Genomic DNA, 108,054 nt, shown 5'->3' on the forward strand with positions numbered 1-108,054 from the left:
CAACATTTTGATTCAGGTTTCCTGCTGCAGCTGTACCAAAATATGCACGACTACCAGGTGAAGTAATATAACCGTGGGCATAACCAGACGTGCCAAATCCAAATAGCCCTAACATAACGATTCCTACAAACATCCATCTATTAAACTTTTTCATGAATAAGCCTCCTAATATTTAATATCTAGATTGTAACCGTTTTCTTTCTAATGCGAAAACATTATGATTTTATAATGTTTTTGAGTATTGGATAAATATTTAAACTTAATGCCTTTCAATATAGGAATTTTAAATAAAGGAAATACCTAATTTCCATTTCTCTCATTCTTTAAGCAAAAGTAATATCTATAAAAGATACAATCATTCGCAAAGTAAAAAATCCAGTCCAAAGGTTATACGCTTTTATAAGACGAAAAAACCCGAAGATCCTATCTAGGTCTTCAGGTTTTCCGTCTTGTTTTTCAGAGTCGAACAATTCTACTGTATAAACTCTATTAGGAAAAATAAATATGATTGTTGAAAAATTTTTTCGTGCAAGTTTTATTGCTTATCCCATCATGTATGTATGGAATTTACGTATTCTAGTTTATTTTGTGACTAATTTCCAAGCACCATAAGGACCAGATTCACTTGGGATTTCATTTTGAGTCCAGTATTTTGCTTCATAAACTAATCCTTCATAAGTCACACGATCGCCTTGATAGTAAACTGTTGCAGCATCCCATTCAGGATAAATTGACTCAGAATCATCAAGGGTTGTGAATGTATATGTTGCCGCATCAGAAACATTGCCAGAACGATCTTCAGCTGTTACTTCTACTGTATAAGTCGTATTGCTCTTTAGATCTCTCACTTCACAAGAGTTAGTCGTTGACGTAGCAGAAATCGTTTCTCCTCCTCCTGTTAATTGAAGGTTATATTTTGTTACCCAATCATTATCTGATGAAGCTTCCCAGTTTAGAATTACACGCTTGCTCGTAATCAAACTTGAAGTCAAATTTTCTGGTGTAGTAGGTTTTTCAGTGTCTTCAGGTAACTCTGAATCGTCAGTGAACCATTGTGATGCATTTAAGAATTCAAACTGGTTGTGAACCTGACCTTGTCCGCCATCCACTTGTGCATCACGATTCATCGACCAGTAAGATACCATTCCGATTTTACGTTCTTTTGCATGATTAACGACCTGTTTCATCATACTAGATGTAAAGTATGGATGTTGTTCACTTTCAAATCCAACAGAAGGAGTAGTTCCTAACTTGGCATACGCCTGTTCATCAGTCAATGAGATACCTGCATATTGTTGGTAGTGATTTTTTAATTGAACCATTGTATTGTCGACAGCGTCCATTGAACCTAACGCATAATCAGGGACACTCTCCCCATAACACATGGTCATGATATTCACATTTGTTAAATCAACTCCTGCTTCAAGGTATGCTTGTAAAACCGTTAATCCTGTAGAAATCAACCCTGTATCCATTACTGGAAGTGTCAATGTCACAGCAACTCCTGTAGAATCTTGTAATCGTTTAACAGCTTTGGCATTTGCTAAATTCTCAGCATATCCCATTGCTCCAGCTTCTACGTCAAAATCGATTCGTGTCAAGCCGTAACCTTCTACAATCTCCTTGTATCCATTGTACAACATATCTTCATCTTGAGTTACTTCCCAGAATGCTCCAGAGTTCAAACCACCAAAGGATAGCGCAGCATCGCCACCAGCTTCTCTTAATTCTCGAATGGATTGTTTGATTCCTTCATATTGCCATTGATCGTTATCACTCTCACTTAAGCCACTATTACTTCCCCAAGCCCAGTCGATCCGACCATCTTTAATTCCTCTTGCTTGCATAAATGCTAAGTTAAAGAAACGTTGACCTGTTTGTCTATAAACTTCGGCTAAATTTAACGCCCCATTCGTTGATAAAGATTCCTTATCTGTATACGCAGTCATGTCAACATAAGGTGATACCACTTGTTCTGGCCATTCAATTCCTTGTCCTACACCAAAGTCAGGAGTGGCAAAAATATTTAGTTCTGTTGCGGCGCTTTGCTCTTCATTTAAAAACATAGGTGCAACCAATAAGCTACATAATGCTGCCCCGGCAATTACTGATTTCAGATGTTTATTCTTTTTCATCTTTTTAACTCTCCCCGTCTAGATAATTTATTCTCTCACTATTGTACGTAATCGATTACAAGAGCAATCATAACAGACGGAAAAAACAAATATAACATAAATAATTTTATAATTAACGTTTTTTAATCTAATTAAATCTATTTTATAATCAAAAATAAAAATATTATTGAAAATGTATGGCATTGCAACAATGCTATAATATTAAGGTAAACCCTCATAAAAAAAGCAAATTCAAGTGAGTAACAAGACAAAAAACCGTAAATAAAATGATTATGTACGGTAAATTAACAAAAAAATAAAATAACGATAAATAGATAGGTATTTTATTTTTAGCCAAACTAAATGCACCATATTTATGATTCATCTATGGTACACTCAAATAAAGAAAGGAGTTTATTTAATATGAATCGATTAAAAGATTATCGTTTATGGATCTGTATTATTGGAGTCGTTGCTTTAGGCTTTCTTTCAGGTCTTCTCAGTGGGAATCCAGGAAGCTACTACTATTCATTACAGCTACCAGCTTTTGCTCCACCCAGCTGGATTTTTGGACCCATGTGGACGTTTTTATATATTTTGATGGGTATTGCTCTTTATCTAATACTTGATATGTCAAAGAAAAAAATCCGAATAAAATTATTATGGCTTTTTGTTATCCAGTTTACTTGCAATTTTATATGGTCAATTCTATTCTTTTATTTGCAAAATAGTTTTATTGCTGCCATGGATATCACTATATTAGTTATTGTTTTAGCGGTACTTCTCTATCATTTGTGGTTACACAATCGTCTTGCCATGTGGTTGATGATTCCTTATTACTTATGGGTTTTATTTGCTACCCTATTGAATTACTCCATTTATTTTTTAAATTAAATTTTTATCCTATTAAATGAAAAAAGTGAAGCAGACGTTGAACCGTTTGCTTCACTTTTTTCAATTTTATTCAGTTAATAACCATTTACTGTGCCATAGTCATTTCCTTGGTCATAATTTTCTTGCCCATTATAGGAATCATCATAATTGTTAGTTTGATTGGAATAACCATACTGTGAATTATCATACTGATCATTATTGTATAGAGAATCATCTGGTGTTTGTTGTTCATAGCCACCTTGTAATTGTGAACCATTTTGATATTGATCATAGGTATTTTGCGAATACGAAGATTGTTCATTCGAAGATGAATCGTTCGAAGCCTCTTCCCCATTTTTTGAGTCATCATAAAACATCATATAAGCATTATCATTTTCCAAGTTAGGCAATGTTTTACTTGGTTTGATTTCTAATTGTTTTTTCAATTTATTTTGAATGGACAATAGATCATTTTCTCCTAAAATTTGATAATAGATATCATTGATCGTAGTATCTTTACCTTTCAATTGATCTTGCTTAATCGTTTCAAAAGCAGCTGTGTAGTTGGTCGCTATATCTAACATGTCGTCCCAATCTAAATCAGTAGTGACATTATTTCCAACTGCATTTAGTATTTTTTTATAATTGCTTACACCATCTAAACTTAATACTTTATTGACTATTTTTGTCACCACTTCACGTTGACGTGCTTGCCGACCAATATCCCCTTCTGGATCTTCATGACGCATCCGTGCATAGGCTAAACCTTTTTCTCCATTCACGGTTTGTTTGCCGACTGGAACATGGACACCATCGAGAGTGAAGTCAATTTTATTATCTATATCGATCCCATCCACCGCATTAATCAAGTCTTCCATACCGTCAAGGTTGATCGTCACATAATGATCGATAGGAATATCTAGTAATTGTTCAATCGAATCCATGGCCATTTCGACCCCACCGAAAGCATAGGCATGGTTCAATTTATCAATTGTACCATAGCCAACGATATTGGTATAGATATCTCTATCCAAACTAATAATAGTTGATTTTTTTTGTTTGGGATTTACTGTTACGACCATCATCGTATCCGATCTTCCTTGTTCCGTTCGTCCTAAACCACCGGTATCTAATCCTAGTAATAGCACAGAAAACGGTTCTTGGTCATCTATACTAACTTTATCCGAGCGTTTGGAAGACACTCGATTTGTTTTTTTTGAAATTTGATCTACTGTTTTACTTGCTTCTCCCATAAATTTGATTCCATATGCTGAGAGTCCGCCAATAATTATTACGATAACTCCTAATAAAGTTAATATAACTTTTTGCCACCGCTTCATATTACACCTCTGTCTCACATTTTCTTGAAATATTGTCTCATACAACCAATCATTCAGCAAATTCAGTTCTCAATCGTAATAAAAGTTTAACAAAATGAAGGAATGCTGAGTAATTCATATGCAATTTTTTCAAAATTCTTAATTATCATACCATAGCATTTAGTAACAGAAAAGAAATAATATGAGTATATTGCTATGTTTTTATTCTTAAATCGTTATTTATTCGTAAAATATGCAAAATTTATCCAACTATTTTATTTATCTACTTCTTAAATAAAAAATGTTGAATGTTCAAAAAAATCTCGTATGCCGCTTTGTACATTTTAAATTTAAAACATAGGTATATTTTTATTCAACTCTTCTTGCCTAGTATATTGTAAAGTCTTCTCTCAACTTTACTTTTAAAGTTTTTGCTCATGTTTTGTGACTAGTAAGGGACTTAAAAATATCATCTGCATCTCAAATATTAAAATCCTATTTCTTCATAGTGTTTCCAGAACTATTTTTTCAAAATAATAAAAAAATAGTACAAAAAAGGAGCTGAGAATCCCTCTCAACTCCTTTTTTTGTGTGAAGAAAACCGCATCTTCATACAGCTTGTTTCAACAAGTTTTTACAATTTAGTTACTTCAGCAGCTTGAGGGCCACGTGCACCTTCAACGATTGTAAATTCTACTTCTTGACCTTCTTCTAAGCTCTTGAAGCCATCGCCTTGGATTGCTGAAAAATGTACGAATACATCGTCTCCGCCATCTACTGTAATAAACCCAAATCCTTTTTCATTGTTGAACCATTTTACTGTTCCATGTTCCATAAATGTATAGCCTCCAAAAAAGTTCTTGCAAGTTACCTTGCAAGAAATATTATACCGAATATAGAAAACGCTCGCAAGCATTGCTTATTTATTTTCTAAATTCTTTGAAGAGAACTATACCAATTTTTATTTTGAAGTTAAATGTTTGTTTACTTCTTCCCAGTTTACTACATTCCAAAAGGCTTCAATGTATTCTGGACGTACATTTTTATATTTCAAATAATAAGCATGTTCCCATACGTCTAAACCTAAGATTGGTTTTTTACCTTCCATCCATGGAGAATCTTGGTTTGCTGTAGAAGTAATCGCAAGTTTACCATTTTCAAGCACTAACCATGCCCAACCTGAGCCAAAACGTCCAGCAGCTGCTTTTTTGAACTCTTCTTTGAATGTCGCAAAATCACCAAAAGCATCATCAATGGCTTCTTTGATTGCTCCAGTTGGTTCACCACCAGCATTAGGGGCCATAATTTTCCAGAAGAAAGAATGATTAGCATGCCCGCCACCGTTATTACGAACTGCCGTTTTAATATCTGTAGGAATAGCATCCATATCTGACAGTAATTCTTCAATTGATTTTTCGCCCAATTCAGGATATTTCTCAATTGCTGCATTTAAGTTTGTTACGTAAGTGTTGTGATGTTTGTCATGATGCAGATGCATCGTTTCTTCGTCGATATAAGGTTCTAATGCGTCAAAAGCATAGGGTAAATCTGGTAATGTGTATGTCATAAAAAATTCCTCCTCAGTTGTTGTTAAACGTGTTTACACTACAAAGAGTAACAAAGAGCAAGGAATTCTTCAATTGTTATGCCTAGTCTTTCTTCTTCTCTAGTTTTTCTATGGGTACTTTTTCAATGATTTCTGTTTTATTAAAGATAAGTAATTTGCTGAAAATGTAATTTGCTAACACAACAAGTACTTGGGTGATTAATTTAGCAACATACTCATTTGATTGCAATCCATTTATTAGTAAGAACATCGCACCCATATCTAGTCCATAAGAAACGATTCTATAAAAGATAAATTTACTAAATTCAACAAGCAATTGTCCAAAACTAGGCGATTTTGAATGAAACACCCACAACTTATTGGTAACAAATGCAAACAAAACAGAACAAATCCAAGAAATCGTATTAGAAACAGGCATCGTTAAGTTAAAATATTGAAAAGCCAATGCGAAACTGACAAAATTGACAACAGTTGCTAAACCACCGAAGAAGAGATAAACAAACACTTCCCAATATCCTTTTATTTCTAAATATCCTTTAAATCGATGATAATACTTCATTGGGTTACCTACCTTACTCTAGATTCCTCATCATCATACTCTATTTACGGATAAATTTCATCTTTTAGCAAATGAAATATAAAAAATCTGTTATTTATTTTTTTATTGTAACAAAAGTGAGATTACTCAAAGGATTAATTTAGAACCCTTGTATTTCATCTCATACTCCGCTAGAATTGCTAATGATGACAATTCTAGAGAAGGAGTAACTATGACAACAAAACAATTAATAATCAGCTCATTCACCCATTTTAAAGAGCTTAAAAATGCTCGAAAAGTTTCCTTTGGTAAATCACTGATTTACCTCCTATGCCTGAGTGTCGTGATGGCCTTACCAATCTCTTATCAGATTTTCAAAGTGCTAGAGACAATCAAGCTAGATGGCCAAAAAATCGCGACAAAAATCCCAGATTTCACGATACATGATGGCCGAATCGATTCAAAAACAAACGAAGGCTTCATCTATCAAACTGATTCTATTATTTTCACATTCGATCCTGAAGGAAAACGTACAGCTGAAGATATCTCTTCTGATTTAATTGGCAATTTTTTAAGTGTTGGGATGTTAGAAAACGAACTTGTCCTGACCTTGCCAAATACAGGAATGACTTCTGCATTATTAGGTAGTAATCAGATAGAGATTGATTATAAGAACGATGCATTAAAAAATTTGACTGGAGAAAACTTGCGCTCCACATTAAGTGAAACAACGATTCCTTTCTGGATCAAAGCACTTGTCTTTTTAATCTCGATCTATCCTAGTTTTTTGAATTTGATCCTAACACTACTATTGGCTAATTTTGCTGCATATGTTTATGCAAGATTACGCTTGACCAGAGCTACTTTCCTTGATTGTCTTAAAACGATGATTTATGCTATTTCACTACCAACCGTTCTTGCAACTATTTTAATGGTCTTTTTGCCAACCTTTGATACTACGGCATTCATTTCCTTTGCCGGTCTCTTCATTTTTGCTCAAGCAGTAAAAGGCTGGCCTAAAATGCAATTGCCAAAGTAAGATTCTTGAACAACAGAATACTACGAATGAAGTAGTTACCTCTAAAAATCATATAAATGATGAAAAGAGCGTGGAACAAAAACGTTATTTACTTTTGTTTCACGCTCTAAATACATATAAACGGCGGAAGCAGAAGCAACTCCTTCGTAAATAAGCCGAAATTCACAAAAATTTGAAAAGCAATTTTCGTGAACTCCTTCTTATTTCTCGGAGTTAAACGCTTCTGCCCCAGCCTCTTTTCATGAACTTGATAAACATCGTTCTCTCATCTAGTCTTCAGCAATAAGATAGTTCAAAATATTTCTATCATAATCCCTAAAAAGGTTCAGAAAATAAGCGAAGCATCCAAGAATGGTTATTCATACTTTCGAATACTCTAGCTGATTTCTAGAAAACTAAATACATAATAAAAAATATTTTTTTGATTTTAAATAATGAATCAGTATCCTTCTGATAGATCGATTTCATTCATACTCAACTCTTTTTCTGCTACGTATGTTTTTAAATTATTAAGAAAAATAGCCATTAGTTTTTTCTGGAAATGAGAGGTTTGCCCAGCAATATGAGAAGTCACCAAAACATTTTCCATTCCCCACAATGGACTCTCTTTAGAAAGCGGTTCTTCTTCAAAAACATCCAATGCAGCAAATGCTAATTTTTCTTGTTGCAACGCTTTAATCAAATCTTCTGTTTTTACAGAAGCACCACGACCGACATTAATAAATAGTGCATGGGAGGCAAAAACATTAAATACGTCTTGATTGAATAAGCCATTTGTCTGCTCTGTCAAAGGTAAGATATTAACAACTATATCAGCTGTTGGTAATACATTCTTTAATTGATCTATAGAATATGTTTTCTTGAACCCGTCTACAGGATGTCCAGTTGTATTGATACCGTAACACTCTATACCAAATACTGTTGCTTTTTTTGCAAGCATTTTCCCAATATGACCAGTACCAATAATCAGTAATTTTTTATTTTCCACTGCTTGATAATGAACAGAAGAACCTAACCACGTTTGCTCGATTTGGGCTCTTTGTGCTTGAAATAATCCTCGTGAATAGCCAAGAATAATTCCCATAACATGTTCACTGATTGATTCAACGTGAATACCACTCGCATTAGAGACTAGAATCCCTTTTTTAGAAAACTGTGCTAACGGTAAGTAGTCGACTCCTGCGGAAATCGCTTGTACCCACTTTAAATGGTTGGAGGCGAGTAATTCTTGTTGATACATAGAGTTCCAACCGATACTGATCTCCACTTGGGGAAGATCCTCAGCTTCTAATTTTGTTTTAAAGGTATACTCTGGTGCTAACCGATTGATTTCATCAATAAACTCTTGTCGAAATGATCGATCTGAATAGATAATTTTCTTTGTCATCCTACTTCACCTCTTCTTTATAAGTTTAGCCTAAACCACAAAAAGAATGAAGTATAAGGCCCAATCTCTTTATACCAGCAGAATTATATTTCTCAAAGTATATCTCTAAGCAAACAAAAAAGTAGCGATTGACTGTCATCCAATCACGCTACTTTGTAATACCATTATTCTTTGTCAAAATGATAGGTTGGTTCATCTAATTCAGGATCATAATCAACAACTAGATCATAACCTTTAAAGAACCATTCATCTGCTTCATCGATAAAAAACAATAGACCATCTACCGTTAGTTCTTTCAGCGGTCTATCTGGTTGTTCCACAGACATTCCAATCGAAAAGCCATCATGGACCTCAGTGCTTCCATATACTTTACCAAAAAAACGGATACCATAATTTTCAGGTAGGTCTATTTCAGACTGAAACCATTTTTTTGCTACATCTGTTACTGTTAGTTCCATGTTATGCTCCCCTTTATTGGTTCATTTTGTCATCAAGTATATCCACATCTTCTGTTTCACCAATCACTAGCAAGTTATCATTTTCTCGTACATACTCATCTGCTGATGGTGACACGATTACTGATCGGTCAAAACGACGAATCGCTACTACCGTTAAATCAAAGCGTTGTCTAAAATTCAGCTCATTGAGTGTTTTATTGAAAAATTTTGGATTAGACACACGGATTTCTGCCAAAGAATAGTGATCGGAAAGTTCTAAATAATCTAAAATGTTCTTTGAGACTAAGTTATGGGCGATCCGAATCCCCATGTCTCTTTCTGGATGGACTACTCTATCTGCTCCGATTTTTTCAAGTACTCGTGCATGATATTCATTTTGTGCTTTCGCTAAAATATTGGGTACACCCATTTCTTTGACCATCAATGTCACCAAAATGCTTGCTTGGATATCCTCGCCAATTGCTATGATCACATGATCAAAGTTCCTAATTCCTAAAGAACGTAAAGTCATTTCATCTTGTGCATTCGCTACCACTGCATGAGTTGCGATGTTCATATATTCATTTACTCGATCTTCATTACTATCAATAGCTAAAACCTCTTGTCCAGCTTCCACTAATGTACGGCAAATACTGCCACCAAAACGTCCAAGCCCTACGATTGCAAAATTCTGTTTCACTGTTTCCCTCCTTTTTATCTTCAACTCAAGTATAGCAAAGCCATTCTAAAAATAAAAGCAACCATTCTTTTACGATAAGTAAAAAAGGGTTCCATAGAATTCAAAATAAGTGTTTACTCTGTAAGATATTGTAAATGAATGGTATTTTCAGCTTAAGAAAATAGTTTATATTTCTTCTGTTTTAGTTGACCAGCATTTCTTAATGGCTACTTCTATTCACCCAACCTACTATCTGATCGACTATTCTTTCGATTATTATTACTGTTTTCGTCATAAAAGTTTCTACTTTACTTAAGTAAGCATCTCCATATGATGAAACAAAGACGAGCGTGGGACAAAAGCCTTATTTACTTTTGTTCCACGCTCTAAATACATATAAACGGCGGGAGCAGAAACAACTCCCTCGGAAATAAGCAGAAGTTCACAAAAATTTGAAAAGCAATTTTCGTGACTTCCTTCTTATTTTTTGGAGTTACACGCTTCTTTCCCAGCCTCGTCTAATAATGTTGAAACAACATCATATAATCTCACTAATAATGAACATCTCAAAAATATTTTTTTCATACTATTTAAGATTAGTACTAAAGGTCTTCTGTTAGGTAATCATTTATCAATAGCTGATGAAAAAGCTGTTTAGCTCTGAAGATTTATCCGCAACCAGAGAAAATAGTTCCTGATTTTTTCTGGACACTCAGAGCTAGCTTTTGAATACCATTTACTCAAAGAAGTTGACACCTTCTTCTATACCTGGACAAGTTGATCCTAGACATTTTGTATGGTGGAATAGTAGTTGAATTTGTTGCTAATCTATTCATGATATTCAAGTGATTTCACTTTTTCTATTACATTGTAAACTAATTATAATTTTTCACCTGTCACGCTTTCTACAATGCCTTTAGCAATTTGATCTTTGTTTCTACGAATATTTGCCACATCATTTATATTTGTGATAAAGCCTAATTCAGCGAGACGATAAGGAATTCCTCTTGAATTTAAAACATTCATATTCAACAAGTCACTTCTTAAACTGATACCACCAGTATTTTGAACTGATCCCCATAGACCGACATAGGCGCGAATAACGTTGGCTATAGCATAGTTTTGAGTAGTTAATGAATTACCATTACGATGAGCAATTACATGCCCTCCTGTACTTGTGCCGATCCCTCCAGCATCTAAATGGAACTCAGTAACAGAAGAAAATGAAGTACTAACTGTATATGCACCTTGTAATCTTTGCGAATCTTGATACATATCCGCATTAGTGTTATAAAAAGTAATACGATTTCTCTTTAACTGACTTGCCCATTTTTGTAGAGATGGCATCAATTCTTTCCGAGTAAAATCTCGTTCATTGATTCCATTATAAGCTGCCCCTGGGTCTAATACTCCATGCCCCATGACAAAAAGATGGTTGATCGATGTTTGATAGGGATTACTGATGGCACCTGGAGCTGGTGCTCCTTTTTTCACTAGGACAACTTGAATAGCTTCCATCTGTAAAGCAAGATTTGATGTACCTGCATTTTGACCATTTCTTGCCCAATCCAGCCAACCTAGTTGAGCAGAATGAACACGGTAATAAACATCATAAAACTGATTCAATTGTCCAGTGAGTCGTATTCGAATGGCTTCAGCTCTCAATTTACTGCCAGTAGTACCTGATAGACCGTTATTATTTACATATCCTTGCCAACCAATCGATTGCACATGACTACTATACTCAATTGTTCCTGGTAAAGGTGTATTAGTTATGTTCATTCGCATAGCTTCTAATCTTAACCCTTTACCGATAGTGCCTGCAGTTGCGCCATTCATCTGATAATTTTGCCACCCTACTGATTGACTATGTGTTTGATAATTGACATTAGGGTTTTTCAACGTATCTTTTTCATAATAAGAAGTGCTAGTTGCTGGTCCAGATTGACCTTTGGGAACTAATTTTATTTGAATAGCTTCCATTTGATACCCAAAACCTGAACTTCCTGCATTCGCATTGTTTTTTGTCCATCCTAACCAACCAAAGTAAGCGGAATGAACACGATAATAAACATCATAGTGATAACTCAATTGACCAGTTAGACGAACACGGATTGCTTCCATCCTAAGCTTTTGATCAGTTGTTCCTGAAATTGCATTATTTTGTACGTAATTTTGCCAGCCTATAGACCGAACATGGCTTGAATATTCGATAGCACCAGGCAAAGGGGTATTTGATAAATTAATTTTAACAGCTTCAAGCCTTAACCCTCTGTTTAGAGTACCTGCTGTAGCACCATTTGATTGATATGACTGCCAACCGACTGATTGACTATGCGTTTGATAATTCACGTTTGGTGTTGGTAATTGATCACTTTGATAATAGGCAGTACCTAGAGTAGGACCTACATCACCTTTTTTCACTAATTGAATTTGAATAGCTTCCATTTGATACCCAAAACCTGAACTTCCTGCATTTTCACCATTTTTCGTCCACCCTAACCAGCCAAAATAGGCAGAATGAACACGGTAGTAAATATCATATTGTTGACTAATCTCTCCAGTAAGGCGGATTTTTATAGCCTCTGTACGAAGAGCCTGATCAGTTGTTCCAGAAGTGGCACCATTATTTACATATCCTTGCCACCCTATTGACTGTACATGACTGCTGTATTCTACATTCCCAGTGAATGGACTCTCTGATAATTTGATTTTAATTGCTTCTAATCTTTTATTCTGTCCAATCGTTCCAGCTGTTGCTCCATTTGTTACTTCATTTTGCCATCCAAATGTTCGAACGTGAGTTTGATAAGAAACAGTAGGTGAAACGCTCTTTCTTGCATACAGGCTCGAACTCTCTTTTGAAGTGGATAAATCTGTTTCAGAAGAACTCTGTGTTTTATCACTAGAAGTAGCTTCTTCTTTAACCAGAACGTTAAAAATACCTAAACTTCTTTCTCCATCTTTCAATGTAATCTCTGCTTCACCAGCTCTTAACCCAGTTATTTTTCCATCTCGTGATACTTGTACAATCGAATTGTCAGAGGTTTCCCAAATGGGTTGTGTGATTTCAGCATTTTGAGGAACAGTCGTATATTCGAGTTGTTTTGTTTCGCCTGAATACATTGTTACTGTATTTTCTAGTGGTATGATTGATTCCACTTTGGTTGGTTCAGTATATTGAACATTAACTGTTACTTCCAAAGAATTTTCAGAAGTTGACTCCAAAATTGCTTCAGAAGAAAATGGGATTTGATAACTGTATATTAGTGGAGATTGTTTATCAGCAATGAATTTTTCTCCATCATATTTCCAATCTTCTGTTTTAAGTACTGTTCTATCTTTTTCAGGTTTTAGTTTTTCTTGTGTAATCTGCCATTGGTCTTTTACTTGAATCGCATTTGCATCAATTGTTTGTTCTTTACCATCAAAATAAGTTATTTCCTTATTCTTTGATAGATCGATCGTACTTAGGTGATTATTTGAAACATCTAAGTATTGTAATGTGGCTAAGCTAGCAACTTCTATTTCTTGCAATTCATTCTCTTGAACTTCTAATTTTTGCAAATAATTAAAATATTGAATACCTTCGATTGATTTAATCTGTTTCCCACTAAGATCCAACTCCGTAGTTTCTATCAGTTCATTTGACAAGATTCCATTATGATCGGTATCTATGGTTTCAGATATATAATTACGAAAATTGGTGTCAGGAAAATGTTCTTCGTCAATTGTAACAGTTTTAATAGACTCCTCAGATATTTTGCCTGTTGAATTCGTTTCTTCTGTTGCTGTTTGTACCTTTTCTTGTGTCGTCTCAGAAGTTGATTGTTCAGTATTATCTATCTGATTCACTTGGTTCTGTTCTTCTGTATATGAACTACTAATAGCTACTGCATAAGCATTTGGCGCTATTGTTCCTGATAGTAATAGTATACTTAAGAACGTACCTATCCACTTTTTTATCATGATAGTCTCCTCTATAATCTAAATTTTTAACATAAAACTTTCTATTATATATTAAACTATAAAAAATAGTAAATTAAAAGCCCATGATAAAAAAAAGCCTGTGATGTAATGAGATCCACAGTGCTTTTTTGTATTTTATAAATAGTATCCTTGTTATCTTTTACTCTAGGATAAGACCCTATCGAATACTAGAAAAAGGTACTATTTCACCAAACCATGTTTAAAAGCATAAATAGCAGCTTGGGTTCGGTCTTCTACTTCTAGTTTTGCTAAAATGTTTGATACATGTGTTTTTACGGTTTTGAGTGTGATAAATAATTCATCTGCAATCTCTTGGTTGCTTTTTCCTTCCGAAATAAGCATTAAAATCTCATTCTCACGATTCGTCAATTCTTCATGCAAAATCGGTTCATTACGACGGCTCATTTTCTCCATCATTTTAGTCGTTACCTCTGGCTCTAATACACGCTCTCCTCTTTGCGTAGCACGGATAGCATCAGCGATTTCATGAGCTGTAGAGGTCTTTAATAAATAGCCACTAGCACCTGCTTCAATAGCCGGATATACTTTTTCATCATCAATAAAACTTGTTACAATGATAATCTTGGCTTCTGGCCAATCTTTCAAAATCGCTTTTGTCGATGCAATCCCATCCATTTCATCCATCACTAAATCCATCAGAATCACATCTGGACGCAGAGTCATTGCTTTTTCGTAGCCTTGTCGACCATTCTCAGCTTCTCCTACCACTTCAATGTCATCTTGGATAGACAAATAAGAAGAAACACCTAAACGAACCATTTCATGATCATCAACTAGTAAAACCTTTATCATTTTTATGCCTCCTTCATTAAAGGAACTTTGATTTCTACACTCGTTCCCTGTCCTTTAAAACTTATAATTTTAACTGTACCACCAATACCAGCCACACGTTCCCTAATATTGTTCAATCCGTAACTCCCTGTCTTTGTTTCATTCATATTAAATCCGGTGCCATCATCAATGACTCGTAACAAAAGATTGTTGTCGATTTTATGAAGATAGACTTCAAGCTCATTTGCTTTTGCGTGACGCAAGGTGTTTGAAAGTAGTTCTTGAACGATACGAAATAGCTGATCTTCAATTGAATTAGAGAGCGTAATATCTTCAATATCCCATTTCAATGAAATCTGGATCTTATTTTTTAGCTCTTTCAATAATTGCTCAATTCCTTGTTTCAAGCTTTTCTGTTCTAAATTAACTGGACGTAGATGAAGGAGCAATGCCCGCATTTCGGATTGTGAAGCATTGATGATCTCTGCGACCATTTTCAACTGCTTACGAAACATTTCAGGGGTATCACTTTTTTCTGCTTGCTCAGTTAAGGCTGACATCATCATCATTGCCGCAAATAATTGTTGGGAAACAGAATCGTGGAGTTCTCGTGCTAAACGATGTCTCTCTAATTCTAAAATTTCTTCTTTAGTTTGTCCATCTACATATTGGGGTCTGCTTGTTAAAATTTGAAGTTCACTAGAAACTTCAATCATTTTTTCCTTAATCTTGCTGATTTCTTTTTCGATTTCTTTTATATATAGATCATCAGCAGCGCTTGGCAATGGTTCATTTAGCACCTTTGCTTCATAATTACCGGATGACAAGGCACGCAATTGTTCTTCAATTTTTCCATATTTTATTTTTTGTAAGAGAGAAACAAGTAAAAAGACAACCAGTCCTACTCCAAAAGAAATCGCTAATAAATGGAAAATCAAAGGGACATAAAGCAATCTAGCTCTTAAAAGCTCTCTCCACCAATTGGTTTGATTGCTTGCATAAAAATAGGTGAATAACGATAATAAAATGACAAAGAAAGAGGCGATTGATGCATAGACCGCTAACATAGGTCTAGAGATTTTCTCAATCATGCACGAATCACCTCAATATCTCCAATAATCGTATTGGTAATGATTTTTAAACGACGAGGGTTCTCATCAAAATCATTACTATATATTTTGATTGACTCATTTCTCAATGAAAATGGTTCTTCCTCAAATTGGACGTTTCCAATTAACGTAGCATGTTCTAGACTTACGGCAATTCCTAATGGTACTAAAATACGAGTTCGTCCGATACCTTTTCGAACAATGATGATATTATCATCTTTTGGCAACAAGGTATTTCCCAAATCGATAATTGTATCTCCAGAAAGCATCGCAATGTTGATATCATCCCATTCATACACGTCATTGCCAATTCTTTGATTTCCGAATAATTGCTGTTTTTTTCGTTCATTATTATGAGATTTAAGTTGCTCTGTTTGCACCATAATAATCTGCTTTTTACGCCAGAATGTATTTTTAGTTAAGTCAATCCCTGAAATCTCTACGCCCTTCAAACCAATAAACAAAATAGCGAACACGATCATTGCCCACAAAGCTGGACTATTCACTAAACTAAAGAAAATAATTAATCCGCCTAAAACCAATTGGAAATTCTGAAAGCCTGATCGAGGAGACTTCCTTGAAGATAAATAAATATTCAAAATACCAAATGCCACTAGAAGCAGCAATCCAAAATTATTGACGATTTGCCAGATAGCAAATAATAGTAACAATGCTTCTACTACTATAAAAAAGCGCCAAGAGCTATTCATTGCTATTCTCCTTTCTTTTCACATTCTCTTTTTTATCATACCTACTTTTATTTACAGATGCTATAGGACTTTAGATGTAATGTTTAATCTGTATTCTTGATAGAAACAATCAAAAAGAGGTCTGGGACTAAGTCAAATCCCAGACCTCTTTAGTTTTTTGATTTGCTTCATAGTCAAAAGTTGGTTTGATCCTTCGTTAGGCTTGTTCCACTTTGACGATTTTCACTTGCATATCTCCACCAGGAGTGGAAATAGTTACTTCGTCATTTATATATTTGCCAATTAATGCTTGAGCAATAGGTGAATCATTTGAGATTTTTCCAGAAAATGGATCAGCTTCTGCACTGCCTACGATGGTATATTGTTCTTCTTCTCCATCTGGTAGTTCGATAAAAGTAACTGTTTTTCCGATAGACACTTCATCAGAATCAACACCATCATTGTCAATAATTTGTGCAAAACGAATCATTGTCTCAATTGTAGTAATACGACCTTCTACAAACGCTTGCTCATCTTTTGCTGATTCATATTCTGAATTCTCAGACAAGTCTCCGAAACCACGTGCAATTTTGATTCGCTCGATGATTTCTCCACGTTTTACTGTTTTTAATTCTTCTAGTTCTTTCTCTAATTTTTCTTTACCTTCTTGTGTCATTGGGTAAACTTTCTCTGCCATGTATAACTTCTCCTTTTTCTTTGGAATACCGCAAAAAGTAATCTTTCAAGGACTACAGTCCAAAAAAGATTACCATGCTTTTCTAAAAATGTAAATGCTTTTCTAAAAAAAATCATTCGGTATATTACAGTTGTTCTTCATCTATTTATTTACGTACTTATCCACCAATTCCATGTGTTCTTCATATGTTTTTGCAAAATAAACATCCCCAGTAGCTATATCAGCAACAAAATAATAATAATCATTTTGAGTAGGTTCTAAAACTGCTTGGATGGCATCTTCACTAGGACTATTGAACGGTCCTGGCCCATATCCTAAGTTCGTATATAAGTTATACGGAGAATTGACTGCCGTGTCTTCATAAGTGACCAATTCCTTATGCTCACCTAATGCATATAGTACTGAAATATCTGATTGAAGCGGCATATCTGCTGCGATCCGATTGTAAAATACATTGGCGATATTTTTTCGGTCTGCTTCTGATACTCCTTCTTTTTCAACTAATGAAGCGATAGTCAAGACTTCCTGAACTGTATGGTTTTGCTGCTTGATCTTGGTCAAATAAGGTTGCAGCACTGTATTCGTTTTGTTCACCATTTGTAATACTAAGTCTTTAAGTGACATATCTTTATAATAATCATATGTCGCTGGGAAGAGATAGCCTTCCAAACGATACTTCGTATTCTCTGCTTTGGCTGCACTTTCTAACAGGTCAGGAAATTTTTGCTGCAATTCATTAAAGAAACTTTGATCATTCATCAAATCTAAAAATTCTTGCTTCTCTTTACCAGTAATCTTTTCTACTCGTGAAGCAATTTGATCAATGTCATACCCTTCAGGAATAGTAATCTTTCCATCTGCAACTTCTGTTGGCTCTGAGGTTCCACCTTCTTGAAGTTGTTTACCAATTTCATCTAAGGTCATATTCGGTGCCATCTGATAGAATCCCGCTTGAAAACCGGTCATATTTTTAAATTTTGTATAATAATTGAAGACGATCCCACTTTTAATGATTTTATCTTCTTCTAATATCTCACCGATTTGTTTGTTCGATGACCCACTTGGAATCTCCACTGAAACTAATTGGTCATTCGATGCATCTAAAGGTTTTAATCCACTATCTACGTAACGATAAATGGTCACACCCAGAACACACCCTACGATTAGCAACGTAAGCGCAATCACTAAAATAATCTTACCTACGATTCTATCTTCTTTTTTTCGGATATTCTTTCTTTTAGTCACCACATCTGTAGTGTCTTCTCTATTCAATTTATCTTTTTTATTTTCTTCTGGATGTTGTTTGCTTTCTGACAAAACAACTCCTCCTTACTATCAACTTCGTAACTTTATTCATTATACATGAAATTTCGACTAACGTGAATGATTTTTTGCCGATTGTTCTGTCAAAATTGTAAGTAGTAAATCGCTGAAATTAAGCTTAAAATTAAACCGAACGATTACTTCTGTTATTAATTGAGAAAAAATTAAGCATTCATTCCATCTAAATAACATGAATTTGTTCGTATAGAAAGAAGGTTTTATCCACATGAAAAGAAGAAAACACAAAAAACATGTTCTTACTAGCTTGTCATCTATTCAGAAAGTATTTCTCATGGTTTTACTAATCGTAAGTCTACTATCAAGTTGGTACATTTATGAATCAAAAACAAAAGTCGCAGCTAGTCTCCCTAAGGTAGAGAGCACGGTTGATTTAACCTCAGAGGAGCAACAACTTGTTACAAAAATCGATCAGTTATTGCAAAAAAATGATTATATTGGCTCCATCTATATCCGTAGGAACCATCGAGTCATTCTAGAAAAAGGATACGGCTATGCAAACAAAAATACACAACAACCTAATGGTCCTTCTTTGTACTATCAAATTGGCTCTATCCAAAAGGCAATGACTGCCCTCCTTATTTTAAAATTAATTGAAGTAAAAAAAATATCTTTGGATACCAAGTTATCCATATTTTATCCGCAAATACCAAATAGTGATAATATCACGATCCAAGACTTGATCTACATGCGTTCTGGACTTCGACGAACTGCCTCACCAACAGTCCCAATGACCGATGAAGAAGTGGTCCAATTTTCAATCGATCACCTTGAATCTACAAATAATCAAAGTTATCGCTATGAGCCACTTAATTTCACATTATTAACTGGTATCTTGATAAAGTTGACTCATCAACCTTATGAAAAATTACTCAATGATATGCTGATCACTCCTCTTCAACTAAAACATACCGCCTTTTACGAGTCTGCGAAAAAAACTTCTGAACATGCGGTATCCTATCAGATGACTGCTGATAATGATTATCACCAAGCACTGAATGAATCGGAAACAGATATCCGTAATGAATTGGGTACTGGAAATATCAGTATGTCCGTCTATGATTTAGCCGCTTTCTTTACAAAGGTCTTAAGCGGAGACTTAGTTTCTAGAAATCTCTTATTTACGATATGGAAAAATAATCCTGTGGGGAGGCCTTACAGTGGCGGAGTGTATAGTGGAAGTGATTGTATCTTTGCACAAGGGAACATCAATCGGTTTCATGCAGTAGTAGCGATGAAAAAAGATACTTCAGATGCTATTGTTATGGAAAGCAATATCCAAGCTGATAAAAAAATTAAGTTACCTGCAACAGATTTAAGAGACCAAATCTATGAATTGATGGAAGAGGGAAAAAAATAAAGCATTATTGATTCCGTTCCTTAAGATAATAAGTTTAATATTTCAATAACATCAGAAATATTAGAATTAAGTTTCTTTTAAAAGACAAATAAAGATTGGTTCTATAATATCTAGTGTTGGTGGAAAACAATTTTGTTTTCTACTAACACTATTTTTTTGTAAAAAAAGATAGAAAAAGAGATATCCAAATTGATAGAATTAAGTCGACTAAACCAAACTCATCAAGAAAGGATATCTCCATGGACTATCATACTAGAAAATTACTCGGTTTAACAGATGAAAATATCATTTTCCCTACAAATTGGCTTTCTGAAAAGAAAGAAGGAGGCATTACCTCCTACGTGATTCATGGACGCTTAGATTATACTCCCACTTGTTGTACAAAATGTGGGATTAAAAACGAAGGACAAGTGATTAAATATGGGACCCACCAAACCACCATTCAATTACTACCGATCCATTCACGTAAAACAATCTTAAAACTTAAAAAAACTCGATTCCTATGTAAAGAGTGTGGCGCAACTTTCTCGGCTGAAACTTCTTTAGTCGATAGAAATTGTTCGATTTCTGTCGACTTGAAACGAAAAATCATGGCAGAATTAGCGACCAACTCCAGTAGAAAAGACATTGCCTTTCGTTATTTCGTATCGGATGTCACGATTTTACGAATCATGAAAGCGGCTGTGAAGAACATTAAAGTACGTTTGGACTACTTGCCCTCCGTTCTTTGCTTTGATGAATTTAAAGCAATGAAATCCTGTGTGGGTAAAATGAGTTTTATTTTCATGGATGGTCAAACGAATCAAATTCTTGGTCTTCTTGAAAGTCGTAAACTAGCTTATTTACGTACCTATTTCTCTCGCTATACCCGTCAAGCTAGAGAGAATGTCCAATATATCGTCATGGATATGAACGCTCCTTATTTTGAATTAGCAAAAAGTATTTTTCCCCATGCACAAATTGTCACGGATCGTTTTCATATTATCCAACATATTCACCGGGCGTTGAACCATTTACGGATTCAAATCATGAACACTTATCGTAAGAACGATCGTCTGAAGTATAAACGATTCAAACGTTACTGGAAGTTATTCCTAAAGGATTCTTATCTATTAGATAGCTCACGCTATCGCTATGATTATTCCTTTAAGCGTCCGATGACTGAAAAAGCGATCGTCGATGAATGACTCAGCTATGATTCCACATTGAAGTTGGCTTATGATACTTGTCAACTCCTTCTCTATCACTATAAACAAAAAGAGACGAATGACTTTTTCGAAGTGGTGAATACCTTAGATACCCAGCTTCCTGAGTGGTTTCGCAAGAAACTCACTTTCTTCAATAAATACAGAAAAGGAATCAAGAATGCCTTCCAAACGCCCTATAGTAATGGGGCCTTGGAAGGGACAAACAATAAAATCAAGGTCATCAAACGAGTCGCTTATGGTTACCGTAATTTTCTCCATTTTCGTGACCGTATTTACTTGATTCAGGGCTTGGTTTTCCAAGATCAATCCAAAACAAAAAGGCTCTATAATTTATGGGACTGATGAATCAGAATTGATTCTTCCGTCCCATTTTCATTTTAGATATTAAAAAACATATCGTTCTCTAGTATGATTAAATCACCACAAAATAAACAACTGAGAGGACGATATGCTCTATGAATGATTCTATCAAAAAAATGCTGAGATTAGTAGACAAAAATTTAACCATTACTGAGGTTACTTTCGAGACCCTGCACAAGAAAAAGACCTTAATCGTTGATGCGGTTCTTTCACCTGCTCCGTGCGCCTGTAAAAATTGTGGCTCTTCCGTGTTAGATGCGAATGGCAAGTCGATCGTTGTTAAAAATGGTAAGAAGAAAACGATGGTACGTTTTGACCCATACAATCATATGCCAATGGTCCTACGCTTGAAGAAGCAACGTTATACCTGTAAAAATTGTCGGAGAAACTGGACTGCTCAGAGTTATTTTGTCCGCCCTAGACATTCGATTGCCAATCATGTCAGATTCAAAATCATTTCTTTTCTAACTGAAAAAGTGTCTTTATCTTTTATTGCAAAAATTTGTCAGGTATCTTTAACAACCGTTATTCGTACATTGAAAGAGCTGAAATGCTATCTACCAAAACCTTCCAAAAGCACTTTACCTCGGGTATTGATGGTCGATGAATTTCGTTCTCATACTTGCAAGGAGGATAAGATGAGCTTTATTTGTGCAGATGGTGAGACAGGCAAACTAATTGAGATTTTACCCACACGCAAATTACCTCGTTTAACCAACTATTTTCTAAACTGTACCAATCCCGAAGCGGTCGAATACCTAGTTACAGACATGAATGCCGCCTACTTCCAGCTCACAAAACGCGTTCTACCAAATGCAAAACTTGTGATTGACCGTTTTCATATAGTCAAACATATGAATCAGGCATTCAACGACTTTCGTATCCGAGAAATGAAAGAACTACGTGAGAGGGGGCAACATAGTGAAGCTGAAAAACTGAAAAGGAACTGGCGCTTTCTGTTAAAAAATCGTGAAAATATTAATCATTATGAATACAAAACTTGGCGAAGTTTCCGAGCACCTAGATCCCCCCTTCTCACCGAATCCATGATGATTGATCGATTGCTTGCTTTTTCAACACCTCTCAAAGAGACATATACTGTTTTTCACGAGTTGATGGAAGCTTTTCGTGCCAAAGATCCCAACTTGTTTTTCTCTTTATTAAAAGAACTTCCAGAAACGCTAGACGACAGCTTTCGAACGAAGCTTCAAAACCTTCTATCCTATGAAGAAGGGATCACCAATGCGCTGGTTTATCCTTACTCTAATGGAAAAATTGAAGCGAAGAATACCCATATAAAGACAATGAAACGAGTATCTTACGGATTTAAATCATTTGAGAACATGAAAATTAGAATCTTTTTGATCAATCAATTAATCAAAGTGAAATAACAAAAAAATCTGAGAAAGAATGAGGTTCATTCTGACCCAGATTTGATTTTGCACAACTCATCAGTCCTTATTGACAAAGAGCCACAAAAAAGAATCAATCGAAGCGTATTTCTGCTTCGATTGATTCTCGATGAAATTCTTTCAATTTGAACTCACCAACACTACTTGTCGAAGAGCCTAAAGAATCTGATGATCGCCTATCATCAGATTCTTTATTTTAAAAAATCGGGGATTCATTCCCTATTTTTTTATTTTATTTCTGTTTTTAAGTATTTCTCCATACCTTTTAACACATTGTGCTTCACTTGATAGCCGATGGAGTTTATTTTCGAGATATCTGCTAAAGAATCACGGATATCTCCTGCCCGCTCATCCTGATACTCTAACACTAGTTTGACATCAAGGACTTCATCTATAGTGTGAATCAATTCTAGTAATGTTGTACTTTTGCCTGTTCCGACATTAAATTGTTGTCCTAATGCTTTTTCTTCCTTTGAGACTAGAATTAACGCATCAATAACATCTTCTACATAAACAAAATCTCTTGATTGGCTACCGTCACCAAAAATAGTGAATGAAGTTTCTTGACCTGCAAGCTGCTTTTTATAGCGATCAACTAAAATAGAGATGACTCCACTATAAGGTGAGGTTGGATTTTGATTTGGTCCGTACACATTGAAGAAACGAACAGCACTTCCTGGAACATCATATAAATGACAATAGTCTAGTACATATTGTTCAGCTGCAAATTTATCAATAGCATAAGGCGTTAATGGACGAATCACAGACTCTTCTTTTTTAGGTAAGGTTGGTTCATCTCCATAGACAGCTGCGGATGAACTAAATACGATACGCTTCAACTGTAGTTGGTACTTGCGAATCATTTCTAAAAGCATCAATACGCTCTCAAAGTTCACACGATGAGTTTCTATTGGACGAGCTACTGAATCTGCCACACTCGCTACTGCCGCCAAATGAAAGATATAATCAAATTGATGTTCACTCAACAATTGTTCCATTCTTTTTTCATCTGTGACGTCTCCTTTTATAAAGACGATATTTTTGGAAAGATCCAGATTTCCTTTATCTCCCATTGACAGATCATCGATCACAATGACTTCATTTTCTGTTCCCAAATGGTTTGCTAATGTAGAACCGATAAAGCCGGCACCACCTGTAATTAATATTTTATCCACAAATTTCACTCCAATTATTCATTTCATGAAGATACATAGTTAGTTTAACATGATTATTTGTAGAAGAATATCTTTAGATACTCTTTTCAATTAGTTATATTATGATTCTAGCTGAAATCATATAGAGGTGGAACATATTATGAGTTAGGAAGTACTATATGTGTCTAACTGTACGTATGAAAAATAAGCCATGTATTAGCGTTCTTTCAATAGTACTCTAAATTGTTTAAATCTAGAAATGACATCACGATGTACAAATAATAAATAAATAAGATAAATAAAAGTATATGCTAACATACTTGTGATATTCCCTGGAAATACAATATTGCTTAGAATAAACATCGCAGTTAAGCATGTTTCAATTAACTGTTTCATTCCTATTTTTATATTCATATCTCTGCATAAGAAGAATTCTGCTAAATTACAACGTAATGCTAAACTAATCAAAATCAACATGACTGTTAGATCTAGATTTCCTACAATGAAAATAACAAATAAAGAAATAAGCAATGTGACAATCAATGTGATTACATTAACTAATAAAATCGTTTTTTCTTTCCGCAAAGTTTTAAGATACGTGTTAATCAATAAAGACATTCTTCCTTCATAAATCACAATAGGAAATAAAATCCCCATAAATCTTAAACTTTCAGCATACTCAGGTAACCATAAACTTAAAATAATCTTCGCAGGAATATAAAAAATCAATAAAGCATATGTCAGTGGAACAAATAATCCTCTAAGAATCTGGAACAGCTCGGGAAGTTTTTGTCTATTTGTTCTTCTTAACAATGGAAACATAACTATTCCTACAGCATTTATAAACGTTAGAAACATGTTTGAAAGACTTAAAGTAAACGACAATTTACCAAAAGTTTCAATTGTCCATTTTTGCTGAACAAAAAATCGAATAATCCCAATAATTAGCATACTAGCAATATTACTAATCATCAATTTGCTACCAATGTTTATATTATCTATTATTTCTGGTAATAACATCTTTAGTTTAACTAATTTTACATTCAACATATCTCGAATAAGAGACATACCCCAGATTGTCACCAATAATTTAGAAAGTATATCTAAGACAATTAGCCATAAGAAGTTTCTACCACCAAAAGAAAAGTAGATAGCTATGAATAATACATATAGATAGCGGTCATTTCGAGAAAGTTGAGCATACTCTTTGATACGATTAGTAGATTGAAAAATATACAATACGAAAGTTTTCATAATTGTAATAACTGAAACAACTGCTGTTAAAATCAAGACTAATGATTGAGTCGAATGTGGAAGAAATAACCATGCCCAGATTCCTACAAGAATAGATAGGAAGAATTCAAAAATCAAAAGATACCAAAATTGTGATCCTAAATCTTTTTTATTTAATTGATCGTACTCTTCACCACCTATTTTCAAATAAATCCCATCAATCCATCCAAAATGTAAAAAACCTACATAAGACGCATAAAAAACATAAAGTTGCCAGTAACTATACTCAGTCACTCCTAAAAGCTTCGGGACAAATAAGTTTAATAATACAGATATACCTAGCGTAGCGAAATTAGCTGCTACTGTATAATATAAATTTTTCATTACAGATTTTGCTTTGTCATTCATCATAAATACCTACTTTACCATCCTATATAAGCTTCCTAGATTGTTTTTTATTTTCTAAGAGGCAAAAACATTTACATCATATTCAAGAGATGAAGTTACTGTTCGATCACTAACTGATTCAATAAGATTACTTTTTTGGTTTATATTAGTATTGATATTAAAATACTGTATTATACGGAATATATGAATTATATGCTCCAGAAATAATAAAAATTAATATAAATATCATGAAACTGAATAAGATCATCATGATTATAAACAAATATTTATTCTTAAAAAGTGATTCTAAAAAGATAGGGACAATGAAAATTTCTACAGTTGAAAATATCGTACTGATTCTTCCACCAATTGTGGCTAGTGGACCAAAACAAACTAACAAAATAGTGGATAAACAGTAGACAGACAATAGAAGATTAAAATTTTTATTAAAAATTGAATTTTTACTTTTTACAAAAAGTGTTGCTCCAATTAATATCCCACACTGCATAATGAATACTGGATTGAAAATCCAGTTACCTTGTGCATAATAACCAGATAAGTAACCATAGTAACGATCTGGAATCATAAACTTAAATAAATCGGGGAAAAAGAAGATTATTCCCACAAGCGCACTAATTCCTATAAGTAATATTTCTTTTGGAATATTTATCTCCTTAACAATTTTCACAAAGAAGTAAGCTGGAATAATAAATAAAGCGACCATGTGAAACAGGCTTCCTATTAATGAGAGTAGGATCACATTCTTTAAATTTCTTTTTTTGAATTCAGGTAGAGCCAATAAGAAAATAATTGCTACAATTGAAGACCTTATTTGCCCCATATCCCGAACTAAGAAAAATCTAGAATAGTAATACAATAAAGCAATTGATGGAACAGGAAAATAATTATTGAGTGCATAAGCTAGTAAAAGTAAGCTTATTATAGAAAACAACAATACGAAACTTGAAAAATTCATTCCCAGTTCACGAACAACATAATTAAGAAAAAGATAGCCAGGCTCAGCATCAATGCTCCCATCAAAAACTTTATTCCAATTTACTAATTGATTAAAAAAATTGTTATAGGAAGAAAAATCATATCCCGTAGAAAATCTGAAACCTGCTAGACTCATCAGAAATAGTATTCCACTATAAAAAAATATTTTCTTGCGCGTAAAATACTCTAATATGGATAGTAAAGCTAGCAGTGCGAAGGTTCCTACATAAATGTACAATGCCATTCTCCTTATATATAGATTGTCTTAATACTGTTTGTTAAAGCTTTCGCAATTTCTACTTGTTCTTTATACCATTTTTTTGTCGTATTTTTCTTAAAGCAAACAATTAGAATTTCTTCTGGTTCAAATGATACAGGTTCCACAATATTTTCTAAACTTGAGTAAACTTTCGTTTTTTCACTGATAATAAGATTTTCTTTTTCTATTATATTTTCATTTTCTAGGACTAAAAATTTATTTTGTGATGTACCGTTTAGTAACGCATTTATAATGCTTTGTTTTTCTTGTTTAGAAGATAGATCCAATGACTCGATATCAATTGCTTGAACATCATTACCTAAAGTGAATTTTTGAGTAATCACCTTAGTTTTATACTCTTTCCAGCTTACTATTAATGTTCCTAATCCAACAGTGATTACGATGACTACTAAAACCAATAAAATGATTTTTTTAGTGCTCACCCCTTCTGTGATTTGAAGCGTAGATGCTCGATTATTTTCTATTTCTTTGTTGATATAGTAAAATGTTTTATTCTTAAAAAATGGAAGCTCGCCATTATTCATTTCTTGCTGTAACAATTCTGAAATCTGCTTTTGTTTCTGTTCAGGTACTTCTTCTACAAATTGGACATCTATTGTATTTTGAATATCGTTATACGTCACATTTAGTTTCTCTAAAACATCATCTGAAAATTGCCCATTTTCTTGTAAACTAGTTAAAAACACTTGTTTTACCGCTCCAGAAGCTGTCATTATATTTCCTTGGCTATTCTCCAAAATAAACGAAAATAGCGGCTCATTTGTTTGATTATTCGTTTCAAGTTTATTTTGAGAACGGGATGAATAAAAAAATAACCCGCCTATCAATACCACACTTAATACAAATGAAAGTATATAAATTTTTATATGATCTTTAAAAAAAGAATATATATCTTTTGGTGAGAGACTATTGTTAGTCATTTATCTTCCTCCAATGATTATCTGTATTTTTTATTCACTCTACTTTTTGTGAAATATAGGATATCTGCAAAAAAAGAATGTAAGACAGTATAAGATCGCCAATTTTTCAATACATCCAATGGCTTATCCTCTTGGACGATTTTCAATCGGGTTTCTAATTCTTTAAGTAAGGCTTTTAATGTTTCTTCTTTATGTTCTTTATTTGGAACATCCACTCTCTGAACAAAATTCAAGTTAGAAATGGTTAAAATTTTTAATAATTCTAATTTACCGATTCTTATATTTTTTTTAGTTTCAGCATTTTTCTCTGTCTCTTCGTTCTCAATTTGCATGGCACTACTTCCATGTTTACGCCATAACCCAGTTTTTTCATCAAGTAAATATAATTTATCTGATAAAACACCACTAGACCACATAGCCATATCATGGACCGGATAAAGAGAAGTTTCTAAATACTCATCAAACACAGGAATAAAATCTTTTTGGAAAGCATATACCCAACCTGGACGATTTAAAAAAACATTTTTCTTTGAAAAATAAATGTAATCATTTGGTTCTTTTGTAGGGATTTTTCTCTTTTCACAAGGATAAGAAACACCATTTTCTTCAATCAATTCGTCATAATTTGAAACTAATACTTTGATATTCTCTGGATCAGACATTATTTTTTCTGACATATGTTTTATTTTATGGGGGTACCAAATATCATCTTGGTCACTAAAAAAAATCACATCTCCTTTTGCTTGATGCATCAAGCGTATGAAATTCTCTCGCCAACCAATATTTTCTTCATTTATCAAGAGTTTCCACCCTTCTAAATGGTTTTCTTCAATAAAATCTGTGACGATTTCAATGGTATGATCTGTCGAACCATCATCACATAAAAGAACTTCATCGGGCATTCTCTCCTGTTTTCTGATTGACTCCAATTGGTCGATTATATTTTTCTCTCCATTATAGGTTGGCATAATCACTGATACTGTGAACGCTTCGTTTCTCATTTCTACACATCCTACTTTAAATTCTAATATCTCTTTATTTTGTAATGATCACCTTTTTGTTTTTCAATTGGTGGCAATTTCATATAATCTCCGTATAGACTTCTTAAATAAGTCTCATAACCACTTGGAATGGCAAGCATGGTATCTTCAAATTTGACATCTTTTTTCCCTGAAAATACATCAAGTGGTAAAAACTCTCTCATTCCATAAATCGTAGCAACACAAACTCCTTGAATGTTCGAATTGCTATTTTGTTTATTCATTTTATTAGCTAGTTTATCCATCTTTGTTGCAAAATAGGTTGCACCTTTTTTCTTGGCATACTTTGCTATAATTTTTTTTGCGAAAATGAATTTTTCTTCAGGTTTAAATTTTTTCTTGCTTTCTGCTCCTCTAAAAACATCTAAGAGTTTCATTTTTTTTACTAACATCTTTTGATCCAATCGCTTTTCTGAAATATGATCAATTGGAAAAATATCCAAAAACAGTCCATGTTGCGCAATCCGATAATCATCATCCACATATGTTCGTGTATCATTGATTTTAGCAAACGCATATTCCCAGTTGCTATCATTTTCCAGTGATTTCAACTCTAAAAAACTAGGTAACTCACTACCTAGTTTCAAAAGTTTTGTGTAGTCTTCTCTAGGCATAATGATATCCGCATCGTCATCCCAAGGAATAAAGCCACCATGTCTAACTGCACCTAAAAGGGTACCACCAGCTAGAAAATAAGTTAGATTATGTTCTTGACAAAATTGATCAAAGAATTTTAATAAATCTAATAATCCTTCGTGTATTTCTTGTGTACTTAAATAATCTGACATGATTTTTTACTCCCTCTAATCGATCTCATATACCTTAGACATTTGTTTTAATGTATGGCTAACATCATACTCCATTAATTCATCTGTAATTTCATTCGTAAACGGTTCATCCAATATAGCATTGATCCAATTTATTTTTGGTTCATCCAATCCAACAAATACAACGTTTGGTGTTAGTTTCGTATCTGCAGATATCGTGTTAGAAAGCACCAATTTCTTTTGACTCGCCTGTGCTTCAAGCCCGACCATTGGTAATCCTTCATACAAAGAAGTCATACAAAAAACATCCATTGCTTGGAAGATTTCAGGTATATCTTCCCTTTCCCCTAAAAGCAAAACTTTTTCTGAAAGGTTTAATTCAGCGATTTGTTTTTCTAAGTTTTCTCTTAACGAGCCTGCTCCAATGATTAATAATTTTGCATTGCTTTTTTCCTTAAGTAATCCATTAAATACATCTACAAGATAAGACTGATTTTTTTGTTTTTCAAGACGGCCAATATTTCCAATTACAAAATCATTATATGCGAGACCTAATTCTTCTCTTTTTTCTTTACGTACTTGATCATTTATTTGATACAACGACATATCAATTCCGTTATGAATTATTACATAAGGGTGACCTTGAAACAAACTATCCCCTGCTTCTTTACTTACTGCTAAAAAATCAGTTGCTTCTTTCATAAGCAAGAAATGTAAATATTTTCTTAGAATATTCATGATAAAATTAGTCGATTTCCCATCACTTGTTGCATGACTATGCGCAATCCGTTTTTTGATTCCTTCTTTTCTTGCAAGCAATAAGTTTATTCCCCCACCGAAATATACTTCATTGTGCGCAATATCAAAGTGTTCTTCTTTTAATAGTTTTTTGACTTCAAACCAATATTTTATAATATTTTTTTTAGGATTTGTTACAACGAATATACGACCACCCATTTTTTGAATTTCTTCATGATAATCTGTAACATCTGCAAAATCATCATAAATCAAGAAATCAAATTGCAATTTAGAACGATCGATTTTTCGATACAAATTCATCATAAAAGATTCAGCTCCGCCTTTTCCCATCCTACCTTGAAAATGCAAAACTCTTTTTACTTTACTCACCTAATCACCTATTTTTATAGTATAGTCACTTTCCATAATTAACAGTTATTTAAATAAACCTTTGATTAACACTCTTCTGATAAAATAGTCATTGTATTTTTTAAACCATCTTCAGCACTAAATATAGCTTGCCATCCTAATGCACAAAGTTTTTCACTATTCAAGCTGGAATTATCCATAGGATTAAATTTCTTACTTTCATTTTCAGTAGGCAAATCAAATTCTAAAGCTACCTGACCAATCTTAGATACAATTTCGGCCATCTCTGCGATGCTAATAATAGAATCTGGATTAGAGATATTATATGCTTCACCAGGGTTACCATTCATTAACGCAAATAATATTGCTGTTGCGCAATCCACACTATAAGTATACGACCGAAGTTGACTACCTTTGCTCTTCATAACGATTTTTTCCCCTTTTAGAGCACGGTCTACAAAAGCCGAAGAAACACGTGAATCCCCTTTTTTTGCAGAAGGACCATAGATATGTCCAGGACGTACAATAACGCTTTTCACCTGATATTCTTTCAAATAACTGATACATAATGTCTCAGCAGCTCGTTTCCCCATTGGATAAGATGACCGAGGATTTAGTAAATCAATATAGCCATAATCCATTTCAGTCAGTGGTTTATCTGTATGAAAATCCCCATAAACTTCACTTGATGATATATACAATACTCTTTCTACTTGTTCTTTTTTTGAAAACTCTAACAACGAAGTAATCCCTAAAATATTACTTTGCATTGTTTCTACTGGTTTATCTACATACAAATCAGGACTTGCATTACTTGCCCCATGAATAATATAATCGACTTTCTCTTCAAATTGAAATGCTTCTGTAGCATCATACAGTACAGGTATGACACACTTTTGGGAATCATTCGATGCAAAACGTTCTTTTAATCTTTCGATACTTCTTCCAAGTACATAAATGGTCAAATTTAATTTTAATTTTTTGTTTGCAACGACTAGAAGATCCACCACAGTGGAACAAATCAAACCAGTAGCTCCAGTAATCAAAATCGATTTATTCTCAAATGCTCTTATCAATTCTGACAAACTTTCAAGGCTATCTTCAAGGTTTGACAAATAAGTCTTATTTTCTAATAAATTCATTTTTACCCTACCTTATTTAATCCAATCATCATTAGTTGAATTTAGCAATGCTTTAAAAATTTCTAGATCATCTAGAGTAGTGATCTTTAAATTTTTCTCTGAACCGTGAGAGAAGTAAGATTTTTTACCTAAAACTTGCATTAATTGACAAGAAGCAGCCATATTAACAATCCCCTTTTCCTCAGCTAACTGATACGTATCCATTATTTCTCCCAATTGATACGTATGTGGTGTTTGTGTACGTACAAGTAGATCTCTATTTAAAGAATCCAAAGAACTAGTGTCTTCTTTACTTTCTAAAGTAAAGACCACTTCCGTACAAGGGATAACAGCCACAGCATTACCATTTTTTTTGTATACTTCTATACTTTCACTAATGATTTTTTTACTAACCATTGGTCTATTTCCATCATGGATTAACACAACATCCTCACGACTTCTATTTTTATAAATTTCTTTTAAACCATTATAAATAGAATCTTGACCTGACTCTCCACCTTGTACGATGTATTTAAGCTTAGTAATATTAAATTGTTTAGCATAGGCAGTCAGCATCTCTTCCCAGCCTTTTAGAATAACAACACAAATTTCGTCAATTTCTTGATGTTCTTGAAATGCACGTAACGTATAAACTAAAATAGGAATATTGTTTACGTGGAGGAATTGTTTTGGTATATCTTGTCCTGTTCTAGTTCCAGTTCCTGAAGCAGTTAATAAGGCAATATTCATTAGTTGATCTTCTCCTTTTTTCTCTGATCTTTTTATCTACAAAAGTACTAGTATTTCCTTTTTAATACTGAAATTAGCTTAGGGCTAAAACTTTGAATTTTCCCAGCTAATACAATAAAGGAATAAGAGAGAGTTGTAGGTAAGTTGAAAAATATTTTAGTCAAGCGTTTAAATGTAGAATCAGTGCATGCAATAGAAGCTGCTTCTTTGACTATTTCATCATTAAAAATATTTTTAATTTCTGTTTTCTTTTCACTATTAGATAACTGTTCTGTTTCTATTATTGATAAGATGACCGAAACAGTTCCCTTTAAAAAAAGTGAGGCCATTCCTGAATCACTTTTGTTTTTGGTTACTTCCTTTGCCAATAGATAAAACTCTTTAAATGTTTGAAATTTATTTGGTCGGTACTGGTTTGTAATTCCTTTGCCACCTTCGAATTCATACGTATATTCTATTTTTGGATTCATTATAACATTTTGACAATATTGATAATATTCTAAATTAAAGATCCTATCTTCACAGCTACTATAATTTCTAAAACGAATATTATGCTCTACTAAAACATTTCTACGATAACATTTGTTCCAAACAACATACATCAATTGCTGATTCATCAACTGATACATATCCCCTATAAATGATTCATGAGTTGTGTATTGATGCTCTGGTACCAAATAATCCTTTTCAGAAATCACTTTACCTTCACTTAGTGTACGGAACTTAAATGAACTAACAATTAAGTCTGTATTTGGGGATCGGTCAAATATTTTTTGATAATCATCTAAAATTTCATTGATTGGCTCATCATCTGCATCAAAGAATAAAACATAGTTCCCTTTTGCCTGTTTAATCCCTTCATTGCGAGCAAGACCAGGTCCTTGGTTTTTTGTTGTAATAAGATGGAAATGTGACTCATCTTGTATCGATTCTTTGATTAATTGCTCTGTGTTATCCGTTGATCCATCATTGATCAAAATCACTTCGTACTTTTTAAATTCCAAATTTTTTAAAGCTATGATTGCTCGAGAAATCGTATTTTCGGCGTTATAAATCGGCACAATAATACTAAATATCGGATTGGTCATTTATTTGTTACGCCTCCAAACTAACGATAAATTTTATCTTGTGAAAAATTAATATCTGCTAATGATGTTGCTTGCTCATCTTCTTCCAAGCCTTGAGAAGACATCTTGTCAAAAAGGATCTTAATTGTTTGGAGCAAGATTTTCAAATCCATCATTAAAGAATACTTTTTGATATATAATAAATCAAACCGTAATTTACTATTGTAATCTGAAACATACTTTCCATATACTTGGGCATAACCGGTGATTCCGGCACGAACATTATGTCTCAAATAGTAATACGGATTTTCCGCATTGAACTGATCGACAAAAAAAGGTCGTTCTGGCCGTGGGCCAACGATGGACATATCACCTTTCAACACATTAAAAATCTGAGGCAGTTCATCAAATCGGACGGCACGAATGAATTTGCCGACAGGTGTAACACGCGCATCATTGCTTTTGGCAAGGACTGGTCCTGATTTAGCCTCAGCTGTTGCTGTCATTGAACGGAATTTATAGATTGAGAATTCCTTTTGATCTTTAGTAATGCGAACTTGTTTATAGATAATTGGTCCTGGTGAGGTTGCTTTTACCAAGATAGCTGTTAATAACATAAATGGTGAAGCGACAATCAAAAGTAAGAAAGAGACAATAATGTCAAACAAACGTTTGAATAATTCATATTCTGGTTGGATTCTAAACCCCGAGGCTTCAATAATGCTCTCGTCTTCAAAATTCATGATATTTGGATTGATCATTGTTAGATTTTCAAAAGTGGTATTCAAAAATAATTTCTTTTCTTTTTTTGTTACTAACTGATAGATCTTGATTTTTTCATTTTCTTCGATATGTGAAGCTAGATAAACGATATCGATCCCATCAATCATGTTTTTAATATTTTCATAGTAACTATCGATAATAACCGCTTCAACTTTATGTTTGTTATTCTTTTTTGATTGGAAATTCTGGATTGCTGGGGCAACATCTTTTTCAGTTCCTATAATCACTACTTTTTTATCTCTACTAACTCGCAGATAGAGCTTATACACTAAAATACGATACAAGCTTAATAAAACAGTTCCTACAATTAATGAGAGTAAGATAACGCCACGCGGGAAAGCAAACCAACGTCCAGCAAAGGTAACGACCATGATGCCGATAGACATTAATACTTGACCAATCACTGTGACAAAAACGATATCGCTAATCATACGATTGTAAAAAACATAAGCCCCTAATAAAATATTTAATACAATAAAAATAATGGATGTAAAAATCGCGGAGTTTTGAAAGGTCTCAAAGTTCCGCATTGGGATCTCTCCTTGGAACTTCAATAAGAAACTAATATATATAGCTACATTATAAACAAGGACATCCATCATGATAATAAATATCCGACGTGCAGCATTCCATTCTCCATTTTTATTCATATATACACTCCTAATCACAAAATAATACCTCTATCATCTTACCATAGCGCCCTTCAAAAACATAGTGAATAACCAAATTGTAAACTAATTTAAAAGAAAAAAGAGCCTGTGGTTAATAGCTTTATAGAGAAAAAGCAAGAAATTTAGATTCAAAATGACTATTGGAAAATCCTACCAAAATCAAAGAAATAAGCCGAAGAATCCGAAAATAGTTTTTCCTATTTCCGTGATTCTTCGACATATTTTTTAAGTAACTACTTCTGAAACACTTTTATTTGGTTTTAATAGGAATTAAAAACTCATTAACCTATGTCCTATATTGTTTATTCAGGACACAAAGAAAAATCACCGATGCCTTCTTTTGTCAGATTGTCATTATAATATGGATCATGAGCGATATATGTTGGCCATTTGTCTTGCATTTTCTTGATCTCTCCTGCAAAACGTTTCTGCTTTTCCGGTGTATCTTCGTAGCCTCTAGATTTCGATTCAAAGTGATATAGTTCCACTTGATGCGCATACACATTATTGCGGCCCAATTCATAGATTTTCAAACATAAGTCAACATCATTGAATGCGACTTCTAAACTTTCATCGAATCCATTGACTGCATGGAAATCCGCTGCTTTGACCATCATACAAGCGGCTGTTACTGCAAGATAGTCGACATCAATGACTAATCGACCAAAATAACCACAATGTGTACGATCATAGTTGTTTAAAGCATGTCCTGCGACACCACCGATACCTACAAGCACGCCAGCATGCTGTGTCGTATCGTCTGGATAATATAGTTTAGCTCCTACACAGCCGATTTGCTCAAATTGTGCATAAGAGACCATGATCGTCATCCAATTTGGTTCAATGACCTCTGTATCATTATTCAAGAACAGTAAATATTTGCCACTCGCCTTTTCAGCAGCAAGATTATTGATTCGTGAGTAATTGAACGGGATATCAATTAATTCAACAATGAAACGCTCATTTAATTGTTTTTTATACGTAGCAAATAATTCTTGCATCTTAGGATCCGTACTACCATTATCTGCCACAATGATTTCATAATTAGGATAGGTTGTCTTTTCTATGATCGAATCGATACATAATTTCAAATCATCATAGCCATTTTTTGTAGGAATGATCACACTGACAAGATCTTCTTGGAGAACTTCATAATTCACTTCATAAAAGCCCGAGATTCTCCCAGGGCGAACACTTCCTTTGATCTTTCTTCTTGCAAGAGCATCAGTTAGTGCTTTAACACCTGAATCATAAATATAACTCTTTGCTTCTCCACTGCTAGCAGTTGATCCAGGTATAGTTCGCCAATGATACAGTACACGATCAATGTGATAGATATGATCGGCAGGAATAACCTCTGTAAAGCGTAAGACTAGATCATAATCCTGCGAACCTTCATATCCTTTACGAAAACCGCCTAATTCTTTTACGATACTTGTACGATAAACACCTAAATGTGAAATATAATTATTGCCCATCAACGTGTTTGGCGACCAATCTGCTTTAAAATGTGGGTCAAAGCGATTCCCGTCTGCATCGATCTTGTCTTCATCACTATAGATCAAGTCAAGTTCAGGATGGTCATTTAATGCCTTTGCTACTTCAAATAAAGCATTCACAGGCAACTCATCATCGTTGTCTAACAAAGCCATAAATTCACCTTCAGCAATTTCAAGCGCTGAATTCGTTGCTAAACTAATATGCCCGTTCTCTTCTCGTAACACTACTTTGATTCGGTCATCCTTTTTCTGATAACGTTCCAAGCATTTTTGGATTTTTGGATCGGTAGAAGCATCGTCACTGATACATAGTTCCCAGTTGTCATATGTTTGAGCCAGTACCGAATCAATACATTTTTCCAACCATTTGATTTCTACATTATAAACTGGCATCACTACAGAAATCAGTGGTCGATAGGCAAATGATTGAGCTTGCAAACGTTGTGCAGCCACATCGATTTTTTCATGTTTTGCAATCCATTGTGCATAATCAATCGATCCTGGTTTCAACTCTAGTTTCACACGACGAATCGCTTTTTTTATTCCATGAGTTCGAGCATAATTGATCCCTTTTTTGATCAATCGTTTCTTCTGTTCCCAACTAGATTCGATTCCATCATCATAAGGATAGCGTCCATTTAATTTTACTGCGATTCCATTTTGATGATTTGTTGTTTGAAAATCTAAGATAGCTTTCCCTTTCATCTTCCCAGACAACCGAAGCTTAAATCCGCTATGTGTTTTTACATCCAGACCATACAAATGATTGATATCTAAGCGAACAACTGGCGTATTCTCTGCTAGGATATTTTCTTTTTCTACTTGAATCGTAGGGATCTCTTTTGTTTCTTCATCGATTGCCCACCCAACGATCATTAAATCGCCAGTGGCACGTTCACGTGTGATCTGATCGATAAATACAGCAATTTCTTTCTTTTGCACTGTTTTAGTACTCCTTATCTAGTAAGTTATTTACATTTCAATAAACCAAGACTGGCCATTTTCAGCGATGACCTCCACTAAAAAAGGTCTATCCTGTTCACAAAGGACATGTAGCTCGAATCCTGCTTTTGTATTTTCTGGTAATCCCTCTGCTTGATTTACTTCTACTCGTTCAACAAAGTGGACATCAAAAAATGGCGACTGATCAGCAGATAATTTATACGATAACGGTTTTCGATTTTCGTTGGAAATCCCCCAACCAATAATCGTGACTAATTTCGTTTCTGGGTCCCATGTTCTTTGATCGATGCATAATGAAAGGTCTTTTGCTTGGATTTTTTTAGATGTTTCTTTTACACGTGTGAAACGATGCTTCGCTTTCACTGTCCATTCATTTGTATTCAATAAATCAAAATAACGAGTAGTCGTTGTCTGTAAATAATGGTCCAACATTGCCTTTTCACTCTGCAATTGCTGATTTTCTTTATCTAATCGATCATTTTTCTCCACTAACTGTTTTTGTACTTCAGCCATAGGTTTGATCACTGCGAGTAATTCACTCATCGTATCAGTTAGTTCTCCGATAAAACGATAATGACAGGTGATTTTAAGTTCTTGGCCTACAAGATTCGTTAAAGTAAATTTAGGCAGTTCTTGTCCATCAAATAAGTAGCAGTCCGTAGCAGTCTTGATCACTGCGTTTGATTGCACAAAATCGATTTTCTGGTGATCGACTTCTGCGTGAAATTCTAGATAACTAGGTTGCTGTGCAAAGATAAAATCAACGGCTGTTATTTCTTCTGTAAGAGGAAATGTCAACTCTTGATTTTCTCCAGTATAATTATTGAATGGTATTTTTTGGCTGTTCCGATCCTGAGCCGTATGCTGAATCATTTCAACTATTTTTACATAATTTGAATTTTGTGGCTCAACTGCCTTATGTTCAGGTACTGGATGCTTCTTCAGCGAAAAGAAATACTGATAGACTTCCCCGAAAGGACGCATCTTGAACTCATAACGAACTGCTTCTGGCAAATCTTCATACGAAGAATTCAATTCTGTGTCTCCTACAGCTAAGTAAAGATAGTCTTCAATATTAACGTACAGTTCAGCCTTTTCAAACACTTTTTGAAAACCATCATGAGTATAAAAAGAATTATGTGTTTCATCTAGTAAGCCATATGACGCCCAAGGTAATTCATTATTGAAAAGATGGATCATTACTGAATTGTGTACGAGATTTGGGAAAGTGATTAGAATCTCACCTTCTTCATTTAAAAATTCTCTGACTTTTTTTAATGTTTCTACTGGATTGACTAAATGTTCTAACACATCTGCAAATAAAATGTAATCGAAAGTTTGACCTTGATAATAATTCGCCCACTCAAAGCTTTCGATATCCCCATAAAAACCATCTTTTGAAAACTCACTGACAAAGTCGAATAACTCTTTATCCAGTTCTACGATGCTGACTTCACAATTTTTCGCACCCATCAAATGTTTTGTCAATCGTCCATTCCCAGGACCAAATTCCAAGACTTTACTATCAGGTTTGATCTGCGCAGCAATTTTCCCTACGCTACTTTGTTCATCCAAATCCATTTCGAAATCATACTTCATCTTTTTGACTACCTTCTTCCCATTGATGATCCAAAACAACGATTCCTTCACCAATATAAGAACCACTGACAAACAAATTCATATACTTTGTTTTATAAACTAAAGGAACAGTGGCATTTTCTTCAAAAACAGCCACATCAAAATAATATTCACCGGCTAGCAGACCTAATTTTTTATATTCTAGATAAAAAACGTTTATTCCTTTCTTCCAAGGAATAGTTACATCATCTAGCAATGTATTCAATCCACAAACATAAAAATTATCCACTGTGCGCAATGCGATACCCAAAACAGGCTTTTTGATAGACTCATCTTTAACTTCATACGTAACTTTCACAAGTAAGCTTTCTCCTTGTTCAAGCATGTCAATAGGTTGTTTATTTTCATCTAATAATTCTGCACTCAATACGTCAACAATATCAGGGGCTGCGAATCGTTCCACTTGATTTTTATTTCGATCGACCGTTTTTACTGATTTTTTCTTCAGGAAATTCTCATAGTTCGTGGTTACATCCATTGTGTCACCATACTCTACGACTTCTCCATTTTTTAACCAATATGAACGATCACAAAACCGACGGATCGAACTAATATCGTGAGAAACGAATAAGATCGTCTTACCTGAATTTTTGATTTCAGTGAATTTTTCCATACATTTCAACTGAAACTCAAGGTCACCAACTGCTAATGCTTCATCCACGATCAGAATATCTGGATTGACATTGATTGCTACCGCAAACGCCAAACGAACAAACATCCCACTTGAATAAGTTTTGACAGGTTGATAGATATGCTCGCCAATATCGGCAAATTCAATGATATCTCCGACCATCTCATCAATTTCTTCACGAGAAAAACCAAGGACCATCCCATTTAAATAGATATTCTCATACCCTGAGTATTCAGGATTAAAACCAGAACCTAATTCTAATAATGCCGAGATTTTCCCTTCAATCTCCATTGTGCCGCTAGTCGGTGTCAACACGCCAGTGATGATTTTTAGCATTGTTGATTTTCCAGAACCATTTTCTCCAACGAAACCAATCATTTCCCCTTTTTTGATCTCGACATTGATATTTTTCAATGCATAAAAAACATCATGGTACGATTTTTTAAAAGGATTAAGAGCTTCGCGGAAACGATCACTAGGTTTTGCATACATGTTGTATGATTTCGTGATATTGTTTAATTTAATCGCATATTCTGTCATATCTATACTCCTTACAGCACATCTGAAAAATGTGGTTTCAATCTACGGAACACTACTGATCCGATTACAAAAATTACTAATGTGAATACCCAAAAATATAATGTATACATGCCATGTTCCCAAAACCATGCTTGGCTTAAGAATGATTCACGATATCCTTGAACAATATAATACAATGGATTCAATTTCAAAATCTGTACAATGGCTGGGTTAAATTGACTAGGACTCCAAAGAATCGGTAATGTCCACATGATCAATTGAAGTAAAATCGTAATCAGTTGTACAATATCTGGAAGAAAAGGCTGAATGGATGCAGTCAACCAAGTAAGACCAGTCAAAAATGCTACCATACAAAACAAATAGTAAAACAATTGTAAGGACATCACTGTCGGATAGATACCATGTCCTATTGCTACTACTAATCCAATCAAAATAAAGAACAAATGAGTATAAAGATTTGAAAGAATTTTTGTGGTAGGTAAAATACGGATATTAAATACGACTTTTTTTACTAAATACGTATACTCGCGAAAAACCAAAGTCGTGGAAGTAAAAGCATCTGAAAAGAAGAACCAAGGCACCATTCCTGTGATCAGATAAACAATAAATGGATACTTACCGTCTGTCATTGCTGCTTTTAACCCAAAGCCAAAGACCAACCAATAGATCAGGACAGTAAATACAGGATTGATGAACGCCCATAAAATCCCTAAAAATGAACCCGCATAGCGTGATTTAAAATCATTCAGCGAGAATTGAAGTAATAACTTTCGATTCTGATAGATATCTTTTATAAATAAATACAAATCTTTAAACATTTGTGTTCCTCCAAGCAGTTTCTGTTAATTACAGTCAACAGCCATTTTACCACATTTTTGACGACGGACTGTGATATTCTATAATTCTTAATTTTGTATTACATAAACTTTATACCAACGTTTCTATTTTACAAAAGATAACCTTTAATTGCAATGAAGCAAAAAACGTAGACATACTGAAAGGTTAAGTTTCCAAACACTTAAAAACAAAGGATCTAAAAGTATAAAAAAGCTACTTTCAGATCCTTTGTTTTATTTTTTGAACTATATCTTCCAATTACAAAGCTACTTGTACTCTAACTCATCATTAAATGAAGTAATGGAAACAAAGAATAGCTCCTATCCTAAGACAGCTATTTTTTGATTAATGATAACGTTCTGCTCTAGAAAGAGAGGAAACAGTAGAGTTTTTCTTATCTCGCTTTTTTTTAGGTGAATTATCATAGCGATTACTAGCCATTGCTAACAATAGGTAGACAATCGGAACCCACGGAAAAGAAGTCAACGTATCTTCCATAAATGACTGGACCATCACTGCTAGAAATGCCCAAAGAAAGGTTAACTGTCCATTCGATAAATCAGCTTTTAATGTCAATCTGCCAATATACACAAGTAGCAATACCCCCGTAATGCCAATCCCTACTAGTCCATATAAATTCAAAATAGAATTATAGCTATTATGATTTCCTAAAAATTCATTCCCACGTTGATAAATAAAAGGTTTCATTCCAACAAACACTTGCTGACTTTTTTCGCCGATCGTTTCGTAGAATTTCAACCAAATATCTTCTCTTCCTGTAAAAATATTAACCTTTTCAGAAGTTGCAGCTAAATATGAGATAGGAAGGGCTAAACCAATGATTGCTAGATAACCAATAAATGGCGCACGAATAATTTTGAAGAGCTTTTTAGGCCAACAATCTAAAAATGCAAAAAGCAACATCGCGATCAATGCAGATCGAGATTGACAGACCCAGATTCCTAAAAATGCTGCGATAATCGCAGGAATACTCAAAATCCGAATGTACCATCGTTCAAATGAACTCGCAAAACCACTAATCAATAAGCCTAGCATCATCAACGAGCTACCTATGGTATTTGTATTGATCCAAATATCAGATAATTTGTTGTCTGGTTTCCATAAACTTTGGCCTTCGGGTATTTGAATTTCGGTAAATATACGATAAAGTGTCACACTTAAAAAAAGAGAAAATACAAGTAAGTAGATGGCTCGATCTAATCGATCAAATTCGATCCATTTCACTGATAGTCCTAATAACACGATCAATGGAATCAAAAGATTTCCATAAAAAGAACTTCCTCTTACATCCGTGAAATACGTATAAAATCCAAACGTTGCTATAGCTACAACTAAATAAAAAAAGTCAAATCCTCTTGCCTTATAAAGGTTTAAGCCCGCTAGTATAAAAATACCAAAAGTGACGAATGGCGAACTATTTTCATATAAAAACGAAGCAACAGGATTACTTAATCCAATCGTCCAAATAAAAAAAAGTGACGAAAGCATGAGCAGTAAAATTCCTGCACTCATTTTATTAATAAATTTCTCGACAACCGTTTGAATAGTTTTCAACCTCCCTTCTTAAATTCTATCGTACAACGATTCTTTACTAGAGCCGTTCGATTGATCATTTCTAAAACAATGAACCAAGGTTTAAAAATCAACTTACGATAAACAACTGAATAGAGAGTGTACCAGATGTACTCCATTTAAAACATCAAGAGACCTACTGAGAATCGTTTCTCTTATTTTCAGGATGCTTCTCTTTATTTTTTGAAGGAGGTACTTCTGGTACATCACTTGATTCATTTTAATATATAGAGATGCTTTTTGTCTCAGCCATTTCTGTTACATTCATTAAATCTTTAATTTTTTTCTTTTTATCTTCCACAGAATAATATTTTCCCTACTATCAAAGCACTTTCTCTCTATTATTGTCCAGTTAACTGTGTTTGCCAGTTTGGATATTCTGGATAAGTGACTTCAAAAATCATGTAGCCATCTTTATCAGGCCCATATAGTTGTTTAAATTGTGCTTCATTTAATTGATTGTAATCATCCAATGGACGTTTACTTACTACATACTTGATCCCTAATTTTTCTGCATCTTCAAAATTAAGTGTCACAGAAAACATATCTGGTCGATCTAACTTAAACGCTGTCTCTTCTTTTGCAATAAACGCACGTGTATGGGCATAACGATTGTAGAATTTCTCATACTTCCCATCAGGATCGATCAATTCCCAAGCGTCCATATCCGGATAAAACCGCACTGTATTGAATGATTTCACTCCCAAGGTTGGGGTGAAGTTATAGATTTCATCTTCAGACAACCACACTTGATCTGGATCTTTCTGATCAATTTTTTGGATTTCTTTTGCTAAAGATTTTTCAAAAATCGCGCCTGTTCCTTCTACCACAGGATTAACAAAGAAACCTGAGGCAATGACCAAAACTGTAAGGGCAAGATAGAAAAGTACTTTACGACGAAACAATGCAAAAGCTAAAAGAATAGTTCCCAGTACAACGATACCGATGATCTCAAACTCTGAAAAATAGTTTTCCATCTTCGAGTTTTGCAAAGCGTAAAAATAAAGCCCCGCATTTGCCACTAACAATATAAATTTATACCAAGTTGGAATCACATCATGCTGCCAAATATAAGCAATAAACCAGAATGTTAATAGACATGCTGCAAAACTAAACGTTAAGATTGCTCTAAACGGCGGAACAAATGATAGTAATGTGAGTTGAGCAAACCCTTTAGGTAACCCAACAGTGATCCAAAAGATTGCAAATAAACAGAAAATCATCAAGATTCGTCCTATGATCTTTTGTTCACGATCTTTCTTACCAAACAATACAAAAGGACTAGCCAGAAATACAGTAGGAAAGAAATGATAGAACAAAGCGACTTCCGAATTATTCGAAAAGTTAATATCTTCAAACGAGATCTTCCAGTTTGTCAAAAAGTAAAAGAACTCCCCAATATGCCATTTTCCGCCTGTACTTATTCGGTTGCCTGGATACAATGTATTGATTGAAGCCATCAATGCATCTTTTGACGTAGACCAAAAATGAAGCATGACCACACTGATAAATAGAACAGCTGCTGTGATCAAGATCCCATCAAACAAATCCCACGTTATTTTATTGCGGAAATAAATCAGTACACCAATGAAGTAAAATACCAAGAGATAAGCTAACATCACTTGGTGGGCTGGATAAATCACTAAGATAAAGCCTATCCCGAAAATCATGACTAAAAGCATCATAAGCGTCCGTAACCACTTTTTATCATGTTGATAAAAGTAATGGTAAAAAGCAACCATCAGACCCATTGTAAAGAAAATCAAATCTCCTACATGTTGCATAAACCACCATTGAACTGCTGGTGAAAATGCCAAGGCAAATGACCCAATCAAAGAAAGGCCTTTATTCTTCTTCGTTAAAATCATCAAAAGTTCAAACCCTAATAACACCATGACAACTAATTTCATCGCCCAGTAGAAAGAAAGTCCACGGTCTCTACCAAGGAAAAAGAAGCCCCAATTAAAGGGTTTACCAATCACTGTGATATCTTTTACCGGAGAATTATAAGCGATGATCATGTTTTGCCCGTTCAAGGAATAGTCCTCGTTGACCAATGGATACCCCTTTTCAGCTTGTGACAGATAAAAAGGGGTCTGCACTAACCATTCATCAGAACGAACCTCTCGATTTTCTCCAAAAATCACATCGGATTTCTTTCCATCATCTCTTTGTGACACATAAGTATCCCAAACGCCCAGCGAACTACCATTTAAATTAAATGTGACAACTACAACTATAACCAAGAGGCCAATCAAATAACGAAGCTTTAAAAACACATCAAGGACCGGATGATTGGCTTGTTTTCTCGTTTGATTCATTCGGTGCTGTTGCCCACTTCTTGTTTGTTTTTCCATAAAATTCTCCAATTTCTAAGTTGTTTCTTTTTATGCTAAGGAAAAACCTTATTTATTTAATTTTTCTGCTTCTACTAGCATTTGTTCTAAAGCTTCTTGCCATGTTGGAATTGAAAAGCCTAGTGATTCTGCTTTTTTAAGACTCATCACAGAGTATTGTGGACGTGTCGCCTTTTGTGGGTATTCTTCTGAAGTAACCGGAACCACTTCGATATCTTCGTTTTTTAGAATTTCTTTTGCAAATTCATACCATGAACAGCTATTTTCATTTGATAGATGATACACACCGTAAGGAGCATTTTGTTCGAGAACATAAACCATAAACTCCGCAAGCGTTCGTGTCCATGTTGGACGTCCATATTGGTCGTCTACTACTGTTAAACGATCATGGGTTTGTGCCAATCGTTGCATTGTAAATACAAAGTTGTGTCCGTATACGCCAAAGACCCAAGAAGTACGAATAATATAGTAATCTTCTAAAATTTCTTGGACTGCTTGTTCACCTAGCAATTTTGTACGTCCATATTCATTTAGTGGATTGGTTGGATCATCTTCTAAATACTCTTCATTTTCTTTTTTACCATCAAAAACATAATCTGTACTAATATAAACTAATTTTGCATTTGCAGCTTTTGCGGCCAATGCTACATTTCTAGTACCATCTACATTGATTTTTTCATCCAGTTCTTTTCCTTCATCTTCTGCTTTGTCCACTGCGGTATAGGCTGCACAATGGAAAATCACTTCTGGTTTTAATTCTGTAATATAAGCCATTGTTTTTTCAGCATCCGTTATATCCAATTCTTTGGCATCTGTCGATACATAAGACAAGCCTTTTTCATCTAATAATTGACGCAATTCTGTTCCTAATTGTCCATTTCCGCCTGTTAATAAAAACATAAAGTTATCGCTCCTTGATTTTTTTATTTAAAAAAAAGGGGGGATGTGATAGCTGTCGTCTAACTATTTCTACAAAATAAACAAATAACTATGCAAAAGCCATTTTCCCGAAAATAAACCGAAGAATTCCAAAAATATCAAAATTATTTTTGGATTCTCCGGTTTATTTTCGGAGGTCAGTACTTGTGTCACATCCCCCTCTTATACTTATTCAAAAAGAGGTTACAAAAGAAAGTCTACTGCAAAAAGAACATCTGCTTATTGACCATTTTTGGCATAAGCTGCTTCAACGGCTTCTTTTTCTTTCTTCCACCAGTCTTGATGTTCTTCGTACCATTTGATCGTATCGGCTAAGCCATCACGGAAATTGGTAAATTCTGGTTTCCAGCCAAGTTCTTCACGCAATTTCGTGGAATCAATCGCATAACGTAAATCATGTCCTGCTCGATCTTGAACATGTTCATAGGCATCTTTTGGTTGTCCCATCATTTCTAGGATCATTTCCATGACCGTTTTATTATCTTCTTCGCCATCTGCACCGATCAAGTATGTTTCGCCAATTTTTCCTTTAGTTAAAATCAACCAAACGGCAGAAGAGTGATCGTTTGTATGGATCCAATCACGTACATTCTTTCCTTCACCGTATAATTTTGGACGAATACCACTTAAAATATTCGTGATTTGACGAGGAATGAATTTTTCGATGTGTTGGTAAGGACCATAATTATTTGAACAATTTGAAATCGTTGCTTGTAAGCCAAAAGAACGCACCCAAGCTTTTACAAGAAGATCCGAACCAGCTTTTGTAGAAGAATATGGACTTGATGGATTATAAGGTGTTTCAGCAGTGAATTTTTCTCCTTCACCTTCGCCATGCCCTGGTAAATCTTCCCGCAATGGCAGATCACCGTATACTTCATCTGTTGATACATGGTGGAAACGCACATTATATTTGCGACAAGCTTCTAGCAAAGTATACGTTCCGATAATATTTGTTTGTACAAATGGAAATGGATCTTTTAAAGAATTGTCATTATGTGATTCTGCTGCATAATGCACAACAGCGTCTGCTTCTTTTACTAGCTGATCTACAAGCTGGGCATCCGCAATATCTCCTACTACTAGTTCCACACGATCACTAGGTAAACCAGCTAAGTTTTCTTTATTTCCAGCATATGTTAATTTATCTAGCACAGTCACATGAACTTCCGGATGATTTTTCACCACGTAATGAACAAAGTTTGATCCAATAAAACCTGCGCCACCAGTAACAATGATATTTTTCATTAAAAACTTCTCCTTATCAATTGCTAGATTTCACCATAAACAAATGGGTTTTCTGCTTCAAATTCTTTTAATGTTGGATGATGCTGATCTTTTTCAGACATAATCGCTTTTGAAGGATCCATTGGCCAATCGATGGCTAAATCTGGATCGTTAAAGGCAATTCCTCCATCTGCTGCTGCATCATAATAATTATCACATTTGTAAAGGAAATTCACATTTGGAGTCAATGTCATGAATCCATGAGCATACCCTTTTGGTACTAACAGTTGACGATGATTATGTTCAGATAAGATGTAACTTTCCCACTGACCATATGTCGGACTTCCTTTGCGAATATCGACGATCACATCTACGACTGCACCTGAAGTCACACGGATCAACTTCGTTTGCGCTGATTTTCCTTTTTGGAAGTGTAGACCTCGGATGACTCCTGCCTCTGCGGACAATGAATGATTATCTTGTACAAAATCAAAATCCAGCCCAAATTCAGCAAATTTTGCTTTTGAATAGCTTTCTGTAAAGAAACCACGATGATCACCGAACACATCCATTTCGATAATTTTTACATCTGTTAATTTCGTATCCATTACTTTCATGAGTAAAACTCCTTATTCAGAGGCCAGTGCTAACAAATATTGGCCATATTGATTTTTTTTCAATGGTTGCGCTAGAGCAGCTAACTGTTCCTTATTGATATAACCCATACGATAAGCAATTTCTTCCAAGCAAGCTACTTTTAGATTTTGACGTTTTTCAATTGTTTCGATAAACGTTGAAGCCTCAAGTAAAGACTCGTGGGTTCCAGTATCTAACCAAGCAAATCCTCGTCCCATCAATTCTACAGAAAGCGCTCCTTTTTCAAGATAGGCTTTGTTGACATCAGTGATCTCTAGTTCACCACGTTCAGACGGTTTGATCCCTTTGGCAATTGAGATTACATCGTTATCATAAAAATAAAGGCCAGTTACTGCATAATTTGATTTTGGCTTTTCTGGTTTTTCTTCAATTGAAAGAGCCTGCATATTTTCATCAAATTCTACTACGCCAAAACGTTCTGGATCATTCACATGATATCCGAAAACAGTGGCACCACTCTCTTTAGAGGCAGCACGTTGTAACATTTTAGACAAACCACCACCATAGTAGATGTTATCTCCTAAAACAAGACATACACTGTCATCACCGATAAACTCTTCCCCAATAATAAATGCTTGGGCAAGCCCATCTGGACTTTCTTGAACAGCATATTCGATATGGATCCCTATCTCGTTTCCATCGCCAAATAACTCTTTGAAGCGAGGAGTATCTTGAGGTGTGGATATAATCAAGATTTCTTTGATTCCTGCCAACATCAAGGTAGACATTGGATAATAAATCATAGGTTTATCATAAATTGGCATTAATTGTTTAGATGTAGCCTTAGTTAAAGGGTACAAGCGTGTTCCACTGCCCCCAGCAAGGATGATTCCTTTCATATATATAAGCGCTCCTTTTTTTTAAAATTTCACTTTGCTATTATCTCATCAAACCAATGATTTGTCATGATTTTATTGCTAATTTAATGATCTTTTATCGCTCATGCCGCCATTTTCTTTGAATAAGTGCTTTTAACAAATGAACACGCCAAGAGATTTTTTGTTTCCATTTACTTTGCGTTTCAATTTGACTGGCATTGAAATCATGCCTGCGATAAAGTGTCAAAGGTTCTTTAATAAACCCTACATGATTCCCTGCTAGTAACCCGATCCACATATCATGCATCGGCACATCTTTAGGAATCGGCAAGATTTTTTCTTTCAAAGAAGAGCGAAAAGCCATGCCAGCGCCAATATAGTTGCTTCGAATCAAATTATTCAACCATCCTTCTTTGGATTTTCTAAATGCAAAATAAGAAGCATGGATTTCTTTCAATTCACTATCAACAATCACTAAATCAGATACCACCACTAATTGTTTTGGATTTTTTTCAAAGTAGCATGTGATCTTCTCTATCTTACTTTCTAACCAGACATCATCCTGATCTGCCAAAAAAATAAGCTCTCCTTGAGCTTGGCTAATGGCAAAACCAAAATTGGCGATTAATCCTTCTTTTGGTCCTTCAAAAAGTTTGATTCGCTCGTCTTTTGTTGCATATTCATTTAAAATCGACCAAGTTCCATCCACAGATCCATCATCTGAAATGATGACTTCATCTTCTGAAGATAGTTGAGTCAAAATGCTATCCAACTGTTCTCTTATATAGATTTCTCCATTAAAGGTTGCTATACAAACCGACCGCATCATTTCACACCTTCCAATTGTCAACAAGCGAACGTAGTGTTAACCGCCAGATTCCTCGATTTTTGATTGTCAAAAATTGCTTGATCGTTCTTAATATCAACTGTTTTCGATGTTGCCTTAAGTGAACCCTATCATATCCCTGATAAAAGTTGTCCTCTGCGTTCAAAATGGATCGATATCTTTCGGTACTCACTTTCTTATAATCTAAAACAGAAAGATCATGCTCGATCCTAATATCTAATACCAAGATTTCTTTTTTCAATTGAGCGATTTGCCAAAACATCCAATGATCTAAAAAATCTAATGGGAACATTGGATTAAAGCCATTGATTTGCTTTAAAAATTGACAAGAAAATACCACCCCAGAATTGATTGCCATGATCCGATCATGAAAGATGCCAGGTTGATCAACTACCTTAAAATGCCGATTAATATACTGAGCACTCAAAACAGGTGAGATTTGACGGTTAGCGGCAAATACCCTTGGTACTGCTGCTGCTAACTCATTGGACCATTCGATTTGATGAACCACATCAAAATAATCCATGTCAATCTGGGTGTCTTGATCTAACGTAACTAATGAACAAGCGGAAGTTACACAAGATAAGCCATAATTATAAGCTTGTGCCAATCCAGGGTTTGTTGGATCATGTCGATAATGTACATTTTCATGATCAAAAATTGGATCTTCATGAGCAACAGAGCTATTATCATAGACCACTAAGTAAATAGTCCCTTCTTTTATCGCCTGCTTGAGCACTTCATAAGAAGGAGATTGAGAGATGGTTTGTTGATATAAAACAATCACTACTGCTAATTGTGAGTTCATCAGAAAAAATTCCACCCCCATTTATTAAAAAATTTAACCATAGAGGACAAAAAGACTCGGAAAAGCTTAAAGTTCCGATGGGCCCCTTTTCCATATAAATGCACAACGGAAAAAAGAGGGGTATACAATAATTTTTCTCCTATTTTTTCAAAACTCAGACAAAGATCATTATCTTCGAAATACATGAAATAGCGTGTATCAAAGCCGTTTATTTTTTTAAATTTCGACACATCCACCACCATAAAACTTCCCGAAATCATTCGAACGTAAGATTCAACATCTGTCGGCAAATCTCGGCATTCAAAGCGTGCTAAACGCTTATCAAACATTTTCTTAACAAAACTTAAAGGGATAAACCGTAACATATAATCAAAGACATCCAAATGCTGACGAATCAGATGTTGCGTAGAGCCATCTTCATTAAGGATTCTTGGTGCGATCATGGCACATTCTGGATGTTCTGCCAATAATCCGACTAACTGGACCACTGTCTGCTCATCGACAAGAATATCCGGATTGAAGATAATCGCATACGGATAAGAACTATGCAATAAATTATGGTTGTGACCATAACCAAATCCACGATTCTCTGCATTGAAATAAATATTGATATAAGGATACTTTAAGTATTCTTTTAGCTTTTCTTGATATTCAGGAGATGAATTATTATCAAAAATCAAAAATTCAATCGCTGGTTCATCTCCTACTGTAGCAATAAATGTATCTAATGTTTGAAAAATTTTTTGACTATTGGCAGTCACAATACTAATTAAAATCGGCTGTCTCATTTTGTTCTTCATTTATGGTCGGTTCCATTTCTTAAAATATTTCTGCAATACTTGTGTACGATAGTCTTTATTTCCTAAAAATCGCAATGTTTTTAAAATAAATTGATGTTTCTCATTAATCAAACCGATTAATTCAAACAATAACATGGCGGCAAACAACATCACGAAGAACAACACTATGGTACCAAGACTGCCTGTATAATTCATGATCATTGCAGTAAATGAAAACATCAATGCAATGGCATAGATAGTTAAAACTGCCCCTTTATGAGTAAAACCTAATGCAATCAGCCGATGATGTAGATGCTTTTTGTCTGCGGTAGAAAAAGAAACGCGGTTGGCTTTTCTACGTATAATCGCAAAAAATGTATCGGTTACCGGTACGCCCATGACGATCAATAAAGAAATCGAAGAGACAAAAGTGACATTTTTTAATCCTTGTAAAGACAATACAGCCATCATAAAGCCTAAGAAAAGTGCCCCTGTATCCCCTAAATAAATCTTTGCCGGATAAAAATTATAAGGGAAGAAACCTATAATACTTGCTACAAGACAAAAGATGACGATGGGAATATAGACGGTAGATGAATGGAGAAAAAAATAACCAATGATACCGATTGTCGTCAAACCAATCAATGATACTCCTGCAGCTAAGCCATCCAAGCCATCAATCAGATTCACCGCATTGGTAATCCCAAAAATCCAAAATATCGTCACTGGGAAACTAAGCCAACCCAATTGGATATATCCGAAAAATGGAAGTGTAAATGAATCGATATGGATATCCGCCACAAAATAAACGATCAAAGATGCTATCAAAATCCCTATACTCTTTTGTTTTGGCGTAAGCTCGTATTTATCATCTAATAGCCCTGTCAAGATGATGACGGAAGCAGCCAATAATATAGGTAAAATATAAAATTGAGGAATAATATCTCTAAAAAGAATGATCGTTGAAAGTGCAAAGGACACAAATATCGGTAGACCACCTGCAGAAGGCATAGGAATTTTATTGATTCTCCTTGCATTTGGCTTATCCACCATACCAGTTTGCACAGAAATAATTTTAAAGACTGGGGTCAGTATCAAAGATAAAAATATTGTTAAAAAAAATCTTACTACCATACTAAAAGAAACCAGCATCTTGGCACCTACTTTAATTTAAGAGTCATTAATTATTATAAAACACTGTAATAATTTTACAACAAGAGCCTTTAGTTCTACTCTTTTTTTTGTGAAAATTTATTTTTTATTTTGCTGAACCATCTGCTAGTAGGGGTACGTCTTTCTTTTATTTCTGCACCTGTTATGTATTCTTGCACAACAGCATTGATGATCCCACCCAAAATGATAATGGTCGCTGCAAAGTTCAACCAAAGCATTAATACGATGAAACTTCCGATGATCTGGTAACCGCCTACGCGTGTAGCAAAATATTTTGCATAGATTCCAAAAACTTGGGAAAGGAGCATCCAACCAACTGTTGCAAAAACAGTTCCCGGAATTACCGCCTTTAACTTTAATTGTGCATTAGGTACGATCAAGTAAATCAAAAACATGACCACGAACAACGCAACTGAAGTAATCGGCCATTTCAATGCTTGAAATTGATCAATAAAGTTTATAGGAATATTGAAAATAGGCTGAATCGCATCTAGGATCAATTGTCCGAAACCTAAAACAATCGTTACCCCACTGATTGCAATCATAAATAATAAAATGACAATCAACGAGAAGAAACGTACAATGATGAAATTCTTACGATTATCCACGCCATACGCTTTATTCATTGCAATTTGTAACGCATTGATACTCTGACTCGCTGACCACAAAGCTGCTAAAGCCGACACTGAAAGCAAACTCCCTGAACTTTGAGTCAATAGATTTTTAACAGCAGGACCAATAAACTCGTAAATAGTTTCAGGAATCACTTCTCGGATATACGTCAATACTGTTCCTTGATCAATTTGTAAGTAAGGTAAAATATTTCCGAATGCAATAATCAGCGGAAACAAAGATAACAATAAATAGTAGGCAACAACCACTGAAGTCGTCCCCATTTCTGAATCCACGATACGTTTTTGTGTCGTTTCAATAAAACGCATCAAATTCTTATTCTGCTTTATTTTGTTCCAACTGTTCATAGCAATCCCCTAAATCTGTAGTATAGTCAAGGTTATGACAACAGTGTTTTGATCTGAGCAGTAAGACAGACAATCGAAAAATAGCACCTCATATTTTAAGATTGTCTAGCTTAGTGCCGAAGATCAGCTGTTGGAATACCGTTTATCAAGGTTATGAAAGAAGCGTTTTGCACTGAGGAATAAGACAGAAAAATGTGAAATAGCCCTTCATATTTTACGATTATCTGGCTTAGTTCCGAGGATCAGTTCCAAGTACTAAGACGAATGTTGAAAAAATAGTTCCTCCTACTTTTCCAACATTCTTCTTCATACGTAAATTGATTTTTTAATTTCAAATTAGCATTTAATAGGTTCCTTCTTCACCTTGGGAAGTTAGAATTCTTGGACCATCTTTTGTAATTGCAAGTGTATGCTCATATTGACAAGAAAGTCCGCCATCTCTTGTATAAGCTGTCCAACCATTTGGATCCATTTTCATTTTCCACGTACCGGTATTGACCATTGGCTCAATAGTGATAACCATTCCTTCTTTTAAGCGCAATCCCTTACCAGCTTCCCCATAATGAGGAACAGCAGGCTCTTCATGAATAGTCGGACCCACGCCGTGTCCAATAAAATCACGAACGACTCCATAATTTTCGCCTTCTACATAAGTTTGAATAGCGTGTCCGATATCTCCAATTCGATTTCCGACTTGTGCTTGTTCAATCCCTATATAAAGAGCTTTCTTTGTTACTTCCATCAATCGGTCAATTTCTGGGGTAGACTCACCGACTACATAAGCCCAACATGAATCAGAAATCCCACCTTTAAGATCAATACACATGTCGACCTTAACCAAATCTCCATTTTTCAATGGCTTTTTACGTGGAAAGCCATGACAAATCTCGTCATTGATACTGATACAAGTCGCATATTCATAGCCTTCAAAACCAATTTGTGCAGCAATTCCTCCATGGCTTTCAATATAGTTACGGACAAACACTTCGATATCCCAACTTGTCACACCAGGTTTAATAAAATCTCGCAGATTTTTATGTACATCTGCTAATAAAGCACCAGATTCAGCCATTGCTTCAATTTCACGTGCTGATTTTAATGTAATCATATTCTCGTCTCCTTTTTACAAATCTTTTTTATTTTACCATAGTAGTAGGGATTTAGCCAAACTAGACATTACTGTTCAAAACTGCCTTTCTTTTTCTTCATAGTTTGGTATAATCTATAATTGTTGAAATGGAATTTAATTAATTAGGAGGCGCCCTATGACTTTAGCAAAAATTGTTTACGCAAGTATGACTGGTAATACAGAAGAAATTGCCGATATTGTTGCAGAGGCTCTAGAAAATTTAGCGATTGATGTGGAGATCAATGAATGTACCCAAGTTGATGCTGATGAGTTTACAGATGCGGATATCTGTGTGGTTGCTACTTATACATACGATGATGGAGATCTACCGGATGAAATTGTGGACTTTTATGAAGATTTACAAGAACTATCATTAAGTGGAAAGATTTATGGAGTATGTGGTTCCGGTGATACTTTCTACGATGAATTTTGTAAGTCTGTTGATGACTTTGATGCTGCCTTTGCTAAAACTGGTGCTATCAAAGGAGCTGAAAACGTTAAAGTCGATCTAAATGCCGAAGAAGAAGACATTGAGAATCTTGAAGCCTTTGCCAAATCACTTGTTGAAAAATTATCTGAATAATAAAAAAGAAGAATGTGTGGGCAACACACATTCTTCTTTTTTTAGAAGCTTATAAATTTCGGAAATCAATGTATGACTTTAATTGGTATATTTTCTATCAAAAAAATGAATTTAATCTATTTGAATCGGGTTCTTCAAATTTAATATCGCGTCAATACTATCTTGAATCATCCGTTCAATTTGCTTATCAGAAGGATGGATAATATTGGATGACATCAAAGCAGCAATCCCCGTAGCAATGATCCAAGTACCATTATGAAGCGAAATAAGCTGCTTTTCTGGCAAGTTCATATACTTTGGATCTTCTTTTACTACATCCATGAAATAATTATACGAAAAATTCTGCATTTCTCTTCCCCCACCGTACTCTTCCAAATACAAAGAGCTATACAGTTTCTTTTCTCGATTAGCAAAATGGATATAATTTAGTGCTAGATCAACAATTGTATTGCCTGTATGTTCTACTGGAAAAACATCATACTTTAAGTAATTGTAAATTTGTTCAAATAGCGCTTCTTTCAAATCATCCATATTTTTAAATTCAAGATAAATCGGCTGAGTAGAACAGTTCATCTTGTTTGCAATGTTACGTGCGGTAAATTTTGAAAATCCTTCAGTGGCAGCTACTTCATAGGCAGCTGCCAAAATCTGTTCTTTCGTAATCGTTTTTTTTCTTGCCATAATATTTTAATCTCCTTGAAATTATTTATAACGCTTCCACCATTGATTATCATTATTGTACCATTTTTTTTTGTTAAGCAAAACTTGTTTTTTTATTTTTTATTAAATTATTACTAAGAAGCTACCATCACATATGTTTTACCAGTTTTCTAATGGAATTCAAATGATTATTTTATAAGACGTTCGATTGTTTCCTCTCTCATAAAATGTTATTATGTGGTGAGTAATTGCAAAAAAAATAATGAGGAGGATTTTAATGATGTTATCAAATTTTAATAAAAATTTAGAAAAGTATGCACGCTTGATTGCACAAACAGGAGTGAATGTATCTAAAGGACATACAGTCGTTTTACAAATCAGTGTAGAGCAAGCTGATTTGGCACGTTTAATTACAAAAGAGGCTTATCAATTAGGAGCTTCTGAAGTGATCGTTCAATGGACAGATGACATCATCCAAAAGGAATTTCTCTCTCACGCTACAGAAGATCGGATAAATAATGTCCCACAATATAAAATTGATCAAGCAGACGATTGGATTGAAAAGGGAGCAAGTAGAATCAGCGTTGTCTCTTCTGACCCGAATGCATTTGCTAATGTTGATGGCGATCGAGTAGCTGCTTATCAAAGTGCGACCGGTAAAGCAATGATGAACTTGCGTAAAGCCACCCAATCAAATAAAGTCAGCTGGACAGTCGTTGCTGCTGCTGGCAAACAGTGGGCAGCAAAAGTATTTCCTGATCTTCCTGAAGAGGAACAAGTGGATGCGCTATGGGATGAAATATTCAAGACAACTCGTGTATATGAAGCTGACCCAGTAACTGCTTGGAAAAATCACGATGAAAAACTTGCGACTAAAGCTGAAGAGTTAAACAAGGAACAGTTTACAGCCTTACACTATACTGCTCCAGGAACGGATATCGTTATAGGTCTTCCTAAAAATCACCTTTGGGAAGGAGCGGGCAGCTACAATAGCCGCGGAGAAAAATTCATGGCTAACATGCCAACAGAAGAAGTATTTACGGCGCCAGATAGTCACCGTGTAGACGGTTATATTTCTAGCACGAAGCCTTTAAGCTATGCGGGTACAACGATTAAAGGTATGAAGTTTACTTTTAAAGACGGAAAAGTAATTGATTTTTCAGCAGAAGAAGGACAAGAAGTATTAGCCAAACTCTTGGATACCGATGAAGGTGCTCGTCGTTTAGGCGAAGTAGCACTTGTACCGGATCCATCCCCGATTTCTCAATCTGGAATCATCTTTTATAATACTTTATTTGATGAGAATGCTTCAAATCACTTAGCGTTAGGTTCTGCCTATGCTTTCAGTGTAAAAGGTGGAACAGAAATGACAGACGAAGAATTAGCTGATGCTGGTTTAAACCGAAGCCAAACACATGTCGATTTCATGGTTGGTTCAGATAAGATGAACATTGATGGTATTCGTGAAGATGGATCTACTGTGCCAATTTTCCGTAATGGAGATTGGGCATAAATACTTGCCTTGTTTTCTAATTATAGTTAGAGTGATGCACTCAACTCAAATAAAAAGGTGCGACACCCAGAAAATAGATTATCCTATTTCTGAGGTGTTGCACCTTTTTTATTAAAGTTCATTTGGTGAAACATGCCTTATCTAACCTTTAGAAATCAGGTAATGCTTCTTTGCTTTTTATTTCATAATAAGTATCTTTGCTTGACCAAGATAAAGAAATTATAGCAAATCTTCTTTTTTAGTAAACTTAAATTTGCGACTTTCTTTTTTTTCAGGTTTAGCTTCCTCATATTCCTTAATCGCTTCTTTGGTAATTTCTTCTCGTTCTTTTTTATCTTCATTTACTCGTTTTGCATAAACTTTTTCTTTTGGTTCTTCACTCATAACAAACAACCTCCTCTTTTCCCACATCTTTATTCTATCATCTTATAAATGCTTAATGGTAACGTTTTGCTTATAAAACATTCGCTACCTGGATCTAAAATAAACTTGCAAGAAGAATTCAAAAAAGCTACAATAGCAGTATCGAGAGGTTCCTGTAGCTCAGTAGGATAGAGCAATCGCCTCCTAAGCGATAGGTCGCTGGTTCGATTCCAGTCAGGAACGTTAGACTCACTTTAGAAGAAATCGTTCATCACACTTAGAAATAATCATTCAAAACTGGTTGTTGACTCGGGAAAAATTGACTGAGTTCAGCAATCTTTTCTTTTGAAATTTGGATTTTCTCATGAAAAGCTAACTCTTCAAGAGTCTGATATCCTAGTAATAGTTGAGTCATGCTTTGAATAGTTCCACTGATTGTTGGCAAAGTAGTTCGTTCGACTTTCTTTACATTGATCTCCTTATCCTCAATGTAAACTTCAAAAACCCCTTCATTCCATTTTGCATAGGAATCTTCAGTTACACATAATGCGAACTTCATTTCTTTTTTCTGACAAGGATAATTTTCTAAAAATTTCTCAATATCTACGATTCTGCCCATCATATAAGGGCTGAGCTTTGTTTTTGCAAAAGGATTCTCCAATAAATAATTTTTACTTGTTCCAGTAAAACCGGTAGCATACTCAAATGAATCAAATGCACCACTATGGGAGCTGACAAATCGCATCAAACCTTGTAATGCTTCATGATTCAAATACCCCATTTCGACGATCACAAAAGTCGGAGCAGCTAATTGATAGACAAGATATCCAGTTATTTTTTTCTTTTCATCATAATAAAGTGCATAATGATTTTCTTTGCGCTTATTGAATTTATAAGTGTACCACCATTCCTTTCGATCTAATCCACCACGATTATTTTCTGGCATAGTTTCATAAATCTCTTTTATCGCCCCTTTTGCTTCTTCAAAAGTAACACGTTTCATCTCACCACTTGTTTTTTTGACAGTCGGTATATCTCTACTTGCTAATTGATAGGTCATCCGATCGAATAATTGTTCGTATCCATAACGACGATAAAAAGGGTAAGAAAACGGAGCTAAATAAGATAATGTGACGTTCCTTGACCGACAATCTTCAAGGATTTTTTCCATAATACGGTTGATGCCGCCTTGCCCTCTTGCTTCTGGGTAAGAAGCTACATAGCCAATCCCAGCCATTAAATAGGTTTGCCCATGAAATCGAACGGGAAATGGTGTAGCCATCACTTGACTCGTTAATTGATCTTCCTGATCAAAGAACCCATAGTTCCATGAATTTTCAGCAAGCAATTGAAACCGTTCTCTTCTTTCTGTAGTATCTTGTGCATTAAATGCATAAGTAGCTAAAGCAAACATTTCGTCAATATAGGCTTCTTGCAATTCTTTTACAGCATTCGTCATCTCTTTACCTCTTTCCATAAATATCTATACCAATTGTACTATTTCTCTATTCCTTTTGATAGTAGTTGGCTTTAGAAATAAACACTCTATATACTTCTCTTTAGTTGACTCACTCAACAAGTTTCTTGAATCGTAACACAAACTAATAAAGCCATTTTATTAAATATTGGTAGTCATTCTTCTATTTCTCTAAAGGGGAATGGATTATGTTTTACTATCAGCTTGTGGATATTTCCTCAAAAATAAGAATATACGGAATTCCATTCTCAACATTTCCACTTATTACGAAAAGCAATCTGCTATCGCCATCCTATTTAAGAACTTCTTCAAAAAATAAGCCGAAAAATCTCGAAAATAGGAAGAACTATTTTCAGATTATTCGGCTTATTCCTCGAAAGTTGTATACATCATTACAACCTCTTTGATTTTCTTCATCCATCATTTGCCCTCATGCGTTTCTACTCAGTCAGCAGCATAAAATCAATAAGACTCCTCAATCATTACGAGCATCTTCTTGAAACGACGTTTTTTGAAAAACATCAACATCGTGCCTAACAACATATCATTTAGTTTTTGGATCATACCATGTGATTCCATCTCTTCCGTATAGTGAACTTCACATGTCTTTTCATCAATCGGCTTGATTTGATAATGAACAACAAAATCATTTTTTGTTGTAGAAGTTCGGAATTTATAAGATTGATTTTCAATGACTTCCTCGATTTTGATACGGGCACGATTATTTTGCGAAAACTGTTTAATGTATTCAAGATTTTTTAGTTGTTTACGTGTCACAGATTTACCAGTCGCTTTCCGCACGTCGAAAAGCACAGAGTCCATTACTTTATCATAGAAAAACGATGCTGGGATATTTAATCTCTTTACAATCTCCATTAGTTGTTTTTCTCCTTTGTTTCTTCTTTTTTCTTACCTTTTAAAAAGAAATAAATTCCTAATCCTGCTAAGAACAATCCTGTGACCATACTATATACATCATATTGTTGTGTTCCAGGATTCAAACTATATAATACGATCAAAGAACCGATACTGCATAAAAATAAGCCATTTTTCATCATTTCGATCATCCTATTCTATTTATAACCCATTTCTCAGACAGCTGTTGCTTGAAAATACAGTACAGTTCCCCAAGGTTGTGCTTTAATCAACTCTTTTGCTGTTTTAGCGGCTGCCTCTTTATCTTCTGCCGTTGTTTCAAAGAATAATTTAATTCCTTGTTTTTCCTTAAAAGTGAATGTTACACCTTCTTCATTATATCCTTCTAATACTTCTTTAATCGCATCTTGCTGCATCGCACTTGCAATTGAAATCATCTTTTATCCCCTTTTCTTAATTATTTGTCTATTAATTTTTTTATTTTCAAAGAAGTCTTGTGAAATAAAGAGGCTGGGATTTGACGATCGTCATGCCACAGCCCCTTCCTTACTTAAAATTATGAGTGTGTTTCTCCAGCTGCAGGATCCATTTTATTGGCAGCCATAACGAATGGTGCCCAGATGAAGAACGTTACTACCATACAAACAAGTGTCACGATTGGTGCACGCCAGTCAGCTCCGGTTGCAAGGAATGAAAGTAAAAATGGCGGTACGACCCATGTGACCTGTTGGGAAACTGGTGCTACTAATCCGAAGTAAGTTGCCAACCAGCCGATAGCTGTCGCTACAACTGGTGCTACTAAGAACGGAATAAACATGATCGCATTTAATACGATCGGCAAACCAAACATTACTGGTTCATTAATATTGAAGATACCAGGCCCAACTGATAGTTTTGCTACTGTTAAGTAGTCTGCTCGTTTGGACAATAGTAAGATCGCAATCAATAAGACGATAGTTCCACCAGATCCGCCAAACCACGCAAAGGCATCAAATGATCCACGAACCCACATGTAAGCTTTTCCATCTTCAATCGCATCTAATACAGCAGGTGTACCAGTTTTACCGTTATATCCTTTTTGGAAGATGTCAATATTGATTAATTGTGCTTGTCCCCAAATTCCTTCTAAAACTGGTGCCAATACGTTTGGACCATGAATCCCGAAGAACCAGAAAATTTGCACGAAAACTGTGACGATCAACACTGCTCCAAGACCTTGTGATAACCCTAAGAAAGGTTCTGCAATATATTTTTGTACCAAGTCAATGATCAATTGACCATTTGCTACGCGACCAACAACATAATTAATGATAGCAATGATATATAAAGCAATAGTCGCTGGTAAAATAGCTGCAAATGCTTTTGATACTGCAGGTGGTACTGAATCAGGCATTTTAATCGTTATATTCGCTAACATTAGTTTACAGAAGATGATAACAGAAATCGCGCCCATGATCATTACTGTAAAATAAGCGTTACCATTTAGATGGTCCAGTTTCAACCAACCCCATAACCCCACAGACAAAGTACCATCTGTAATTGTCGCGCCAAGTTCTGTACCATTGATGGCATCCACTACATTTTGTGGCACATTGACATTTAATGCAGCTGATAGTGACGGTCCAAAAGCAATTCCTTGAATAAGTGTGGCTAACCCAACGATTCCTCCAGCTAAGTCATTGACACCATAAGCACGTGCCAAGTTATAGCCCCATGAAAAAGCAAAAATCAGTCCAGCAATCGCTAACGTCCCATTCCACACAAAACCATTGATTCCAATAATAACATTTAATACGGCAAAAATTCCTTTATCTGCTGCCAAACTGTCAGCATACGTGCTAATAAATTGCTGTGGTAAATCTCGAATAATTGCATTGATCATTACAGCTACTGATCCAGCCATTGTCGCGGGTAATGTGCCGATAAAAGCGTCACGCAATGCAACTAAATGCTTCTGCGCACCAATTTTTGCGGCAACTGGAAGGATATATTTCTCCATCCAAAGTGTCAATCCGTTCATTTTTTACTTCCTCCTATAAGTTGTTTATATAAAGAATCTCTCCTTATATCAAATTAAAAAAATCCGTTCAAAAAATTTTTTTCTTCTCCCGTTCAAAAAAGAAGTTTTTTCTTACTCAACATAAGTTCTTCGGTATAAGTCAATGATTTCCTTAGCAAGATCCGTAAATGCAATGGACGTCATGAGATGGTCTTGACTGTGCACGGTCAGTAACGTAATTTGCATATGGTTGCCTTGCGCTTCTTGAGTCAACATCTGAGTTTGAGAATGATGTGCTTGCACTAGCGAGGCTTCGGCATCATAAATCTTTTGCTCTGCTAGATCAAAGTCACCTTTTTTCGCAGATGCAATCGCTTCTATTGCATCGCTTTTTGCATTTCCACCATACATGATCAAACCCATGATGGCTTCTAAATTCTGTTGGTCTTCCACGTTTCTACCTCCAACTTACCAATGATTTATTTCATTAATTTTTCAGCTTGCTCGAGTACTTTTGCACCGTTCATCATTCCATAGTCTTGCATGTTGATCACATCTAATGGAATTCCTTTTGGCGCTAGTTTTTGTTCAAATTGAGCTTTCATAAAACGAACTTGTGGGCCTAGTAAAAGGACATCAACATTTTTAGATTCTAAATTGTTGTCTGCATCAGAGGCCGATACCGCAAAAATATCTGCTTCCATACCTTTTTCTTCTGCTGCTTTTTGCATTTTAGTTACTAATAAACTTGTACTCATCCCTGCAGAACATACTAACATAATCGTTTTTTTCTCCATTTTGTCCACTCCTTTTAATTTGGTTTTACACATAAATATAACGCAAGAACTATGCCAAGAAAACAAGAGCTAAAATAGCGTTTTCACGACACTTAGCTCTTGTTTATAGTGCGCACACTGATAATCACTGTGTAAAAACACGAATTAGTGTGCGCTATTTTTTAATTTTATTTTCCATAAACATCTGTGTCAGGAAAGCAATCTCATGTTCCGATATTTTGACACCATATTTTCGTTCTAAACTCATTAAATTCGTACGAACAATATCCATTTCCAATCGATACGTCTTAGAAAAAATGGAAAGATTATCAAAAGTACGAGACTTTTCATGCTTGATCAATCCATCAATCAAAAAAGCGATATGAATCACAATTCCAATATCTACTCCTGGCTCTACAATAATCGAGAGATCTGTTTGGATCTGTTGTACCATACGTTGTAAAGTGCGAATCAGGCGATCAACAGAAGAAATCGCATTTAGAGAATCTTTTAAAGATTCTACGATTTTTGCAGTTGGGATATCATCATCTGCAATCCGTTTCAATATGTTTAATTTTTCATCATCAAATACATCATAGGCAGAGAAAAATGGGATATTTTGATAATCCACATCAACAGTCCCAGCAATAGCCTTGATTTCGTATTCTTCAAGTAGTGTGTCTATATGCCGCTTAAAAGATTCTCTTTCTAGAAATTGCATTTGAATGACTTCCACTTTTTCTTGATTAATCACTGGTAGTATTCGTTGATACAACTTTGCTGCTACCCCTTCACCAGTAAAACATGTGACAATTACTGCCTTCTTACGCTCAACAGTTTCTTGCTGTTCGATTTTAAATTGATCTTTGACGATCGATTCAAAGGACAATTGAATACTCTGATAGATATCTTCTAAACTACGACCAACATTCGCCATTCGAATTGCTTCGATCACAATCATGGTACTACTCATGCTAATGGCTTTTGTTCGAATACCTGTTTCTTCAAAAATCAAATCACCAAATGTATTCAAAGATCCCATATCTGTCAAGAGAATCAATCCATTCGTCAAATTGGCTTGTCGTCTTTGCACATAAGCAAGAACCTCCTCATACATGACCTGTACTTCCATTGCTAAAGGCATATTGAATGCTTTTCCAAGCTTAGTACCTAAGAGTTCTTGAGCCATCTCAAGCATGCTAGAGGCAGTTTGTTTACCGTGCATGAGCACTAAAACATCTACTTTGTTCTCTTTTACTGGCTCACTTTCCCCTAAATTGATTGAAAGAAACATACTGATAAAGCCAATCTCATCAAAAGGGATTTCTACTTGCTGTGCATCTTCGATAATGGTGGATAAATCAATGGCTACTTGAAATTCTTTTTTGAATTTCTTGCGTATATTATTTAGATCTGGATGCACGATCATATGACCTTCTCTCACACGATCTAAGGTGCTTTGTAGATGCAGTGCAAACGCAAAGCGTGCTTTCTCATTATAAATTCTATCTAATCTTTTCTCAGCAACATCATATAGTTCATTTGTCAGGCGCCAAATATCTTCTGGTAACAGATCTTTAGGTATCGGACTTTTTGCTAACTCTGTGACATAGGTTTGAAAATAAGCATCTACATCTTTTGAGATAAGTGCTTCTAGATCGATATTTTTGACCCCCGTCTCAGACAATGACATCACTTTTTCTTCGATATCATTATACACTTGCATATTTCTTTCTGGATCACGTGACCACACAACATCCGCAAATCCTGGTTCAAAAGTAAGGTATTGACTTTTACTATCCATAAATCGATCTAATCGTTCAGGAACTTCCTTGATTTTTAATAGTCCTTTTTGAACTTGCAACGACAATTCTTCCTTACGTATCACCAGTTTTTCTTCTTGATGTGTTCGATAATGCAAGAAGGACTTTGCGCAAACCAATTTCAGATCTCGTTTGACTTGTCCAATATTTCCTTCTGCATCATAAAGCATAAAGGCTAAAATCGCTTCTTTTTCGATATCGATCCTCTGGTTCAACCGATTGGCTTCTTGCTTGATAAATAAAGAGATAATTTCATAACGTTCATCTAAAGAGCGAGAAGCAAGATTTGGCAAAGTGATTGCCATAGGAATTCTACGGTTAAAAGTAGTCAAAAAACTTTCAGAAGACTCTGTGGTCGCACCAATGATTTGTACAGAAGCTTCATGAACCTGGGCGCTTTCCCCTAAAGGACGATAAACACCTTTATCAATAAACGTAAATAGCATCTCTTGCCCTTCTGGTGGTAAGCGATGGATTTCATCAAGGAATAAAATCCCTCCATCAGCTTTAGCAATCAATCCTTGGCTATCATGGGAAGCGCCTGTATATGCTCCCTTTTTAATCCCAAAAATATGTCCAAATAATAACTGAGGGTTTTGAGCATAGTCTGCACAATTGAACGAGACAAATGGAGCATCTGAAGAAAGCATCTCAGAATCGATCGCAAAATGATACATACATTCGGCAAACATTGATTTCCCCGTACCAGTTTCTCCGAAAATGATCGTATGTAACCCTCTTGGTGGATACAAGATTGCTGCTTTTGCTTGCTGGATGCTTACTTTTAATGATTCGTTTTCTCCTACCAACGTTTCAAAAGTTACTTGTGTTGAGGAATCCACGTGGACTTTATCAGCAGCTGTTTTTTTGGGAGGTAATGAATACACTACAGGTCTTCCCGCACCTTTGATAATATAATGTGCTTTATACAAATCACTTAGATAACGGCTTGCATTACTTCGGTCAATCTCTAAGTGTTTTGCCACATCACTGGCTGTCATTCCTTGTGGATAGTCCGTCAGTAACTCCAAGATTTTTTCCTGTCTTTCGTTCATACAACCTCTCCTTTAGCTACAACACACACTGTTTCCGTTTTCAATATAATAACACAAAAAGGCGCTTATTTGCGCCTTGCTCCTTTATTTTTATCTTTTTTTTGTTTGTTTTTACGCTTCTTCGTACGAACAGGTTTAGCTTTTTCTTGGATTCGTTCTTTCTTCGGTGAAGAAACAAGAGTAGTTTTTTTCGACTCTGGTAATGATTTTTCTTTTTCTGGTGCTTCTTTTTGCAAACGTCCGCCATAAAGGAAGCTTTCTTCCAGTTCTATATCCGCATTTCGTACCATTCTTTTTAAGTCTCTCAGTGTATGCTCGTGAACGAAAGTAATAACGCTCCCTTTACTTCCCATTCTCCCTGTTCTTCCAGAACGGTGAAGATATGCTTCTTCAGTCAAAGGCACATCTATATTTACCACGTAAGGTAGTTCAGCGATATCTAGTCCTCTGGCAGCTACATCAGTCGTCAATAAGACATTGATTTTTTTCTCTTTGAATTGATCCAAGGCAGCTTTTCGCAACAACTTATTTTGATCTGAAGCCAAGCTGGCAACAGCAATTCCACGGTATAGCATTTTTTCTTCCATAGCACCTAATTCACTGAGTTGATTAAAGAAGACTAGTCCTTGAAACCCTTCAACATGGGCTAGTCTTCTTAAATAATCATCATTTTTTCGAGCAGGTACACGAATATAATAGTGATTCTGGCCTTTTCTAGAATCATCTTCTTTTGTGACATCGATTACTTTTAACACACGATTGGTCATTTTTTCGATCTGGTCAATTGACCGATCTGCCGTAGCTGAAAAGAAAGCCAACTGATAATTAGTTGGTGCTTGGCGTAAAATCTGGTCAATAAACGGTCGATTTCCCTCATCAAAAAGTTGATCCGCTTCATCGAATACCACAGTTTTAATTTGATGTGCTTTTATTTTTTTAGCTTTCATCAATTCTAAGACTCGCCCTGGTGTACCTACTAAAATTTCCGGCTTAGTCTTTAAACCTTCTACTTGACGTTTGACATTGGCTCCACCAACAACTGATTGGACTTTAAGATCAAGTTCTTTCGCCCATTCTCGTGTAACCTCTGCGACTTGGATCGCTAATTCTTGGGAAGAAGCGAGAATCAACAAAGCAGTTGCTTCTTTTGGAGAAACATTCAATAGTAGTGGCAAAAGATAAGCCAATGTTTTTCCAGAGCCTGTCGGAGATACGCCAATCAAGCTTTCTTTATTTTTTAATTCATCAAATACTTCTTTTTGAATCAAAGATGGGGTAGTAAATCCTTTACTTTCCCATTTTTTCTGCCAATTAGTTGGCAATTTCTGTACAAATTCATTCATTAAACTTTTTCCTCTTTATCCGCATCAAATTCTATACCACCGCTTCTTCTCATATCATAAACCACTTGATTCACATTTCGGGCAAGCTCCGTCCATTCTTCGTAAAGCAAGCCTCGAACAGGATCAGTAGGATGATTGATGATATCCGCAAAATCCTCAGCCTCTTCTGACATTGGATTTTCTGAAGGTGTAATGGTTAAATCAATAATTTCTTTGTGATTCCGATCATGAAACTCCGCTTGTTCGATCGCATTTACACCATTCATAACAAGCGTACCTGAATCAAAGTAAATCTCTGAAGGCAAGTATGAGTCCCCGATTTTCCCAGGTTGGATCGATACATCAAAGGAATCATAACGCAAGATTCCCCATCCTAGACCATCAACACCTGTTGAGATCTTTCTTGGGAAATAATGCACTTCCTTAGGCATGCCAAACCACGCAAGTGCTGCATACACTAAATACACCCCTAGATCCATCATTGCACCACCAGAAAAATGGGTAGAAAAAATGTTTGGTTCTTCTCCATCTAACACTTGGTCATAGCGGGAAGAATATTTCATATAACTAAAATTAGCCCCTAAGATTTCATTTTTCAATGGTAAGTAATCAGCAACTTTTTTAAACCCAGCTTCATGGATATTTCTAGCTGCTTCAAAAAAGAAAACTCGTTTTTGATTGGCTAAATGGATGATTTCATCCATTTCTTTTGGCGTGCTAAATGCTGGTTTTTCAACAATGACATTTTTTCCTGCTAAAATGGCTTGTTTAGCATGTTGATAATGTAAACTATTTGGTGAAGCAATATAAACGGTATCCATATGTTGAAGATCGAAAAAGACGGTTAAATCAGTTGCTAATTCAATATCTCCTTCATATTTTGAACTAAACTCTTGTGCCTTTTCTAAATGTCGTGAATAGACAGCCGTCAATACATATTGATGAGTGCCTAACGCGGCTTGCACAAATTGATGGGTAATCCAGTTTGTGCCAATTATACCTAAATGGATCATATACTTTGCCTTCTTTCTATAAATTAGGATCTTCAAAAGGAATCGTAAGATCAAATGGAATCGATTGTTTTACGTTCACTTGATCTTTTGTCACCTGACAATTATATACTAGCACTTCCACACCCTGTTGTTGAGCAAAATGGATACCGTATGCTAGGTCGGGGTGCATTTCTTCGTGGATCGTGGCTACCTGTAGATGTTCAAATTGTGCAATAAACAAAAGGTAAGTTTCATATCCTTCTTGATGAGCCTCTACTAATTCCTTTACATGTTTAAGACCACGAATTGTTGGCGCATCCGGAAATGCCCCCACCCCATTATTTTCTAAGGTCATTCCTTTTACTTCCACAAATATTTTTTGATTAGATGATGTCTCTATATAAATATCGAATTTTGACTGTCGGTAGGTCACTTCCCGCTTATAAGTAACGATTTCACCACGCAATGTTGGCAATTGGATCGTTCCATCTAAGATGCCCTCCATTGCGAGTTTATTAGGTAATTGACTATCGATATTGATCCATTGGTCTTTCTTTTTTACTGCTATCAAGTCATACAACGTTTTGCGCTTAGTTCCTGGTACATAAGCGACCGCAACTTCGGCACCTGGAATAAAGACTTCTTTTCCTCTACCAGTGTTTTTAACATGTGTCGTGATGACCTCGCCTTTTTGATTTAGGCAATGGGCAATAAAACGATTGGGTCGATCAATAAAAAAGGCAATTTCTACCTGAGGGTAATTCAATATTTGTCACCTGTCTTTCTATTAAGTATCCTACCATAATTTGACCAAAAGCGCTCAAAAAACCAGTCGAAAGTCTTAGAGAATTTTTTAACTTTCTTTAGTAAACTATAAGTAAAGATGTGTGCCCCTAGTATTCTAGCATCAAAAAAGAATTCAAGAAACGATGCCCAAAGAAGGAACTGAAAAAAGGAAAAAATACTCTTGAAGTACGATCTTTTATGATCCAGTATTCATCTTTGTAACAATCTAACCTTTAAGGAGTGATCGAATGAGAAAAAAAATTATCTATGTCCTGTTTGCCTTCATAGCTACACTCGCAGGTAATAAAGTTCTCCAGCACAAGAAAAAAGAAGCAACTAATAGACAACTGGCGAACTATTTTGGCACATGGTTCTTTACTGACGACATGCAGAAAAAACATACGTTAACAATCACTAATGCCTACGATTTTTCTCTTGATCAACAGTCTTTAGAGACAATGTTAGTTGAAGCGACTCCTGAAAAATTGATTGTACGTGATCAATATGGTTTTTACCTGATAGTCTCATCCAAAGAAATGACCTTTTATGATGAATCAGCCGATACCACTTACCTTTTATACAAATAACGGTAAATCATCCCTCTGCTCTTCGACCTCAAGATAGATTTTGAAAACTTGCTTCTGATAATTTCAAAATTTATCTTGATATTGAACAATAGTTAGTCTTCATCTTATCCTCTTATCCTCGAGTCTATAAAAAAATATAGTGGCAGTTCTTTAGATGATCAGCAATATCCAAAAAGATGTCCACCACTTTACATTTTTCTAACAGACTAATTTCCATTCAATCTGTTTATGTTCATCGATTGTCACAAAAAAACACCCTTCTTTCTCTGTTTTTTTCCTTATAAAATAGTCAATTTGTGTTTTTTTTGTTACACTTACTAATAATGGTTTCTTACCATGAAAGGATGATCGAATATGACACCAAATCGAGAAGATTACTTAAAAATCATTCTGGAACTAGGCGGTGACACAGTTAAAGTAAATAATAAACAAATCGTTTCTAGCCTTACGGTGTCTCCTGCTTCCGTCAGTGAAATGATTTCTAAACTCGTTAAAGAAAAACTTGTAGAACATTCTCCTTATCAAGGTGTGCAGTTGACTGAAAGCGGCTTACAAAAAGCAAGTAGCTTAATTCGCAAACACCGATTATGGGAAGTTTTTTTAGTAGAACATTTAGATTATAGGTGGAATGAAGTCCATGATGATGCAGAAGTTCTTGAACATGTTACCTCAGAAGAACTTGCGGATCGTTTAGAAAAATACTTGAAGCACCCAGCGCATTGCCCGCATGGAGGGATCATCCCCAAAAAAGAGCAAGTCGTTCACGAAGAACGACGACAAACACTTGAATCTTATCCAGTTGGTTCAAAGATCCGCATTGCTCGAGTTCTTGATGAAAAAGAATTACTGGATTATTTAGTAACCATTGACTTAAACATTGATGAAGAATATGAAATTATTGATGTTGCAGCATACGAAGGCCCTATTACGATCCAAAATGAAACGAAAAAAATACCTGTCAGCTTCAAAGCCGCCAGTACCATTTTTGTCGACAAACTATAAAGGAGTAAACTAGCATGAGCAATGAAAAAAAAGTATTATTTACTATATTTGGCGGTACCGGTGATTTAGCCCAACGTAAATTGTACCCCTCTTTATTTCGTTTGTATAAAAAAGGAAATCTAGGAGAACATTTTGCTGTGATCGGAACGGCACGTAGACCATGGAGTGATGAACATTATCGGACAGTCGTCAAAGACACTATTCGTTCTTTGAATCCATCGGATGAAGAAGCAGAACGTTTTGCTAGTCATTTTTATTATCAATCTCACGATGTAAATGATTCTTCTCATTATCAAACACTGAAAGAACTAGCTGATCGTTTAGATGAACAATATCAACTGGAAGGAAATCGTGTTTATTATCTGGCAATGGCTCCACAGTTTTTCGGCACGATCGTTGCTCATTTAAAATCTCAACAAATTGTGACAGAAACTGGTTTTAATCGTTTGATCATTGAAAAACCGTTTGGTTCAGATTATCAATCTGCCTTTGAATTAAATGAAAAAATCCGCCAAGTATTTCCTGAAGAAGCGATTTTTAGAATCGATCATTATTTAGGAAAGGAAATGATTCAAAATATCTCTGCTATCCGTTTTGCAAATAATGTTTTTGAATCCCAATGGAATAATCGGTATATCGATAATATCCAAATAACCTTTGGCGAAAGCTTAGGTGTGGAAGATCGTGGTGGCTACTATGATCATAGTGGGGCATTGAAAGATATGGTCCAAAACCATATTCTACAAGTTCTGGCATTACTTGCTATGGAACCACCTGTTGCTTTTTCTGAAAAAGAGATTCGCTCAGAAAAAATCAAAGCATTAAAAGCCATTCGGATTTTTGAAAAAGAGGAAGTATTAGAAAATTTCGTTCGCGGACAATATGCTGCCGGAGATTTAGATGGTCAACAATTTAAAGGCTATCGAGAAGAAGATAAGGTGGATCCAGCCTCCACGACCGAAACCTTTGTTGCTGGAAAATTCATTATCGATAACTTCCGTTGGTCTGGTGTACCATTTTACGTGCGTACAGGAAAACGACTAACAGAAAAAGGGACACGTATCAACGTTGTCTTCAAACAAGTACCTGTTAATGTATTTCGGACCGACATTGACGAGCCATGTACTGACCCTACCTTGCCACCTAATGTCTTGACGATTTATATCCAACCGACTGAAGGCTTCTCCTTTACATTGAACGGTAAAGAAATCGGACAAGGATTTTCAACAGGCCCAATAAAATTAGAATATCGACATAGCGCGGAAATGGTTGAAAATAGCCCTGAAGCCTATGAAAAATTACTCTTAGATGCCTTGAACGGCGATGGAACCAACTTTTCTCACTGGGAAGAAGTAGCTCAGTCTTGGCATATCGTGGATGTCATCCGTCAAGTCTGGGATCAAGAACAACCAGATTTCCCTAATTACAAAGCGGGATCAATGGGACCTCAAGCTGCCTTTGATCTTTTAGAAAAAGACGGTTTTGAATGGATCTGGCAACCTGACCACTGGTATAGAGAACGTGGGAAGCTAGAATAGTAAGAAAATGGAAGAAAGGTGCTGGATTAATTTCCAGCACCTTTTTGTATAATCTAAAGACCAGTGAATTCTATCTACTAGTCTTTTTATTCATTTTAGTCCTTGCTGTTTACTTCTCTTCGAATCCTTCAGCTACTGCTTCTGGATAATATTCTTCTACCAAGTCTGCACAACGTCCACATAATTGTGGTAATTTTTCATTTTCTCCAACATCTTTACGGATTTGTCGACAACGATCACAAGTTTCTCCATCTGCTTTTTCAACTAAGATCGCTACATCATCAAATACTACAGCAGATTCTGGTACTTCTGCATGCTCAGACATCACTTCAAAGTAATCCGGAGAGATGATCAATAGTTGTGGAATATCTGCATCGACAGCAATTAATAATTGACGAACTTGTTGATTTGGATAAATCGTTAATTTTGCTTCTAACGATTTACCGATCAATTTACTGTTTCTAGCTTCTTCCAATGCTTTTAATACTTTGTCACGGAATTCCATGAACGCAGTCCATGTATCTAATAGTTCCTCTTGGTTAGCAAATTCGACGTATCCAGGTAATTCACTCAATTGGACGTACTCTTCGTCTTCTTTTAAGAATGACCAGATTTCTTCCGCTGTATGAGGAATGATCGGTGTCAATAATTTTGTCAATGCCACTGCTGTTTGATAGAACACTGTTTGCATACAACGGCGTTGATGATCATTTTCAGCCTCGATATATACCACATCTTTGGCAAAATCTAAATAAAATGCGGATAAATCTACGGTCAAGAAATTCATAACTGTACGATAAATATGCATAAAGTTATACTTGTCATAACCCTCTTCGCGAATTTCTTTGATCACTTGATTCAAACGAACGGTCATGTATTTATCTACAGAACGTAAGTCCTCATAAGCTACCGTATCTTTTTTAGGATCAAAATCATCAGTATTTGCTAATAGGAAACGCATTGTATTTCTGATTTTACGGTAAACTTCTGCTACTTGACCTAAAATATCCATGGAAACACGGACATCTGCTTCATAATCCACGCTTGAGACCCAAAGGCGAAGAATGTCAGCACCAAATTGTTTGATTACTTTATCTGGAAGAATTGTATTCCCTAGTGATTTACTCATTTTTCGTCCTTCACCATCTAAAGTAAAGCCTTGTGAAATCACAGATTTATAAGGAGCAACACCATTGATTGCAACACTCGTAGTAATACTTGAGTTGAACCAACCACGATATTGATCAGAACCTTCCAAGTACATATCTGCTGGGAATGATAGTTCTGGTCGTTGACGTAAAACAGCTTCATGAGAAGAACCTGAATCAAACCATACGTCCATGATATCTGTTTCTTTTGTAAATTCACCATTTGGTGATCCTGGATGAGTAAATCCTTCTGGTAATAATTCTTTGGCTTCTTTTTCAAACCAAATGATCGAACCATGTTCAGCAAATAGTGTTGCTACATGCTCGATGATTTCAGGTGTGATGATTGCTTCTCCATTTTCTGCATAAAAAATCGGTAGTGGGACGCCCCAAGCACGTTGACGAGAGATGACCCAATCTCCACGGTCGCGAATCATGTTATAAAGACGAGTTTTTCCCCAAGGGATTACCCAATCTACTTTTTCAACTTCATAAAGAATGTTTTGACGGAAGTCATCAATCGAAGCAAACCATTGCGGAGTTGCTCGATAAATCACTGGTTTTTTCGTCCGCCAGTCATGCGGATAACTGTGAGTAAAGAAATCAAGTTTTAGTAATGCTTGTTTTTCTTTTAATAAATCAGTAATCATCGGATTCGCTTTATCATAAAATACACCTTCAAATCCAGGGGCTTCTGCGGTGAAAATCCCTTTGGAATCTACCGGTGATACAACTGGTAATTTGTAACGATTTCCAGCAATGTAGTCGTCTTCCCCATGACCCGGCGCTGTGTGGACTAGTCCTGTACCTGCATCTAACGTTACATAATCGCCAAGAATCACTAAAGATTCACGATCATAAAACGGATGACTCGCAGTCATATATTCCATTTTTTGACCAGCAAATTCTTTTAAGATCGTTACTTCTTCCCAACCAATCGCTTGTTGGACAGTTTCTACTAGATCTTTAGCGACAACAAATTTGCGACCATCGGCTTCTAATAGCACATATACAAACGTTGGATTTACTGCGATACCTTGGTTTGCTGGCAATGTCCATGGTGTAGTTGTCCAAATCACAAAAGCAGTATCTTCTTCTAAAATACCTTTGCCATCTTTCACATTAAAAGCAACATAGATAGATGGTGATTTCACATCTTTGTACTCAATTTCTGCTTCAGCTAAAGAAGATTCACTTGATGGAGACCAATAGATTGGTTTTAATCCTTTATAAATGTACCCTTTTTCAGCCATTTTACCAAATACGCGTATTTGTGCTGCTTCATAAGAAGGATCTAAAGTCACATATGGATGATCCCAGTCTCCAGCCACACCTAAACGTTTAAAATCTTCACGTTGTTTGTCTACTTGAGAAAGAGCATATTCCCGACATTTTTCTAAATACTCAGCTTTTGACATTTCTTTTCTTTTAATGCCTTTGTTAGCTAGTACTTGTTCGATGGGCAAGCCGTGTGTATCCCAGCCAGGAACGTAAGGAGAACGAAAGCCTGACATTGATTTTGAACGAATGATGATATCCTTACTGATTTTATTCAAAGAATGTCCTAAATGAATGTTTCCATTGGCGTAAGGAGGTCCATCGTGAAGAATAAAGCTAGGTTTCCCTTCATTCAATTCTTGTCTTTTTTGGTAAACTTGATTTTCTTCCCATTCTTTTTGCCAATCGCCTTCACGATTTGGCAAATTCCCACGCATAGGAAACTTTGTTTTTCCTAATTGTAAGGTTTCTTTCATTTTCATAAAAACACTCCTTATCATTGATTTACAGAACAAAAAAAAGCATGTTCCTCCCTAGGGACGAACATGCCGTGGTACCACCCAAATTTAGTTACAATTGTAACTCTCGAAGACCAATAACGAGGTCAGCCGCTATTACTTACTGCTAATTCAGAAATAGTATAAGTAGAGGATCTTTCACTTTGCAGGGTCTTACCGATCTCTCACTGTCATCGGCTCGCTAAAAGAATGTCAAAATGCTTTTCTGTTCTACTCTTCTTCATGTTCTCCAGGAACGATTGAAATATCGATCGCTTGTGTATCAAAAGCAGTCACTGGAGACTCAAATACTCCTGTTTCAGAGTTTACATCAGTTTCAAATTCATTGTCAAGCTGTTTTGCCAAAACTTCCTTGATTACTTCATGGCTATCAGTTACATAGCTTGAAAATGGTTGTAAAATTTCATCCCATTCAGGACTTTTTACTTGTTCAAGTTGTGATTCTAACATCAAGCTTATACGTTGATGGAAGACTCTTGTTTTCTTCTTCAAGTCTTCTGTTTCAGTTGCTAGTTGACGTGCTTTTTCTGTCGCATCTGTTAAAATCTTGCGTGCTCTTTCTTCTGCATCTACTGTTAATTGATGTGCACGTTTTTCAGCATTTGCTACCATTTCATCTGCTTTGTTTTGAGCAGATGTCACGATGACTTCTGACTCTTTACTTGCACTTGTTTTCACTTTATCTGCTGTGTCTTGAGCCACGATGATTGATTGATTCAATGCATCTTTTAACTCATTGAAATATTCTAGTTTTTCTTCTGAATGTTTCACTGCTTTTTCTAATTCGCGATTTCTTTGTGTTAATTCTTCATAATCACGGACTACTAGGTCTAAGAAATCATCTACTTCGTCTTGATTATATCCCCGCATTTTTGTTGGGAATGTTTTATTTTGGATATCTAATGGAGTTAAAGCCATGAGTAAACCACCTTTTTGTTTTATTTACGTAATACACCAAACAATACCCTACATTTTTCCTTTTTTGTTTTCCCCTCAAGCTCTTGAATCTGTATTCTACCATATCCTCTGATAGAAACAATATCTAATAACTCAAGTAGAAAATCGGGTTTCGTGTTTTCTGTCCAATTCACTTTCACTTTACCTGACTCGATCAATTGTTTCGAGCGCTGTCTAGAAATATGATAAATCTCTGATATCACACTATCTAGACGAAGAGAAGTAACAGTGCCTCTTTCTTGTGTCCAACTATCTTTTGGCATGACCATTTCTGTGTAATTGATTGGCTCTAAGCGTACAGCAACTTTACCAATTTTGGTTACTTGTGTGGCAACAAAGTGATCCACTTCATTTGCAATGAACACTTGCCATTTTTCGCCGTCTGAGATGATATCCCCAAAGTATGCACGTTTGATTCCTGTTCCTACAAGTGTTCCTAAAATCTTCCCATGACTCAAACTGGCAAATTTGCTTGGATAATGGATTTCATATAAAGAAAGTGCGAAGTCTTCATCGACAGGTTGATAGTAATCAGGGAAAATCAGACAGCGCGTACGTTCTGCTTGCTCATACCCACCATAAAACTGAAAACGCAGTTCGCTATTTTGACGAACTAACGTTTCTAGAATATAGCATTGCCTTGGATCAAGAAATTCTGTCAGATATGGTGCATACTGTCCCTGAACTTGGTCGATCCAATCACCAACAGAGTCGATAAAAGAACGCTCCTCTACGCGAAAATGCTGATACACATTTGTATCCACTTTTTCCCCCTCCTGTATCTATCTGTTATCTGCCTAATATACTGATAGGATGATCCAGACGATGATACGCTCTAGCCCCTGCACTGCAAGGTTCAATACTAAAATTGAAGCTAAAATCGTAAAATCTATGCCACCAAATCTTAATGGGAGACGTTCAAATAAACGAATGTAAGGTTCACATATCTTTGCTAAAAAACGTCCGATTCCAGATTGATAACCTCCCGGAAACCATGATAAAAGGGCATATACCATCAGTAAAATACTGTAAAAATAGGCTACTCGCCCAACTAATTGAAGTAACATAAAAAGAATATAAATAATCTTTCCTCCTCTTACAGATCAAACATATTCATATCTGCGAAAGACTGAGCCGTTGAACTATCGATTTCCATTCCATTCGGTGTACAAAGGAAAATCTCGTCCCCTACACGTTTGATGTCTCCATCTAAAGCATAAACGGTACCAGTCAAAAAATCAACGATACGTCTTGCTTGTTTTTCTTCAACTAATCGAAAATTCACTAATGTTGCTTCTCCTGCAATAATTCTTTTCGCAATGGTCATCGCCTCAGAATACGCACGTGGCTCCATCACTGTGATTTTCCCTGCTAATCCCGTTTTAGGTTGGGAAGTTGGTCTGGCAGTTCTTTGTTCTTTTTGAACATTTTTCGTCGAAGATTGATGTAATTCGATAACTTTTTTCGTTTCATTCGTCGGTACATTTTCTCGAACAGCCGGACGCGTTTTCGTTGTCGGACTTGGTTGTTTCTCTCGAGACTGCGTACCAGTCGCAGCATGGTTTTGTTGATACTGATTTTTATTTGGTTGTATCGCTACTTTTTTTTGTGTTTCAGGATATTCTTCGTATTCGTACTCTTCCTCATCCGCTAATCCGAAAAAATTAGCAATTGCTCCTCTGTTTAAAAGCGGCATTATTCTTCCTCCTCATCTTTGAATAGCGCTGTTCCTACACGGATAAATGTAGCTCCTTCTTCAATTGCAAGTTGAAAATCTTGGCTCATCCCCATGCTTAACTCTGTACATGGTGCATGTGTATAATGTCTTGATTGAACAAGATCACGCAATTCTCTCAGCGTTCCAAACACGTTACGAATTTGTTCGGCAGAAGCTTCTTTAGGAGCCATCGTCATTAGTCCTACGACTTTTATCTTTGAATAAGCTGCTAAAGATTCTAAGAATGGTAGAACCTCATCAGGTGAAATACCATGTTTAGTGGCTTCCCCTGAGACATTCACTTCAACAAAACAAGCCAATTGCTTTACTAATCTTTTTTGGATTTCTTCTGCTAAAGTCAAACTGTCCAACGCATGAAAGTAATCAATTTCATTTACAATCAATTTTACCTTTCTGCGTTGCAAATTACCAATTAAATGCCACTTTGTTTCTGAATAATTAAGTAATTTTTGTTTCTTTTCCAATAATTTATCGACACGATTTTCTGCACAATGAGCCACTCCAGCATCAATCAATTCTTTGGTTTGAGCTACTCCGACAGATTTAGTCACAGCTACGAGGGTTACTTCTTTCGGTTCACGATGAACAAGAGCACACGAATCCTGAATGTCTTGCTTGATCTTGTGCAAGTTGTCAGCAATCATGTGCTCTTCCTCCTTTTATTTCTTACGACGGAAAAATGGTGGTGTATTTAATTCGTCGTCACCTTTTGGTTTTGTTTCTTCACGATTGAATGTGTCAAATTCTTTTTTCTCAATCGTTTCATAGTTTGTTTCATCGACTTTTGGACGGACGTTTTGTTCACGTCGAATATCCCAGTCACCAAAACTATTTTCATCTTCAGCCGTAATTGGTTTAGCTTGATCCATATCTAAACGATTGTTTTGAGTAGTTGATTGCGCTTGTGTTTGTCTAGCTGGACGGCTAGACTTGCGTTCCTTTTTTGTTTCATCAATACCTGTAGCAATGACCGTTACACGGATTTCATCGCCCATTTCTTCATTGATTGATGTACCTAAAATGATATTGACATCTCCAGTAGCTGCATTTGCTACAATATCTGATGCATCTTGTGCTTCAAATAATGTCATATCCAATCCACCAGTGATGTTCAACAAGACTTGTTCTGCCCCATCGATTGATGTTTCTAACAGCGGAGAAGAAATTGCTTTCTTCGTTGCTTCGATGACACGTTCTTCACCACTAGCCACACCAATTCCCATCAAAGCTGTGCCTTGGTTCGCCATAACTGTTTTTACATCAGCAAAGTCTAAGTTTACGTAACCAGGTGCTGTGATCAAATCTGAGATACCTTGAACTCCTTGACGTAATACATTGTCAGCTTCACGGAATGCTTCTAGCATCGGTGTCTTCTTGTCGACAACTTCAAGAAGACGGTTGTTTGAAATAATCAATAATGTATCAACATTTTCTTTTAGACGAGCGATTCCTTCTGCAGCAAAGCGACCACGTTTTGGTCCTTCAAATGTAAATGGACGTGTCACTACACCAACAGTCAAAGCGCCTAGTTCTCTTGCAATTCCTGCCACGATTGGAGCAGCACCAGTACCTGTTCCGCCACCCATGCCGGCAGTAATAAAGATCATATCTGCACCTTCTAGTGCTTCACGTAGAGATTGTTCACTTTCTTCAGCGGCTTTTTGACCAACTTCAGGTTGTGAACCAGCACCTAAGCCTCGAGTATATTTAGGGCCTAATTGAATCACTGTTTCTGCTTTTGAATTTTTTAATGCTTGTACGTCTGTGTTGGCAGTAATAAACTCCACACCTTTAACGTTTTCTTCAATCATGCGGTTTACAGCATTACCACCTCCGCCACCGACTCCGATGACTTTGATTACTGCGCCGTCATTGATATTATTATCAATTGAGAATTCCATGTTTTTATTCCTCCCAAGATGAATTAATCAAAAATATTTGTGAAAAATCCTTTGATTTTGTTTGTTACGTTTTCGCCAGATTTTTTTTGTTCTGGTTCTTCATCGTATCTTGTTTCTTCAGACGAAGTTTCATATACATCATATGTCTGAGTTTCAGGCTCACTTACAGTTGTATATTGAGCAGTCGATGATTCCCCCATGACAGCGATTTTAGCTAGTTGATAGACTTCACTCAAATTAGCTGAATAATCAACAATGCTAATCACATTTGTGAACACAGGATTTCTAAGTCCCATTTGATTTGGCACATACAATTTGACGTTCACACCAAATATTTCTTGGGCTAGATCCACTACACCTGGAAGGCTGGCTGCGCCACCAGTTAGAACGATACCACCAGGCAATTCTAACGCTTCGATTTGATCCAAAGCATCTTTTGCTTTATTGAAGATTTGTTCCATCCGAGCTGAGATGATTTCTGATAAATACCGCTCATCCACTTTCACTGGTTCTGTTTGTCCAATGACATCAACTGGAAATTCTTCATGTTCTGATGTGCGTTCAGGATAGGCATCACCATAATTTATTTTTAATGCTTCTGCATTGTTAAATGAAGTGTTCAGGACAATTGAGATATCCTTTGTAACAAATTCTCCGCCTTCTTGATCAAGGCTAGTAAATTTCAACTGCTTATCATGCATCACAGCAGTTGTTGTTTGTCCACCGCCCATATCAATGACGATTGTACCAAAATCTTTTTCGCCATCCGAAAGAATAGACTCAGTTAAAGCTAGTGGTGTGATAACTAATTCATTGACAACCAATCCGGCATTCTCGACACATTTACGAATGTTATGGATGATTGTCTTTGGACCTGTAAACAATAAGCCATACATTTCTAATCTGACACCAATCATTCCTCGTGGATCTTTGATGCCTTCAAATCCATCAACAGTAAAGTCTTGTGGTAAAATTGACACGATTTGACGTTCAGGAGGTATTGAACGAACAAGCGCAGCGGATGCCACATTGCGGACATCTTCGTCAGTGATTTCTTTTGAATCTCCGTTGACTGCAATCATTCCCTGGCAATTTTCGACTTCAAGCATATTTGCTGGGAGACCAACGCTGACACTTTTGATCTGGATCCCTGCTTTTTCTTCTGCTTGCCGCACTGCTCGCTGTATCGCTTGAACTGTTTTATCGATATCAACGATGATGCCTCGGTTAATCCCTTCTGATTTTGCGTTCCCTACTCCAATAATATTCATTTGGCTGTCGATATATTCAGCCACGACAACTTTAACCGATGTCGTTCCAATATCAAGGCCTACATACATTCCTGTTTTTGCCATGAATGGGATTCCCTCCTAGTTACTATTCCATATACAAGCGAACAACTAACGTCCGTTTTAAAAATATACTTAAATAGATATATTCACTGCTTTCAATTTTACCATAAAATACCGGTTTTTAGAAAGTAGATTATCACATTTTACACTGGTTTTATTAATTTTCATCCAAATTTGACGAAGTTGGCACAGAATGATCCTCTTCTGGGTTCGTTTCATTGCCATTATCAGGTGATTCAGAAGCAGGTTCAGTAGATTCTGCAGGAGAAGTGCTTGTCTCATCATTTGTTGGTTGATTGGTAGCAGTCTCTTCATCCTCTTGTGGATATGGATAAGAAAAGATCCCTACTTCCATATCAATCACGCCTTTTTCTTTCATCTCACTAGCAACTTGTGAATAATAATTCATCTGAGTTGCTAAGTTTGTAATATTAACTATCACTTGATTTCCATCATTCATATTCAATTGAATCAACTGTTTGTTACTTTCGCGTGGCGTATATTTGATTTCTGAGATTGCTTTTTGCAACTCAGGAGAAAGCTTGTTATAAGCTTCTGCTAAATCCTTGATTTTCTTCGAGTCAGTAAATCCTTCTAAAATAGGCAAGTTTTTTGTTGGGTTTGCAACGTTTTGAGACAATACCGTTCCATCCTCAATGACTGGATAATATTTACCATTTTTGAGTATCAAAGCAATTTCTTTATATTCGGTAACAGCTAGGTTAAATGTATTGACACCACTAAAACTAAGCTTTGCAGTTTTTATCCTTGGCTGATCCTTTTTTAAACGATTGATTGCTTCATCCCTATGCCAATATTGATGCCATACGTGTTCATGAATTTTCAATTGAGTATCCTTCAAAATTTCTTCTTTAGATACCACTTCATTTCCAGAAACACTTATTGCTTCTAATTTACTAAATGGCGACACATAATAGATTAAAAAAACTAAAGGGATCAACAACACCGTGATAATCAAACCCAAGCGTCGATACAATACTTTATTTCTTTGAGTTTTCAAGTTAGGTAAACGATCAAGGAATGATCCATTGTAAGGACCACCAACCTTTTTTTGCTCAATTTCTTCAAAATCAAGTGGCTGTTTTTTGGTCGTTTCATTTTGTATCTCTTGGTCTTTGTTCACTTCAGAAATTTCTTTTGGTACATCTTCTTTAGTTTTAGGTTCACTGTTTGGTTTATCCTCTGGTGATTTTTCCCCATGTTCAGCTAGGTATTTTCGGTTGGCCTTTTGCCAAGGAGTTAAATTGCCTATATCAGTAGACTGATCAGGTATATTTTCTGGTTCTTTTTTCTTACTCACTTAGACCACCGCCCTTTACTTTTTAATTAATGTCATGACTAGCTGATACAAACGTTCGGAAGCATCAGTAATTCCTTGTGCTTTCGATGCTTTAGACATTTGGTGCTGGAGTTCATCACTTTTCATGATTTCATCAATCGCAGTCTTTAATGTTGTCCCTGTCAGCTCATTATCGGATATCATTTTTGCAGCACCAGCACGAACAAGGCTCATCGCATTTTTTGTTTGATGATCGTTGGTCACATATGGACTTGGAATCAGGATCGCCGGCAATCCTAGTGCAGTAAATTCTGCAATAGATGTAGCTCCTGCTCGACTAACTATTAAATCACTAGCGGCCATCACTTCTGCCATTTCATTGATATATGGCTGGATACTGATATTTTCTGAAGTAGACTTAATGTTTCCTTTAATCCCTTCATAATAACGATCACCTGAAGCATACAATACTTGATAATCAGCTCCGTTGAAATTATTCAAGTAATCCGTCACTGCTTGGTTCAGCCTTAATGCACCTTGGCTTCCTCCAAAAATCAAGACGGTTTTTTTCTTCGGATCAAGCTTGAATTTTTTTAAAATATCCGTTTTATTTGTATCTGCCACCTCTTGCGCTCGCGGATTTCCTATTAAGCTCGTCTTTTGTTCAGGGAAAAATGAAGCTGCATCCCTAAAAGAAAGGGCAATTTGATCCACATAGCGACTCAAGAATTTATTCGTCATTCCGGGCACGCTATTTTGTTCATGGATAATGGTCGGAATATTCAATTTTGCTGAAGCATATACCACAGCTCCTGATACATACCCACCAGTTCCAATCACTATATCCGGCCGAAAATCTTTTAAAATTTTCTTTGCTTGATAAATGCTTTTAAGAAATAGATGGAGAGTCTTAACGTTATCTAGTGAAAACTTCCGTTGAAATCCTTGGATCTCTAAGGTATAAAAAGGAATCCCAGCAGCTGGAACGATCTTGTTTTCTAGTCCGCGTTTGGCTCCCACATACATAAATTCAGCATCCGGCTCTTTTGTTTTCACATAGTTGACGAAGGCTAATGCTGGATAGATATGTCCGCCGGTCCCTCCACCTGTCACCAAAATTTTCATAGTATTATCGCTCGTTTCTTCATTTTTCTATTTTAATTTATTCACTGCTTCCATGAATCGATCACCACGGACCTCAAAATTAGGATACTGATCCCAACTAGCATTTGCTGGTGAAAGGAGGATCACATCTTCTGGGTCACTATTTTCTAAAGCAATCGGTACAGCAGCTTCTGCATTTTCTACCACTTGGATATTACTGATGCCTGCTTTTTCTCCTGCTTCTTTTAGTCGCTCTTTTGTTTCGCCAAAAACGATCAAAGCTTTTAGTCCTTTTAGAGACGGGATCAGCTCATCAAAAGAATTCCCTCGGTCTAAACCACCAGCAATTAGCAATAATTTTTCTGGAGAAAAACCACTCAATGCCATTTTTGTAGCTAAGATATTCGTTGCTTTTGAGTCATTATAGAACTTACGCCCTTGCACTTCTCCTACATATTGGGTACGATGTGGCACACCATGGAAACGTTGAAGCGTTTCTTTGATAATCGCATTTGGAACATCGTACTGCTTCGCAACTGTAATAGCTGCTAGGGCATTTTCAACATTGTGAGAACCAGGAACACCTAGCTCTGAAATCCCCATGATTTTTTCTTTATTATAGTAAATAGAACCAGCGAAAGAATAAGCACCTTTTTCTAATACTTGATCAGTAGCAAAAGGTAAAACTTGAGCCTTTGTCTTTTTACTTAGTTCTTGTAATTCCTTTTGATTCCAGTTGAGGATCAAAAAATCATCTGCGGTCATATTTTTTTGAAGCTGCCATTTGGCTTTGACATATTCTGAACGAGAACCATGATAATCAATATGTGCCTCATAGATATTTGTGATGACTGCTACCTGAGGATGGAAGTGAGTAATCCCCATTAATTGAAAACTTGACAATTCCATGACGATTTTATCTTCTGAGTTTGCCTCTTGGGCGACACTACTTGCTGGATAACCGATATTTCCTGCTAAACGAGCCACTCCATTTGTTTTGGCCGCATTTAGCAATAAACCAGTCATTGTAGTTGTAGTTGTTTTTCCGTTGGTACCCGTAATCCCAATAATCGGGCATTCCGCTACCTCGAAAGCCAATTCGACTTCCGTAATTACCGGAATGCCCAGTTCTTGAGCTTTAGCGACAAGTGGGTGGCTATAAGGAATACCTGGATTCTTAACAACCATAGAGAATTTTTCATCTAATAGCTCAATTGGATGACTTCCAGTGATGACCTTAATTCCCAATGAAAGCAGTTCTTGTGCTTCTGGGTTTTCATCAAAAGGTTTTCCATCATTAACAGTGACAAGTGCGCCCAATTCATGTAATAATTTGGCCGCACTGAATCCACTTTTAGCTAATCCTAGTACAAGGATTTTTTTATTTTCATAAGTTGTTATTTTTTTCATTATCGTCATCTCCTACCATACGATCCATAGTGTAATTATAGAAGTAATTACACTCGTTATCCAAAAAACAGTATCTATTTTCCACTCTGACCAGCCAGACATTTCAAAATGATGATGGATCGGAGACATTTTAAAAATTCTTTTGCCAGTTAATTTAAATGAAGTGACTTGTAACATGACACTTGCAGTTTCTATGACATAGATCAATCCTACAAGTAAAAGGGTCCACTCTTGATGCAACATGATGGAAATTGCTGCAAGCAACCCACCTAATGCTAAAGAACCAACGTCGCCCATAAAAATTTTTGCAGGCTTACGATTATAAACAAAAAACCCTAATAGCCCACCTAAAACACTTAGACAAATAATTAAGACATCATATTGTCGCTGATGCCAAGCAATGATGCCATAAGTCGCAAATGAAATACTACCTAATCCAGCAACTAACCCATCAATCCCATCAGTCAAATTCACAGCATTTGAGAATCCTACCAACCAGAAAATCGCAAAAACACCGTAAAATAAACTTAGAGGTAATTCAATTCCAAAGAAATTCAACGTACCTGGATAACCTTCTGTTCGATAAACCATGTAAAAAATAATCCCACCAACGATTTGGCCAATGAGCTTTTGAGATGAATTTAGTCCCATGTTTCTTTTCTTGAAAATCTTGATAAAGTCATCTAAGAAACCTATAGCGCCATACAAAGCAAGTACAAATAATAAGATGAAAAGAGTAGGTGTCAACTGTTTTTGCCAAGCACCAACCCAGATTCCGGTCAATATTGCACTAACTAAAAACACCAATCCGCCCATCGTTGGGGTCCCGGCTTTTACATTGTGCCATTTTGGTCCCTCCTCACGAATCGCTTGTCCTTGTTTTTTCATTTGAAAATAGCCAATAAATAACGGCATTGTAGCAATTGTCATCGCACAACTACTAACAATGGGAATCAATGCTTGTGTCCACTCCATGCTCTTTTCTCTCCTAATTCTCTTATTCTTTCAATGTAAAACTTAGTGTTTTGTCAGAAATTTTTTCGTACGGGGCAAGACTCTGTTCTGTACAGTAACCGTCCCCTTCAAATTTAACTTCAATACCTAGTATCTTTCCTAATTTCATGATATCTGCTTTTGACCATCCCGTCACATCAGGCATCAAAGCAGTTCCACCCGTATATAAAATAAGTTTTTCTCCTGAAATTAGCTGATCACCATTGGCTGTTGATTGCTCTTTGACTTTTGTTCCATCACCAACAACAACAGGTTGCAAACCACTTTTTTGTGCATCTGCTGCAGCAACATCTTTATTTAAATTACGATAATCAGAAACCGTTACTTTTTCTGTTTTTGCTTCTTCAGAATTATTGGTTTCAGATTCTTTGAAATCCATCGCTCGTTTCATTAATGGGTTAGCGATTTTTGCCAAAGCTGTTCGATCGTAGGTTTTTGGATGTTTCATCGTAATATATAGTACATATTCGGGGTCTTCAGCAGGTACCATCTCTACGATAGAATACAGATAAGCCGTATCTCCTGTTTGGTATCCTCCTGTATCGGAAGCAATTTGGGCAGTTCCAGTTTTTGCTGCAATATTATAGCCAGGAACATTATATACACCATAGGCGCTACCATAATTTTCACTTTCCACGACATCACGCATATACTCTCTTACTTTCTCGGTTGTTTCCTTAGAAAACGGCTGTCCAAGTACTTCTGTTTGAGAAGAGACTTCTTCACCTGTATTAGGATCAACCACTTTACTAATATAGCGTGGCTGGATCATTGTGCCATTATTTGCAATGGAGGTGAAAGCTTTCATCATTTGGAAGTTTGTGACCCCTACCGCTTGACCGTAGGCACTCATTGCTTGGTCTACGATATTTTCTGTCGGTAATGCGCCATTTATTTCATCATCCAAACCAGAATGGGTACTTTGACCAAATCCTAGCTTTTGAAGATAGTTGCTCCATTTTCCGCCAAGACGTTGTTCTAACATCACCATTCCCACGTTACTTGACCACGAAAGTGCTTGACGCATCGTAAGAATTCCTTTTTTACCAAAATCATGGTCGTTGATGGTCGCATCTGCTACTTTGATTTGTCCAGACTGGAAGGATTCATTTTCATTAAACTGTCCTTCTTGGATAGCAGCAGCAGTAGTGAAAATTTTCATTGTTGATCCAGGTTCGTAGGAATCTTGGACAAGAATATTTCGCCATACAGCATCATTTCCAGTTAATCCTTCCATTGTTTCAGGATTAAAAGTTGGTCGTTGACTCATCGCTGTGATCTCACCAGTCTTGGCTTCCATTAAAATAGCCGTTAGTTCTTCTGGTTGATATTCTTCATTCACTTGATCCATTAATGTTTCCAAATAACTTTGCAAACGACTATCTAACGTTGTATAGATATCTTTCCCATTCACCGCTGGCTTTTCTTGAGCCACTGTTCCAGGTAACGGGTTTTGAAAGTTATCTTTTTGATAGACTACTTTCCCGTTAGTCCCACTTAACAGATCATTGTAAGCCGACTCTAAGCCTAATTTTCCCACTAAACCATTTTCTTTTTCATCAGGCACAGCATAGCCGATAAAATGAGAGGAAAAAACACCGCTAGGATACATACGCGCAGGATGATCATCGAAATAAAGACCAGCAATCCCCGCTTCTTTCATTTCTGCTTCAATGTTTTGTTTTGCTTCTTGTGTAATATTTTTTCCGTAATTCCCGAACTCGACTTGATATAGTTTTTGTTCAGCACCATCTTGAAGAATCTTTAATGCTTTATTTTTTTCAATCGATAAGTTTTTGTGTAAGACCAGCAATCCCCGCTTCTTTCATTTCTGCTTCAATGTTTTGTTTTGCTTCTTGTGTAATATTTTTTCCGTAATTCCCGAACTCGACTTGATATAGTTTTTGTTCAGCACCATCTTGAAGAATCTTTAATGCTTTATTTTTTTCAATCGATAAGTTTTTGTGTAAGATTTCTGCGATTTTATCAAAATCTTTTTCTTGGGCGTATAATTTTTTATCTCCGGTTGTGTAAGTTTTGGAAAGAATGGCTTTGATTGAATACGAAGTGGCATCTTCTGCTAAAGCCACCCCGTTTCGATCGTAAATCGTTCCTCTTTTTGCCTTGACCACTTCACTTCCTTGGTAGAGCTGCTTGGTCTTTTCTTCTAAAGAAGTCCCAGCAACATGTCCACCAATCACAATATAAGCAAAACGAACGGCAAATAAAAAGAACAATCCAATACTCGTAGCAAATAAAATGATACCTACTTTTTTGCGATTGTTCATCGGATTTAGATTTTTCTTTTCCATAAACCGCCGGAATTTATTTTTAAGACTCATTTACTTCACTTTCCTTAAATTGTCGTCATTGATTGACAACCCTTTTTCTTCTGCGATTTGTTTGATTCGTTCCGTACGAGAAAGTTCACTTTTTTCCTGATCCAAACTAATCTTTTCTTGATTTTTTTGGTTGTATTCTGTTTGAAGAGAACTAATTTCTTTTTCCATCCCGCTAATGTTCGTTCTTAGCATCACTGTCAATACACATAACGCTATGACAGAAAGAACAATACTGATCACTGCGATTTTTTCTAAATTAGAAATTTGTTTTAGACGCTTTGCAGGTGATTGAGGAAGAACGATTTCTCGCTCTGAAGATGAATCTGGCAGATGCTGTTCAGGTAGATCTACTTCTGGAAAATCGTAGGGATATTCTTGTACTTTCTTTAGTTCTGCCATTTTCTACTCCTCTTTCATTCTAATTTTTTCAGCAATACGCAATTTTGCACTGCGAGATCGATTGTTTTCTGCTAATTCCTCCTCAGACGGAAGTATTGGCTTTCTAGTGATCACTTTTAATTCAGGTTGAAATTCTTCTGGTACCACAGGAAGTCCAGGTGGTAAATCCTTCACTGTACTATATTCTTTGAACATATTTTTTACGATACGATCTTCCAAAGAATGGAACGTAATGACGCTGATTCGTCCATTCATATCAAGTAAACGAATCGCTTGCTCTAAAGATTCTTCTACAGCTCCTAACTCATCATTTACTGCAATCCGAACTGCTTGGAAAATCCTTTTGGCAGGATGCCCGCCTTTCCGTCTAGCCGGAGCTGGGATCACATTTTTGATGATTTCCACTAAATCTCCGGTAGTTTCAATCGGTTGAGTCTTTCTCACCCGTTCAATTTCTCTGGCAATTTGTTTTGAAAATTTTTCTTCACCATAACGAAAGAAAATCTTTACTAAATCATTGTATGAATAGTCATTGATGACATGATAAGCTGATAACGGAGCGGATTGATCCATTCGCATATCCAACGGTGCATCTTGATGGTAACTAAATCCACGTTGGGCTTCATCCAATTGTGGTGAAGAAACACCGAGATCGTATAAGACGCCATCCACTTTAGAGACATGTTCAGATAAGCGACTTTCAAGCTCACGAAAATTGGCTTTGATAAATGTGACCATCCCTTTTTCGACATATTTAGCTAAGTGAACCTTTGCATGGTCGATTGCAATCTGATCTTGATCGAATGCAAATAAATGCCCCTCCATATTCAGTTGGCTCAATAAATACTCGCTATGCCCGGCTCCGCCGAGTGTACAGTCCACATAAATACCATTCGGTTTGATGTTTAACCCATCTACCGTCTCTTTTAGCATGACTGTATAATGTTGAAATGTTTCAGTCATTCGTCAGCCTCTTCCTATCTCTTATAATCCGAAATCAATCATATTTTCAGCAATTTCATCAAAATTTTCTTCTGCAGCTTCTGAAAACTCTTGCCAGCGTGTTTCATCCCAAATTTCAATTCGGTTTGACACACCAACAACAACACACTCTTTCGTTAGTGCTGCATAGTTTCTCAAAGTGGGAGGGATATTGATACGGCCTTGCTTGTCCAGCTCACATTCCGTAGCCGCTGAATAAAAAAAACGTACAAAAGTTCGTGCATCTTTTTTTGCTAAAGGCATTTCGTTCAATTTTGCTTCTAGTTTGTTCCATTCGCTCATTGGATAACCAAAAAGACAGCCATCCAATCCACGTGTCAAAACAAATTGTTCCCCTAATTCCTCACGGAGTTTTGAAGGCACGATTAAACGACCTTTTGAATCAATATTATGCCGATATTCGCCCATGAACATTGAAACTACCCCCGTTCCTCCACTAACTAGAATTAGTCTACCACAATCCCCCACTTTCTACCACCTTTTATAGGAAATCCGAGAATAACTTTTTCTAACTAAAATTTTTTTTAATATTTAAGCTGCAAAAAAACTTTTAAAAGTTTTTTAAACAGCTTAATTGCGGTATATTAAAGATACGAAAGGATATTTAGAACAATCAAAATCACATACATCGCTAGTGTCACTAAAAAAGTCAGGCGCCAAGTCATTTTGAAATAACGCCCATAGACGATTTCATCATAGTAATAAGCTTGAAATAGCGCAATGCAGATAGCCATCAAAATGACTGTGATTAGTAAAAACGGCAGAAAAGATTCTGTTGCCGAATTACGAGATAGGGCATGGATACCTCCCCACAAAAAAGGAACTGCTAAATCAGGTGCTTTCACTTTAAAACGGCGATTTAATGAAAATAGTTTGATGAGGAACTGACAGCCAAATAAAACAATGACCGGATAAATATACCAAAATAATACAAGTGGTGAAAAAGTGCCCATGAGACAAATCTCCTTTTTTATCGTTGTGTTAAGTATAAAGGATTTAGGTTACACAACGATTTCATTTAGTTTAAATTTTTACAGTTTTATCAATCTCCGGTTCTTTCTTTAACAGTCTTCTTAAAAAAACACTTTCAATGAGTTCTTTTCAAGAATCCGTTATAATAGAAGAAAGATACATTTAAGGAGGTACAGCATGATTAAGTATTTCACACTTGAAAACCAGAAATTAATCAACACTACCAAAGAAACAGCTGAAACGATTTGGTACTGTGTGGAATCCCCCACGGAGGAAGAAATCCAACAATTGATTCATCAATTTAAGATTCCCACAGACTATATCACTTCTGTTTTAGATGATGCAGAAAATTCCCGTGTGGAAGAATTCAACCAAGAAAAATTAACAAAACCAGCATTATTATTATTACAATATCCATTTGCAAAAACAAGTCCTAGTGGTTACTTTCAGGTGGACACCTATCCTTTTTCGATTATTGTCACACCCAAAAAGAAGCTTATCACAATTACCAATCACGAACCACTTTTTTTAAAAAAAGTCTTTAGTCAAACCTTTCCTGAAAACGACTTAGCGATAAATCTTAACATCTTCATGCAATTGCTTTGGCAGATCACGCAGTCATACAATACCTATCTAACTACACTACTCGCCCAATGCGATTTATTAGAGAAGCAATTAAAAGTCTCCACCGAGAACAAACAGCTTTATCAAATCATGGATATTCAAAAAAGCCTTGTTTTCTTTAAAGAAGCTACGGAATCCAATTTAGAGACATTAAAACTCTTAGCTGAAAACCAGATGGTTCAGGATAATCATGCATTGAATAATCATTTAAGAGATGTGTTGATCGAAACTGAGCAGGCACGGACAACTTCACGTATCAGACTGAAACTAGTAGAACAGATGAATCAAACATTTTCTGCCATTATTTCTAATAATCTCAATAATATTATGAAGATTTTAACTTCACTAACAATCATCTTGACCATTCCGACAATTGTAGGGAGTTTATACGGCATGAATATTAAGTTACCTATTGCTGGAAGAGATGATGCTTTTCTTTGGCTCATCTTATTTATGATTTTTATCTCCATCATTACTACTTATTATTTAAAAAAGGGTAAGTTTTTATAACTATCCTCTTGTAGAACGGCGAAAAAAAATGTAAAATCAGAGAAACTATAATAAATCGAGGTAATCATAATGCGAGAAAAGAAACAAACAAGTACGTTTTCTAAAGTAACCAAGCTTGTCGTTTGGACGATGTTGATTTTGACGATTGGTTCAGTCGTTCTAACAGCTGTTATGAGTGTGATGTAAAGAACAAAAAATCCCTTGGTACTAATCATATGATTAGCACTCAAGGGTTTTTTTATTTTACTTTCGAGTCAGTTTTTTTAGCTAGTCTTAAAAGTTCTTTCGCATGTTCCATCGTCAACTGAGTGATTTCACTTCCAGCCAACATTCGGGCAATTTCATTTTCTCTTTGGCTTGGCTCTAGTTCTGAAACAGATGTTTGCGTTCTACCTCCCACCACTTTTTTGACGATATAGTATTGGTAATCCGCAACGGCAGCAACTTGAGGCAGATGCGTGATACATAACACTTGCGAACACTTAGAAATCTTCAATATCTTATCCGCAATGGCTTGAGCAACTCTGCCACTGACCCCTGTATCCACCTCATCAAAAATGATACTTGTTACTCCTTGTTCAGACGTAAAAATTGTTTTTAGTGCAAGTAACACTCGGGACAATTCACCGCCAGAAGCAACTTTGACGAGTGGTTTCAATGGTTCACCTGGATTGGTGGTAATATAAAATTCTACATGATCCAATCCATGTCTTTCGATTCGTCCGTTTGGATACCTTGAGAAGCGGACTTCAAACTCCGTATTTTCCATATATAAACTCTTCAACTCTTGCAAGATTGAAGTCTGCAATTCGGCAGCTATTTTTTTTCGTTCCTCATGTAGTTCTTGTGCTTGTTGATATAGCGCTTGTTCTTTTTGGATCCGTTCATTTTCCATCTTTTCAAGTTGACCTTCAGTAAAATCAGATGAGTTGAGTTCTTCTGTAATTTCTTCATAATAGGCTAAAATCGACTCGATTGACTCGCCATATTTGCGTTTTAATTGTCGGATCAGTTCCAATCGCTGATTGACTTCTTCCAATCGGTTTTCGTCCAATTCGAGTAAATCAATTTGCCTGCTCATCTCCCCGACCGCATCTTGTAATAAATAATAAGCGCTTTGAATATTATCAAAAATCGATTCATACTCTGTATCAAGATGAGCAATGCTTTGTATTTCGGAAACTGCTAAACCAACGCCATCAAGGCTACTTTGTTCACCTTCATTTAAAATACTATAGCTGATCGCTAAGCCGTCCACAATCTTTTGATAATTACTTAGTTTCTCACGCTCTTCACTTAACTTCTCTTCTTCTCCAGGTTGTAACTGTGCTGCAGCAATTTCTTCTTGTTGGAAATGAAGCATGTCGATCCTTTGCACATATGATTTTTCATTTTGCTGGATTTTACGCACTTTTCTTTCTAGCTCGCGATATTCTTCATAAGCTTTTTCATAGGCTCTTTTTTTCTTTTGGAATTCTTGATCGCCAAAACGATCAAGTAAAAACAAATGAGACTCCGGTTGCAGCAATTCTTGATGCTCATTTTGTCCTTGAATATCCACCAGATAGCTACCTACACGTCGTAAATTAGCTAAAGTAACGATGTGCCCATTCACACGGCAAATATTTTTTCCTGCCAGTGACATATCACGACGAACGATCAGATTTTCTTCGTCTGATTCGATCCCCAACTCCTCCATCAATTCTTCAAAACCCTCTTGTTGAGGCCATTCAAAAAGACCTTCAAGAATACACTTTTCTGCCCCTTGACGAATGTAATCACTTGATCCTCTGCCACCCGCCAACAGGCCCAAAGCATCGATGATAATTGATTTACCAGCGCCAGTCTCTCCTGTCAGCGCAGTCATTCCTTCATGAAAAGACAAGCGCAATTCAGGAATAATCGCAAAATTAGTTATACTGATTTCTTGTAACATCGCAACCACTCCTCAAATTAAAGGTAATGCAGGAAATCTTTCTTTAAATTGACTGCATCCTCTTGCGTGCGTGTGATCATCAACACATTATCATCATCATTAATGATTGAAAACAACTCTTTTTTATAGCGTTTATCGATCAAATTTGCTGCCGCTGAAGCATTTCCAGGTAAAGTTTTCAAAATAACAAACTTTTCCATTTGATCCACTGCTACGAATGCATCTTTTAATAGCTTTTCTAATTTCGTGCTCACATCTTCACTTGTTTCAGCAGGAAGACTATACCGATAGCCACCATCTATAGCTGGTACTTTGATTAATTTCAACTCTTTGATATCTCTAGAGATCGTTGCTTGTGTCACTGAGATTCCTTTGTCTTTTAATATCTCAACGAATTCTTCTTGTTTACGTATATCTCGTTCATTTAGTAAACGAGTCAATAAACGATGACGATCTTTTTTTCTCATATTCAATCCGCTCTCCTTCGCCTCTTCTTCTTAACTAATGATAGCTTATTTCAAGCGCTTTATAAAGAAGAATCCAGTCTTATTATCAATAATCTGGCTACTATTTATGCGTAAATTGTCCATGAGCCTGCTCAACGATTTGAGAGGGATCAACCTTCGCATCAATGACTCCTTTATCCGTCACTTTCTTCAAATGCGCTAAAAACTCAATATTTCCTTCTCCACCAGTGATCGGAGAGTAACTTAGATCCAAAACATCAAAACCATGGGATGTGGCAAATGCTAAAAAATCTTCTATTACTTGTTGATGTGTCTGAGGATCTCGTACGATTCCATGTTTTCCGACAGCTTCTCTGCCTGCTTCAAATTGAGGTTTGATCAAAGTCACTACTTCTCCACCGTCTTTTAAGATGGCATGTAGAGGGGGCAACATCAATTTCAAAGAAATAAACGAAACATCGATCACCGCAATTTCAGGTTGTCCCTGTTGAAAATCTTCGGGCTTTGCATAACGAAAATTGACACGTTCCATCACAACAACTCTAGGATCTTGTCTGATTTTCCAAGCCAATTGATTGTAACCAACATCTAACGCATAGCTCATCTTCGCACCATTTTGTAAAGCCGCATCGGTGAAACCGCCTGTGGAAGCTCCAATATCTAATAGGATCTTATCTGCCACAGTTAGATCAAATTGTTTCAATGCTTTCTCTAATTTTAGACCGCCCCGAGAAACATACGGTAATTGTTTCCCTTTGATTTTTAATTCACTGCTAACGGGTATTTTTTCACCTGGCTTATCAAAACGTTCATTTTTTTCATTGTAAATCAAACCAGCCATCACCGATCGCTTAGCCTGTTCTCTTGTTTCAAAAAGCCCTTGTTTAACAGCTAATACGTCGACACGTTCTTTTTCCATTCTCTTCCTCATTTCTCATCAAATTGTTTCACTAATTGACGAAGTAACTGCCCATTAAAGGAATAGACATTTTCTTCCAGTTGATCAATGATCCCATTCGCCAAACGGATCTCTTGTTTTAATGCTTCTCTTGTTTTTTCAATACCTAACAGCCTTGGATAAGTATTTTTTTCTACTTGTTCATCTTTACCAACTGTTTTTCCCAACGCCTCAGTCGTACTCACGACATCAAGTAAGTCATCACGAATTTGAAAGGCTAAACCGAGATGTGCAGCTATTTTTTGTAATTGATCCAACACTTCTTCTGGTTGCTGAGCAAGTATACCTCCAGCTAACATTGCATAACGAATCAATCGACCTGTTTTTCTTTCATGGATGGATGCCAATTCAGCAAGTGTCAATTGTTTGGCTTCTCCTTGTATATCTGCTGCCTGTCCAGCTACCATCCCTTGGGTACCGGCACTCACCGCTAGTTGTTGCAATAGCAATAACTTAGGTGAATTAGGCAACTTAGTCATCGTGAGTAATTGAAAAGCTCCTGTCAGCAAAGCATCGCCAGCTAAAATCGCTAATGCTTCCCCATATACTTTATGGTTCGTAGGCTTACCACGGCGAAGATCATCATTGTCCATTGCCGGCAAATCATCATGGATCAAAGAATAAGTGTGGATCATTTCAAGTGCTGCAGCCACTTGATAAGCATTCACATCAATATCAACGCTAAAAGAACTTAAGGTTCCTAGTAAAAGCAAAGGGCGTATCCTTTTTCCACCAGCATCAATTGAGTAAATCATGCTTTCTTTCAATTGCTCATCAGAAGTATGTTCATTAAGAAATGAATGGATTTCCTGTTCGACTAAAGGAAGATGAATAGCAGAAAAATCAGTTAATTTCATTACACTTCCTCTTTCTCATCGAATACAATTTCTTCATTGCTTTCTGTCATCATTTTCGTTAACGTTTCTTCCGCTTTTGTAAGTGTATCTTGACATTGCTTGCTCAATTCCATTCCTTTTTTAAATGCATCTAGTGCTGACTCTAACGGTACATCGCCTTGTTCTAATTGCATGACGATTTTTTCTAACTCTTGTAGTGATTCTTCAAATGTTGGATTTTCCATGTTCATTTTCTCCTTTTTCCGTCTGTATCACTCGTCCTTTGATTTGTCCATCAGCATAGTGGATAATTAGCTCATCATCAAGACTGACTTCCTTCACGCTTTTTACAACTTGTTCATTCAAAGTGGTATAACTATACCCTCTGCCCATAATTTTTAGCGGACTAAGTAAATCAAGTGATTGGACCGCTTGTTGAAATCGTTGCTGTTGTTGTTTCATATATTGTTGGATTTTTTCTTCTAAGCGTTTCTCTAAGTAGCTTGCTTCTTGTTGTGCTGATTTTACTCTATGCGTGGGTGCAGCTTGTTCAAGCTGATGACTTAACGTGAGTGCTTGTTTTTCTTTTATATAATAAATCTGTTGCGTTGCTTGGTATAAACGTTGTTTCAATTGATCCAATTTAATTGTCTGTCCTTCATATAGACGTTCCGGTTGACGGAATACATAGGATTGTCTTGCCCGCTCAAAACGCTCCTGCTTTCGTTGGATTTGTCGTAAAAAACTTTGTTCCAAGTGAGATTGTCGCTCTTTGATTCGTAACAATACTTCAGATAAGACAGGCACAGCCAATTCTGCAGCAGCAGTTGGTGTTGGTGCCCGTAAATCAGCCACTAGATCGGCAATTGTCGTATCCGTTTCATGACCCACGGAAGAAATAACTGGTGTACTTGCATTAAAAATTGCTCTTGCTACCCGTTCTTCATTGAATGGCCACAAATCTTCAATGGATCCTCCACCACGACCAATGATCATCGTATCAAAATTCCCCAACGCTTCTACCCGTTCAATGTTTCGCACCACATCGTCTGCTGCTTGGTTTCCTTGGACAACAGTTGGAAATAGTACGAGCTGTGCAATAGGATAACGTCTTTTTACGGTTGTGATAATATCTCGAATTACTGCTCCACTCGGACTTGTTAATACTGCAATCCGTTTTGGAAAACGTGGTAATGGCTTTTTGGGACCTTGGAATAGACCTTCTTTCATTAATTTTTCTTTTCGTTCAGCTAACTCTTGATATAAAGCTCCTACGCCATCTGGTTCCATATGCTCCACGTAGATTTGATAAGAACCACTCGCTTCATACAGTGAGATTCGACCAACCACTAACACTTTCATACCCTCTTTTGGTTGGAAACGCAGTTTTTGAAAAGCCCCTTTGAACATAATCGCAGAAATTTTAGCATGGTCGTCTTTCAGGCTAAAATATTGATGGGCATTTGCTCTTAGACGAAAGTTTGAGATCTCACCAGTCAAATACACTCTTTCCAGATAGGGATCTGCTTCAAATTTCCTTTTTAAATATTTGGTTAACGTTGTAACAGTTAAGTACTCCGCCGTCATTCTTCCACCTGCTCTTTTTCAGCTGATAAGACCGTTTGAAACATCAACATCGTAATCGTCATTGGTCCTACTCCTTTTGGTACCGGTGTAATATAACTTGTTAATGGTGCTACTTCGTCGAATTTGACATCACCAATCAGTTTACCTTCTTCATTACGATTCATACCAACATCAATTACAACGGCCCCTGGCTTGATAAATTCTTTGGTCACAAAATGACCTCGTCCAATGGCTACGACTAAGATATCTGCTTCTCTTGCCAATTCAGGAAGATTTTGCGTCTTTGAATGTGCAATCGTCACCGTTGCATTGGCCATCAATAATAAATGGGCCATTGGCTTGCCAACGATATTGCTACGTCCGATGACTACAGCACGCTTGCCTTCAAGGTTAATATCGTATGCTTCAAACATTTTCATGATCCCATAAGGTGTACAAGGGATTTTATCAGGTGTACCAGCAAATAAACGACCTAGATTCATCGGATGAAACCCGTCTACATCTTTCTTCGGATCAATGGCCAACAAGACTTTATCTTCATCGATATGTGCAGGTAACGGCAATTGGACGAGAATCCCGTGAAACTGAGGATCTTTATTATATTTTTCAATTTCACGTAATAATTTTTCTTCTGAAATTGATTGATCATAACGTTCAATTTTTGAATAGATACCTAATTTTTCTGCCACGCGCCCTTTGTTGCGTACATAGATTTGACTAGCTGGATTTTCACCTACTAGTAAAACAACCAAACCGGGATGGATCTGTTTTGCTTTGAGTTCTTGTACTTTCACTGCTAGTTTTTCTTGCATTTTTTCTGCTAGTTCTTTTCCATTGATCAATTCTGCCATACGATCACTCCCAGACTTTTTTGCTTCTATTCTACCATAGATGACTTTTGATAGATAATTTGATTTTCTGATATTCATAGAAAAAAGCTAGGACTTACGCCCCAGCTTCTAATTCTTTCAGTACATTGGATAACATCCCGTTGACGAATTTACGTGAACGATCATCACTAAATGTTTTGGCTAATTCGATTGCTTCATTCAATGCAACAGGTGCTGGTACATCGTCTACATACATCATTTCAAATATCGCAATTCTTAAAATGATAAGATCCATTTTAGAAATACGATTGATCCGCCAGTTGTTTTTTAGATGTTTCTCAATGATTGAATCCAAATCTTCTTTTTTGGCACAGACTCCGCCAACCAATGTATCGAGGTACACTGGAACAAATTCTGACTCCTCATCATTAATCATCTCTTTGTGATCCAACTCGATTGCATTCATGATCGCATCTTCTTTCGTTAGATCTGTATTAAAATCCAAAGGAAAAAGTGCTTGTAATGCCATTTCACGAATTTCATGTCTTGATAACTCTTTATTCATTTTCTTCCTCTTCATCTTCAAAAAGTTCTTCAATGGCTGGTTGTTCAAGTTTTTCCGGCACCACTGCTACTACATGGATATTCACTTCAGCTAAAGCAATGTCTGTCATGAAGAGTACTTGTTGACTTACACGCTCTTGCATTTCCATTGCCACTTTAGGCACAGATACACCATATTCTAAATAACAATACAGATCCACTTTTAAACCGTCTTCGTCATTTACCAAGTAGACTCCTTTGCCATGGGCTGCTCTTCCTAATAATTCAGTGACATTGCTAGCAAATGTCCCACGCATGCCATAGACACCCTCAACTTTAGAAGCTGCAATCCCGATAATGACTTCGATTACTTCAGGAGCAATCACGATTTCTCCTAAATCTTGATTTGCATGTAAGACTAAGTTTTTTTCGTCTGCCATTTTTATCTATTCCTCCTTTTGCCTAAGTACAGGAATCCATTTAAAAAATAATCTTTTAATACATCTACTGTACATAGGTAAGCTGTCTCCTGTAAATCAGACTTGCTCTTAAAAAACTTCATTGGCAACAGCATGATTTCTTCTATAGTGTATCATTAAATCAGCCTATTTTCTATAACAAACTCTGACTTTCCACATTTCCATTAATCCAATCGAACACCTAGTATTAAAGGATGATCAATTCTTTTGGTGAATGTGTCAACACACGGTTACCTTCTGGTGTGATCAATAAATCATCTTCGATTCGTACCCCACCGATTCCTGGTAAATAAATCCCTGGTTCATCCGTGATAACATTTCCAACAACAAAAGATTTTTCGGCTCTTGTAGAAACGTTCGGTCCTTCATGGATTTCTAGTCCGATCCCATGTCCAGTAGAATGACCAAAAGCTTCACCATAGCCATATTTCGTGATGTAATCTCTAGCCACTGCATCTAATTGCACACCAGTAACTCCTGGTTTGGCAACTTCTAGCACTGCTAATTGTGCTTCCAATACGATCTGATAGATTTCTTTTAGTTGCTCTCCTGGGTCACCAATCGCAAATGTCCGAGTCATATCAGAAACATAGCCTTCATAATAACATCCAAAATCGATCGTGATCAAATCACCTTGTTCAATCATCTTCGCACTTGCTACACCATGAGGCATGGCTGAACGAAGACCACTTGCAACAATCGTTTCAAAAGAAACACCAGAAGCGCCTAATGAACGCATATAAAAATCTAATTGGTTCGCTACTTCGATTTCAGTCATTCCAGGTTGGATCATCTTCAAAATATGATCATATGCCATATCAGCGATATTACATGCTTTTTCTATCGTTGCGATTTCATTTTCATCTTTCACTTCTCGCAATTCCTCAATCATTTCAGAAACTGGGATCAATTCGGCATCCAACATTTCCTCTAAGACAGAATACTCTAAGAATGAAACCATTCTTTCTTCAAACGCTAAAGCTTGTAATCCTTCTTGGCGAACCAAATTAGCAACTTCTTCAAAAATCGGACCACTATTTTTAATGATCTCAAACCCTTGTGCTTGTGCAGCGGCTTGCTCTGTATAACGAAAATCAGTAATAAAGAACGCTTTATTTAAAGTAATGACTGCCAAACCAGTTGTGCCAGTGAAATTAGTTAAATAGCGAAGATTATAAGGGCTTGTTACTAAAAATGAATCTAACTGTTCTTCTTGCATTTTTTTACGTAGTTTTTCTACCCGTAACATCATAATAAAAACTCCTTCTTTCTTTGCACTCTTTTTTCTATTATAGCAAATTTTTATCATTTGAAGACAGAATTAAGGTAATTTAAGCCTTTAAAGAAAAAAGCGTCTCAACTCTGGCTACTGCCTTAAGTCAAAACGCTCTTCATTATTTTTTATCTTTAAGATTTTTTCCCAAAGAAAAATGAAACAACTGCAACTAAAATAACTGCGCCTAAAATAGATGGAATAAGTGCCATGCCGGCAGCGCTTGGTCCCCAATCGCCAAAAATAGCTTGACCAATACTTGAACCAACCAATCCAGCAATAATATTTGTGATACAGCCCATTGAATTACCTTTGCTTGTGATTGCTCCTGCAATCGCACCAATAATTGCACCTACAATTAATGTCCATAACCAACTCATTATATAACCTCCTTTTTTACCTGTTTAATTCTAGCATAAGGAATAAAAAGCAAGCAAATAATAGGTCTGGTCCATTTCTATTTTTTCTTGAAAATATTCTTGACACCACGCTTAACGACATCGACCAAACTAAGCGAGCGCACCATATGACTTGGATCTACATAAACACGAATCGCTCGCAACACTTCTTTTGGTCTCTTTGAGGCAAAAGAGTAAGTGCCATTTCTTTTCGTTTGGATCGCAAATCGAGGAATCCACTTCCCTTTAAACATGACTGAGGCAATCACGAAATCCACCTCTTCCCAAGGAATTTGGATAAACTTACGCGCATCTCGATCATTATAAAATTCAAACCCTTTATCACCAATCATGATTTTTCCATACTCAGCAGTTCCCAAATAAGAAGTAGCATCGATCGTTAAGTCGACTTTTGTATTCAGTGATTCTACCATTTTAATTGCTCCGTTTCTAATTGATCTAACAAGTAAGTTCATTATAGATTGTTTTTTGATAATAAGCAAAAGGTTGTGAAAGAAGTGCTTTGCACTGAAATCTAAGATAAAAAAAATAGAAAACGGTTCTTCACATTTTTTATTTTTTTGGCTTAGGTTTGTAGTGCAGCTTCTTGAACACCGTTTATCAAGGTTGTGACATCTGCGCTTTGCACTGATTCATCCTTTTTATTGAAAAAAGCTGCAACAAAAATCAATAGATGATTTCTGTCACAGCTTCTTAACCAACTGTTTAGTTCAAAGATTACATTAATCCGATTAAGTGGAAGACAATACCAACCACGAATAATCCAAGAATGATAATGATTGGAGATACTTTTTTCTTAAGTAACCACATGCAGAACAATGTTAAACATAATGCAGCTAAACCAGGGATCAAGCTGTTTAAGTTATCTTGTAATGTTGTTACTTTGTAATCAGATAGAGAAAGACCAGCCGCTTGTTGTTCCAAAGCACTCTTGATTCCTTCAGCACCTGATGGTAAGTTGTTCCAGTCAATGTATGCACCTTTATCTAATTTAACAGTAGATACAACTGGTGTGAAGTTGATTGATACCCAACGGTTAACTAATGATCCCAAGATGAACATCCCGAGAATTGAAGCACCTTTTGTGATATCTTGTAATAATCCACCAGATAAATCATCTGTAATTTTAGAACCAGCTTTGTAGCCGAATTCTTGTGTATACCACATAAATGCCATACGAATGATATTCCAACCAAAGAAGTAGATGATTGGACCTAAGATATTTCCACTAATTGCAAGAGATGCAGCTAGTGCACCAAGAATTGGTCTTACTGTGAACCAGAAAACCGGATCCCCAATCCCAGCTAAAGGTCCCATCATACCAACCTTAACCCCTTGGATTGTTACGTCATCAACTGGTGCACCATTTGCGCGTTCTTCTTCCAGCGCTAATGTTACCCCAATGATTGGTGAAGCTACGTATGGATGTGTGTTAAAGAACTCTAAATGACGTTCTAACGCAGCCGCACGATCTTCTTTTGTTTTATATAATTTTTTGATCGCTGGAATCATTGAAAATGCCCAACCACCATTTTGCATACGTTCGTAGTTCCATGAACCTTGTAGGAAAGTCGAACGCCACCAAACAGAAATACGATCTTTTTTAGATAATTGAATTCTTTCTTCTGCCATTTTCGTGTACGCCTCCTTTAATAGTTATCGATGATATCGCCCAGTGGGTCACCAGTATTTGAGTTTCCGCCATTACCTGATCCACCTTGTTTAGAAAGTGCCAAGTAGATAAGAGCAAGAGAAACACCGATGGCACCAAGGCCAATAAGAGTAATTTCAGAAATAGTTGCCAATACAAAACCAATAGCAAAGAATGGCCATACTTCTCTTGTTGCCATCATGTTGATAACCATTGCGTAACCAACAGCAACTACCATACCACCACCGATTGCTAATCCGTCAGTTAACCAAACTGGCATAGATTCAAGTAAGTTTCTTACTGGACCTTCACCAATTGCTAAGATTAACGCAGCAGGGATCGCAATACGAACACCTTGCATACAGATAGCAATAATGTGCCATAATTCAACTTTTCTAAAGTTACCTTCTTTTGCAGCAGCATCCATTAAATGAACGAACGCTGTAGCAATTGTACGACAGATGATTGTTAATAATAAACCAGCAACAGCAAGTGGCACAGCGATAGCGATCGCAGAAGAAACGCCTGCTGTTCCTTGACCACCTAAAACTAAAATAATTGCAGATGCAACAGATGCTAATGCAGCATCAGGAGCTACAGCAGCGCCGATGTTTGCCCAACCAAGAGCGATCATTTGTAATGTACCACCTAAGATAAGGCAAGGGACTAAGTTCCCAGTAACTAAGCCGATTAACGTACATGCGAGTACCGGTTGATGGAATTGAAACTCATCAAGAATTCCTTCCATACCAGCTAAAAATGCAACGATAATGACTAAGATCACTTGAATAATATTTAATTCCATGATGTTAATCCTCCATTTTTTCTGATAGTTAAATTAAGCACGATTTTTTAATTCATCTTGTGCTTTTTTCAAGATTTCATCCATGTTTCCTTTTGAATCATTTGGTACTTTACGTACATCAAATTTCATGCCTGCTTCTTTCAACTTATTGAATGTATCAATATCATTTTGACTGAAAGCAAGTACTTTATTTGGTTGTACTTTACCTGGTGAATGTGCCATTGAACCAACGTTAATTGTTTCTAGAGGTACGCCACCTTCTACTGCACGTAACACATCTTGAGGATTTTCAAATAATAGCAATGCACGTTGACCACCAAAGTGTTGATCGTCTTTTGCAAGTTTGATCATTTGGTCGATCGGCACTACATGCGCTTTCACACCTGGGGGAGCTGCTTGTTGGATAAGTTTCTTACGAAGCTCATCTTTTGCAACAGCATCTGAAACAACGATGATACGTGTTGGATTCGTTGTTTTTGTCCAAGCAGTTGCTACTTGTCCATGAAGCAAACGTGAATCGATACGAGCTAGAACATATGTGAATTTACCAGGCGCTCCTGATGGTGCAGCAGTTTGTGCAGCAGCTTTTGGTTGTTCAGCCGGTTCTAGTTCTTCTGGTTTAACTTTCACACCTTCTTTTGCTGTTTCAATGATATGTGCTGCGATTTCATGCGCAGATTCCATTGAAAAACGAGATGCGTATGCTTCAATCAGCATAGGCAAGTTCAAACCACTTACGATTGCCCACTTGTCTTTGTGTTCTTCAAATAAGGTGTTTGATTGATTGAACGGCGTTCCGCCCCACAAATCAACTAAGAATAAGACTTCTTCTTGATTATCGAAGGAAGCAACAGCTTCTTCTAATTTGGCTCTCAAGTCATCTGGACCTTCACTTGGTTTTAAAACGACAGCTTTGACGTTTTCTTGTTCGCCAAAAATCATTGAACCAGACTGCAAGATGCCTTCAGCAAATTGTCCATGACTTGCAAGGATAATCCCTACCATATTTATACCTCCTACTTCTTTTTTGTTGTAACAAAATCAAAAAATTAGAATAATTGCTTACCTATTACAACAGCTACATTTGACTATTCGCAACAACAATTTTTTATGCTTTTTTGGCTTTCGTCAGTAATTCCATTAAAAAGACTTTTCGATCCGCAGGTACTTTCCGAATTTCTAGTTCCACTCCTTGATCATTCAAGTAAAGGAAAGCATCAATATCGCGTTGGTCGACGGAAACAAAATTAGTAATCATTGTTTTCCCTTCAGAAAAACTCATCCCACCGATATTTAATGAATCTAGATGGACCCCGCTTCGGACAATTGTTTCAACGTCTTGAGGATTAGTGAATAAAAGCATGACTTTCGTTTTTGCTAATAAGCCACTCTGGAAAATTTGGATCATTTTTTTTACTGTGATCACATTTGCCATGATACCTGGCGGCGCAGCTTCTTTTAATAGAAACTTTCTTAGCGTATCTTGTGCCACGACATCACTAATGACGATGATTCGCTCCACTCCAGTCAGTTTTGACCAGACAGTCGCTACTTGTCCATGGATCAAACGATCATCTATACGGGCTAATCGAATATCCATTCGCCAATCTCCTTCTTTCAAAATTACTTCACAGAAATCCCTCGTGTTTCTGTGTGATCACCACCTCCTAGCACACTTTATTAAAAGCAAGAACCGTGCCAACTTTTTATCAATACACTGTTACGTTTAAAGCTTTCTTAAGCAATACACAAAAAAGATACACTAAAATAGTGTATCTTTTTTGTGTATCTACGGTTTAGTGTATTCTTTTTTATCTAATTGGTTATGGATTAATTTTAGCAAATAATACACTTCTTCTAATGGAGTCCGCAATTTAATCTGCTCCTCTAAATTAGTTAACGTATCAAGCAACTGATCATAGAGGGGATCTTCTTTTGCTGATTGGCATTCTTCTGGGGCGACAGTCAATGGTTCATTCAAAATGATTCGTTCGATCATCCCTACTGTATGGAGAACTAAATTGATCATAAAACCATATTCTTGCGCATCCATTTCAGTTTTCTCAGCAACCTCTTTTGCGAATTGCCAAAGAGGATTAATTAGCTTATTCGCATTTATAAATGTAAAGTTGTCGGTAATAAATGTGACACAAGTATTTTTTGCCGTCACTTCGTTTAATAATACATCTTCTGACTCATCTAACTCTGATTCCAGGACCAACTCATCCAAAATCAGCTCAATATTTTGGTCAATGAATCGTTCTAGCGGAATAAATGGTGCCGCTATTTGAGGATTCGTGATGCCAGTAGTAGCAATGATGTGATACTTTTTTTCAATCTCTGGCAATCTTGTATTCAACTCCATAATCGATAAAGCGATGACTACGACTTGTGGTTCTTGTCGCTTACTTACTGCACGTTCTATCAACTCTTTAATACGATGAGCTGTCCCTTCTCCTGAGGCACAGATCGCAATGATTGCTTTTGGTTGTTCAGTTGCTTCATTTTTCATTTCTTTTTCCGTTGCAACCCCTGCATAACCGCGGAAATTTCTCAAAGACTCATACAATAAGTCAAGATCTGTACCTAATACCGATACTTTTCTGACCGTCTCTAGCACTAACGACGTCGTCACCATATCAACCGTGCGTACAGGAATTCCTGTATCTCGCTGGATTTGGGTGTTAAAGGAAGATAAGGAACCCATATCCACTAACAAGATCGTCCCACTTCCTTCATCTACTTCTTGGACACAACGCTCAATTCGTCTTAACGCCGTCTGTGGATCCATATCAAGTGGCATATCTACGGCTCGAACATTATCTGCATCTAGTAACTGTTGAACTACTTGTACCATACTGCTTGCCGTACTATTTCCATGAGCAGCAACAACAACCCCAATTCTTCCACCTGATTGGTTCGCTCTTAAAGATACAAGTAAAACTGTTAAATAATAATCTTCACTCTCAGGGATTGCTACTTGAAAAAATGATTCAATATGTTTTCGTACTTTTTGAGCAAGTATATACTCTTCAGGAAAATCAATCGCCATTTCACGAATATTATCATTGGTATGACGTTCTTCCCCTAAATTGATACGCTTTAAGAAAGAACTAATATGCAAACTCATTGCGTAAATAAAGTTTTGCTGAAACTCATAAGGTAATGACTGTTTGACCATAGTATAGATTTGATTGGTCACTTCAATGATTTTAGGGTCAACAAATTCAGCCAGTTTATTGTCCGCATTGAATGAGAACCCATGATCTTTGTAAAAAGATTTTAAATGGATATTGATATCAGTCGAAATAAAATGATTGATTGCTTCTTGGTCTAGCCCATCTGATTTCAAGAGTGCCGCTTTATCACCGATGATGTCATAAAGATTATAAGGTAGTTCATAAGAATCGGCTTGTAGTTGCATCACATTATCGTTTGGCAAGACTGTGATCTTAGGTTCAAGCATTTTCGAAAGCTCTGCCATTTCTTGACGATTACTGGCCAATTGGATCAATCCACTACGGATACCTTCCGTTAGATCATCAATCGTAATTGAAATCTCCGGTGCGTTCATATGATTTAAGAAACCTCTAGCACAAACCAACTGGATATTGGATTTCAACTGACCGATATTTCCATAAGTTACACTACCTATGAGCGCTTTCACTACATCTTCTGTCAAAGAGATTTTCCGTTGTGTTCGATTGGCTTCATGAGCGATCATAATCTTCACTAAATCAATTTTTTCGTTAGCCGGTCGTTTTTCAAATGCCGGGAGCTTGATATTGATTGGGATACGTCGGACAAAAGTTTCGAGCAAAGCAGACCCTGGATCTTCAGTAGTTGCACCAACAATACGGACATTTGCCTCGTGAGATTTTGTGGTTTCACCTAAACGACTATAAGTACCGTGATCCATAAAATAAAAAATCATTTCTTGACCTTCAGGAGGCAAGCGGTGAATTTCATCAAGGAAAAGCATCCCGCCATCTGCTTGATCAATAATTCCTACTTTTTCTTCTTCAGCTCCAGTAAATGCACCTTTGACATATCCGAAAAGATGACTCATCAACAATTCAGGATTATTGGCATAGTCCGCACAATTGAAAACGATCAGCTCAGTCGCTTCGCCCACTACTTTATTTGCTTTAGCAAAATGAAACATCGCATGCGCAAAGTACGTTTTACCAGAGCCAGTCGGTCCAGTAATCAGACAATTCAACCCTCGAGGCGGATATAAAATAGCTGCTTTTGCTTGTTCGACCGAATTTTTCATGCTACCATTTGCCCCAATGATTTTTGCAAAAATATCTTTGGTATCCACTTGGATCCTTGGTTTTTTCTCCTCAATCGGCTCCTCTTTATAACTTGGCACATACCTAGTCAAAGGTTTTTCATATCCACTGTTTTCTTGGTAAATATAGCGCACAGGTCGGCCATCAGTCTTCAAGAGTTTCCCCTCACGTACTAGCTTATTTAAATCTTTACTACTATTGGTACGCTGAATCCCTAAATTTTCCGCAATCTCTTGTGTCGTTACCCCTTGATCGTATTCTTCTTTTTTTAAATGAGCGGTTTTTTCTTTGACATACGTATAAATTCGGTCAATTCGCTTTGTCAATCCCTTCGCCCCTTTTCATTTGTTCTTGAACCCTAATAGTATTGATTAAGTTGTGTTTCGTCAACCATTTATATCAAAAAAATGAGTTGTCGTTCTAAATAAATA

The 108,054-nt window shown here is 36.1% G+C and carries 98 protein-coding genes, 1 tRNA gene and 4 pseudogenes; 13 read left to right on the plus strand and 90 right to left on the minus strand.

All coding sequences use genetic code 11. The annotated features are described in order from the left end of the window. Both A5844_RS11465 and A5844_RS11470 read right to left on the minus strand, forming a co-directional pair. Window positions 1-154 (minus strand): annotated as a pseudogene (locus A5844_RS11465) (chitin-binding protein); the annotation flags it as partial. A 427-nt stretch (window positions 155-581) separates the two neighbouring features. Further along, window positions 582-2,135 (minus strand): fibronectin type III domain-containing protein, encoded by a 1,554-nt coding sequence (locus A5844_RS11470; RefSeq protein WP_086285325.1) that lies wholly within the window; start codon window positions 2,133-2,135, stop codon window positions 582-584. A 402-nt stretch (window positions 2,136-2,537) separates the two neighbouring features. Between A5844_RS11470 and A5844_RS11475 the strand changes: the two genes are divergently transcribed. Further along, window positions 2,538-3,008: a TspO/MBR family protein gene (locus A5844_RS11475; RefSeq protein ID WP_086285326.1), complete on the plus strand. Its 471-nt coding sequence runs from the start codon at window positions 2,538-2,540 to the stop codon at window positions 3,006-3,008. Window positions 3,009-3,082: 74 nt separating this feature from the next. Here A5844_RS11475 and A5844_RS11480 read toward each other — a convergent pair whose 3' ends face one another. From A5844_RS11480 to A5844_RS11495, 4 genes are all read right to left on the minus strand, one after another. Next, window positions 3,083-4,327, minus strand: coding sequence for an LCP family glycopolymer transferase (locus tag A5844_RS11480; RefSeq protein WP_086285327.1), 1,245 nt, complete (start codon window positions 4,325-4,327; stop codon window positions 3,083-3,085). 613 nt (window positions 4,328-4,940) lie between these two features. Beyond that, on the minus strand, window positions 4,941-5,141 hold the full coding sequence (locus tag A5844_RS11485) for a cold-shock protein (protein ID WP_002292860.1): 201 nt from the start codon (window positions 5,139-5,141) through the stop codon (window positions 4,941-4,943). Window positions 5,142-5,267: 126 nt separating this feature from the next. Then, the gene (locus A5844_RS11490) at window positions 5,268-5,873 is read right to left on the minus strand and encodes a superoxide dismutase (RefSeq protein ID WP_086285328.1); all 606 of its coding nucleotides are present in this window, start codon (window positions 5,871-5,873) and stop codon (window positions 5,268-5,270) included. A gap of 82 nt (window positions 5,874-5,955) precedes the next feature. Next, the gene (locus A5844_RS11495; RefSeq protein WP_086285329.1) at window positions 5,956-6,432 is read right to left on the minus strand and encodes a GtrA family protein; all 477 of its coding nucleotides are present in this window, start codon (window positions 6,430-6,432) and stop codon (window positions 5,956-5,958) included. 211 nt (window positions 6,433-6,643) lie between these two features. Between A5844_RS11495 and A5844_RS11500 the strand changes: the two genes are divergently transcribed. Next, complete coding sequence (locus A5844_RS11500) at window positions 6,644-7,450, plus strand: DUF1189 domain-containing protein (RefSeq protein WP_086285330.1); 807 nt, start codon at window positions 6,644-6,646, stop codon at window positions 7,448-7,450. Window positions 7,451-7,889: 439 nt separating this feature from the next. On the opposite strand, the gene A5844_RS11505 is transcribed toward A5844_RS11500, so the two are convergent. The 9 genes from A5844_RS11505 to mltG form a co-directional block, all read right to left on the minus strand. Continuing rightward, window positions 7,890-8,837 (minus strand): phosphoglycerate dehydrogenase, encoded by a 948-nt coding sequence (locus A5844_RS11505; RefSeq protein WP_086285331.1) that lies wholly within the window; start codon window positions 8,835-8,837, stop codon window positions 7,890-7,892. A 164-nt stretch (window positions 8,838-9,001) separates the two neighbouring features. Next, the gene (locus tag A5844_RS11510) at window positions 9,002-9,295 is read right to left on the minus strand and encodes a HesB/YadR/YfhF family protein (RefSeq protein ID WP_086285332.1); all 294 of its coding nucleotides are present in this window, start codon (window positions 9,293-9,295) and stop codon (window positions 9,002-9,004) included. Between the two features lie 13 nt (window positions 9,296-9,308). Beyond that, window positions 9,309-9,974 (minus strand): potassium channel family protein, encoded by a 666-nt coding sequence (locus tag A5844_RS11515; RefSeq protein ID WP_086285333.1) that lies wholly within the window; start codon window positions 9,972-9,974, stop codon window positions 9,309-9,311. Window positions 9,975-10,832: 858 nt separating this feature from the next. Further along, complete coding sequence (locus tag A5844_RS11520) at window positions 10,833-13,922, minus strand: N-acetylmuramoyl-L-alanine amidase (RefSeq protein ID WP_086285334.1); 3,090 nt, start codon at window positions 13,920-13,922, stop codon at window positions 10,833-10,835. Between the two features lie 201 nt (window positions 13,923-14,123). Then, the gene (locus A5844_RS11525) at window positions 14,124-14,756 is read right to left on the minus strand and encodes a response regulator transcription factor (RefSeq protein WP_086285335.1); all 633 of its coding nucleotides are present in this window, start codon (window positions 14,754-14,756) and stop codon (window positions 14,124-14,126) included. 2 nt (window positions 14,757-14,758) lie between these two features. Then, window positions 14,759-15,826, minus strand: coding sequence for a two-component system sensor histidine kinase LiaS (liaS, locus tag A5844_RS11530; RefSeq protein ID WP_086285336.1), 1,068 nt, complete (start codon window positions 15,824-15,826; stop codon window positions 14,759-14,761). Beyond that, a complete protein-coding gene (gene liaF, locus A5844_RS11535; protein ID WP_086285337.1) occupies window positions 15,823-16,554 on the minus strand; it encodes a cell wall-active antibiotics response protein LiaF in 732 nt (243 codons plus the stop codon). The genes liaS and liaF overlap by 4 nt, the downstream gene beginning before the upstream one ends. A gap of 196 nt (window positions 16,555-16,750) precedes the next feature. Continuing rightward, window positions 16,751-17,230, minus strand: coding sequence for a transcription elongation factor GreA (gene greA, locus A5844_RS11540; protein ID WP_086285338.1), 480 nt, complete (start codon window positions 17,228-17,230; stop codon window positions 16,751-16,753). A gap of 141 nt (window positions 17,231-17,371) precedes the next feature. Then, entirely contained in the window at window positions 17,372-18,547 is a 1,176-nt protein-coding gene (gene mltG / locus A5844_RS11545; RefSeq protein ID WP_086285339.1) for an endolytic transglycosylase MltG, read from the minus strand. Between the two features lie 232 nt (window positions 18,548-18,779). On the opposite strand from mltG, the gene A5844_RS11550 reads away from it, so the two are divergent. The 3 genes and pseudogenes from A5844_RS11550 to A5844_RS11560 all read left to right on the plus strand — a co-directional run bounded on the left by A5844_RS11550 (window position 18,780) and on the right by A5844_RS11560 (window position 22,890). Further along, a complete protein-coding gene (locus tag A5844_RS11550) occupies window positions 18,780-19,931 on the plus strand; it encodes a serine hydrolase domain-containing protein (protein WP_086285340.1) in 1,152 nt (383 codons plus the stop codon). A gap of 239 nt (window positions 19,932-20,170) precedes the next feature. Continuing rightward, window positions 20,171-21,481, plus strand: a pseudogene (locus A5844_RS11555) (ISL3 family transposase). Between the two features lie 113 nt (window positions 21,482-21,594). Then, window positions 21,595-22,890, plus strand: a complete 1,296-nt coding sequence (locus A5844_RS11560) for an ISL3 family transposase (protein WP_086285341.1) — start codon at window positions 21,595-21,597, stop codon at window positions 22,888-22,890. 248 nt (window positions 22,891-23,138) lie between these two features. Here the strand turns inward: A5844_RS11560 and A5844_RS11565 are convergent, their stop codons facing one another. From A5844_RS11565 to map, 27 genes are all read right to left on the minus strand, one after another. After that, entirely contained in the window at window positions 23,139-24,086 is a 948-nt protein-coding gene (locus A5844_RS11565) for an NAD-dependent epimerase/dehydratase family protein (RefSeq protein WP_086285342.1), read from the minus strand. A gap of 195 nt (window positions 24,087-24,281) precedes the next feature. Next, window positions 24,282-25,706, minus strand: coding sequence for a lipopolysaccharide biosynthesis protein (locus A5844_RS11570; RefSeq protein WP_086285499.1), 1,425 nt, complete (start codon window positions 25,704-25,706; stop codon window positions 24,282-24,284). Window positions 25,707-25,863: 157 nt separating this feature from the next. Continuing rightward, window positions 25,864-26,925, minus strand: coding sequence for an EpsG family protein (locus tag A5844_RS11575; RefSeq protein WP_256924558.1), 1,062 nt, complete (start codon window positions 26,923-26,925; stop codon window positions 25,864-25,866). A gap of 5 nt (window positions 26,926-26,930) precedes the next feature. Further along, window positions 26,931-27,881 carry a hypothetical protein gene (locus A5844_RS11580; protein WP_086285344.1) on the minus strand — a complete coding sequence of 317 codons (951 nt, stop codon included), beginning with the start codon at window positions 27,879-27,881 and terminating at the stop codon, window positions 26,931-26,933. Window positions 27,882-27,898: 17 nt separating this feature from the next. Continuing rightward, entirely contained in the window at window positions 27,899-28,882 is a 984-nt protein-coding gene (locus A5844_RS11585) for a glycosyltransferase (protein ID WP_086285345.1), read from the minus strand. A 23-nt stretch (window positions 28,883-28,905) separates the two neighbouring features. Continuing rightward, window positions 28,906-29,709, minus strand: a complete 804-nt coding sequence (locus A5844_RS11590) for a LicD family protein (protein ID WP_086285346.1) — start codon at window positions 29,707-29,709, stop codon at window positions 28,906-28,908. Window positions 29,710-29,724: 15 nt separating this feature from the next. Continuing rightward, the gene (locus A5844_RS11595; RefSeq protein WP_086285501.1) at window positions 29,725-30,777 is read right to left on the minus strand and encodes a glycosyltransferase family 1 protein; all 1,053 of its coding nucleotides are present in this window, start codon (window positions 30,775-30,777) and stop codon (window positions 29,725-29,727) included. A 104-nt stretch (window positions 30,778-30,881) separates the two neighbouring features. Then, a complete protein-coding gene (locus A5844_RS11600) occupies window positions 30,882-31,937 on the minus strand; it encodes an NAD-dependent epimerase/dehydratase family protein (RefSeq protein WP_086285347.1) in 1,056 nt (351 codons plus the stop codon). A gap of 12 nt (window positions 31,938-31,949) precedes the next feature. Beyond that, window positions 31,950-32,666, minus strand: coding sequence for an IspD/TarI family cytidylyltransferase (locus A5844_RS11605; RefSeq protein WP_086285348.1), 717 nt, complete (start codon window positions 32,664-32,666; stop codon window positions 31,950-31,952). 47 nt (window positions 32,667-32,713) lie between these two features. Beyond that, window positions 32,714-33,754 (minus strand): glycosyltransferase family 2 protein, encoded by a 1,041-nt coding sequence (locus A5844_RS11610; RefSeq protein WP_086285349.1) that lies wholly within the window; start codon window positions 33,752-33,754, stop codon window positions 32,714-32,716. 20 nt (window positions 33,755-33,774) lie between these two features. Then, window positions 33,775-35,166 carry a sugar transferase gene (locus A5844_RS11615; protein WP_086285350.1) on the minus strand — a complete coding sequence of 464 codons (1,392 nt, stop codon included), beginning with the start codon at window positions 35,164-35,166 and terminating at the stop codon, window positions 33,775-33,777. A 323-nt stretch (window positions 35,167-35,489) separates the two neighbouring features. Further along, entirely contained in the window at window positions 35,490-37,628 is a 2,139-nt protein-coding gene (locus tag A5844_RS11620; RefSeq protein WP_086285351.1) for a glycosyltransferase family 2 protein, read from the minus strand. 30 nt (window positions 37,629-37,658) lie between these two features. Next, window positions 37,659-39,248 carry a class I SAM-dependent methyltransferase gene (locus A5844_RS11625; RefSeq protein ID WP_086285352.1) on the minus strand — a complete coding sequence of 530 codons (1,590 nt, stop codon included), beginning with the start codon at window positions 39,246-39,248 and terminating at the stop codon, window positions 37,659-37,661. After that, a complete protein-coding gene (locus A5844_RS11630) occupies window positions 39,238-40,458 on the minus strand; it encodes an ABC transporter ATP-binding protein (RefSeq protein ID WP_086285353.1) in 1,221 nt (406 codons plus the stop codon). The genes A5844_RS11625 and A5844_RS11630 overlap by 11 nt, the downstream gene beginning before the upstream one ends. An 11-nt stretch (window positions 40,459-40,469) precedes the next feature. Further along, a complete protein-coding gene (locus tag A5844_RS11635; RefSeq protein ID WP_086285354.1) occupies window positions 40,470-41,276 on the minus strand; it encodes an ABC transporter permease in 807 nt (268 codons plus the stop codon). A 364-nt stretch (window positions 41,277-41,640) separates the two neighbouring features. After that, the gene (locus A5844_RS11640) at window positions 41,641-42,870 is read right to left on the minus strand and encodes an EpaQ family protein (RefSeq protein ID WP_179190597.1); all 1,230 of its coding nucleotides are present in this window, start codon (window positions 42,868-42,870) and stop codon (window positions 41,641-41,643) included. Between the two features lie 359 nt (window positions 42,871-43,229). Beyond that, window positions 43,230-45,245, minus strand: a complete 2,016-nt coding sequence (locus tag A5844_RS11645; RefSeq protein ID WP_086285355.1) for a DUF7657 domain-containing protein — start codon at window positions 45,243-45,245, stop codon at window positions 43,230-43,232. Window positions 45,246-45,293: 48 nt separating this feature from the next. Continuing rightward, window positions 45,294-46,145 (minus strand): dTDP-4-dehydrorhamnose reductase, encoded by an 852-nt coding sequence (gene rfbD / locus A5844_RS11650; protein ID WP_086285356.1) that lies wholly within the window; start codon window positions 46,143-46,145, stop codon window positions 45,294-45,296. A gap of 258 nt (window positions 46,146-46,403) precedes the next feature. Then, on the minus strand, window positions 46,404-47,432 hold the full coding sequence (gene rfbB, locus A5844_RS11655) for a dTDP-glucose 4,6-dehydratase (protein WP_086285357.1): 1,029 nt from the start codon (window positions 47,430-47,432) through the stop codon (window positions 46,404-46,406). 23 nt (window positions 47,433-47,455) lie between these two features. Further along, window positions 47,456-48,028: a dTDP-4-dehydrorhamnose 3,5-epimerase gene (rfbC, locus tag A5844_RS11660; RefSeq protein ID WP_086285358.1), complete on the minus strand. Its 573-nt coding sequence runs from the start codon at window positions 48,026-48,028 to the stop codon at window positions 47,456-47,458. Between the two features lie 12 nt (window positions 48,029-48,040). After that, on the minus strand, window positions 48,041-48,907 hold the full coding sequence (gene rfbA / locus A5844_RS11665; RefSeq protein WP_086285359.1) for a glucose-1-phosphate thymidylyltransferase RfbA: 867 nt from the start codon (window positions 48,905-48,907) through the stop codon (window positions 48,041-48,043). 94 nt (window positions 48,908-49,001) lie between these two features. Next, window positions 49,002-49,712 (minus strand): glycosyltransferase family 2 protein, encoded by a 711-nt coding sequence (locus tag A5844_RS11670; protein ID WP_179190600.1) that lies wholly within the window; start codon window positions 49,710-49,712, stop codon window positions 49,002-49,004. A gap of 4 nt (window positions 49,713-49,716) precedes the next feature. Then, window positions 49,717-50,541 carry a glycosyltransferase gene (locus tag A5844_RS11675; RefSeq protein ID WP_086285361.1) on the minus strand — a complete coding sequence of 275 codons (825 nt, stop codon included), beginning with the start codon at window positions 50,539-50,541 and terminating at the stop codon, window positions 49,717-49,719. Next, a complete protein-coding gene (locus A5844_RS11680) occupies window positions 50,541-51,341 on the minus strand; it encodes a glycosyltransferase (RefSeq protein ID WP_086285362.1) in 801 nt (266 codons plus the stop codon). The genes A5844_RS11675 and A5844_RS11680 overlap by 1 nt, the downstream gene beginning before the upstream one ends. Next, the gene (locus tag A5844_RS11685; RefSeq protein ID WP_086285363.1) at window positions 51,342-52,472 is read right to left on the minus strand and encodes a glycosyltransferase family 4 protein; all 1,131 of its coding nucleotides are present in this window, start codon (window positions 52,470-52,472) and stop codon (window positions 51,342-51,344) included. Window positions 52,473-52,549: 77 nt separating this feature from the next. Continuing rightward, entirely contained in the window at window positions 52,550-53,473 is a 924-nt protein-coding gene (locus A5844_RS11690) for a YihY/virulence factor BrkB family protein (protein WP_086285364.1), read from the minus strand. 343 nt (window positions 53,474-53,816) lie between these two features. Then, a complete protein-coding gene (map, locus tag A5844_RS11695) occupies window positions 53,817-54,581 on the minus strand; it encodes a type I methionyl aminopeptidase (RefSeq protein ID WP_086285365.1) in 765 nt (254 codons plus the stop codon). Between the two features lie 157 nt (window positions 54,582-54,738). Between map and A5844_RS11700 the strand changes: the two genes are divergently transcribed. Continuing rightward, the gene (locus tag A5844_RS11700) at window positions 54,739-55,185 is read left to right on the plus strand and encodes a flavodoxin (RefSeq protein ID WP_086285366.1); all 447 of its coding nucleotides are present in this window, start codon (window positions 54,739-54,741) and stop codon (window positions 55,183-55,185) included. Between the two features lie 111 nt (window positions 55,186-55,296). Here A5844_RS11700 and A5844_RS11705 read toward each other — a convergent pair whose 3' ends face one another. Beyond that, the gene (locus A5844_RS11705; protein WP_086285367.1) at window positions 55,297-55,866 is read right to left on the minus strand and encodes a TetR/AcrR family transcriptional regulator; all 570 of its coding nucleotides are present in this window, start codon (window positions 55,864-55,866) and stop codon (window positions 55,297-55,299) included. A gap of 259 nt (window positions 55,867-56,125) precedes the next feature. Here A5844_RS11705 and A5844_RS11710 point away from each other — a divergent pair, with 259 nt between their 5' ends. Further along, entirely contained in the window at window positions 56,126-57,358 is a 1,233-nt protein-coding gene (locus tag A5844_RS11710) for an aminopeptidase (RefSeq protein WP_179190601.1), read from the plus strand. Between the two features lie 219 nt (window positions 57,359-57,577). Here the strand turns inward: A5844_RS11710 and A5844_RS14340 are convergent, their stop codons facing one another. Continuing rightward, on the minus strand, window positions 57,578-57,742 hold the full coding sequence (locus A5844_RS14340) for a hypothetical protein (RefSeq protein WP_164498416.1): 165 nt from the start codon (window positions 57,740-57,742) through the stop codon (window positions 57,578-57,580). A 148-nt stretch (window positions 57,743-57,890) separates the two neighbouring features. On the opposite strand from A5844_RS14340, the gene A5844_RS11715 reads away from it, so the two are divergent. Then, window positions 57,891-57,964, plus strand: a tRNA-Arg gene (locus tag A5844_RS11715). Window positions 57,965-57,998: 34 nt separating this feature from the next. Here A5844_RS11715 and A5844_RS11720 read toward each other — a convergent pair. The 11 genes from A5844_RS11720 to sfsA all read right to left on the minus strand — a co-directional run bounded on the left by A5844_RS11720 (window position 57,999) and on the right by sfsA (window position 68,828). Next, the gene (locus tag A5844_RS11720) at window positions 57,999-59,180 is read right to left on the minus strand and encodes a GNAT family N-acetyltransferase (RefSeq protein WP_086285369.1); all 1,182 of its coding nucleotides are present in this window, start codon (window positions 59,178-59,180) and stop codon (window positions 57,999-58,001) included. Between the two features lie 480 nt (window positions 59,181-59,660). Continuing rightward, window positions 59,661-60,074: a DUF3284 domain-containing protein gene (locus A5844_RS11725; protein WP_086285370.1), complete on the minus strand. Its 414-nt coding sequence runs from the start codon at window positions 60,072-60,074 to the stop codon at window positions 59,661-59,663. Then, window positions 60,074-60,256, minus strand: a complete 183-nt coding sequence (locus tag A5844_RS11730; protein WP_086285371.1) for a DUF3188 domain-containing protein — start codon at window positions 60,254-60,256, stop codon at window positions 60,074-60,076. Before A5844_RS11730 ends, A5844_RS11725 begins: the two co-directional genes overlap by 1 nt. Before the next feature lie 33 nt (window positions 60,257-60,289). After that, entirely contained in the window at window positions 60,290-60,511 is a 222-nt protein-coding gene (locus A5844_RS11735) for a hypothetical protein (RefSeq protein WP_086285372.1), read from the minus strand. A gap of 119 nt (window positions 60,512-60,630) precedes the next feature. Beyond that, window positions 60,631-62,094, minus strand: coding sequence for a PTS sugar transporter subunit IIC (locus A5844_RS11740; protein ID WP_086285373.1), 1,464 nt, complete (start codon window positions 62,092-62,094; stop codon window positions 60,631-60,633). A 111-nt stretch (window positions 62,095-62,205) separates the two neighbouring features. Continuing rightward, on the minus strand, window positions 62,206-62,526 hold the full coding sequence (locus tag A5844_RS11745) for a PTS lactose/cellobiose transporter subunit IIA (protein WP_086285374.1): 321 nt from the start codon (window positions 62,524-62,526) through the stop codon (window positions 62,206-62,208). A 26-nt stretch (window positions 62,527-62,552) separates the two neighbouring features. Continuing rightward, window positions 62,553-62,870, minus strand: a complete 318-nt coding sequence (locus A5844_RS11750) for a PTS sugar transporter subunit IIB (protein WP_010735963.1) — start codon at window positions 62,868-62,870, stop codon at window positions 62,553-62,555. A 154-nt stretch (window positions 62,871-63,024) separates the two neighbouring features. Next, window positions 63,025-65,727, minus strand: a complete 2,703-nt coding sequence (locus tag A5844_RS11755) for a sigma-54-dependent transcriptional regulator (RefSeq protein WP_086285375.1) — start codon at window positions 65,725-65,727, stop codon at window positions 63,025-63,027. A gap of 65 nt (window positions 65,728-65,792) precedes the next feature. Continuing rightward, window positions 65,793-67,070, minus strand: a complete 1,278-nt coding sequence (locus A5844_RS11760; RefSeq protein WP_086285376.1) for a DEAD/DEAH box helicase — start codon at window positions 67,068-67,070, stop codon at window positions 65,793-65,795. Then, window positions 67,070-68,083 carry a Gfo/Idh/MocA family protein gene (locus A5844_RS11765; RefSeq protein WP_086285377.1) on the minus strand — a complete coding sequence of 338 codons (1,014 nt, stop codon included), beginning with the start codon at window positions 68,081-68,083 and terminating at the stop codon, window positions 67,070-67,072. Before A5844_RS11765 ends, A5844_RS11760 begins: the two co-directional genes overlap by 1 nt. 16 nt (window positions 68,084-68,099) lie before the next feature. Further along, window positions 68,100-68,828: a DNA/RNA nuclease SfsA gene (sfsA, locus tag A5844_RS11770; RefSeq protein ID WP_086285378.1), complete on the minus strand. Its 729-nt coding sequence runs from the start codon at window positions 68,826-68,828 to the stop codon at window positions 68,100-68,102. 268 nt (window positions 68,829-69,096) lie between these two features. Between sfsA and A5844_RS11775 the strand changes: the two genes are divergently transcribed. The 3 genes from A5844_RS11775 to zwf all read left to right on the plus strand — a co-directional run bounded on the left by A5844_RS11775 (window position 69,097) and on the right by zwf (window position 71,975). Beyond that, window positions 69,097-69,435, plus strand: a complete 339-nt coding sequence (locus A5844_RS11775; RefSeq protein ID WP_086285379.1) for a DUF4828 domain-containing protein — start codon at window positions 69,097-69,099, stop codon at window positions 69,433-69,435. A gap of 354 nt (window positions 69,436-69,789) precedes the next feature. After that, window positions 69,790-70,437, plus strand: coding sequence for a transcriptional regulator EfaR (gene efaR / locus A5844_RS11780; RefSeq protein ID WP_086285380.1), 648 nt, complete (start codon window positions 69,790-69,792; stop codon window positions 70,435-70,437). 14 nt (window positions 70,438-70,451) lie between these two features. Continuing rightward, window positions 70,452-71,975: a glucose-6-phosphate dehydrogenase gene (gene zwf, locus A5844_RS11785; RefSeq protein WP_086285381.1), complete on the plus strand. Its 1,524-nt coding sequence runs from the start codon at window positions 70,452-70,454 to the stop codon at window positions 71,973-71,975. Window positions 71,976-72,084: 109 nt separating this feature from the next. On the opposite strand, the gene ileS is transcribed toward zwf, so the two are convergent. The 18 genes and pseudogenes from ileS to A5844_RS11875 form a co-directional block, all read right to left on the minus strand. Next, window positions 72,085-74,883 (minus strand): isoleucine--tRNA ligase, encoded by a 2,799-nt coding sequence (ileS, locus tag A5844_RS11790; protein WP_086285382.1) that lies wholly within the window; start codon window positions 74,881-74,883, stop codon window positions 72,085-72,087. A gap of 246 nt (window positions 74,884-75,129) precedes the next feature. Next, the gene (locus A5844_RS11795; RefSeq protein ID WP_086285383.1) at window positions 75,130-75,837 is read right to left on the minus strand and encodes a DivIVA domain-containing protein; all 708 of its coding nucleotides are present in this window, start codon (window positions 75,835-75,837) and stop codon (window positions 75,130-75,132) included. A 20-nt stretch (window positions 75,838-75,857) separates the two neighbouring features. Further along, window positions 75,858-76,640, minus strand: a complete 783-nt coding sequence (locus tag A5844_RS11800) for a YlmH family RNA-binding protein (protein ID WP_086285384.1) — start codon at window positions 76,638-76,640, stop codon at window positions 75,858-75,860. A 33-nt stretch (window positions 76,641-76,673) separates the two neighbouring features. Beyond that, window positions 76,674-76,943, minus strand: a complete 270-nt coding sequence (locus tag A5844_RS11805) for a YggT family protein (protein ID WP_086285385.1) — start codon at window positions 76,941-76,943, stop codon at window positions 76,674-76,676. A 29-nt stretch (window positions 76,944-76,972) separates the two neighbouring features. Further along, the gene (locus A5844_RS11810; protein WP_086285386.1) at window positions 76,973-77,572 is read right to left on the minus strand and encodes a cell division protein SepF; all 600 of its coding nucleotides are present in this window, start codon (window positions 77,570-77,572) and stop codon (window positions 76,973-76,975) included. Continuing rightward, window positions 77,572-78,258 (minus strand): YggS family pyridoxal phosphate-dependent enzyme, encoded by a 687-nt coding sequence (locus A5844_RS11815; protein ID WP_086285387.1) that lies wholly within the window; start codon window positions 78,256-78,258, stop codon window positions 77,572-77,574. Before A5844_RS11815 ends, A5844_RS11810 begins: the two co-directional genes overlap by 1 nt. Before the next feature lie 15 nt (window positions 78,259-78,273). Then, complete coding sequence (ftsZ, locus tag A5844_RS11820) at window positions 78,274-79,515, minus strand: cell division protein FtsZ (protein WP_086285388.1); 1,242 nt, start codon at window positions 79,513-79,515, stop codon at window positions 78,274-78,276. A 23-nt stretch (window positions 79,516-79,538) separates the two neighbouring features. After that, a complete protein-coding gene (gene ftsA, locus A5844_RS11825; protein ID WP_086285389.1) occupies window positions 79,539-80,870 on the minus strand; it encodes a cell division protein FtsA in 1,332 nt (443 codons plus the stop codon). A 154-nt stretch (window positions 80,871-81,024) separates the two neighbouring features. Beyond that, window positions 81,025-82,188 carry a cell division protein FtsQ/DivIB gene (locus tag A5844_RS11830; protein WP_086285390.1) on the minus strand — a complete coding sequence of 388 codons (1,164 nt, stop codon included), beginning with the start codon at window positions 82,186-82,188 and terminating at the stop codon, window positions 81,025-81,027. Window positions 82,189-82,203: 15 nt separating this feature from the next. Then, complete coding sequence (gene murG / locus A5844_RS11835) at window positions 82,204-83,292, minus strand: undecaprenyldiphospho-muramoylpentapeptide beta-N-acetylglucosaminyltransferase (RefSeq protein ID WP_086285391.1); 1,089 nt, start codon at window positions 83,290-83,292, stop codon at window positions 82,204-82,206. A 27-nt stretch (window positions 83,293-83,319) separates the two neighbouring features. Continuing rightward, entirely contained in the window at window positions 83,320-84,681 is a 1,362-nt protein-coding gene (gene murD / locus A5844_RS11840; RefSeq protein WP_086285392.1) for a UDP-N-acetylmuramoyl-L-alanine--D-glutamate ligase, read from the minus strand. A 12-nt stretch (window positions 84,682-84,693) separates the two neighbouring features. Beyond that, window positions 84,694-85,656, minus strand: a complete 963-nt coding sequence (gene mraY / locus A5844_RS11845; protein ID WP_086285393.1) for a phospho-N-acetylmuramoyl-pentapeptide-transferase — start codon at window positions 85,654-85,656, stop codon at window positions 84,694-84,696. A 22-nt stretch (window positions 85,657-85,678) separates the two neighbouring features. Then, a pseudogene (locus A5844_RS11850) lies at window positions 85,679-87,499 on the minus strand (penicillin-binding transpeptidase domain-containing protein); the annotation flags it as partial. A gap of 40 nt (window positions 87,500-87,539) precedes the next feature. After that, window positions 87,540-88,037: pseudogene (locus tag A5844_RS11855) on the minus strand (cell division protein FtsI); the annotation flags it as partial. Then, window positions 88,038-88,436 (minus strand): cell division protein FtsL, encoded by a 399-nt coding sequence (ftsL, locus tag A5844_RS11860; RefSeq protein WP_086285395.1) that lies wholly within the window; start codon window positions 88,434-88,436, stop codon window positions 88,038-88,040. A gap of 3 nt (window positions 88,437-88,439) precedes the next feature. Continuing rightward, on the minus strand, window positions 88,440-89,399 hold the full coding sequence (gene rsmH / locus A5844_RS11865) for a 16S rRNA (cytosine(1402)-N(4))-methyltransferase RsmH (protein ID WP_086285396.1): 960 nt from the start codon (window positions 89,397-89,399) through the stop codon (window positions 88,440-88,442). A 21-nt stretch (window positions 89,400-89,420) separates the two neighbouring features. Then, complete coding sequence (gene mraZ, locus A5844_RS11870; protein ID WP_179190602.1) at window positions 89,421-89,852, minus strand: division/cell wall cluster transcriptional repressor MraZ; 432 nt, start codon at window positions 89,850-89,852, stop codon at window positions 89,421-89,423. Between the two features lie 170 nt (window positions 89,853-90,022). Next, window positions 90,023-90,391, minus strand: coding sequence for a DUF3397 domain-containing protein (locus A5844_RS11875; RefSeq protein WP_086285398.1), 369 nt, complete (start codon window positions 90,389-90,391; stop codon window positions 90,023-90,025). A gap of 196 nt (window positions 90,392-90,587) precedes the next feature. On the opposite strand from A5844_RS11875, the gene A5844_RS11880 reads away from it, so the two are divergent. Together A5844_RS11880 and A5844_RS11885 are read left to right on the plus strand one after the other, a co-directional pair. Continuing rightward, a complete protein-coding gene (locus A5844_RS11880; RefSeq protein ID WP_086285399.1) occupies window positions 90,588-91,544 on the plus strand; it encodes a magnesium transporter CorA family protein in 957 nt (318 codons plus the stop codon). Between the two features lie 69 nt (window positions 91,545-91,613). After that, the gene (locus tag A5844_RS11885; protein ID WP_086285400.1) at window positions 91,614-91,730 is read left to right on the plus strand and encodes a DUF4044 domain-containing protein; all 117 of its coding nucleotides are present in this window, start codon (window positions 91,614-91,616) and stop codon (window positions 91,728-91,730) included. A 52-nt stretch (window positions 91,731-91,782) separates the two neighbouring features. Here A5844_RS11885 and recN read toward each other — a convergent pair whose 3' ends face one another. The 17 genes from recN to A5844_RS11970 all read right to left on the minus strand — a co-directional run bounded on the left by recN (window position 91,783) and on the right by A5844_RS11970 (window position 107,949). Next, the gene (gene recN, locus A5844_RS11890) at window positions 91,783-93,480 is read right to left on the minus strand and encodes a DNA repair protein RecN (RefSeq protein ID WP_086285401.1); all 1,698 of its coding nucleotides are present in this window, start codon (window positions 93,478-93,480) and stop codon (window positions 91,783-91,785) included. Window positions 93,481-93,497: 17 nt separating this feature from the next. Beyond that, on the minus strand, window positions 93,498-93,947 hold the full coding sequence (locus A5844_RS11895; RefSeq protein ID WP_086285402.1) for an arginine repressor: 450 nt from the start codon (window positions 93,945-93,947) through the stop codon (window positions 93,498-93,500). Window positions 93,948-94,047: 100 nt separating this feature from the next. Beyond that, a complete protein-coding gene (locus tag A5844_RS11900; protein WP_086285403.1) occupies window positions 94,048-94,866 on the minus strand; it encodes a TlyA family RNA methyltransferase in 819 nt (272 codons plus the stop codon). A gap of 8 nt (window positions 94,867-94,874) precedes the next feature. After that, the gene (locus tag A5844_RS11905) at window positions 94,875-95,762 is read right to left on the minus strand and encodes a polyprenyl synthetase family protein (protein ID WP_086285404.1); all 888 of its coding nucleotides are present in this window, start codon (window positions 95,760-95,762) and stop codon (window positions 94,875-94,877) included. Next, window positions 95,762-95,986 (minus strand): exodeoxyribonuclease VII small subunit, encoded by a 225-nt coding sequence (locus A5844_RS11910; protein ID WP_086285405.1) that lies wholly within the window; start codon window positions 95,984-95,986, stop codon window positions 95,762-95,764. The genes A5844_RS11905 and A5844_RS11910 overlap by 1 nt, the downstream gene beginning before the upstream one ends. Then, complete coding sequence (xseA, locus tag A5844_RS11915; RefSeq protein WP_086285406.1) at window positions 95,967-97,328, minus strand: exodeoxyribonuclease VII large subunit; 1,362 nt, start codon at window positions 97,326-97,328, stop codon at window positions 95,967-95,969. Before xseA ends, A5844_RS11910 begins: the two co-directional genes overlap by 20 nt. Continuing rightward, entirely contained in the window at window positions 97,325-98,179 is an 855-nt protein-coding gene (locus A5844_RS11920) for a bifunctional methylenetetrahydrofolate dehydrogenase/methenyltetrahydrofolate cyclohydrolase (protein WP_086285504.1), read from the minus strand. The genes xseA and A5844_RS11920 overlap by 4 nt, the downstream gene beginning before the upstream one ends. Window positions 98,180-98,273: 94 nt before the next feature. Next, complete coding sequence (gene nusB, locus A5844_RS11925) at window positions 98,274-98,723, minus strand: transcription antitermination factor NusB (RefSeq protein ID WP_086285407.1); 450 nt, start codon at window positions 98,721-98,723, stop codon at window positions 98,274-98,276. Further along, window positions 98,716-99,141 carry an Asp23/Gls24 family envelope stress response protein gene (locus A5844_RS11930; RefSeq protein WP_086285408.1) on the minus strand — a complete coding sequence of 142 codons (426 nt, stop codon included), beginning with the start codon at window positions 99,139-99,141 and terminating at the stop codon, window positions 98,716-98,718. The genes nusB and A5844_RS11930 overlap by 8 nt, the downstream gene beginning before the upstream one ends. 226 nt (window positions 99,142-99,367) lie before the next feature. Then, window positions 99,368-100,432 carry a M24 family metallopeptidase gene (locus A5844_RS11935; protein ID WP_086285409.1) on the minus strand — a complete coding sequence of 355 codons (1,065 nt, stop codon included), beginning with the start codon at window positions 100,430-100,432 and terminating at the stop codon, window positions 99,368-99,370. 155 nt (window positions 100,433-100,587) lie between these two features. Further along, complete coding sequence (locus tag A5844_RS11940; protein WP_086285410.1) at window positions 100,588-100,833, minus strand: GlsB/YeaQ/YmgE family stress response membrane protein; 246 nt, start codon at window positions 100,831-100,833, stop codon at window positions 100,588-100,590. Between the two features lie 77 nt (window positions 100,834-100,910). Next, entirely contained in the window at window positions 100,911-101,285 is a 375-nt protein-coding gene (locus tag A5844_RS11945) for a DUF956 family protein (protein WP_086285411.1), read from the minus strand. A gap of 304 nt (window positions 101,286-101,589) precedes the next feature. After that, entirely contained in the window at window positions 101,590-102,504 is a 915-nt protein-coding gene (locus A5844_RS11950; RefSeq protein WP_086285412.1) for a PTS system mannose/fructose/sorbose family transporter subunit IID, read from the minus strand. A 17-nt stretch (window positions 102,505-102,521) separates the two neighbouring features. Next, complete coding sequence (locus A5844_RS11955) at window positions 102,522-103,328, minus strand: PTS mannose/fructose/sorbose transporter subunit IIC (protein ID WP_086285413.1); 807 nt, start codon at window positions 103,326-103,328, stop codon at window positions 102,522-102,524. Between the two features lie 33 nt (window positions 103,329-103,361). Further along, entirely contained in the window at window positions 103,362-104,333 is a 972-nt protein-coding gene (locus A5844_RS11960; protein WP_086285414.1) for a mannose/fructose/sorbose PTS transporter subunit IIA, read from the minus strand. 103 nt (window positions 104,334-104,436) lie between these two features. Further along, a complete protein-coding gene (locus A5844_RS11965; RefSeq protein WP_086285415.1) occupies window positions 104,437-104,928 on the minus strand; it encodes a mannose/fructose/sorbose PTS transporter subunit IIB in 492 nt (163 codons plus the stop codon). A gap of 189 nt (window positions 104,929-105,117) precedes the next feature. Continuing rightward, window positions 105,118-107,949, minus strand: a complete 2,832-nt coding sequence (locus A5844_RS11970) for a sigma-54-dependent transcriptional regulator (protein WP_086285416.1) — start codon at window positions 107,947-107,949, stop codon at window positions 105,118-105,120. Window positions 107,950-108,054: the final 105 nt, after the last annotated feature.

Origin of the sequence: Candidatus Enterococcus wittei (assembly GCF_002140175.1) — a bacterium.
GTDB lineage: Bacteria > Bacillota > Bacilli > Lactobacillales > Enterococcaceae > Enterococcus_B > Enterococcus_B wittei.

What these genes read in the sequence shown, in the direction of transcription:
- A5844_RS11945 (WP_086285411.1), bottom strand. Translation starts at nt 101,285, where the DNA reads ATGGTAGAATCACTGAATACAAAAGTCGACTTAACGATCGATGCTACT.
- A5844_RS11475 (WP_086285326.1), top strand. Translation starts at nt 2,538, where the DNA reads ATGAATCGATTAAAAGATTATCGTTTATGGATCTGTATTATTGGAGTC.
- nusB (WP_086285407.1), bottom strand. Translation starts at nt 98,723, where the DNA reads ATGAATAAAGAGTTATCAAGACATGAAATTCGTGAAATGGCATTACAA.
- A5844_RS11680 (WP_086285362.1), bottom strand. Translation starts at nt 51,341, where the DNA reads ATGAAGAACAAAATGAGACAGCCGATTTTAATTAGTATTGTGACTGCC.
- A5844_RS11615 (WP_086285350.1), bottom strand. Translation starts at nt 35,166, where the DNA reads ATGAATAAAAATGGAGAATGGAATGCTGCACGTCGGATATTTATTATC.
- rfbC (WP_086285358.1), bottom strand. Translation starts at nt 48,028, where the DNA reads ATGAAAGTAATGGATACGAAATTAACAGATGTAAAAATTATCGAAATG.
- A5844_RS11960 (WP_086285414.1), bottom strand. Translation starts at nt 104,333, where the DNA reads ATGGTAGGGATTATCCTTGCAAGTCATGGACAATTTGCTGAAGGCATC.
- A5844_RS11490 (WP_086285328.1), bottom strand. Translation starts at nt 5,873, where the DNA reads ATGACATACACATTACCAGATTTACCCTATGCTTTTGACGCATTAGAA.
- rfbB (WP_086285357.1), bottom strand. Translation starts at nt 47,432, where the DNA reads ATGAAAAATATCATTGTTACTGGTGGCGCAGGTTTTATTGGATCAAAC.
- zwf (WP_086285381.1), top strand. Translation starts at nt 70,452, where the DNA reads ATGAGCAATGAAAAAAAAGTATTATTTACTATATTTGGCGGTACCGGT.
- A5844_RS11635 (WP_086285354.1), bottom strand. Translation starts at nt 41,276, where the DNA reads ATGTTTAAAGATTTGTATTTATTTATAAAAGATATCTATCAGAATCGA.
- A5844_RS11590 (WP_086285346.1), bottom strand. Translation starts at nt 29,709, where the DNA reads ATGTCAGATTATTTAAGTACACAAGAAATACACGAAGGATTATTAGAT.
- rsmH (WP_086285396.1), bottom strand. Translation starts at nt 89,399, where the DNA reads ATGACTGAAACATTTCAACATTATACAGTCATGCTAAAAGAGACGGTA.
- A5844_RS11685 (WP_086285363.1), bottom strand. Translation starts at nt 52,472, where the DNA reads ATGCTGGTTTCTTTTAGTATGGTAGTAAGATTTTTTTTAACAATATTT.
- A5844_RS11505 (WP_086285331.1), bottom strand. Translation starts at nt 8,837, where the DNA reads ATGACAAAGAAAATTATCTATTCAGATCGATCATTTCGACAAGAGTTT.
- A5844_RS11965 (WP_086285415.1), bottom strand. Translation starts at nt 104,928, where the DNA reads ATGGATATTCGATTAGCCCGTATAGATGATCGTTTGATCCATGGACAA.
- rfbD (WP_086285356.1), bottom strand. Translation starts at nt 46,145, where the DNA reads ATGTTTTTATTAACAGGCGGAAATGGACAATTAGGAACAGAATTGCGT.
- A5844_RS11875 (WP_086285398.1), bottom strand. Translation starts at nt 90,391, where the DNA reads ATGGGCACTTTTTCACCACTTGTATTATTTTGGTATATTTATCCGGTC.
- A5844_RS11600 (WP_086285347.1), bottom strand. Translation starts at nt 31,937, where the DNA reads ATGAATTTATTAGAAAATAAGACTTATTTGTCAAACCTTGAAGATAGC.
- murG (WP_086285391.1), bottom strand. Translation starts at nt 83,292, where the DNA reads ATGAAAATTTTGGTGACAGGTGGAGGGACCGGCGGACATATCTATCCA.
- A5844_RS11895 (WP_086285402.1), bottom strand. Translation starts at nt 93,947, where the DNA reads ATGAGAAAAAAAGATCGTCATCGTTTATTGACTCGTTTACTAAATGAA.
- efaR (WP_086285380.1), top strand. Translation starts at nt 69,790, where the DNA reads ATGACACCAAATCGAGAAGATTACTTAAAAATCATTCTGGAACTAGGC.
- A5844_RS11930 (WP_086285408.1), bottom strand. Translation starts at nt 99,141, where the DNA reads ATGGCAGACGAAAAAAACTTAGTCTTACATGCAAATCAAGATTTAGGA.
- A5844_RS11495 (WP_086285329.1), bottom strand. Translation starts at nt 6,432, where the DNA reads ATGAAGTATTATCATCGATTTAAAGGATATTTAGAAATAAAAGGATAT.
- A5844_RS11570 (WP_086285499.1), bottom strand. Translation starts at nt 25,706, where the DNA reads ATGAATGACAAAGCAAAATCTGTAATGAAAAATTTATATTATACAGTA.
- A5844_RS11910 (WP_086285405.1), bottom strand. Translation starts at nt 95,986, where the DNA reads ATGGAAAATCCAACATTTGAAGAATCACTACAAGAGTTAGAAAAAATC.
- ileS (WP_086285382.1), bottom strand. Translation starts at nt 74,883, where the DNA reads ATGAAAATGAAAGAAACCTTACAATTAGGAAAAACAAAGTTTCCTATG.
- A5844_RS11470 (WP_086285325.1), bottom strand. Translation starts at nt 2,135, where the DNA reads ATGAAAAAGAATAAACATCTGAAATCAGTAATTGCCGGGGCAGCATTA.
- ftsZ (WP_086285388.1), bottom strand. Translation starts at nt 79,515, where the DNA reads ATGGAATTCTCAATTGATAATAATATCAATGACGGCGCAGTAATCAAA.
- A5844_RS11810 (WP_086285386.1), bottom strand. Translation starts at nt 77,572, where the DNA reads ATGCCGCTTTTAAACAGAGGAGCAATTGCTAATTTTTTCGGATTAGCG.
- A5844_RS11500 (WP_086285330.1), top strand. Translation starts at nt 6,644, where the DNA reads ATGACAACAAAACAATTAATAATCAGCTCATTCACCCATTTTAAAGAG.
- A5844_RS11690 (WP_086285364.1), bottom strand. Translation starts at nt 53,473, where the DNA reads ATGAACAGTTGGAACAAAATAAAGCAGAATAAGAATTTGATGCGTTTT.
- liaF (WP_086285337.1), bottom strand. Translation starts at nt 16,554, where the DNA reads ATGAATAGCTCTTGGCGCTTTTTTATAGTAGTAGAAGCATTGTTACTA.
- A5844_RS11765 (WP_086285377.1), bottom strand. Translation starts at nt 68,083, where the DNA reads ATGATCCATTTAGGTATAATTGGCACAAACTGGATTACCCATCAATTT.
- A5844_RS11675 (WP_086285361.1), bottom strand. Translation starts at nt 50,541, where the DNA reads ATGAACTCACAATTAGCAGTAGTGATTGTTTTATATCAACAAACCATC.
- A5844_RS11550 (WP_086285340.1), top strand. Translation starts at nt 18,780, where the DNA reads ATGAAAAGAAGAAAACACAAAAAACATGTTCTTACTAGCTTGTCATCT.
- A5844_RS11605 (WP_086285348.1), bottom strand. Translation starts at nt 32,666, where the DNA reads ATGAATATTGCCTTATTAACTGCTTCAGGAACTGGAACTAGAACAGGA.
- A5844_RS11580 (WP_086285344.1), bottom strand. Translation starts at nt 27,881, where the DNA reads ATGACTAACAATAGTCTCTCACCAAAAGATATATATTCTTTTTTTAAA.
- greA (WP_086285338.1), bottom strand. Translation starts at nt 17,230, where the DNA reads ATGGCAGAGAAAGTTTACCCAATGACACAAGAAGGTAAAGAAAAATTA.
- A5844_RS11815 (WP_086285387.1), bottom strand. Translation starts at nt 78,258, where the DNA reads ATGATTGCTGACAACTTGCACAAGATCAAGCAAGACATTCAGGATTCG.
- liaS (WP_086285336.1), bottom strand. Translation starts at nt 15,826, where the DNA reads ATGATTGAGAAAATCTCTAGACCTATGTTAGCGGTCTATGCATCAATC.
- mraY (WP_086285393.1), bottom strand. Translation starts at nt 85,656, where the DNA reads ATGGAGTGGACACAAGCATTGATTCCCATTGTTAGTAGTTGTGCGATG.
- ftsA (WP_086285389.1), bottom strand. Translation starts at nt 80,870, where the DNA reads ATGGCAAAAACAGGAATGTATGTAGGCCTTGATATTGGAACGACATCG.
- A5844_RS11610 (WP_086285349.1), bottom strand. Translation starts at nt 33,754, where the DNA reads ATGACCAATCCGATATTTAGTATTATTGTGCCGATTTATAACGCCGAA.
- A5844_RS11755 (WP_086285375.1), bottom strand. Translation starts at nt 65,727, where the DNA reads ATGAACGAAAGACAGGAAAAAATCTTGGAGTTACTGACGGACTATCCA.
- A5844_RS11705 (WP_086285367.1), bottom strand. Translation starts at nt 55,866, where the DNA reads ATGGCAAGAAAAAAAACGATTACGAAAGAACAGATTTTGGCAGCTGCC.
- map (WP_086285365.1), bottom strand. Translation starts at nt 54,581, where the DNA reads ATGATTACATTAAAATCAGCACGTGAAATTGAAGCAATGGCTGAATCT.
- A5844_RS11700 (WP_086285366.1), top strand. Translation starts at nt 54,739, where the DNA reads ATGACTTTAGCAAAAATTGTTTACGCAAGTATGACTGGTAATACAGAA.
- A5844_RS11920 (WP_086285504.1), bottom strand. Translation starts at nt 98,179, where the DNA reads ATGGCAGAATTGATCAATGGAAAAGAACTAGCAGAAAAAATGCAAGAA.
- A5844_RS11710 (WP_179190601.1), top strand. Translation starts at nt 56,126, where the DNA reads ATGTTATCAAATTTTAATAAAAATTTAGAAAAGTATGCACGCTTGATT.
- A5844_RS11510 (WP_086285332.1), bottom strand. Translation starts at nt 9,295, where the DNA reads ATGGAACTAACAGTAACAGATGTAGCAAAAAAATGGTTTCAGTCTGAA.
- A5844_RS11585 (WP_086285345.1), bottom strand. Translation starts at nt 28,882, where the DNA reads ATGAGAAACGAAGCGTTCACAGTATCAGTGATTATGCCAACCTATAAT.
- A5844_RS11480 (WP_086285327.1), bottom strand. Translation starts at nt 4,327, where the DNA reads ATGAAGCGGTGGCAAAAAGTTATATTAACTTTATTAGGAGTTATCGTA.
- xseA (WP_086285406.1), bottom strand. Translation starts at nt 97,328, where the DNA reads ATGACGGCGGAGTACTTAACTGTTACAACGTTAACCAAATATTTAAAA.
- A5844_RS11670 (WP_179190600.1), bottom strand. Translation starts at nt 49,712, where the DNA reads ATGCGGTCGGTTTGTATAGCAACCTTTAATGGAGAAATCTATATAAGA.
- A5844_RS11775 (WP_086285379.1), top strand. Translation starts at nt 69,097, where the DNA reads ATGAGAAAAAAAATTATCTATGTCCTGTTTGCCTTCATAGCTACACTC.
- recN (WP_086285401.1), bottom strand. Translation starts at nt 93,480, where the DNA reads ATGTTACAAGAAATCAGTATAACTAATTTTGCGATTATTCCTGAATTG.
- A5844_RS11725 (WP_086285370.1), bottom strand. Translation starts at nt 60,074, where the DNA reads ATGGAGATTGTAAAGAGATTAAATATCCCAGCATCGTTTTTCTATGAT.
- mraZ (WP_179190602.1), bottom strand. Translation starts at nt 89,852, where the DNA reads ATGTTCATGGGCGAATATCGGCATAATATTGATTCAAAAGGTCGTTTA.
- A5844_RS11735 (WP_086285372.1), bottom strand. Translation starts at nt 60,511, where the DNA reads ATGATTTCAATTGCAAGTGCGATGCAGCAAGATGCGATTAAAGAAGTA.
- A5844_RS11525 (WP_086285335.1), bottom strand. Translation starts at nt 14,756, where the DNA reads ATGATAAAGGTTTTACTAGTTGATGATCATGAAATGGTTCGTTTAGGT.
- A5844_RS14340 (WP_164498416.1), bottom strand. Translation starts at nt 57,742, where the DNA reads ATGAGTGAAGAACCAAAAGAAAAAGTTTATGCAAAACGAGTAAATGAA.
- A5844_RS11485 (WP_002292860.1), bottom strand. Translation starts at nt 5,141, where the DNA reads ATGGAACATGGAACAGTAAAATGGTTCAACAATGAAAAAGGATTTGGG.
- A5844_RS11560 (WP_086285341.1), top strand. Translation starts at nt 21,595, where the DNA reads ATGAATGATTCTATCAAAAAAATGCTGAGATTAGTAGACAAAAATTTA.
- murD (WP_086285392.1), bottom strand. Translation starts at nt 84,681, where the DNA reads ATGAAAAAAATAACAACTTATGAAAATAAAAAAATCCTTGTACTAGGA.
- A5844_RS11940 (WP_086285410.1), bottom strand. Translation starts at nt 100,833, where the DNA reads ATGAGTTGGTTATGGACATTAATTGTAGGTGCAATTATTGGTGCGATT.
- A5844_RS11750 (WP_010735963.1), bottom strand. Translation starts at nt 62,870, where the DNA reads ATGGAGAAAAAAACGATTATGTTAGTATGTTCTGCAGGGATGAGTACA.
- A5844_RS11575 (WP_256924558.1), bottom strand. Translation starts at nt 26,925, where the DNA reads ATGGCATTGTACATTTATGTAGGAACCTTCGCACTGCTAGCTTTACTA.
- ftsL (WP_086285395.1), bottom strand. Translation starts at nt 88,436, where the DNA reads ATGGCAGAACTAAAGAAAGTACAAGAATATCCCTACGATTTTCCAGAA.
- A5844_RS11625 (WP_086285352.1), bottom strand. Translation starts at nt 39,248, where the DNA reads ATGAAGTATGATTTCGAAATGGATTTGGATGAACAAAGTAGCGTAGGG.
- A5844_RS11905 (WP_086285404.1), bottom strand. Translation starts at nt 95,762, where the DNA reads ATGAAATTAACTGATTTTTCTGCTATTCATCTTCCTTTAGTCGAACAG.
- A5844_RS11880 (WP_086285399.1), top strand. Translation starts at nt 90,588, where the DNA reads ATGATTAAGTATTTCACACTTGAAAACCAGAAATTAATCAACACTACC.
- A5844_RS11720 (WP_086285369.1), bottom strand. Translation starts at nt 59,180, where the DNA reads ATGACGAATGCTGTAAAAGAATTGCAAGAAGCCTATATTGACGAAATG.
- A5844_RS11760 (WP_086285376.1), bottom strand. Translation starts at nt 67,070, where the DNA reads ATGAATGAATTTGTACAGAAATTGCCAACTAATTGGCAGAAAAAATGG.
- A5844_RS11730 (WP_086285371.1), bottom strand. Translation starts at nt 60,256, where the DNA reads ATGATGAAAAATGGCTTATTTTTATGCAGTATCGGTTCTTTGATCGTA.
- rfbA (WP_086285359.1), bottom strand. Translation starts at nt 48,907, where the DNA reads ATGAAAGGAATCATCCTTGCTGGGGGCAGTGGAACACGCTTGTACCCT.
- A5844_RS11935 (WP_086285409.1), bottom strand. Translation starts at nt 100,432, where the DNA reads ATGATGTTACGGGTAGAAAAACTACGTAAAAAAATGCAAGAAGAACAG.
- A5844_RS11900 (WP_086285403.1), bottom strand. Translation starts at nt 94,866, where the DNA reads ATGGAAAAAGAACGTGTCGACGTATTAGCTGTTAAACAAGGGCTTTTT.
- A5844_RS11740 (WP_086285373.1), bottom strand. Translation starts at nt 62,094, where the DNA reads ATGAACGGATTGACACTTTGGATGGAGAAATATATCCTTCCAGTTGCC.
- A5844_RS11630 (WP_086285353.1), bottom strand. Translation starts at nt 40,458, where the DNA reads ATGACAGAATATGCGATTAAATTAAACAATATCACGAAATCATACAAC.
- A5844_RS11520 (WP_086285334.1), bottom strand. Translation starts at nt 13,922, where the DNA reads ATGATAAAAAAGTGGATAGGTACGTTCTTAAGTATACTATTACTATCA.
- A5844_RS11885 (WP_086285400.1), top strand. Translation starts at nt 91,614, where the DNA reads ATGCGAGAAAAGAAACAAACAAGTACGTTTTCTAAAGTAACCAAGCTT.
- A5844_RS11645 (WP_086285355.1), bottom strand. Translation starts at nt 45,245, where the DNA reads ATGGAAAAACAAACAAGAAGTGGGCAACAGCACCGAATGAATCAAACG.
- A5844_RS11805 (WP_086285385.1), bottom strand. Translation starts at nt 76,943, where the DNA reads ATGTTACTTCAATTAGTTGGGCGAGTAGCCTATTTTTACAGTATTTTA.
- A5844_RS11955 (WP_086285413.1), bottom strand. Translation starts at nt 103,328, where the DNA reads ATGGAATTAAATATTATTCAAGTGATCTTAGTCATTATCGTTGCATTT.
- A5844_RS11950 (WP_086285412.1), bottom strand. Translation starts at nt 102,504, where the DNA reads ATGGCAGAAGAAAGAATTCAATTATCTAAAAAAGATCGTATTTCTGTT.
- A5844_RS11795 (WP_086285383.1), bottom strand. Translation starts at nt 75,837, where the DNA reads ATGGCTTTAACTCCATTAGATATCCAAAATAAAACATTCCCAACAAAA.
- A5844_RS11595 (WP_086285501.1), bottom strand. Translation starts at nt 30,777, where the DNA reads ATGGGAAAAGGCGGAGCTGAATCTTTTATGATGAATTTGTATCGAAAA.